This window comes from Dyadobacter sp. NIV53, assembly GCF_019711195.1.
Lineage (GTDB): Bacteria > Bacteroidota > Bacteroidia > Cytophagales > Spirosomataceae > Dyadobacter.
Genome location: NZ_CP081299.1, coordinates 5,832,996 through 5,948,338 on the forward strand (window position 1 = coordinate 5,832,996; position 115,343 = coordinate 5,948,338).

Below are 115,343 nucleotides of genomic sequence, written 5' to 3' on the forward strand. Positions count from 1 at the left end.
TATGCTGGCGTTGGTAACCAGGGTTTGGTATAAAGAATGGCAGCCATTGGTTGAAGAGGCCAATGGACGGAAGTTTTTGCATCAGGTGGACGACATCAAGGATCACCAACCCGTGCGCACGACCGACCTTAGTTATCTTATTTACAGGGAATTACATTATCCTTTGGAGCGGTGGTGGGATGATGTAAAGAAAATCAGAAACGATTATGCGCAAAAACACAATTTACCACTAACAAATAAGGAATTGGACTGGCAGCAATATAAGTAGACTGTCGTTTCGGGGTAACAATCAGTACATTATCTGACAGTAACACACAGAATGCTTCCGAACAAAGAGTTTGGAAGCATTTTTTATTACCGTTTTATCAGAAAAATTTTATAAAAACCTCCGTTATCTTTCTTTTTCTACTGAAATTATTATTTTTTCTTACGAAAAATATTTTTGTTTTGATAAATAAGTTATATTTGTTTCGATACCTTTCGATTCAATCATTTCTAGACACCTTATCTTCCATGACTTATGGGAAAACAAAATTTTACCGGGGATTACAATTGTTTCCGCAACGCTTGCGGAGTACCTCTGGGAATACTCTGCAAAGTGTTATTCCTGCTCTTCTTATGTACCAGCGGACAAGCCCAGACGTCTGGCCGGGCTAATCCGGTTACTGTTAGCGGCCAGGTCACCGAGAAAGCGACCGGTCAGCCCCTTGTTGGTGTATCCATTCGGGTGAAAAACGGCACTGATGGTGTCGTTTCAGATGCGAATGGTTCGTATAAAATACAAGTGCCAGCAAATAGTGTTCTTCTATTTACGTATATAGGATACAGTGACGTGGAGGAGCAGGTAGGAAACCGTTCGAATATTTCACCGCAACTCGAAACTGGTGACAAATCGCTGAATGAAGTTGTTGTAGTAGGTTACGGAAGCCAGTCAAAGAGAGAACTGACGGGTTCGGTAGCCTCGGTTAATTCCAAGCAATTGCAGGATCGGGCGGTGGTTTCATTTGGCGAAGCCCTCGCTGGCCAGATGGCAGGTGTACAGGTGCAGCAAACTTCGGCTGCGCCAGGCGGTGGAATTTCTCTGAAAATCAGAGGGACAGGTTCCATTACAGCGGGCAACCAGCCGTTGTATGTGGTTGATGGTGTGCCGCTTGATAACTCTGTCAGTAATGCATCAGCCCAGGGCGGGGACATTGGGGATCAGTCGCCGGTAAATCCGCTGGCGAGTATTAATCCAGGTGATATTCAGTCGATTGATGTACTTAAAGATGCATCCGCTACATCCATTTACGGATCGAGGGGTTCCAATGGAGTGGTTTTAATCACAACGAAGACGGGAGCAGCCGGTAAGTCGCAGATCAGCCTTAATGCCAGCTACGGTTTTCAGGAAATTGGCAAGAAGGTGGGCATCATGACCAACCAGCAATATACACAGCGGCTTACCGACCAGCGAAATACCGACTGGGTACGCGCAGGTGGCAAGGTTACGGACCCGAACTCGGCAAGAAGCGGCCCGCAATACAAGATAGCCGACGAATTCAAAAATGCAGCTTCCCTTCCATTCACCGACTGGCAGGACCTGCTTTATCGCCGCGCACCGATGCAAAACTATCAACTGGCGGCTTCGGGTGGAACGGAAAATGCCCGGTATTATCTGTCGGGCAACTACCAGAACCAGGAGGGTATTGTAATCAACTCCGGTTTCAAGAAATATGCATTTCGTTTAAATGTAGATGCGAAGGTTTCCGACAAAATAAAAGTCGGCTTCCGTATTGCGCCATCATATACAAATAACCGTATTGCAACTACCGGCGGGATCCAGGATTACGGCGCGGTAGCCACCACGGTCATGTCGGTTCCAGGATTATACCCCTCCCGGAATGCAGATGGCAGCTACGCAACATCCTACACGCTGCACTACGACGATGGCACCACCCAAACGATGAATTATAACAATGCGCTAGCTTTTGGTGAGGGTATTAAAAACACCATGAACCAGTTCAGTACGGTCGGCAGCTTGTTCACAACCGTTGATATTTTGAAAAATCTACAATTCAAAACGAGTATCAACGGGGATGTCAATACGTTTAATAATAATAAGTTCTCGCCTTCATTTATCAGTGTAAATCCATCGTTCGGCCGTTCTTACGCAGCCACCAATATTAGCTGGGTGAATGAGAACACACTTACCTACGACAATTCGTTTTCCGAAAAGCATCATGTGAATGTATTGGTGGGATTGACAGAACAGAAGTCGAGCTTTAACTCAACGGCTGTAAACGCCAATGCATTCCCGAACGATCTGGTGCCTACGCTTAATGCAGGTATCGTGACGGGTGGAAGCTCGATCCTTTCCCAGTGGACACTCCTTTCATTGTTAAGCAGGGCGACTTACAATTTTGACCAGAAGTATTTTTTTACCGCCACTTTCCGCCGGGATGGTTCGTCCCGTTTCGGCTCGGAAAACAAATGGGGAAACTTCCCTTCCGCTTCGGTTGGCTGGAGAATAGGCCAGGAAAAATTTATGGCTGACGTAACTGCGGTCAGTGAGTTGAAGGTACGAGGAAGTTATGGCCTGATCGGAAACAACCAGATTCCGGACTACGCTTCTGTCGGATTGATCTATGGCAGCAATTATATTTTAGGATCGGGTGACGGTTCGATCGCAAGCGGTTTGGCGCAGGGTTCATTTGGCAATGCAAATTTGGGATGGGAGAAAGCCAAAGAAATAGATCTGGGTTTTGATCTCGGGCTTTTTCAAAACCGGATTTTCCTGACTGCTGATTATTATAACAAGCTGACCTCTGACCTGCTTCTCAATGTCCCTGTGCCACTTTCAACAGGCTACGAAACGGCATTGCGCAATTTGGGAAGTCTCCGCAACAAAGGCGTCGAGCTTGCACTGGAGACCAGAAATTTCAAGAGGGCAAATTTTACCTGGACAACCAATGCCAACATTTCTTTTAACAGAAACAAAGTCGAATCACTTGGTGCGGGTGGCACCCCGATTATCGTTGCCAATCGTGCCCAGGAAAATTCTCTGACACATATTACCCAGATCGGAAGTCCGCTGGGAAGCTACTATGGCTATATCTTCGATGGTGTTTACAACACACAGGCACAAGTGGATGGTTCTGCGCATTTACCGAACACCTACGCTGGCGATGCAATATTCAGAGACCTGAATGGTGACGGGGTAATCAATGATTCCGACAAAACCATTATCGGGAATAACCTTCCGAAATTCACCTATGGCATGACGAACAGCTTTACTCTAGGAAACTTCGACTTCGGGATTTCGTTGCAGGGTGTTCAGGATGTGGAAGTGATGAACCTGACGAAACGCAGCGCTTATCGCAACAACGGAACGATTTCCGTCAATTACTGGCGGTCGCCTGAAGAACCGGGTGATGGAAGAACATTTGGCGCGGGCAGCTCGGCCAACAACCGTACGATTTCATCTTACCTGGTCGACGATGCCTCCTTCCTGCGCATCAGAAACGTGACGATCGGCTACCGGCTTGGCAAGGTGCTCAACGGGACGATCCTGAAAAATGCGAGGGTATACATGAACATCCAGAACCTGCACACCTTCACCAAATATTCGGGCTACAATCCGGAGGTTAATACAACCGAAGGTGATCCCTGGATCTCTTCCGCGCTCACACCGGGCATCGATTATGGTACTTACCCGATGGCAAGGACTATTGTATTTGGCCTCAATCTTGGTTTCTGATCCAGTTAAAATCCAGATCAACTCTTAAACTTGATTCACATGATCTCAAAAAATATTAAGACAGCTTTTGCGCTGGTTATCCTGGCATTATCAGGAACGTCCTGTGACGATTTCCTGGAATCAAAACCCATTTCTCAGATCGGCGAAACGGACTTTTTTAAAACCGAATCTGATTTTAACCAGGCGCTGGTAGGTGCCTACTCCGCTTTTGCACAGGTGTATCAGGGTAACGGGTATTATTCCCTGCTGGTCGACCTTCGGTCGGATAACACAACAGAGCTTACCGCTGGCGGGGATGGTAATGATGCGAAAAGGAATATCGACGAATTTCGGGAGACGACTGACAATGAACACCTCACTGCCTTCTGGCAGAGCAGTTACGTGCTGATTGCAAGAGCGAACAGCATTCTTGCTAAAATCGATGGCTCGGCCGTTTCCGATAATTTGAAAAAGCAATACACAGGCGAAGCACTGACATTGAGAGCGCTGGCCTATTTCAACCTCGTGCGGTTGTACGGCGGCATTCCGCTTGTGGCCGAGCCGGTAACAGATATCGATGCGAGTTACAGTGTTGGCCGCTCCACCCCTCAGGAAGTATACGCCCAGCTCGAAGCCGACCTTGTTAAGGCAGAGGAATTGGTACCGGTTTCATATGATGAATCCGCTGTGGGTAGGGCAACCAAGGGTGCTGCTCAAAGTCTGCTTGGACAGATTTATTTGACGCAAAAGAAATACACGGAAGCCGCTGCCGAATTCAAAAAAGTAGTTGCGTCAGGCACATATAGCCTGCTGCCTGTGTATGCCGACTTGTATAAAGCCGGACAGCAGGGAAATTCTGAGGCGATCTGGCAGGCACAATATAAAAGTGCGTCCAATTACCTTGGTTCCAACCTGCCCAATCACTTTGCACCAACCGGTTCGGAAGGGATCACCATAGCATCAGGTGGGGCTTTCGGGTTTAACCAGCCGACCGATGATATTGCTGCCGCATATTCTGTGGGCGATGCTCGCCGGAACAATATCGCTGATGGCTATCAGAATGGTAGCACTTTTGTTGCTGCCAAGTATATCCGCGGTTATGTGGAGCGCGAAACAGGAGGCGGTTATGCCGATTCGGGAGCCGACTGGTACGTAATCCGCTATGCCGATATTCTGCTGATGTATGCAGAAGCGCTAAATGAAGTAAATAAGGGCCCTGTTGCCGAGGCTTACACGGCGATCAACCTGGTCAGGAAACGTGCGAAACTCGCCGATCTGAGCGGTCTGACATACGAAACTTTCAAGACGGCAGTCTACAATGAGGAACGAATAGAGTCCCCATTTGAAGGGCACCGCTGGTTCGATCTCCTGCGCACGGATCGTGCACTCACGGTCATGAATTCGAAAGTATCCGGCGGGGGTAAAAGTACAGTAGGAATTTCGACGCCGATCAAGCCTTATCAGCTCTTGTACCCGATTCCGGCGCTGGCTGTAATTACCAGCACGCCTGCAATTGTCCAGAATGAAGGGTACTGACAGTAGTCCGATGGAGCCCGGAATTGATACCCTTTGCTTTTGTTGGATGATGAAAAATTTGGGATACAGAGCATAATCAGAAGAGTCCGTAAGTCATTGATTTACGGACTCTTCTGTGCTCTGTCACATACTTAATGGACGCAGACTTTTTTCGGTAACGTGCCGGATCACAATCTCGCCATTTCCTTAACCGGTGAATTTCCTTCTGTTCTGCCATTTACTATTTCAAAGCCTGGGGTGCAAACCGAAGGGGTTTTGGGAGATATGGTACCGGGCCGGATATATTCAAAACAGGATATGCTGCCCATACCGGATCGCACATGACACTTCATTTTTCATGGCAATGCAGTAAAAATCAGAGTGAAAACCCTTCCAGTGATCGCCATAAGTAAGATTGACCTCATCCAAACGGATCACGCTGAGGAGCGGATGCATGGGAGAGGGCAGGCCGATCAATCGATGGAATTCGGAAATGGATTTGATCTTCTTCATATTAATTTCCCAACTGTTCAATAGTCATTCATGGCCATACCAAAGTGGTTGTATGGGTTGCCGGTGTCCAGGCCCAGAGGGACGATGTTTTCCAGTTTATCCAGATCTGCGGCGTCAAGAATTACATTCGTTGCTGCGATATTTTCTTCCAGGTATTTTATACGTTTGGTGCCGGGAATGGCTATGATACCTTTCGCCAGTACCCAGGCAAGGGCAAGCTGTGAAGCTGTAATTTGCTTTTGTGCAGCCATCTCTTCAATGGCCTCTAGCAATTCAATATTTTTGTAAAATTGCTCACCCTGAAAACGCGGAACGGTCCTTCTGAAATCATTTTCGGGAAAATCATCTGGAGTACGAAACTGTCCTGTAATAAATCCTCTTCCCAAAGGCGAATATGCTACAAAGCCGATCCCAAGTTCCTGTAAAGTCTGCAACACGCCATATTCTTCTGCTTTGCGCTCAAACAACGAATATTCACTTTGTACCGCGCTGATGGGATGTATTTTGTGTGCTTTTTGTACCGTAGCAGAAGAAACCTCCGAGAGGCCAATATAGCGGACTTTACCTTCTTTAACCAGTTCACCCATTGCTTCGATGGTTTCTTCAACTGGTGTGTTTTTATCCAGGCGATGCAAATAATACAGGTCGATATAATCCGTACCCAGGTTTTTGAGTGACCGTTCCGCCGCTTTTTTTACATACGCCTTCGTGCCGTTAATCTGCCAGGTAGCGGTACTATCGTCTTCCAGTTCATTGCCAAATTTGGTTGCAATAATGTAATCGGAGCGGCTAGTTCCGACGGCTTTTCTGATCAGTTGTTCGTTCACAAAAGGGCCGTAAAGGTCGGCAGTATCCAGAAAATTTCCTCCTGATTCAAATGAACGGTGTATCGTCGCAATCGCTTCATTTTCATCGGCTTTACCATACATGTCGGCTCCGTGAAAGCCGGTCATTCCCATGCAGCCCAAGCCAAGTTCTGGTACTTCCAGCCCCTGGCTTCCCAATTTTACTTTTTTCATGTTTCTTGCTTTTAATAGTATTTAAGACAAGACAAAGGTAAAAGTGGCTTTCAGGTAAAATGTATCCATATTCCTGAACCTTGTGTTCAGATTATGGGTCTGAGATTATTTTTCTGCCAATCTTTTGCGGATCCGGCTCAGGGATTGATTTTTGACACCCAGGTAGGAAGCGATGTGATAAGCCTGCACCCGTTTGACAATATTGGGATGCTCTTCCAACAGATTTAGATAACGTTTTTCATGAGTTAAAAACAAAAGGTCTTCCGTCCGTCCCTGAGAATGGTTGAAGAAATGTTCGGCAAGCAAGCGCCCAAACCTTTCCCATGCCTTCGACGAAGTATACATTTGTTGCAGGTCATGGTAATTCATGTATAATATCTCCGAATCTTCAAGCGCTTCGATGTAGTAGCTGCAAGGATATTGAAATATAAAACTGCGGAATGAAACCAGGAACTGATTTTCCGAAAAAAAGTAAACATTCTTTTCTTCGTCAGCATTAGGATCGTAGAAGTAGATCCGGAACATTCCTTTAAGTACGATTCCAAGGTCTTTGCACACCACATTTTGCCGGTTGTAAAATTCGCCTTTCAAAATCCTGCGTGTACGCCACAAAGGCAGGCTGACGGAAAGTTCATCCTCCGTCAGACCTGCAAATGGGCCGATAACTTCTTTGAGTGTTGCTAATTTATCCACCATTTTAATTTTTGCCTGATAACCAATCCGCGCAAATTTAGCACAAAGGTTATCGCGGATGCGTCATTTTTGGTTGGCAATAGAAATTAACAGCGTGCTCAATTCCTGTGCTTTGGATAAATGCGGACAGTGGCTGCTCGCGATTTCACGCACGTCTGCGATTCCGTTTTCGGTGATCATTTTGTTTTGAAGCGTTTTTCCCAATGCTCTGTCCTGCAATGTTTTGATGTAGCTTTTGGAAACTGTACCAAATTTGGCGGACGTCAGCGTTACAGGGTTCGTTAATGGAATGGCCGGTTCCTGGCGAAATTTTTCCAGTAATACTTTCTTGTCTTCCGGTGAGGCATCTGCGCAGAAAACTTCCTGTAATTTATCAAAGTCACTAATGCCGATAGTCAGGTGGTCCCCGGAAGGAACAAATAGTGGACTAAGCTCACTTTCGCTATCCTCACTGGCAATAGAAAACAGGGATTCTCCGTCTTTGGGAACAAAAGCGCCTAAGTAAATCAGACGTTCAATCTTATCTGGCAGCACTTCCGCTGCTGCCGAAATGATGATTCCGCCCAGGCTGTGGCCCACTAAAATGACTTTACCCTGCAAAGGCTGAATTGACGCTACAACTTTATCACGGTAGCTGTCCATTGTGATACCGGAGGGAATTGTCTGATCCGTACCATGGCCGGGAAGTTCTACTACCACAACCTGGTTTCCTTTCGATTCCAGTGCAGCCTTCACTTTGTCCCAGCCATAAGCTGCCTGAAAAGCGCCATTTACCAGTACGTAAGTTTTGCGTTGTGCGGCTTCCGGGTTTTCGTGATCTTCTGTACAGGATGCCAATGCCAATGTGGAAAATGTGGCCAAAGCCAACGCTGCCAATAAACTGCGTATGCTCTTAGCTCTTTTTATTGAATAATTCATTGTATTGTTTTTTTTTGATTACACCACAAATCTCGGGGCATTCACCGGAACGGATTTTCACTTAAGTGCATATTGATAAAGTTTTTCTAAAAATTATTTTAAAACCTGACTTCGGTGGATATCGGAAACAGATAGCGGCCAGCTTGGGATATTTTTTAATCAGGGAGTTATTTGAATAATATTGTGTGTCAAGTATTCTGGTTTAAGTTATTGTTAAATAAGATCAGGTTTGTCAGGATACCTTAACATTGAGTACATATTGATTAAGAAATAATAGCCGAGTTTTGTACCGTTCCAGAAGGTATTGATTCATGGGCCCTGGGGTTTATTGATATGAGCTTAAAGTATACCAACTTTTCGGACGAAGAAATTCTTCAATTTATTAGCATGAATGGGGACAAACAGGCTTTTGAAGAGCTTTATCTACGTTATTCCGACATGCTGTTCAATTATGTCTATGCGAGGGTTGCTGACCGGTTTATTGCTCAGGAAATTGTACAGGAATTATTTCTGAACCTGTGGCAAAGGCGCAATGACCTGTCTGTAAGTATTTGCAAATCCTATTTATTTTCTGCGGCGAAGAACCTGATCATTTCAAATTACAGGAAAGAACTGGCCAGACAACGCCAGAATACCAGATGGGAATCAGAAAGAGAGCGCGAAAATAATTTCACCTATCAGCATGCGCTTGTTGTGGATCTGCAGGCACGTTACCAGGAAGGTTTAGAATCACTTCCACCCAAATGCCAGCAGGTATTCACACTAAGCCGCCAGGGATTTTCCAACCGGGAAGTGGCTGTACAGCTCGAAATTTCCGAAAAAACGGTTGAGCAGCATATTACCAAAGCCTTGCGCGTTTTGAAGGTCTATCTTAAAGAACATCTCGTTTATGGAATTCTGCTTTTAGGTTTTATCTAATATTTTTCTCCTGTTACTACGAGCCTGTTAAAATTCATTATGTAAAATTGTTTATGCTATTTTTTGAGTGCATCTGCGCCAAATTTTTTCGGAATAACCCGCTATTCCTTCAAAAATTTGTCTTGCTTCCTTCAAAAAATAAGCGATAAACAAATTTTATATTCTAAATTTAAAAAGGCTCTAAGGGTTAAGTTTCATTGGTTACGACTTCCGAATAGAAGGATCAAAAAGTAACCCATATTAAGATGTCCCCCGAATTACTTGAAAAATATCTTCAAGGGCTTTGCACGGAAAGTGAAATGGCACTCGTGGAAGAGTGGTATAAAACACTTGAAAACAAGGAGAAATATCCGCATGTTATACCAGCTGCACAAAGAAGCCAGTTGCTCGCTGATGCTTTAAAAAATATTACGGAGCAAATTGAACGGGAAGAGTATTCTCCGGAAGTTAAAAAATTCCCTTTATACTGGTTAACAGGAATTGCTGCCTCTATTTTGTTGGTTATTGGTTTCTATTATTTCAAGCCGCTTTCTTCGGATAAACACGCTATTCCTATAGCAGCTGTAACCGGACAATCACCTGCTTTACTACTTCATTTTGAAAATAAAGAGTCCCGGATCATACGTCACCAGCTTCCTGATGGCAGCACGGTCTGGATGAACAAAGGCGCGATGATATCCTATCCCGAAGTATTTGCAGCCAATAACAGGACCGTACAATTTAAAGGAGAAGCTTTTTTTAATATTAAAAAAAATAAGGCCAGCCCGTTTTTAATAAATAGTGAGGACATGACTGTCCGGGTGCTCGGGACAAGCTTTAATGTAAAAGCTGCCGCCAGAGGCAAACGTTTTGAAATATCTGTGGTAACAGGAAGTGTTCAGGTAAGCGCTCCGGATCATCAATCCAACCCACAGCAGGTAACACTAAAACCTAACCAGCAAGCCATTTTCGAAACGGGCCCTAAAAAATTAATGGCCCAAAATATTCCATTGCAGAAGAAAAGGGAAATATACCAGCCGGTTAGTATCACTTTCAACAATACACCTATAATCAGTGTGATAAACCTGCTTGAAAAAAAGTTTGACATCAGCATAAAACTTTCAGACCCAAAAATAGCCCAATGCCGCTTAAATGCTGATTTTGACCAGCAGCCACTTGCTGAAATCCTGGAAATGCTGTGCCGGTCCCTGGAAGCTACCTATACTATAGATGGAAATTTGATTGTCATCGAAGGAACACCCTGTGAATAAAAAATGCTATTTATTAACCCTTAACCCATTCTGCCGAATATGATGAAATAAACCGGAGTAAAACTCAAAAAAAGACCGGCAGTGTTCCACCACAACCGGTCAATTCTAACTGCTTGAATCGTTCCACCGAAACAAACAGATTAAATCCAACAGTGCTCTAAAAAACTATCAGAAAATCAAAATTATGCAAAAATCAGTATCAAACAAGCCTTCTGCCTGGCTACTTCTCATGCGAATAGGATTACTGCAATGGGTTATAACGGTTTTACTGGCATCGGCCAGTTATGGGAAAGAAATATCGGCCCAGTCAATTCTTGATAAAGACATTTCTATTAATCTGTTAAATGTACCGATCAGGACTGCTCTTGAAGAGATACAGAAAGAAACTAATATCAAGTTTGTTTACAGTAGCAAGGTATCAGTAACTGAACGCATTAGCCTGGTAGCAAGCAAAAGCAAGTTATTCAAGGTACTGGATCAGCTGCTGATACCACGAAGGATCCAGTATGCCGTGATCAATAACCAGATTATTCTTTCCAACAAAAGGGTTGAAAAAGAAGAAACCATGTTATTTGAAATTGAAAAAAAACTGCATAATTCAATTCTTCCTCAGGATATCAGGATTAAGGGAAAAGTAATAGCAAGCGATGGCCTGGGTGTTTTACCAGGTGTAAGCGTAGTGCTTAAAGGAAGCTCAACCGGAACAACAACAGACGGACAAGGTACTTATGAGCTGGTTGTACCTAATGTTGAGAGTGTCATCGTTTTCAGTTTTGTAGGTTATGTATCACAGGAAGTGTCCGTTGGAAACCGGTCACTCGTTGACATCACCCTGGCAGCAGACACAAAGGCACTCAATGAGCTGGTAGTAGTAGGTTACGGTACCCAAAGGAAAGTAAATCTAACAGGAGCTGTTACCCAGATCCAGTCGAAGGAACTTGAAAACAGGCCATTGAATAATATGTCCCAGATTCTACAGGGCATGGTTCCCAACCTGAACATTACATTTGATACCGGGCGTCCCGGTCAGGGTGGTAAATTAAATATCCGGGGAGAAACTTCTATCAATGGCGGAAGCCCGCTGGTGCTGATCGACGGTATTCCCGGTGATATAAACCGCATTAATCCAAGTGATGTAGAGTCGGTTTCGGTTTTAAAAGACGCAGCAGCTTCGGCTATTTATGGTGCCCGAGGTGCTTTTGGTGTCATACTGGTGACCACAAAAACGGCTAAGAGCGGCAAGACAACCGTATCTTACAGCAATAATTTTGCATGGTCGACGCCCACGGTTAGTACCAATTTTCTTACAACAGGATATGACCATGCACGGATTAACGACGAAGCTTTTAAACGCTCCACGGGTAATACTTACACGCGTTATACCGACGAAGACTATGCTGAACTCGAAGCCCGTCGTTATGATAAAACAGAAAATCCTGCCCGTCCGTGGACTGTGATCAAGAATGTAAACGGAAAAGATATTTACAATTACTACGGGAATTACAACTGGTGGGATGCCATGTTCAATACCAGCGAACCATCCAAACAGCATAATATCAATTTATCAGGTGGTACCGATAAAATCAATTATTACCTGTCAGGGTCGGTTTTTGAAAAAGATGGTCTGATGAAAGTCAATACGGACAAATTCACTTCCTATACTTTTCGCAGCAAGATCAATGCCCAGTTGACACCCTGGCTGAAAGTCAGCAATAATACGCAGTATTTTGACTCCAAATACAAATACCCGGGATTGGAATCAACAGGGAGTGCAAATCAAAATTTCGTTGCTGTAACGGTTCATGCATTGCCGGCTTATGCGCCCCGGAACCCTGATGGAACTGCCACTTACAATACGCTGAAAAACAATTATTCAATTGGTGACGGCATATTTGCAAATCTTATTAAAGGCGTAGCGGGCGGAGAAAAAAGGGAGCACGAACTGACTACGATCAACTCCGCGACGATCGACATTAACAAGCATTGGAACGTGGTGGCGAATCACTCTTTTTCTTTTTATATCGCCGATGACTGGTACCGCTCAGCAGTAGCCCAATATTCTATTCAGCCGGGCATACTCGTTAACGTACCCAATTTTAATACAGATCAGTTAAAGAAAACATTCTGGTTCGACCCGATAAGTGTTACTAATTTGTTTTCCACTTATGGACAGCAGTTTGGAAAACACAATATGGGTGCTACCGTAGGGATGAACTATGAAACAAAAAAACACCAGCGGTTATATGGTGCAAGAAAAAATTTACTTTCCGAAAGCCTCAATGACCTTAACCTTGGAACGGGAGAGCAGCTGACAGAAGGCGATTCTTATAAATATGCATTATTCGGTGCTTTCTTCCGTGCAAACTATGATTATGAAGGCAAATATCTGCTGGAAGTAAATGGCCGTTATGATGGAACTTCACGTTTCGGAAGTGGCAGCAGGTTTGGTTTTTTCCCATCGGTTTCCGGTGCATGGCGTATCAGCGAAGAATCGTTTTTCGAGCCTTTACGTGATGTGGTGAACAACTTCAAAATACGTGCATCATACGGTACACTGGGAAATCAGCTGCCGTCCAATTCCAGTTCTGCCAGCTTTTACCCCTATATTTCTACCATGCCGACCGCTTTGTCAACATGGATCAGCGGAGGGCAAAAATTACAGTATGTTAATAGCCCCAAACCCATTTCCACAGATTTGACCTGGGAAAAAGCGACTACATCCAATTTGGGTGTTGACATAGACCTTTTGAAAAACCGGCTGAATATTGCTTTCGATGCCTATGTCCGCAAAACAACCGATATGCTGGTTCCGGGCCAGGTGCTCCCGACTGTTTACGGGGCTACGGTTCCAACGAAAAATGCCGGTGATCTCCAAACCAAAGGATTTGAAATTTCGGCAGGATGGAGAGACCAGTTCAAGCTGGCCGGAAAACCTTTTAGCTATAACGTATCTTTTATGTTGTCTGACTTTGTATCCAAAATAACTAAGTACAACAATCCGAATAAAATCCTGTCGAGCTACTACGAAGGACAAACGATGGGTGAAATGTGGGGATACAGTCTGGATGGTTATTTTAAAACGAATGAAGAAGCACAGGCCTTTACAGTCGATCAGTCATTGGTGAATGGCCGTCGTCTTAGTTCTGCCGGAGAATGGGCCAAGTTGCAGGCCGGAGATATTAAATTCCATGACCTGAACGGGGACGGAAAAATTTCCAAGGGAGCAAATACCCTTGCCGATCATGGTGATCTGCGTATAATAGGAAATTCCAATCCAAGATTTAAGTATGGTATTAATCTGGGTGCTTCCTGGAATGGCTTGGATATGACCGGCCTGGTACAGGGAATTATCAGGAAAAACTGGTATCCCGGGTCAGATGCGGATAAATTCTGGGGAGCGTATTCCCGGCCATATTTTTCTTTCATTCCTGAACATTTTGAAGACGATATCTGGACGCCTGAAAATCCGGATGCATACTTTCCTTTGCTAAGAGGTTATACGGCTTTAAGCGCAGGAAATGATCTGGGTGAAAAGAATGATAAATACATGCAGAATGTGGGTTATATGAGATTGAAAAATGTAGTGATCGGCTACATGATTCCGGCAAACCTGACCAAAAAGATCCGTATTCCAAGAGCCCGTATTTATGTAAGCGGAGAAAACCTGCTCACCTTCACACCTCTGAGAAGCAAATCTATAGACCCTGAACAGATAGACGGCGATGCCACGAATGGCAGGACATACCCTTTGTCCAAAACATTCTCTGCCGGTCTTAATATCACTTTCTAAATCGTTTTAAATCAATACTTTGATGAAAAAAATATTTTATATCATTGCCTTATCAATCGGGCTGGTATCCTGTGATCTGAACCAGTTACCGCTGGATGCAATTTCTCCCGTTACATTTTTTAATACAGAAAATGACCTGCTGCTGTATACCAACTCATTTTATAATATGCTGCCCTCGGCAGAAGATGTATACAATGAAGACGTGGATAATGTAGTTAAAAACAGCTTGCGGGAAGAATTGCAGGGAACACGGATTGTGCCAACCAGCGGAGGCGGATGGACCTGGACAGATCTTCGCAATATAAATTATTTCCTTGCTAATTCAGCCAAATGCCCCGATCCGGCTGCTGTGGCCAGATATAACGGCCTTGCCCGGTTTTTTCGGGCTTATTTCTATTTTAATATGGTAAAGCGTTTTGGCGATGTCCCATGGTATTCCAATCCGATTGAAGTGGGGGATGAAGAAATGCTGACAAAAGCCCGCGACCCGAGAACACTCGTGATGGACTCAGTAATGGCAGATGTAAATTACGCTATTAGCACGCTTGGTACAACAAGGCAGGTGAATAGCATTACAAAATGGACAGCTCTTGCATTGAAATCCCGGATCACACTATTTGAAGGGACTTTCCGCAAATATCACCAGGAATTTAACCTGCCCGGTTCAGAACAGTTTTTAGATGAAAGTATTAGCGCATCCGAAGAAATAATTAAATCCAGCGGTTATTCTATTTACAATGCCACGCCTGCTACCGCCTATCTGAAACTATTTTCATCAGATAATGCCATTGAAAGTGAAGTGATCCTGGCCCGCGATTTCAGCGATGCGTTACAGGTCTATCACAATCTGAATTATTATACCATGACAGCTTCTTATGGCAAACCCGGATTGGAAAAACAGCTGGTTAACAGTTATCTGATGAAAGACGGAACACGCTTTACAAGCAAGCCGGGCTACCAGACCATGTCATTTTATGATGAGACACAAAACCGGGACCCACGTCTTTCCCAAACCATTAAAACGCCTGGTTATACGCGGATCGGAGAAACTACTCCGCTGGTTCCGGAGTTTGGCGGTACTGTAACGGGCTATCAGCTGATCAAGTTTGTTTCTGAACCCAAATGGGACACTTTCAATAAGGACATTACCGACATGCCAATCTTTCGTTATGCGGAAGTACTGCTAAATTTTGCCGAAGCAAAGGCAGAAAAAGCAACACTGACACAGCCGGACCTGGACCGTTCTGTTAAATTGCTTCGTGACCGTGTAGGCATGCCGGCTATTGACCTTGCTTTATCAAACGCCAATCCTGATCCATACCTTGCCGCGCAATACAACCAGGTTAAAGGTGAAAATGCTGGCATCATTTTAGAAATCAGACGGGAAAGAAGGGTAGAGCTTGTGATGGAAAATTTCTTCCGTTGGGATGATCTTCTGCGCTGGAAAGAAGGCCAGTTGCTGACCCGGCAATTTAAAGGCATGTATTTTCCGGGAACAGGCAATTTTGATCTGGATAAAGACGGAAAGATTGACCTGGTTATCTACGAAGGAACCAAGCCGGTAGTTGCCGGAGCACAAATACTGAAACTCGGCAGTGAAATAGTTTTGGAAAATGGCAACGCCGGTGGAAACATCGTTATCAATAACCATATTGTAAAAAAATTCAATGAGGCCAAAGACTATTTATATCCTATTCCAACACAGGAAATTTTGCTGAATTCCAGGCTGGTCCAAAATCCAAACTGGTAAGCCAAACCAGTTCAAAAAATGGTATTCCTAAACTCTTAACTTTTTAAAATAATGCTTTCAGACAGACGATCATTTCTTGAAAAGATGTCACAAGCAGGGGCGCTCAGTTTACTTGCGGGCACTTCGGCTTTTGCTTCAAATACAGAAGAAAAAAACCATTTCACGGCCGGTCCGTATCTTCAGAATATGGATACGGATCAGGTTACGATCATGTGGATCACCAGTAAAAACTGTTTCAGCTGGGTGGAATATGGGGAAGGTAACTATGCCATTCACAAAGCATTTGCTTATCACAACGGATTAATTGAGGCCAATAACCGTATCCACAAGATTACGCTTCCTAACCTGAAACCCGGATCAGCCCATAAGTACAAAATCGTTTCTACCGAAATAACAGGATTTAAGGGCTCCAAAGTGGAATTTGGAGAAACCATAGCCGGTGCTATGCTGGGCTTTAAAACGCCGGCAGCCAGTGAAGATGAAGTGAAGTTTGTGATTTTTAACGACATTCACGACCGTCCGCAAATTATTCCGCAGCTTTTGTATCGTTACGGCTACACCGGAAATGTACGTGATTACGATTTTGTGGTTTTTAACGGAGATTGTTTTGACTGGGTGACTGAGGAACAGCAACTGATTGACCATCTTATCAAGCCGACCACCGATATTTTCTCAAGCGAGTATCCGTTTATTCTTACACAGGGAAACCATGAATGCCGGGGTAGTTTCTCCCGCCATATTCCCGAGTACTTTGCTTATCCGGAAAATAAATTTTACTATGCCTTTACGCGTGGCCCGGTCAGGTTTGTGATTCTGGATTCAGGAGAAGACAAGGCAGATGATAATGTCGAATACGGAGGGCTTACCGCTTTTGACCGTTACCGGGAAAATCAGGCAAAATGGCTTGAAAAGGAAGTAGCCGGTGACGAGTTTAAAAAGGCGGATTTCAGGGTCGTACTGATTCATATTTCTCCTTATCATTCCGGGGACTGGCATGGTACGCTGCATGGCCAAAAAGTCTTTGGCCCGATACTTAACAAGGCAAAAGTTGATATCCAGATTTCCGGCCATACGCACCGGTATATGACACATGACGCGGATGACACCCACAATTATCCGATCGTTATTGGGGGAGGGCCAATTGAAGGAAATCGTACGCTGATAAAAGTGCATGCAACAAGAAAGGAACTTAACCTGAAAATGATCAGGGATGATGGAGAGGTAGTAGGGAAGTTTCAAATCCCAAGAAAAACAAAAATTTAATTGATTTCTTTTAACCGTTTAAGCTGCTAAAACCTGTCATGATGAAACTAGTGATTCCTATTCTGTTCGCTTTTATGTGTATTACTGCGTTTGGAAATAAAAGCATAAGCCGGAATGAATACGCAGAGCATAAAGCAAAAAACATTAAAGTGATGACCTATAATATTCATCATTGCAACCCGCCGTCGGCAGGGGAGAAAATAGATGTAGCTGCCATTGCAAAAGTTATCAACGACGAAAGCCCTGATTTTGTCGCTTTGCAGGAGGTGGATGTTTATACCCTGCGATCCGGCAAAGGGTTAAACCAGGCCAAAGAACTGGCCAGGTTAACGGGTATGAATTTCTTTTTTCAAAAGCGATAGATCACCAGGGCGGAGACTACGGAGTGGCTGTACTTTCGAAGTTTGCAATATTGGATTCAATTGGATTTATCCTGCCTATTGATTCTGCGATCAAAGGGGAAACCAGAACTATCGCAGCTATTACTGTTGAGATCACGAAAGGCCGGAAGGTTATTTTTGCCAGTACACATCTGGATCTGAAAGAACAAAACCGCCTTTCGCAGGCCGCACTTATCGTAAAACATTTTCAGGATTCGGACTTGCCTGTGATCATAGGTGGCGATTTCAATGCGCTACCGGACAGCGAGGTGATAAAATATCTTGATAAAAGTTTTACGAGAAGCTGCCTGAATTGCGCTTTTACCATTCCTGTTGAAGTTCCGGACCGTACGATTGATTTTGTGATGTACAAAACCGATGGAACCTTTGAAAGTGTATCGACCAGGGTGATTGATGAGAAATATGCATCCGATCATCTTCCGGTTGTGGCAGTACTGAGAGTCAAATAACTAATATTCCTGACTTTATTCTCGCGAACAGCAGGGTTTGAGGGTTACATATTCAGGAAATGGTGGTTTTGACAGTATCTGCAAATGCCTTTTGAAAAAGCAATGCAACCGGCACTCCGGTAAACGGTACGGTGAAGGGGAGCCCCACTTTTCTTTAAATTTAACCCTAAGTCTGGCAGAGATCGCGAAGTAATGAAAATGAAGCTGCGTATTTTCTCTTCATTAAACCACTGTGGTAATGATGATTTAGGGTTCACTATGATGTCTTCGGCAGTTTTTTACCCGCCGGATTTACTCTTTTTTAACAAAACTTTCACACTGTTTCTTTGTTACTTCTCTTTATTGTTCGCAATTTTAGCAACACCTCTGATTTTTTAGACGCCAAAAAGTTGGTAGTTCCCCATTGTTCACAGAATGCAATCAAGAAATAAAACAGTTTAAATCAACGAACTATTACTAAAACCAATCCCCGTTAATCACCCTTTTCAAAGAAGGGTAAAACGGGATGGAAAATTATGGAAACAAACAAAGACAATAAATCAATTGAGAATATTGAGTTGGTTTTTCTAAAACCGGAAGATTATCAGGAGATCAAAGAAATGATGATTGAGACCTATTCCAGTATGCCAAATGCCTTTTGGAAAGAACATCACATCAAAACACTGATCAATATTTTCCACGAGGGCCAGGTGGGTATCAAGGTAGATAATGAGCTGGCCGGATGCGCATTATCTATTATTGTTGACTACGACAAAGTTGACTCTAAACATACGTACAGAGAAATAACAGGAAATTATAGTTTTAAAACCCACACCAGTAAAGGAGATGTTTTATATGGAATAGATGTATTTATACGGCCTAAGTTTCGCGGCCTGCGGTTAGGAAGGCGTTTGTATGATTACAGGAAAGAGCTTTGTGAGAAATTAAATCTGAAAGGAATTGTTTTTGGTGGCCGAATCCCCAATTACCATCAATATTCCGATACCATCTCCCCCAAAGAGTACATTGATAAAGTACGAAACAAGGACATACATGACCCTGTTTTAAATTTCCAGTTGTCTAACGACTTTCACCCTGCCAGAATACTTCAGGGGTACCTTGAAGGTGATAAGGACTCCAATGAATATGCCGTGTTACTCGAGTGGGATAATGTCTACTATGAGAAAATTTCAGATCAGGCGGCCTTTAAAAAGTCAATCATCAGGTTGGGTTTAATACAATGGCAAATGAGGTTGTACAATGACTTTGATGAGCTGATGCAGCAGGTTGAATATTTTGTGGATGCGGTATCGGGCTACAGGTGCGATTTTGCCTTGTTTCCTGAGTTTTTCAATGCTCCCTTGATGTCGGATTATAACCATCTGGCAGAACCGGTTGCAATAAGAAAGCTGGCAGAATATACAGAGAGAATTGTCAGTCGCTTTTCTGAGCTTGCCATCTCCTATAATATAAATATTATTACCGGAAGTATGCCGGAGGTTGTTGATAACATTCTTTACAATGTTGGTTATTTATGCAAGAGGGACGGTGGGATTGAACGGTTCGAAAAGTTGCATGTAACGCCGGATGAAGCCAAAGTATGGGGCATGCAGGGTGGTGATACCATCAAGACGTTCAATACCGACTGCGGAAAAATAGGCATCCTTATTTGCTATGATGTTGAGTTTCCTGAATTAAGCCGCATTTTAGCCGATGAGGGAATGAATATTTTATTTGTACCTTTTCTGACCGACACCCAAAATGGCTATTCTAGGGTAAGGAACTGCGCTCAGGCAAGAGCTATCGAAAATGAATGTTATGTTGCCATCGCCGGCAGTGTTGGCAATTTACCAAAAGTCCATAATATGGATATTCAATATGCCCAGTCAATGGTTTTTACCCCCTGCGATTTTTCGTTTCCCACCAATGGGATAAAAGCCGAGGCAACCCCCAATACAGAAATGATTTTGATTGCCGACGTTGATATTGATATGTTAAGGGAATTAAATCAATTTGGAAGTGTCCGGAATTTAAAAGACCGAAGAACTGATATTTATTCAATCATACGTAATCATAAGAGCAAAGAAATATAGTTCCAGTGCCTGAGATGATGCCGCGCAAATCATGTTTCCCGGAATTATATTTTCATCCGGAATTGCCCAAAGGTCAATACGGTATTTTTTTTATTTGTATCTCCAAAATAGGTAAGACAACCATGCTGTTTTTATCACATTATGGTATAATGGATGCCCGGGGATTTACAGTAATTTAAATTATTGCCCGGGTATTAAAAAGGCAGGTGATGAACAGAGGAAAAGTTTAATTTCACCAATGATATAAACTTCTCCGGCGGTCTGATAAACCTATTTGTCATTTAATTATCATGTGTAAATTACACAGAAGAATAATCTGTTTAAATGCTGTATTGGTATAAGTATCAGTAACTTAGCAGAATATTCTACTGTGTTAGAGCCCTTAAATGATTTTATCAAGTTTCTTTCAGTTTTAATTTAATGTGAAGATTCCCCATCATTTGATAACTTTGTACAAATTCTGACGCTTATAAATTTGATTGCAGTCCCATTCTAAGGGTTCTTCCTTCGTTCCAAATTGATTCAAACATGGTATGGTAAACGTTTCCAATCCCGACTGCACAGGTACCTTTTACGAAAAAGCGGATAGTCCATCAGGGATTTATTATGTGGTATATGACATCTGTGTGATCAATGGCATTCCCAGCTGGGACCTGGCCTTTATTGAAGAGCGTAACGGCATATTACCTGAAAACGTCTTCAATGCAGAAAAACGGTTCTTCTCTCTGAAGGATGCAAAATCATACGCCAGAAGCAATTTTGAGTCAGGAGCAGAATATATTTCGCTGAACCAGTTAGCAGACCCGAATAATTTGCTCCACATCATCGCCGATAAAATCAGCTACCTGATTGCCTGAGAAGACATGCAATGCACTTTTATCCCCGAACCGAAATTTTATGTTTTTTGCCGGCTGATAATTTAATAAAAGCATCACATTATAAACGGCTGTTTCACAGCAATATCTGTTATCTTTCCTGCTTGACCTACTTAAGTACGAAATGCCTGCAACGAACTTTGCTGAATATACTGACACCACAGCGCGACTCGCCATTCTGAAGGCAAAAGCAGCCTATACTTGTAATCTGCATCCCGATGTACTTATTTTGGCAGGAGACCCCAATGCCGAAAGACGTGCTTTTGAAATTGCGGGTAATACTTTGACCTATAACGACCGGACATTTCTTGCGGAAAAGCTCATATTGGTTTTAAAGAGAGAATTGGAAACAGCTGGTACGGAATGCTGGTTATGCAAACAAAATTTATTGATCTGATTTGCCAATCGTTCGCATACGACCAGGGTTTTAAGATGCTAAGCTGTTACAGCAATACCGGATTTCAATTTTATCTTTTGATCATCATGCTACTACCCATGTTCATTGTACCATTCAACCTTGTGTACTATCAGACGCTTTTATAGCCCAACCTGCACAGAAAAAACAGTTAAAAGCTTCCTGCGGCCGGATATCATTTGCGGCTGCTGCATCTTTTGAGCGGGTATAATTGGGATCAGCCGGCAAATGCTTCTGCTGATCAGGGTGATTATTAAACCTGCAATGCATACTTAATAAAGTTGGCCAATTTAGGCCTGCCGAGCGCCATCCGGAAAAAAGTACGGTATTTTTGGAAAAAGCGGCTGTAAAAAATTTAAGTGCCAAAAGGGAGCACACACCAAAGGGCGTTTAGGGGAATGCTATAACTTTGAAAATGTCAAAAGCCTGCTTTGAAATATACAGTGGACAGCCGGCCTGACTGGAATGGTTTTTACAATTATAATCCTGAATAAAATATAAATTTGTAGAATAAGCCTATTAAAGAAACCAAACTAAACATTCGGGCTATGGACCAGAAAGACACATTGAAAGTTGAAATTATGGATGCGATTGTCTCCCGGCTGGAACAATCCTATGAACTCTCGGATAAAGCGAAACGCAGAATTACAAAATCGGCAGCTAAGCTGGCTGACCGGTTGTTTGAAATATTTCAAAAACAGGAGCGGAAAGCTGCCAGGAAAGCCGGTGAAATGAAAGATGATTTGCAAAGTACCGGCGAAATAAACCCGGCAGACGAGCAGGATGACCTTCATTGAACCGGGTTGTCGGCACTTTGTTTGCAGACAGGCTGGACAGGTATTACCCTGGATCTGGTCTTTTTCCGGTAACAGCACTATTTTTTTGATCTGATCTGGCGGAATAATACAGGTTTTAATAATTTACGTAGCGCTCTTCAAAACTGCCGTCCGCATGCAGATCGATGAGCCCGTATCCGGGTTTGGTTTCCCGCATGTTACCCTCCCACCACGCACCGCTGACCGCCCCGTTACATAAATAGGTCACGTTATTGTACACCACCTTGTCCCGCATGTGCAGATGGCCACTCAGGCACAGTTTCACATTGGTATGTTTATTAAACAGGCTGATAATCCTGGCTGTGTCCGTATGCATGTCACCACCCAGCATCTGCCAGCGGTTGACCACATCATCCTGTATCATCAAAAGTGCTGTCAGGATAGGTATGTGTGACATAATCAAAACGGGCATAGCAGGGTTGGTGCTGTTTAACTCTTCTTCCAGCCAGCTAAACTGTTTATCTCCTAATTTGCCGATATACCAGGTGTCGTCAATATCCAGGTGGGTACTGTCCAAAATAATTATTTTCCAGCCGCCCTGGATCAGGCTGTAATACGAATTATTTAGCTGGAGCTGGCTGAGTGCATATTGCTTCCCATAAAGAGGCAGCGCTTTGGAATCTTCGTACCACCAGACGTCGTGATTGCCCAGACAATAATGAATAGGCAGGCTGCATTCCTCCTTCATGGTATGGTGAACCAGCTTCCATTGGTTATTGATCGTACTGATGTTTTCCTTGTTCATATCAAAGACGATATCCCCACCATTCAATAATAGATCCACTTTGGGTGTCTGGTTTTGAATATGGTGCAGGCACCTGACAAATTTTTCCGGTGCACCAAGCTCATCTTTTAAATGGACGTCTGTAAGATGGACTACCCGAAGCACGGGCGTTTGGGTATTGGCCTGGAAAGGATGCCCCAATATGGGGGCAGAAATTATGCCGCCAAGGCTTTTTAATATAGATCGTCTTTGCACAATGTTTTCCGTCAGCAGGTTATACAACATAGAGCGCCAGGCAGGCAATCGATGATAGATGAATATAGTAAGGCAAAAGTAACAGTTCAGTCCTGCATCATTGTTAATGGATCATTAAATCCTTGCCGTGCCATCAAAAAGATGAGAACAGGCTATTACCCGATTGAGACTTCTAAAAAAATATTTTGGAGCGGTCCAAACTTTACATTTTAATTGTCGCTGTTATTTTGCAGGAAATCCTTGTTGAATTCTTTTAAGGCTTTACGGATTTCCTTATTGGATATTCCGCTGTATTGTATCTGCAGCATCCTTGATTTTTCGGCTGGAAGGCTTCTGAGTTTCCAGTACTTTGGATGGGAAATTTCAATGGGAGGATGAAAGTATAACTCCCTGGGATCTTTGATCAGCACACTCACTTGCATATCAAAAGTGTCCTGGCTTTGGATTGGCTGTGCCATGATCTTTACAGATCTGCCAGTTCGTAAAAGCATTGTTTTTTCCTGTGTCATTTCCTTCTTTTGTTTACTTTCAGCTGCAAAGTTATTCACCGGAAAAGTATTATGGAAGGCCTTCACAATATGTTAATATCAGGTTTTGATCCATACAAAAAACACTGGCAGGCCTGTGATATAGGTAATTTTTATTGGTCTCTGACAGCCTAAATTCACAGATACCGGCCCTCGTTTGTATAGATTCAGCCTGATTTCTTATTAAATCACCTGCCTGATTGGATGATTATGTTATTGTTAAGCGTTGATTTACCTGAATGATTGGTTGTAATTTTACCGGCAGCACAAAGAAAGCAGACCATGATTTTTGAAAAGATATTTATCACACAGCAGTCCAGGCAGGTAAAAGTAACCCTGAGAGGTTATTATTCCCAGCAGTATACGAAGATCGAACACTATGTTGATGTATTGGTAAAGGAAGGCAGGGAGACAAGTTTTCACAAACTGGCCGGGTTGAATTTGCCGGTATATGGCGGATTTGAAACAGGGGATGGAATGAAGCTCAGAGAGCAGATCCTTGCCCTGAGCGGTATTACCGACCAGCAGCTCAGCCAGGTGCTAAAAGAATTTACAGAAATTAGCCGGTCTTCTGTACTATGGTAGTAAACAGGGTGATAAAAGTAAATAAACAAAGGCTTTTCATGGCAATCGGCCGGGAAGTTGAACGGGAGATAGAAGTCTCGATTTTAAACTATAAAAAAATGGATGGTATTTTACGTATAGAAAATATTATTTGATAACTGCTATACGTAAACTGGTTACAAGCAGTAGCTTTGTAAGATATATCACGTTATAAGCTATAAAATTATATGAAAAGTAAAAAAAGGAACTGGCAGTCAATATTACTGAAACGATCCAGGACAAACTGAAAGATTCGACCGGCCAGCCCGAGAAGTTAAAAGACCTCATCAAAAAAATGGCAAAAAAGCTGGGAAAAAGTGGTCAGGTTTTCAGCAAAACAGGATCAAAAGCTCAAAAAGAACAAGGAAACACCCAAACCGGTTGTGAAAGCCGGGAAGGTAAAAAAACAAAAAATACAAGCCGGTTTAAAAGAAGTTGACAAGACTGAAAAAGAATCCCTTTTAACAGAAAAAGAAAGTCCGGTAATCAGGAAAAAAAATAATTTAATCCGGTTCAGTATCACGGGCTGGCTGTGTACATTTCCGGTGGATTCTTCCCCTGTATTTTCTGAATTTATTGTTTTGGAAAACAATCTTTTAAAGCAATTGAATGATAGCAGGTGGAATAATTTCACCAGCTTTTTTCCTTACTGCAAGAGGTTGTTACTGCCTTATGATTTTAAAGCTTTTTTTATAATTGCCGGAATCAATTTGTACAATAAAAATTCCTGACGGAAATGCGCTCAGATCGATTTTTTCCACTGATAACATCATTGATTTATTCAGCCATAATTTCCCGTCCATACTGTATATACTTACTTTTCGCGGGCCTGCTGCCGAAAATTTCAATGTTACAAAATCACTCGTAGGATTAGGCATCAAGGTAATCTGCATTTGATTTGCCGGATCTTCGATACCTGTAACCAATTCGACTCTGACCGTTGAGGGATTACCAATTGTGCCCAATCCACACGCATTTTGTACAGAAAAAGTTTGTAGTAAACAGAAGGGGATGCCTGGTATAATATTAATGTGTCTATGGAAAGCTGGGTATACCTGTTTTGTCGCAACAGGTCGGTTCCATACACATAATTGTATGGGCTGCCGCCTTCGAGTAAAACTGCTGCTTTCGGATTTGCATTTTCTTGATAATTGATTATTTCAGAAGCAAATCTGGCCGAAGCTTTCATTTTGAGATCAAGTGGGTTTTTGAATGTACCGCTAGCTGTTCCCGCATCTGAGGTGATAACTTTCAGGCGGTAACCGCTGCCTCCGGGAGTCGTAGCGGGAATGACTGCAATCAATGGAGAAACATTGCCGCTGGTCGGTATGTTTCGGAAATTCTGACCGGTGCTGTCAGATAACTGGACCGTAAACCTGTTCTCACCAGAAAATTTGCCGGTGGTGGTAAAATACACCTGCAGGGAATCCTGAGTACATAATGCCGCGAGGGAGCGGATTGATTTCCAGTTTGTTACAGTTACAGAATTTTCCATGAACGGGTTTACTTCTACAATTGCCGTTCCAGACACGGTTCCGGTTCCACATTGGTTGTTAACGCTGGTGATCGTGTATTCGGTAGTAACTGCGGGTGATACAGTTATAAATGCTCCTTCGGGATTTGCTTCTGAAAATTGTCCTGAATAGCCGTTGGAAAGCTTGTACGAAATTGGCTGGGCATTTATAAACCCATTATTCTTAACCAACAAGTTGGTCTGCTCACCCTGATTGATTACAGTAGTGCCCAGTAATGTCACGTTTGGCGTGGTCATCAACTGTATGAAATTATCTATTTTCAACCCGTATTTTTTGACAGAAGTTACCAAAGTGTAATTCCCTCCCGGCACAGTTACAGGTATTTCGAGGAGTTTTGCATTTCCGGAAATCCGGGTTGAGTCCAGGCTATATTTCTTCTGCGTCCTGAGGTCTATCAAATCAAAACGGATATAATCGTCGCCAAGATCAAAATCACCATTTAAACTATAATTCAAAAGTACCGTACTACCTGCACACTGAATATAATTGGGAATATCTGCAGTCAGGGTAGGCAGCACTTTTACTGCTGCTGAACCGGTAAAGGTGCCAAATCCACAAGCATTTCTGACTGACTTAATAGCATATTCACCTGATTTAACTGGCGAAACACTGTAATTAACCGGCGATGATTCCCGGTTATATTCATACAGCCCGTCGGCTACTACCCACTGGGGCAATGATCCTGTGAGGTTGATCTGAATATATACGCTTTGACCGGCATTTACGGTAACAGGGCCGGTTGCAGCATAGTCTTTTATCGAAATTGTGGCCGTAGGGGCAACACCGATTTGAGCAGACATTGAATTTGAAATAACGCCTTCATTAGATACAATACGTAAATTGTAATAATTTCCGGCAGGGAAATCAGCAGGAATTGTGCCGGAAATTTCCTTCATGCTTGTCCCTTTACCTATTTCAATATATTCACCACCATCTATTTTTTGAATTTGGAGTGAAAAACTTGCTGCCACAGGCTCGGCGTCCCAAATGCTGAAAGGTATATTAATGGTACTGCCTGCACATATAAACGGATAACCGTACATATATGAAACCCGGATGCGGTATGGCATGACTTCAACCGACATAGGTAAATTAAAATCCTGGATACCACAGACGGAGGTAATTGTTTTGAGCGTATACGTATTTTTGCCGGGAGCAGAATTGAGAGGGAAAGTGGCATAATAGCCATTACCTTGCAACGGTACTGTGTGATCGGTTTTTCCGTCAGAGTAAACCAGGGATGACGGCAGGCTTCCTAAATAATTAATCAGCGCCGTGTTTGGCATTTCCTGATCTTTATCAACCCTGTCTGAGTAGCCCAGGGAAACACTATAAAGTGGATAATTCAGGCTTACGCCAAAGGTTTCACTATAAATGATCGGATTGGTTGAAGCAATCCTGAGTCTGATTTCAGTAGTGCCAGTACTGATTTTGAATGTTCCTTCTTCTGGTATTTTGATCTTTATTTTACCGCTTCCGCTCACTTTCGCGAATGTATTAAATGTGTAGGAGGATAAGCCATCGGTCATTTGTATTTCAAAAACATTGCCTGCCTCAAACTTTCCGGAGACGTTGATATCTATTTCCAGACTATCCGTATGGCAGATCCTATATTTGATTGGGATTGCAGAAATTACCGGCATAGCGGATGCGGGATTTTCAATTTCCAGATTAAGCTCAGGCAGATCTTCATTTAGAAAGCAGGAATTACTGATAGACTTTATACCAAAAGAACCGCTGGCCGGTACGTAAAACTGGGCAATTGCCCAATCCTGATAGATGATATAACGGTCTTTCTGGCCATTTCTAAATGTTACTTCATAAGGTCCGCCTCCGAAGAACCAGAAGTTTGGTTCGGTGTGTACCGGCCCGGGAAAACTTGTTGTATTTTCTTTAAACCATTCTATTGTTGGTTTGGACTGAATAGTAATGCCATCAATCCGGAAAGACTGTAATTCAGGATTTACAGATGACAACATGAAGCTGAAAGTCTTATATCTCGTATTTTTCAGCACAGGATCATTTAGAAAAGCAGGTATCTTAAATTCTGCAAATTCACCATCTCTTTTGACAGGAACTGATACCGATTTCCCATTAAACCCAATTTCCATTGTATAAACAGCAGAAGCAGGAACTGTAACATTGGAAAGAAAATGAAGACGTACAGTTTCACCCTCGCAATAATTTTTATCCTTATCGACCTGATCAAGATAAAAACCGGGCTTTACCGTTACACGCATCACTTTTGCCGGAAGCTGGGCTTGCTGACAGCCTGATTCAATTGATTTTACCGCATAGTCGGTGGTTTTAGACGGTGTGCGATAAAGCTCATGATCGTGGTAAGTGGATTCTACGTCGATCCGGTTAATTTCCGTTCCGTCAGTCAGATTGATGTTATAAGGGCTTGGGCCACTGTAACGAACATTAATCCGAACATAATTACCCATTTCTACTTCCACACTTTCGGAAATAACTTCTGCTGAGGGTTTAGGAGAAATGAGCACATTCATATCGCCATAATTTCCAACGATTCCCGGGTTATTTACCAATACATTAACATAGAAGTTGGTTGATCGCGTGATATTCAGATTATCAGGTATAGTTACATACAAAGCTCCATTCCGTAACGTTGCAGCCATTTCATATTTTAGAGCTTTGGGCATCTCGTCGGGAATTAGTGCTTCCAGAAGACGAATCCTGTATTTTGCGGATTGAGGAATCGCGCCATCAGTTGAAAAGTTGACTTTGAGCTCTGAACCGGGGCATAGAACCAGTGGAGTTAATTGGGTAGTACGGACAGATACCTGATTAACAACCGCTTTGGCCTGGCCGCTGACAGTCATCGCACCGCAAACATTCTCTGCATGCGCAATGGAGTAGGTGCCGGAGCCTGCCGGATAAAACTGATACTGCAAATTAAAGGAAGGTGAATCCGCTCTTCCGAAAAAGTCAAAACGGGTGCTATCCCGAAGTGTGACAAAACCGCGAGAATCACTTTCACCTGAGAATAATATTTTCAGTGGCTCGTATTTGTTCAAAGTGTCAGAAAGGAAATTGGAAAGAGATATATTCCCTTTGGAATGAACGCTGAAAGAGTAGGTCGAATATTCAGATGCTGCTACCGGCGCGGTCGACAAAATTCGCAGCTGTAAATTAGAGAATGTCAAAAGCTTAGTATCAGTAAACATCACTTCTATATTGCCATTATTAAGTGTGGCAGGAAACTCTCCGATTTCGGGTTCATACTGATTTTCTCTTAACTGGACTTTGAAAAAATTACCCGCTTCAAATTTTCCTGTAATCGTTACAGGGATTTTATAAACAGTATTGAGGCAGGCAGGATTTAGTACGTCAATTGTAATAACTGGATTTTGGGCAAAAATGGAATCAGCACTGTATAGCAATACAAATAGCGAAAAATAGAATTTAAGCATAAAAAACAATGAGGGGAATAATTAATATGCAAGGTAACTTTAAATTTATTCACAGCCATGCAGTAGAATGTCTATAAATAATGATTATTCTCAACTGCTGTCTCTAAAATCAGGCAGCCCATCGAATCCTTTTTTAATTGGTTACAAGGAAAAACAAAAAGAAAAATTGCATCCAAAGTCAGATATAAAGCCGGTCTTATCTTTCATGTTTACGGCAGAATAGCGGCAGCACTTATTACCTGGATTATTTTTAACCCCATTATTCGCATAACAATACTTTGACCTATTAATTAAAAAAGTACGCAGACCCAATTTAGTAGATGTACTAACAAATCATTTTACACAGCACAACTATAAAATAAAAACGATGCGAATTTGAGACAGATTTTGAAGGTTATTTGGGAATGTCCGAATTTCCAGGTTTGTACGTTTCAAAATATATTGTTGGTGTAAACTTTGACTTAGTTGCTAAAAAAGGTTCTTCAGGAGTTTCTCTAACATAAATGTACCCTTCTTCCCGGGACAAGGAAATAGTCAGCAGGTAACTTTCGTTTCTTGATTCCTTTTTCACCCAGGAGTCAACCCATTCAACAGCGGCAACAATATTTTGATGGATTACAAGATTATAAGGCGTCAGATCTACACTGACCCACTTTTGATCCTTATAAGCATTGAAGAAAATATTTTCATCAATCAATTCTGCATTTAGATTGCCTGAATAATTGGTTTGCAATGGCAGAATATGCAATCTGAAACGCACACTGTCAAATTCACACGCATTAAGACGCATCTTAAATTTGGAAAGTTTTAAAGGAGTGTCGGTGGTCTGGATTGCAACACCCCGTAAGCGTCCTTTTGAGCTGATGTAGTCGCCCCAACCAGTATATTGAGCACTAGCTTTCTTGTTACCGATAATGATAGTCGCTCTTTTCCCTCGGGCTGCTACTTCACGAAGTTGAAGAGCACCAGGTACCAGCTCAATATGATACGCAGATTGTGAAATATCACGTTTCACAAATGTTTTAGATTCATATCCAAGATAACTTACTATAATCGTATCAGAAGGAGCTGCATTGGTGATGTTAACGAGGAAATGACCTTTTGAATCAGCTATTCCTCCAATACTTTTCCCCTTGACCCCGATACTGGCATACGGTAAAGGAGTATTGTTCTGACTATCAGTTATAGTGCCCGTAAAGGACTGCCCAAAAACGGTAACAGGCAGACCAATTAGAAGATATAGTAATTTCGTTTTGTATTTTGGCATACCTCCAAAGGTCTGAATGTATCTTTCAAAGGTAATACCAATGAAATTTTACCTGACAATATTCCAATGATCAACAGTCCGAAGATTTTTTAATTACAGCAAGTTCCTGAATTTCGCGCGCTATCCGAAATTTAATTCAGCATCCGGATTGATTACGTTTCGCCATCCGTTGATCGATAAATTCTGGTTGGTGTGCCATGTGGCTCTTCGAACTTTTGTATCTAACTGATTCATTTCTAGCTAGCCGACACGGCCGTGCTTCACGTCATCACATTCCCAGTATAATTTATTTTGAAAAGGATCACGTTGTTTGACTAACAGATTAGTAAAAAGTTTTTGATACACTTCCTTCGTGATGCTTTGCATTCGAATCAAGTTTATAGGCGCAAAAAGCCCTTTTTTTGTATTACCATTTATCGAATTTTCGTCACTCTTTATACAAAAACTTTTTAGCCGGGAACTAAATAGAATTGGTGCCTTTTAGGTAGATATTTTCATCACCTTATTCTAAAAACGATTGATAGAAATACGAATAAATGTTCAAATTGTGATTTGAAAATATTTCTTAACCAAATTAAAGAAGTTTTAATAAAATGGAATACGGATACGACAAGGAAGCCGACGGGCTTTATATTTGGTTTGTGAAAGATATTGAAGAGAGCAAAGTAGTCAATTTCCGCGAAATCTGGCCACTTGAATTTTAAAATGAAATTGGCTTAATATTTGCTAAGGAAGGAAAAATGATGGGATTGGAAATACAACCGGCCTACAAGTATTTTGATTCGAAAAAATTAAGTAGCTTGTGAAAAATGGGAGTTTAAACTGTACTGTGATAGAAAATGATTCCAGCAGAATTAATGTCACATTAAAGACTACCTCTCTCTTTTTGTCTCAAAAAACGATATTATCTAATAATTGAAAATAGTAACAGAGATTTGGATATTTCATGGCGAGGGAGGTCGCTTTTCTAGCGGGGCTTTCAGCTCCAAGCTTAAAGCGGAAGAATGGATTAAAATTAATAAACTTTCTGGGGTTCTTACTTCATACCCTATGGATACGAGCATATACGATTGGTCTATTAAAAATAAATACTTCCTACCAACAAAAGCTGAACATTACTCCTCTAATTTTATTCAGCGCTTTACGTCAGCAACACAGGAACATTATCATTATGCTTATGGCCAACTAGATTAAGTTTTTTCCGTTTTTAATTTCATTATTAGCCTCAAAAAACGATTATTTGAATATGGAAAGTAGTTTAGAAAATCTGGAAGTGCTGTTTAAAAAATGAATAATGATAATTTTGATACTGCATCGATCTTGAAATGGGGCTTTTATTTTTATAGTCAAAGTCAGGAATCCTTACAAAAAGTTTGGCATGGGCTTATGGATCACGATTACAACTTAGAAGAGCTAGTGGACTCAGAAGGTGAATGGAAGTTGATGGTTACTAAACTCGATACTCTAACGCCTCTCAAATTACATAAGCGGAATATTGCTTTTAACGAGTTGGCAGAATTCTGAGGAGCAGATCTGTATAATGGATGGGACGTAGAAAGGATATGATTTGGAAGCCAGTCTCAAAAAACGATAATCATTCATTTGCAATTAAGAAAAGAGATTGAAGAAAAAATAGGCATTCGCTTTCTTCAATGGCTAATTTAAATAAATGGTAAAATTTTTGATTGCCCACAATGCTTCATTACGTTTTCTACGGTTCATTTCTTGTACCTTGAAGTATATTTTCCGTATTATTTCATTGTTTAATAGTTACTTATAGAACAATAGGCTATTTGTTTAAGCATATAAATTTTCAAAAAAAGTGAGAAAAATATTAATTTGTATGCTTGTTGCTTTAAGTTCTGGATGTACCAAGAAAAATAATATTTGTTTTAATAAATCAGTTTCTACCGATTTGTTTCAATACCAATCCGTTTTTGACACCCGATTGGCTATAGCCTCCCTGTGGGAAAGAAAGGTACTTATCCAAAAGCATAGTGAAATATGTTCAGACACTATATTTTTAATTGAAAGGATTGATGAACCAAGCTTGCAGGCACAAAATACCATTTGGACATCTAAAAGAGATATGGTACTGGATTACAGTAGGGAAGGGGCATTAAAAAACACAATGTATAAATATTCAGACTGGAGTGATCCATTGAAAAATGTCACTGAAAGATTTGATACTTTATCTATTAGAAAAGTATTATTGCTTGGGGGATATCGTACATTTATAACGCAAATTATTCCAGATAAAGGAATAAATACATTCTGTTTTTCAGATGATGGGAGTGTACGATGAACTCGGTAAGAATTTGTTCCGCTGATTCAGTGCCAAGGTAGAACCTCACAATTCAACAGTCTCAAAAAAAAGGATAGTGCTTTTGCAGTAGTAATTTATTATGCAAAAGGATTCTTTGGTGTAAACAAATTGCCATATGTCTGCTAATTGAAACTAGAGGAAATTTGCGGAATGGTCAAGTATTGTAATGCTATCGTTTTGGGTATGTAACATAGCGAAGGAACGCATAGCAATAGGAATAACACAACTTCTTGAGACGAATAATACCAAATATCCAAAACGCTATACAATGTCAAATAACAAGCCGAAAATGGCTACATGGGAGAAGATAATTATGTGGCTTGTTATAATTGTGGTTTTCACGTTTATATTTTTCCTGCGCCGGTCTGAGGATTCTTCACTTGATGAATGTAGTAGAATTGCAGTTGCTGAACCCATTGAAATTAATGGCAGCTTCACAAGGGGGTTTACGTTGTCTTACCATTACCAGTTTCAGGGAGACCATTATACAAGCAGCAATAGTTTAGATATAATTGACTTCGTTCGATTTGGGAAGGAGCATTTTTTAACAAAACGCTATTATATTAAACTTCAGTGCCAAAATCCACGCCTGACAAGAGTCCTCTGGACTAGGCAGGTACCTGCCGGTGCAGCTGAGGATTAGAAACAAAATGTGAAAAGTGAATGAACTTTTACAAGACCGAGAACTTTAACAAAGTGCTTTTTGGGCCATGTTCTTGGTTTCGAATTAAAAACGGAATAAGATGTACATTAGCAATTATCATAAAAACGATGATATTAAAAACCAAATTACTACTGCCTGTTCTTATTACTATGAATTTATTCAGGTTAAGATATGGCGACTGTTTATAAAGCGTAAATACATTTAACCCACGGCCAATCTTGTCATTACCTTTTTTAAGGTTAATAGTAACATCTTCAGCATCTTGTTCTTTCCAGGAGGGTGCAAACGAAATTATAATCGAAATCATGTATGGTAAAATCAGGTCTGAATAGTTTTCAGTTTTTCTATTCGGCTGGAAATTTCCGGTAATATATGATATGTTTTTATGTAACCGTAAGTGTCATAATAGCCTACAAAGTGCCTAATTATGTCCAAATGACACTTTTGGAAAATTTCGATAAAAATTTGTATTAATATGTGGTTAAAATTCTAAAATTTATTATTAACTCTGCATTAAAATTAGCTGTAATCAGATACCGGTTCTAATTTATACCTAACTAGATGAAAAAAAATTGTACTCCTAATGATGTTATTCAACATCAGTTATTCCCCAGTCATCAACTTAACTTACCTTTTATTATCATGGAAACACTGCTTTAAAGCAGCGCACTTCTATGTATTTTAAAAATCATCGGAACTGCTGTATAGTATGTATTCCAATGTGTTGGTCTATTTCTGTATCATAAACCTTTGCCTATGACTAAATAAAAAACCTAACTACTCTAAAATAACTTATGAGGCAACGACCATTTTTGGTAGGGAAGATTTCTTGTGCCCAGCAATTAAAATGACGGTATTTTGAATCACTTATTAACTGAAATTTATGACCCAAATTATTTCCTTAAAAAGTCTGTGCCCGCCGGCAGGTGTGTGCCTGGCTATATTGACTATCGCTGTATGCCAATCTTTGCCGCTTCTGGCAACTGGTGTGCCCGGCGTTAAAACGACCCTTTTACAAGCTGATATCATTGTGAAGGGAAAAGTGTCCGAGGAAAACGGAACCCCGCTGCCCGGTGTGAGTATACTGGTAAAAGGGACAAACTCAGGAACTACAACGGATGCTGCCGGAGCGTATACCATCACAGTTCCAAATGCTGAAGCTATCCTCGTATATAGCTACGTTGGTTTTCTTAAGCAGGAAGTGACAGTCGGCGTGAGGAATTCAATTGATGTGACACTGATGGGGGATTCACAAGCCCTTAGTGAGGTGATTGTAGTAGGATATGGAGAACAGAAGAAAGAGACATTGACCGGAGCTGTAACAACGGTGAAAGGATCTGACATCGTAAAATCACCGGCAGTCAACGTAAGTAACAGTCTTGCAGGACGTTTGCCAGGGGTAACCCTGGTTGCACGAAGCGGTGAGCCAGGACAGGACGGATCTACCATCCGTATCCGTGGGATGAATACATTGGGTAACAACGACGCCCTTGTAGTAGTGGATGGTATTCCAGGTCGTTCACTTGATCGTATTGATCCTAACAGTATCGAAACAATTTCGGTTTTAAAAGATGCTTCTGCTGCGATTTATGGAGCTCAGGCAGCAAACGGCGTTATTCTTATTACCACCAAACGTGGTAAAACAGGAAAACCTACGATTACCTTTAATGCCAATCAGGGTTTCAGTCAGCCTACCATTCTGCCTAAAATGACGAACTCGTCAGAATATGCACAGGCGTTGAATGAGGTGGATCTGTATAGAAATCGTCCGCCTCGTTACACTGCTGACGACATCGCCAAGTTTGCAGACGGTTCGGATTTGTGGAAATACCCGAATACTGACTGGTTCGATGAAATCTACAAAAACTGGTCAGGCCAGCATTTTTACAATACTACTGTATCAGGTGGCGGTGAGGCTGTGCGCTATTTCGTTTCGCTGGGTACAAAAACCCAGGATGGATATTACAAGAATAGTGCGACCAAATACACCCAGCATGATTTCAGAACAAACCTCGATGCAACTATTACCAAGAATATAAGCCTGCGCTTTGATGTTTCTGGCCGTATGGAAGATAAAAACTATCCTACGCGTACAGCCGGAGACATATTATGGATGGTGATGAGAGGCAAGCCGAATATGCCTGCCTACTGGCCGAACGGTGCAACTGGCCCTGATATCGAGTATGGTAATAACCCTGTTGTAGTGAGTACCAACCAAACCGGATACGACCGCGACAAGTGGTATGTTTTGAATAGTACGCTGCAATTGAATGTTAAAATTCCCTGGGTACCAGGGCTTTCGTTCACCGGTAATGCCGGTATTGACAAAGGATTTAACTTCCGGAAGCGTTTCCAGACTCCGTGGTATCTTAATTCCTGGGATGGAACCAGCCGTGATGCCAATGGAGAGCCTATACTGGTGCGTGGAAAGAAAGGAGTGGGGGATCCCAACCTGACGCAATACACGGAAGACAAGCAGGATATTTTGCTGAACGGTTATCTTAATTACGACAGGACAATTGGAACTAACCATATCGTGAAGCTTTTGGTTGGTAGTGAAAGAAGAACCGGTAATGGTGACAGATTCAATGCGTTCCGCCGTTATTTTGTATCGACTTCCCTGGATCAGTTAAATGCAGGTGGGGATGCCGAAAAGGACAATGCAGGAACCGCATACCAAAGTGCAAGACTTAACTATTTCGGACGCGTTAACTATAGCTTCAAAGAAAAGTACCTGATGGAGTTTGTATGGCGGGTAGATGGGTCCTACATTTTCCCGGAAGCCAAACGTTTCGGATTTTTCCCGGGCGTGTCCGCAGGATGGCGCATTTCGGAAGAGAACTTCTGGAAAAACAATGTAAGTTTTGTTAATCAGTTCAAACTTCGCGCTTCGTGGGGGCAAACAGGTAATGACCGTATCGAAGAGTGGCAGTATCTTGGAACCTACGGCTTCCAGAACCAGAACATGGTGTTCGGAACCAATACGGAAAGTAAAACATTGGGAGAAACCCGTATTCCAAATCCTAACGTAACATGGGAAGTAGCCAGCCAGGGAGATATCGGTTTTGATGCAAGCTTACTGAATGATCGTATCAATGTTACTTTTGACGTATTTGATTATCGTCGCTCGGGATTACTCTGGAAAAGAAACGCATCGGTTCCTACTTCTACCGGTTTGACCCTTCCCAGCGAGAACATCGGTAAGACATCAAACAAAGGTTTTGACTTCAATGTTTCATACCGTGGCGATGTAAAGGATCTGAAATACACGTTCTTTGTCAACGGAGGTTACGCGATCAATAAGGTGAACTTTATTGATGAAACGCCAGGTCGCCCTGAATACCAACAAGTTACTGGCCATTCGCTGCCGACCAAGCCAAGTGATCCAAACGTACCTTTCGATCCGGACCGTGACCTGTACTATCAGGCAATCGGTATCTTCAAAGACCAGGCTGCTGTTGATGCATATCCGCATTGGGGAGGTGCCCGTCCGGGTGACGTCATTTTCGAAGATGTGAACAATGATCAAAAAATCGATGCAAATGACCGTGTCCGTAACTACAAAACAGATGTGCCCCGCTTCCAGGGTGGTGTTGGTGCTAACCTGAGCTACAAAGGTTTTGACCTTTCAATTCTGTTCCAGGCAGCTACTGGTGCGCTTCGTTATCTGTCACTGGAAAGTGGTGATTTCGGAAACTACTGGAAAGAAGATTTCGATGGCCGCTGGACTCCTGACAACATCAATGCTACTAAGCCGCGTGCAAGTAACAGAAGTGATGAATACTGGAGGTCACAAAGAAATACGCACCTGCTTTACAACACCAATTACGTAAGGCTGAAAAACCTCGAATTCGGTTACACCGTACCAACCGGACTTACCAGCCGTCTTGGTTTACAGAACGTCCGTTTCTATGTGAATGGAAATAACCTGGCTACCTACTGCCCTGGTCTGAAAGGATTCGACCCTGAGGATAACAACACAGGTGGTATTAATTACCCACTTTCCAGAGTTGTAAATGGCGGTTTATCACTGACTTTTTAATTGATTACATATGAAAAAGATTGTAGCTTTTTTAACAGTTGCGCTGAGCCTTGGCAATTTGACTTCCTGTAATCAGGATTTTCTTGACAAGCAGCCGCAGGACCAGTTTTCGGAAACTGCAGTATGGAACGATGCAGCGCTGATCCAGACTTTTATCAATAATACCTATCGTGGTCTTGGCCACGGTTTCAACAACGTGATGTTCTCTACTTACAGCGATGAATCCATGGCTGTATGGGGGCCTGTTGTAAACGTGACCAAGGGCCTGATCAATGCCAGTGATATCAACGACTGGGCTTATGACCGCGCTTCCTATTTTGTTTGGGATAATGTTTACAAAAATATACGGGCGACAAACCTGTTCTTCAGTAAGATTGAGGAAGCAACAACTCTGGACGCTGCTACAAAGGACATGTACAAGGGCGAGGAGCATTTTGTCCGGGCATATCTCTATCACAATCTGGTATCAGTTTATGGTGGTGTACCGCTGGTAACGGAGGCGTATGGCCTTGGGGAAGAGTACTCAATGGCGCGTAATTCCTATGAAGAGTGTATCAAGTTTATTGCTGATGAATGCGATAAAGCCGCTGCATTGCTTCCTGTAACACAGTCTGCTGCCAATACCGGACGCGCCACTAAGGGTGCTGCGATGGCACTTAAAGCACGTACGCTTTTGTATGCAGCCAGTGATTTGTATGCCAATCCAACCTGGTCAGCGGGATATGCCAATCCAGAGTTGATCGGTTATAAAGGTGGTGATCGTGCTGCAAGATGGAAAGCTGCCAAAGATGCTGCGAAGGCGGTTATTGATATGAACGTTTACAGCCTGAACGCACCTAATCCGGTTACACTGGCTGATGCCTCTAAAAGCAGAGCTGATATGTTTGTATCGAAACAATCACCGGAGGATATCCATGTACGCTTTTTCCTGGCAAAACTGGATAACGATGGAGCATGGCCGGGACGTTCCAATGGCCCTAATGGTTATCACAACTGGGGGGGAATACACCGCTTGGCCAGCTGGCGGATGATTATGAAATGAAGGACGGTACTAAATTTTCGTGGTCGAACCCGGCGCATGCCGCAGACCCGTACACTGGCCGCGATTCACGTTTCTATTCTGATATTTTATTTGAAGGAGCACCATGGAGACCACGTCCGGCTGATGTGATTGACAAAGATCCCAAAGGTATAATTCAAACAGGTTATTGGGAAAAATGGAACGCTGCTACATCAAAAGTAGAAGTTGTGGCGGGACTTGATACCAGAAAAGGACCCATTGAAGACTGGAACGGGACTTATTCAGGATATTATCTGAAAAAGTTTATGGATCCGGCAGTGGATGCTCAGTTTTTCAGATCTGAGGTGCCCTGGAGATTTATCAGATATACAGAGATTTTGCTCAACTATGCAGAAGCTTGTATCAATCTGGGTGAAGAAGCAGAGGCAAAGAAATATCTTAACATGATCCGTAAACGTGCAGCAATGCCTGATATTACTGAAACCGGCGCTGCACTGGTAAAACGTTATCAGAATGAGCGTCGCATTGAAATGGCTTATGAAGAGCAGCGCTTTTTCGACGTTCGCCGCTGGATGATTGCTCCACAGGTTTATTCTAACGCACGTGGTGTTGAGCCGACCTATAAGTTAAATCCGGACAAGACCACTGCGGCGAAACCTACTTATAAGATCATTGAAGTTCAGGAACGTAAATGGGTGGATAGAAATTACTTCCTGCCTGTTAAGCTGGATGAAATGAATAAGAACAACAAGCTTATTCAGAATCCGGGATATTAATTGAAGTGCATAAAAATGAATGCCGGTCTGAGTGACCGGCATTCATTTTTACAACAGATTATAGATCGTCCTATGTTACCAGCTAAATATTCCGCCCGCAAGAAATTTCATGTACTGCAATGTAAAATGCACACGCTGGATGCGGGTCAGGAAAATCTTGCACATTACCGGCTTATTTTCATCCTGTTTGGCGAAGGAAAATTTATCCTGAACAGCGAAATATACACCTATGCATGTGAGGGTGTGATTTTTCTGGACCCAGGCCAGCAGGTTAAATTTCAGGATGACAGGGGTACAGAAGTATTGATGATCGCCTTTGACACGCATCTGGCCGAAGATTTTCAACAAAAAAAGGCGTTCAGCCCCGATTTTGCGGACACCTATAAGTTGTTTGAAAATCTTTGCAAGGACATTAGGCTGGCACAAGGCAGGCCGCTGAATAATGTTCGTGATGCACAGACGATCAGTTATATGACCAAACAGATTTCATTTGAACTGGCTGAGCAGCCTTCCTCTTTTCCTAAATTCATTAAAAGTACCATCGACCTGATTGTGACGATTTTGGCGCGAAATAATTTTGAAGGGGCAAAGGCCAACGCACAATTTTTACAGCCAAATTTGACCGAATCAATGGTCAGATATCTAGAAACACAGCTGCAACAAAACAAAAATATCCGAATAAGCGAGCTGCTGATAAATTTCAATATTTCCGAAGAAGCTGCCAATCTGTGCATGCTTAATCACACCGGGCTGTCGCTCCGGAACTTTATTTTCAAATACAAAGCCGATCTGTTCAAAAGCAGAATGCTAAAAATAGACATTTCAGAGCTTTCGGATCGAAAGTGAACTATTACCACAACCTATTGGCATTGTTTGATTCACGGCATTTCTCAGCTGTATCGTAAAACATTGTGGTGATTCAGGTTTCGTACTTCCTCAACTTTTAGGCCTGTCTCAAAATATCCTTGATTCTCCGAAGGGTATCAAAATCTTTATTTATTGACCAACCAGCCGTGTGTGGTTTCCTGGTGATAACTAAAATGAAGTACTCCCCTAAACCGGACAGTGGAATTAATGAAAATCAAAAATTCCATCCATCGAAAATAATTGAAACCGCTCGTTGCGGGAATGAAGGCCGTATTGCTCCGGGAACCTACAAAAATTATCTTGAATCAGTCAAATACTTATCACCACCCCGGTAAATGAAATATTGTAAGGACATATAAAAGATAGCCACTTATACGAATAGATCCTGGAAAGCCATTACTGTACAGCTCTTTACGCTGTTGCCTGAATCTAGCTGGCTTTTCGTACTTACATCCTTAAAGGAATTTATATAACTGTTGTTAGGTAACCGCTATTGATCCATAAAATCCGGAGGTATTATGGTAAAGATTAATATAGAATATTTATTTTTATTATTTTGTTGATTCATAGCCAATTATATCATTTTAACGAGCGATATGGAGTGGTTTTAGTGTAATTTAGCAGATCTTAAGAAAGCACAGAGAAAGTCTTTGGAAAGGAAGTTCCTGCCAGGTATGCCAGGGGATTAAGTATATAATGGTAATGGAACTGAGCCAAATCTAAGATGCAGTACAATAAAATAAGGATCAATAGTTTACCTGCCATCATTATTATTTTGTTGGTTACTCCACTATTTTCTTTCTCTCAAAAGATGTGGGCCGATCAATCGGAATTATTATTACAACTTAGAAAGAGCAAAGCAGATACAAATCGCGTGCACATTTTACTAAAGCTGGGCCAATATTATATGCTCAGGGAGTATTACCTATATAAAACAGGTAACCCCAGGACACAGCTCGACAGCGCTTCCTTGTTCGCAGAGCAGGCCCTTCACTTTAGTCAGGCATTAAAATATGAAAATGGAAAAAATGAGGCAATTTTATTAAAAGGAGATGTCCTGATCAGGAAACATGAAATACGGTCTGCTCTTAATCTGTTAGGCACAATGCACGATTCGACGCGTTTTCGTTTACTGATCATATTGAGCAGGCATTATCTGTTTCATACCGACAGGTCCAAAACAGATTTGGACAGCTCTCTGTTTTTTCTAGAGCAGGCAAATAAAATACAGCCTGCTCAGTTATCAGCAAAATGGCAACCGGAACGTATACACGTTAAAGCAATGTATGGCTTCATAGCCGAAGGTTTGCAGCAAAGTAAAAAGCTATACCTGGAAATGATAGATGAAATAAGTGCTCCTGGTAATGAAGAAATGGAAGCACTTTTGTGGCACGAACTTTCAACACTAATCCCATTACGTGAGAAAACGGGAATAACCAGGTTGTATTGTTTAGAAAAAATGCATTCGCTATACAAAAAAAGCGGAAATCAGGAGAGAGAAGCATGGGCTTTAAAAACTATTGCAGACATACATTTGGTGCATGGTAAGCTGGATCTTGCTGAATCAGAATTATTGGATGCACTTGATCTTTATAAAGCGATCGGCTATCAGGATCTGCACTATATTTATGACCTGCTGGCAGTTACCTACCGCAACAAAGGTGATTTTAGTAAGTGTATTTTTTATGGGTTAAAGGCAATAGAAAGCACGGAAGCTACAAATGATTCTACTTCGGCTACTACTTTTTACCGCCGCCTTGCAATTATGTACCGGGAATTAGGGCAGCCGGACAAAAGTGTGGAGTGGTATTCGAAAATGCTCAACAACCGGATATTTCAGGATGGCGACAACGTTTATAAATTCAGGGATGCGGGTTTTTTTGCAAGGGAACTCATAAAAATAAAAAGAGAGAAGGAAGCACTGGCCTATATTCTTGATATTAATGCTAAAAATAAACCGATCGGCATATACGCAGAAGCATCTCTTGTTGGTTCTTTGGCTTACTGTTACCGGGCTATGAAGCAGGAGCGGCAGGCGGAAAAATATTACCTTGAATTGATAAAGCTGGCCGGACAGCTGCAAAAAGACAGTGAAATAACCACTGAAGTCTATTACGAGATCGGGCAGTATTTCATCGATAAGCTTCAATACGGGAAAGCGCTGGCCTATCTGCAAAAAGCACTGAACGCTTCTGAAAATACCAATTCAATTTCTTTAACCAAAGATATTCACCTGATGCTTTACAGGGCGGATTCTGGGTTGAAGAACTGGCCATCCGCTACAAAACATTTACTAATGCACAAACTGTTAAGCGATTCTATCTTCAATGAAACCAAAAACTGGCAGATACAAGAATTACAGGTTCAATTCGAAACTGCTAAAAAACAAAAGGATATTGAATTGCTTAACAGCCAGAACCAGTTGCAGCGCATCAGGGTTGAGGAAGTTAACAGAACAAAAAATATTACCCTGGCTGCTGTTGTTCTCTTACTAATTATTATCGGGCTATTGCTGAACCGTTACCTTATAAAACAAAGAAGTAACCGAAAACTAGAGGCTAACCAGAAGGAGCTTGACCAAAAAAATATCTTTTTAGAAACGCTGAATGCAGAGCAGGATATATTGCTCAAAGAAAAAGAATGGTTGATCAAAGAAGTGCATCATCGGGTCAAGAATAACCTTCAGATGGTAACCAGCCTGCTTTATTCCCAATCCCTCTATCTTCAGGACGATGCGGCGGTCCTGGCAATAAAGGATAGCCTGCGGAGAATGCAGACGATGTCGCTGATCCATCAGAAGCTTTACCAGGATGACAATATTTCAAAAATTTCCATGCCTGGATATATCAATGACCTGATGGGTTACCTGCATGAGAGCTTTGATACAGACAACCGTATCACTTTTGAACAAACTATTGAGGACCTGGATCTTGATGTATCGCAGGCAATTCCGCTGGGATTGATCATTACCGAAAGTATTGTCAATGCCATTAAGTATGCGTTTTTGAATGGGGAGAGAGGGGTTGTGGACATAAATTTGCAGCGTGACGGGCCTGATCATCTATTGCTCAAAATATCGGACAATGGTATCGGCTTGCCGGCAGAGCTCGACATCATGCAGCAAAACTCCATGGGGCTCGTTCTGATGCAGGGGCTTACCAGGCAATTAAAAGGGAGTTTTACTATTGAAAGTAATCAGGGCGTACATATAGTTGTCAGGTTTATCAGTTTAAATAAATGACTAATGTTAAGTTAAGGATAACTTTGCCGCTGGTATGGTATCCAATATTAGATTTGATCCTGAATTAAATCGTAAGACAGTTTTGCAGTCGGTTGGGCCGCAATCGTTCAAAATTTCATTCCTTAAAATCTCTATAAAATGCGTAACAAAATACTGATTGTAGAGGATGAATTTGTTGTAGCCAATGCGCTTCGTTTGGCAGTACAGCAGGCTGGTTATAGGGTGACTGATATTGTGGCTTCGGCGGGGGAAGCCGATGAGAGTCTGGAAAAACAAAAACCAGATATTGTACTGCTGGATATTCGTTTAAACGGAAAAAGATCGGGTATCGACTTTGCAAGGAAACTGAGGGCTGAAAATATTGCTTTTATTTATTTATCTGCGAACTCAAGCCAAAAAATTCTCGAAGAAGCCAAGACAACCGAACCGTATGGATTTCTTGTCAAACCATTCAGGGAAAAGGATTTGCTCGTTACGCTGGATATTGCCTGGTACCGTCACACACACAGCCTTGAGACAAAATTACGGCAGGAAGAACTTTTGCAAAAACAGTTAGAAGAAATAAACACAGAAACGTCTGATGCTGAACAAAAGTTACTGAGGATTGGCCGTTTGATCCAGCCTTACATACCATTTGATCTTATTATTTCAGGATCCCGGCCGCGTGATGCTGCTCAATTTAATGATATTGGTTATTTACGCATCGGGTTTGATGAATACCAGTTTATTGGTGGAAAGGAATTGACGACCATTGCAGGTTTAAAACAAAATGCGCTTTCCGAAGTAGTTGAAATAAATAGTGGAAATACTGATGCGGCCATTTATCATGATGAAATCCCAAAACAAAATCCGGGCGTCCTTTCACTTCAAAAAATATTGTTTGATTCTTTTCAATTACAGTCATACCTGGTATTTCCTGTTGTTCTAAGCAATGGCTTGTCGGTTCAATATTCTTTTTACAGCCGTCAGCGTGATATTTATTCCAAAAATCATATTGCGTTACTGAACCGTTTGAAAACGTATCTGGGCGACGTAGCAGAAACGAAGATTGGGTACAATGTGTCGCCGGCTTTATCAGAAGGCGAGCCGGATTTTGACAATAAAAACAAAAGTGGAAAGGTGAATTATCCGGGATTCCAAAGCATTATAGGAAACCATCCTCTTTTGCTGGCTGCCCTGGATCTTACGACGCAGGTAGCACCTTATAACACTTCGGTTTTAATACTCGGTGAAAGTGGCACCGGAAAAGAGAAAGTTGCTCAATCCATTCACTCGCTTTCACCCAGGAAAAACGGCCCGTTCATCAGGGTGAATTGTGCTGCAATTCCGGCCACATTAATAGAATCTGAGTTATTCGGTCACGAAAAGGGCGCATTTACGGGTGCCATTGAAAAAAGAAAGGGAAAATTTGAGCAGGCTGATAACGGGACCATTTTTTTGGATGAGATAGGAGAGTTGCCACTCGAATTGCAGGTCAAACTGTTACGTGTTTTGCAGGAAAAGGAAATTGAAATTGTTGGCAGCAGTTCTCACAGGAAAGTGAATGTACGCATTGTGGCCGCCACAAACCGAAACCTGGAACAGGAAGTAGCGAAGGGAACATTCAGGCTGGATCTCTATTATCGCCTCAACGTTTTTCCCATTACATTGCCGCCTTTGCGGGACAGAAAAAGTGATATTGAAGCTCTGACCTTGTTCTTTGCAAGTAAATATTGCAATGAGTTCAACAAAACGTTTATCGGTATTGCAACATCCATGATGGAAGAAATGCATGCTTATGACTGGCCGGGAAATATTCGTGAACTCGAGAATGTTCTGGAGCAGTCTGTTATTCTTAACGATGGGAAATCCAGATTGGAATTAAAGCGAAGCCTTATCCCGGCGGCAGAATTATCCGGTAAAGTAAATATTGAAACGCTCGAAGATGTGAAGCAGGTTCAGCGGGAAACGGAAAGAGAATATATCATTTCCATTCTTAAAAAAGTGAATGGCCGTATTCGTGGTGTAGATGGCGCTGCGGAACTACTGAATATCAAACCAACCACCCTGGAATCAAAAATGGCTAAGTTGGGAATCAAAAAAGAATATTTTATCAATTCGACGGGAAACTCTTAGACTTACATTCAGTTCGTTTTTAAATCAAATTAATATCCACAATATCGGGTTCGCTTGCCGCAGGACCGGTTGATTAGCCGTGCCAAGGATAGCTATTACCCGGCTCCGATATTTACGGAGTTCGTAGCAGCTAACTCCGATATTTTTGGAGTGATTCACTGGTTTTTCCTGTTGCTACTAATCCATAATTTTTATTAATTGATTGATATTCAGTATTTTAAAAAATTAATTTTTCCAAATTTTAATTTTGTAGCTGTATGGCATGTGTTTGGTTACAATATCTTTAAACAGGGATAGGATACATTAAACTATGAAAAATGTCTTTCATGGAGCCAAAGGAAAAATATACGACATCAATTTTCAGGAACAATAATGAGCAGAATGTTTTTTATAGGAAATGGATGACCAACAGCAAACCAAAAGGTATTGTGCTAATCGTTCACGGACTAAATTCCCATGGCGGATATTATCAAAACTTTGCCATACAACTCAACGAAAACGACTATGAAGTTTATGCATTTGACCTTCGTGGCCGCGGACAGTCGGATGGTGAACGGTACTACATTTCGGACTATAATGATATTATTTCAGACATAGATCTGTTAATGAATATTGCAAAATCCCCATATCCGACTGTGCCTGTGTTTTTATTTGGCCATAGTGCCGGTGGCGTATTTGCATCAGTTTACACAGTGAAGTATCAGTCTAAACTGAAAGGGCTGATTTCTGAAAGTTTTGCGTTTCAACTTCCTGCGCCTGATTTTGCCCTGGCCAGTATAAAGTTCCTTAGTTTTATCATTCCACATACGCGGCTGGTCAGGTTGAAGAATGAGGATTTTTCCAGAGACAAAACTATTGTGGAAAAGATAAACAATGACCCCTTGCTTGCAAAAGAAAAGCAGCCGGCCAAAACAATGCAGCAGCTATTACTTGCCGCTGAATATTTGAAAACGGAAATGCCTGAAATTAAACTTCCACTTCTTATACTTCATGGTACCGGAGATAGGGCTGCCAAACCCAGCGGAAGCGAATACTTTATGGAACATGCATCTTCGGAGGATAAGCAACTGAAATTATATGAAGGGCACTATCATGATCTGCTAAACGACAAATACAATGGGATCGTAATCAGGGACATTCTGCGCTGGCTAAACGAAAGGGTATGAAATGAGAGTAATTTTCGTCATCAGAATAAGAATTCGTGGGAATTAACACACGATCATCTTTATGAGGTAAGCATTTAAAATCAATCAGGAATTGGAGGAAGTTATTAATTCTTTGAAATAACGGGCTTAACCTTTATACTTCCAGAATAGCGCAGCCATGAAAGCAATGTTAAAAAATCAAATGTCGCCTGATACAAAATACGGTGTGAGATATGTAGAAAGTTTTTCAATTAGCCTTCCGGCTGAACAGATTGATCTGTACAAATGGATTGTGGAAATGACGGAGCCGGATTACAAATCATACTCGACTGCCCACGTTGCAATGAACAGTTATTTTGAAAACGGGGTGCTTTTCATGACTAATGTTGAGAACATTGGCACGGACATGGTTGTGCAGCATTATGAACTAAAAAATCATTCCGCGCAACATGTTCAGCTTTATTCGGCTAAGTCAGAAGCTTTTATCATGAGATGGTTTCGTGTTATTGTCGGAGTACCATGGGAAATGCAGATCATACCAAAATCCAGCGACACTTGCGAACTCATATGTCTTGTTGGTGCAGATTATCCAAATTTATTCATAAAGACAGCGGCCTGGCTTAATGGCTTGGGCGGCACTTTTCTCAGTAAGCATTTGTCGAAAGAAGGCAAAGCATTTGCAAATGATATTGAACGGAAATTCAGACGATGATGATTTTTAGCATTCGGCAATCCGGCCCGAATTGGTCAAAAAAGGTGGCTTGGCCCCGTCGACGGCCGATGTCAAACAAATTAGTGAAACCCACCAACAACATAATGCAATGAAAGCAATAATTGATCAGCAAAGGCAATACTTTAACAGTAACCAGACCAAGCCGGTAGAATTTAGAAAAGAGCAGCTGAGAAAATTAAGATCTGCTTTGAAAAGTTATGAACAGGAATTGACAGATGCTGTATACAAGGATTTCGGTAAAGGAAGCTTTAATACATTTCTTACAGAATTCACGGGCTTGTATTCCGAATTGGATAATGCCATCAGGAATGTAAAAAATTGGGCTAAGACTAAACGGCTGTCTACCAATATACTCAATTCGCCGGGTGGAAGCTATCAGATACCCGAACCACTTGGAGTATGCCTGGTAATTGGTGCATGGAATTATCCTATTAATCTTGCCTTGGCACCCGCCATAAGTGCAATAGCGGCAGGTAATACAGTTGTACTCAAACCCAGTGAGCTTACTGTACATACTAGTTCAGTAATGGCCAGGATGATCGGCGAAAATTTCGACCCGCAGTTTCTTACAGTTGTGCAGGGAGGCATCGCTGAGACTACCGAACTTCTCGAACAAAAATTTGATAAAATATTCTTCACCGGCAGTGTTCCCGTTGGAAGGATTGTGTATCAGGCGGCTGTAAAAAAATCTGACTCCGGTAACCCTGGAACTGGGTGGGAAAAGTCCATTAATAATAGCTGAGGACGCTAATCTGAAAATTGTGATAAAGAGGCTTGTCTGGGGGAAATTTGTTAATGCGGGACAAACCTGCGTTGTTCCGGATTATGTGTATGTGCACAGGAATATTGAAAAACTGTTTCTTGAAATGCTTAAAGAGGAAATTGAACAAGCTCAGTTTTCTATACAAAATGACAACTACGCCCGGATCATCAGCGACAAAAATCTGGACCGGATTGTAGCGTTGATTGATCCTGAAAAAGTAGTGATCGGCGGAAAATATAATCGTGCGGAACGGACTCTTGAACCCACCGTAATGAGCAACGTATCTGTTGAAGACCGGATCATGGAGGATGAAATATTTGGTCCTGTTTTACCCGTACTTTCTTACGAGGATATCAATGATGTGATATCGTACATCAAGTCCAGGCCAAAGCCACTTTCATTATACCTGTTCACTGAAAGCAGCCAACTTCGCAGGCAGGTGCTTGAAGAAGTATCGTTTGGAGGTGGTGGGATAAATGAGGTTCTGATGCATTTCTCAAACGATAATCTTCCATTTGGCGGGGTAGGGAACAGTGGAATGGGGAGTTATCATGGTGAAGCAGGCTTCCGAAGTTTTACTCATTATAAAAGCATATTGCAAAAGAACACTTTGTTTGAACTTCCCCTGAAATACTATCCATACAAACCATGGAAGCTCTCAATAATCAGAAAGCTGGTTGGCTGATAGAAGTTACAAAACAACATTATGCAAAACTACGATTATGAAACATCAAACTAACTGGGAAACACCCGCGCCCATCAACCCGAGAAAGGGTTTCAGAATTCACCTGCTTGTTTTTCTGCTCGTCACTCCGGCTATCTGGATCGTATGGTATCTGACTGACAGAACTTACCCATGGCCATTATGGTCGACGCTCGCCTGGGGAGTAGGTATACTGTTCCATTACCTGGGAGTATATGTTTTTAAGAAATAGGCTTTCGGCTTTCGGCTTTCGGCTGTCGGCTATCGGCTTTCAGCTGTCGGCTATCGGCTGTCAGCCGCCAGTTATGAACCATAAGCTATTTGCCTTCGAAAGCCGAACGCCGAAAGCCGATTGCCGAACGCCGACTGCCGAAAGCCGACTGCCAAACTAAATCGCTTAGATAAACTACCAAATATGAATAAGCAAAAAACATTCAGACGCATTGTGACAGGTCATGATGCGGATGGGAAAGCTATAATATTGTCTGACACTTCCCCGGAGCGAACCTATATGATCGGCGGGCCAGACGGTGCAAAGTTCCATGAAGTATGGAGCACCCTGCAGTCACCTGCACTGATCGATAGCAATTCTGGTCAGCCGGAGGAAGCCGGTTTGGTTTTAGCGCCACCCAAAGGAGGTACGCGTATAAGGGTCATCGATTTTCCACCAGAGGGCGAAAATATCCGGAATCTTACCAAAGAAGAAGCCGCCGGGCACTTCGAATCTATGGGAGGCGCGAACGCTTCAAACGCAAGCCAGCAGCATCCACTGATGCACCGGACACAAACAGTCGACTATGGAATTGTGCTCGAAGGGGCATTAACCTTAATCCTTGACCGGGTTGAAACAACAATTACCGCTGGTGATATTATCATTCAGCGCGGTACAAACCATGCCTGGGCAAACCGTTCGGGTGAGTACTGCCGCGTGGCTTTTATTCTGATTGACGGCCAGTTTACAAATGAATTGCTTTAAAATTTTAGACCTGAAATGATGCGTATAAAACCTTTACCTCCCGATACACTCAGTCCTGAACTTCGCCACGTCCACGATGAGATAGCAAATCTTGTCGGCAGAAGCCAGAGTCAGGTTGTGATGATGAATTCCGATGGAGCATTATTAGGTCCATTTGCGCCAATGTTACATTTTCCCCAGTTTGGTGTACCTGCTTTAAGTTTTCTCCGGACTCTGGACATGCATGCGACGCTGGACAAAAAAGTGCGTGAAGTTGCGATCCTGACTGTTGGTGGTGCTTTCGGCTCGCGTTTCGAGCTTTATGCACATGAGATCATGGCAGAAGCAGTTGGCCTTTCACCTAATATTATTGCTTCACTTGCAGCCGGTAGCCGGCCTTATGGTTTAAACGAACAGGAAGCCATTGCGCATGACATTGCTTATTCTTTGGTTACGGGCCATATCATTCCCACTTCCACTTATAACCAAGCGGTTGGGCTGCTTGGACAGGATGGGGTAGGAGAACTCATATTTCTTATCAGTGGCTACTGTCTGATCGCGATGGTTTTGAATGGGTTTGATATGCCGGCTCCGGAGAAAAACGGGTAATGTGAAAATCTTTTTGTCAACCGTGCTATACATTCTCATCTAACATCACATTTAAAAATTCAGTAAAATGAGAAAGCGATTATCATTCCAATTTGCCGGCGAAATACTGGTCACCTGTTTTCCGTTCGTTGCCTTTTTGGCGGCATGTTCCAGTCAGGAAAAACCCCAGGCAAATCAGCCTTTGGTCAGTGTGCCGGTAGTGAGGCTGACATCTGGCAAAGTCACCACCTATCACGATTATCCCGCAAGCATCGAAGCGGTGGCAAATGTTCAGATCAGGCCGCAGGTGAATGGTTATATTGACCGTGTTTTCGTAGATGAGGGCACTTTCGTGAAAAAAGGACAAACGCTTTTTAAAATCAACGAACTGCCTTACCGGGAGGAATTAAATGCTGCAATTGCAGGGATGCATGCCGCTGAAGCATCGCTGATTAACGCACAGATCGAAACCGATAAACTCAAACCTCTGGTCGAAAATAAAGTGGTTTCTGATTACCAGCTCAAAATTGCGGAAGCAACACTTCAAATGGCCAAAGCTAGAGTCGAACAGTCAGAAACGAACATTGCTTCTGCAAAAATCAATCTTGGATATACAACGCTTACTGCTCCTGTAAGCGGATATATTGGCCGTTTAGCCAAAAAGCAGGGAACACTGGTGGCTCCGTCAGATCCGTCGGCACTGGCCGAGATTTCAGATGTTTCTCAGCTGCGTGTCTACTTCTCCCTGAGCGAACAGGATTTTATCAACTTTAAGGCACAGTATCCCGGCAACTCGCTTGGTGAAAAAATCAAACAGGTACCAAAAGTTGATCTTGTTCTATCAGACCAGAGCATTTTTATCCAAAAAGGAAAAATAGACATGTTTGATGGCCAGTTTGATAAAAATACCGGTGCCATCACAGTCCGGGCAACTTTTTCAAATCAACAGGGGCTGCTAAGATCCGGCAACACGGGCAAGATCAGACTGGGTTTGACTCATACAGATGCAGTAATGGTTCCTGCGGCGGCTACGGTGGAAATACAGGACAAAGTATTTGTATTTGCGGTAGATGAAAAAAACAAAGTGAGCAGGCAAGCCATTGAGATTGTGGGCATAAGTGAAAGCAGTTACCTGATTAAAGAAGGGCTGAAAGCCGGAGATCGTATTGTCATGCGCGGAATGGACCATTTGCAGGAAGGACAGACTATTCAGCCACAAGCGCTTAAAACGAATAATGATCTGCGTACAGCTCTCAAATAAAATTTACCATGATCAGAAAATTTATAGGCCGGCCTGTACTCGCTACCGTTATCTCAGTGATCCTGGTCATTCTTGGACTACTCGGACTTAATAACCTGCCTCTTCAGCAATTTCCCGATATCGCACCACCTGCTGTTCGGGTTACAGCGATTTATCCCGGTGCCAATGCAGAGACAGTGTTGAGATCCGTTGCTCCGGCCATTGAGGAATCCATTAATGGCGTGGAAGGTATGACGTACATGAGCTCAACAGCCAGCAACGACGGCTCCCTTGCCATTACCGTGTATTTCAAACTGGGTACCGATCCTGATCAGGCGGCCGTAAATGTACAAAACCGGGTAGCGCAGGCGACCAGCAAATTACCGGCAGAGGTTATTCAGCAGGGTATAAATACGGCCAAGCAGCAAAACAGCCTGATCATGGTGCTAAATCTTTATTCCGAAAATGCGAAAACGTATGATCAGACTTTTCTGGCCAATTATGCTCAGATCAATCTGGTGCCGGAAATAAAACGTATACCCGGAGTCGGACAGGCCATCATACTGGGTTCCAGTCAGGATTATTCCATGCGCGTGTGGTTGAATCCGGCGCAAATGGCTACCTATAATCTGACCCCGGTTGATGTCAGTGCAGCTATTCAGGACAAAAACCTGGAATCGGCACCCGGCAGGTTTGGTGAAAACAGTGAGGAGTCTTTTGAGTATGTGATCAAATATAAAGGCAAGCTCAACAAACCGGAAGAATATGAAAATATTGCGATACGCGCCAACGCAAACGGCTCCGTTCTCAGACTGAAAGATGTCGCAAGAATTGAATTTGGCGCGTATTCTTACGGAAGCAGGGCAAGGGTAAAAGGCTTTCAGGCACTTCCAATCGGCATATTTCAACTGGCGGGTTCCAACTCCAATGAGATCCAGATCCAGATCAACGCGTTTATGGAAAAGTCCGCGAAGGATTTCCCTAAGGATGTCAGATACATGGTCATGTACAATACCAAGGACTCCCTGGACCAATCCATTTCACAGGTGCAGCATACATTGCTTGAAGCTTTCGTACTCGTTTTTATTGTTGTTTTTCTCTTTCTGCAAGATTTCCGTTCCACACTTATACCTGCCATCGCAGTGCCTGTTGCCATTTTGGGAACATTCTTTTTTATGTCCTTTTTTGGTTTTACCATTAACTTACTCACCCTTTTTGCGCTGATCCTGGCAATCGGAATCGTCGTCGATGATGCTATTGTAGTTGTAGAGGCTGTTCATGCCAAAATGCAGAATGAACAATTGCCGCCAAAAGATGCAACCGTTTCGGCCATGAGCGAGATTACCGGCGCGATCATTTCAATTACACTCGTTATGGCAGCCGTATTTTTGCCGGTCGGATTTCTGGAAGGTTCCACAGGAGTATTTTACAGGCAGTTTGCGTTTACGCTTGCCATCGCCATTATGATTTCCGCAGTTAATGCGCTTACACTCAGTCCCGCGCTGGCCGCCCTTTTTCTCAGGTCTCATCATGAGCAGGCAGGCAAAGCAGGCAGAGAACTGACATTGAAGGAAAAGTTTTTTGCAGGATTTAATTCAGGTTTTGATAAACTAACTTCCAGGTATACGGGTATTCTGAATCGCCTGATCCGATACAAATGGGCAAGTATGGCAGGGCTTTTGCTGGTTATTGCCTCGACGGTATGGATGGTTAACCGAACGCCCACAGGTTTTATTCCTCCAGAAGATCAGGGTTTTATCGCAATATCGCTGTCTATGCCCGCCGGTGCTTCATTGGACAGGACAGATAAAGTAATGGCAGAGGCTGAAAAATTATTAGCTTCTTTCGAAGCAACAAAGGAAGTGCTGGTCCTGGGAGGGTTTAATTTTCTTACCCTGTCGGCGAGCCCTTCAGCCGGTATATCATTTGTACTTTTAAAACCAACAGGTCAGCGTGGCGAAGTAAAAGACATTAATGCCATTGTAGACATTGTCAGGACAACATTATCTGCCATAAAAGGAGCTGATTTCTTCGTGTTCACCTTTCCGACCGTACCCGGTTTCAGTAATGTAGACGGTTTGGATCTTGTCCTGCAGGATAAAACGGGCGGTCAGCTTGACAAATTCAGCGGGATTAGCAGCAATTTTATCAGCGAGCTTATGAAGCAACCGGAAATAGCGGTGGCCTTTACCACTTTCCGTGCAGATTATCCTCAGCTTGAAATGGAAATTGACAATATGAAAGCGGAACAATTGAGTGTCGGTACAAGAGATATTCTGGCCACCATGCAGGGGTATTTTGGCAGCGCGCAGGCTTCTGATTTTAATCGTTTTGGCAAATATTATCGGGTGATGGTTCAGGCAGACAAAAAAGACAGGACAAATTTTTCTTCAATGGATGGCATACTTGTGAAAAACAAACTTGGAAATATGGTTCCGCTCAATACGCTGGTCAAATTCAAAAGGGTTTATGGCTCAGAAACTGCTTCACGATATAACCTCTTTAATTCCATCAGTATCACTGCAATACCAAAACCGGGACATAGTTCGGGAAAGGCCATTAAAGCCATTCAGGAAGTTGCTGCTAAACAGCTTCCGGCAGGCTATTCCTTTGAGTTTTCGGGACAAACACGCGAGGAAATTGCTTCGGGAGGCCAGTCAGTAATCATTTTCGGCCTAAGCCTCGTGTTCATATACTTTCTGCTTTCCGCCCAATACGAAAGTTACATTCTTCCATTGGCAGTTATTTTTTCTATTCCCAGTGGTATTCTGGGCGTGTTTTTAGCGATCGGTTTGACCGGTATCGAAAATAATATTTATGTACAGGTTGCACTGATCATGCTCGTGGGCCTTCTGGCCAAGAACGCCATTTTGATCGTAGAATTTGCCGTCCGGCGCCGCCATGCAGGTTTGTCTTTAACAGCCGCCGCGATTGAAGCGGCAAGGCTTCGGATCAGGCCTATTGTAATGACCTCCATTGCATTTGTGGCGGGGTTAATCCCGATGATGTCAGCCAGCGGTCCATCAGCTCAGGGCAACCATTCGATCAGTATCGGAGCAGCAGGAGGAATGATTTCCGGAGTAATCCTGGGGCTTTTGATCATACCCGTTCTGTTTGTTGTTTTCCAGGCTCTGCACGAAAAAATATCAGGAAAGACGGTTTTTGTAATTGACCCGCCAACAGATAATTATGAACTAAGCACTGTTTAATCAGGCTGGTTAGTTGTTTTTTTAAAAGCTGAGGACGAAAATTCGGTTAAAAGCACTAAAGGAATCAAAATGAAAAAATTTACCTCAATGCTGATATTTCTGCTGATGTTAGGTGCAGGCAGTTGTAAAATATCGAAGGATACGCCAAAAGTGACAGCAAACCTGCCCGATCATTTCAGGGATCAATCCGATGCCGATACGACCAGTATAGCAGACCTGCCATGGAATACGTTTTTTGCCGACACCATTTTGCAAAAACTGATCATGAGCGCGATCGAAAAGAACTATGATATGCAGATCGCATTAAAAAACATGGAAGCCGCGCAACTGATTCTAACCCAGGTCAGGTCCGGTTACTTTCCCCAGGCCAGCTTACAATTGAGCTCCACCAGCAGCCGACCCTCGGATAATAGTCTGAATGGTTTAAGCCTTAATGAGTTTCTGGGATCAAGCCACATTGAAGATTATACCGGCGTAGTAAATGTATCCTGGGAAGCCGATATCTGGGGTAAAATCAGGAACCAGCAGAAGTCCTCACTTGCGGCATATCTTGGAAGTATGGAAGCCGGAAAAGCGGTTCAGACTCAAATTATTTCTTTGATAACCAAGGGGTTTTATAATCTGATGATGCTCGATGCGCAACTGGCAATTGCCAGAAAAAATGTTGCGCTCAACGACAGTACACTGGAAATTATCAGGCTTCCAGTTCAATGCAGGTCAGGTGAGTTTTCTTGCTGTACAGCAGGCACAGGCTCAGCGGCAACTGGCTAACCAGCTAATCCCGCAGTTTGAGCAGGGAATTCACATTCAGGAAAATGCTTTAAAAATTCTGACGGGAGAACTACCTGGCAATATAACCCGCTATCCTGCATTTGATCAACTGGCAATACCTGAGAAATTATCGGCCGGAATACCTTCCGGTATTGTCAGCCGCAGGCCAGATGTTAAAAGCCGTGAACTCGCGCTGGTTACCGCCAATGCTAACATCGGTATAACGAAAGCGAATATGTATCCGGCCCTGAGAATCACGGCCAGTGCAGGTGTAAACTCAATCATGGCAAGTAACTGGTTTAATGTACCTGCGTCATTATTTGGTGTGGTTGGTGGCAGCATCATTCAGCCTGTTTTTCAACAGAAACGGCTCCGGACCCAGTACGAAGTGGCGCAAGTGGAGCAGCAACGGGCTGTGGCCGAATTCAGGAAATCAGTTTTAAATGCAGTTGGTGAAACCTCTGATGCGATGATCAGGATCGAAAAATTAAAGAAGCAGGAAAATATCACATTACTCAGGGCTGAAAACCTTCAGCAAGCTACTAAGAATGCCCGGATGCTTTTTCAAAATGGCATGGCCAGTTATCTGGAGGTAATTATTGCCCAGGGTAATGTCCTTCAGAGCGAGCTGACCTTAAACAGCATTAAAAGGGACCGGTTTCATGCCGTTATAGATTTATATGCTGCACTCGGTGGAGGCTGGAAATAGGAGCACATTGATAATTTAAAGATTCTCTATCTTATGAAAATAGCTCATAAAATTCCAAAAGCAGTACTACTGATTTTCGCTGGTATCCTGTTGAGCGCAGAAGCTTACGCACAGAAGTCAATGGACGAGACTGCCATTCCTGAATTTATTTCTTTGGCTGTACTGGCTATTGCCATCTGCGTATTGCTGGTGGCATTGATGACCAAAGAGATGATCATTCAAGTTAGAAAAGCGCAGAAACCTAAAACATCTTCCGACTTTGATAAGTATCTTAAAAATTTGAACAGTAGCCAGATAGCTATTTTTTTGAAAAGTAAGGAAAACGAAAAAACGCAGGCTTTCAAGGGGAAAATATTAATTCTTTTACTTTTTACGTTGTTTTTTCTCTCAAATACAGCTTGCGCACAGACAACATCCGGATCTGGTTCTTTACCCGGTCATACCGGGATCATCATCACTATCATCCTGTTAGGCATTCCGGTAACAGGCGGAATATTCCTGTTGTTTTTTAGGATTTTAAGTGTTTTAAAAAGATACAGTAATATCCAGGCTGCCGCCGAAGTACAACAGTTGAAAATTTATCTCAAAAGTATTCAGGATGAAGCTTTGGAAACCGGATTGCGTAAAAGAAAAGCACAGCTGGATTACAGATTGACGAACACTGAACTTGCAGGATCGCTATCAGCCGAGGATGAAAAAGGACTTTTAAACAACGTGGCCAACCATACAGCACTGCCTTTTGTCGCCCGTAAGAAAAGTGCACAAATTCGCCCGAAAGTGGATCCTGAATTATCCCGGCTCATACTTTGGTATTTCGGATGTGCCACTTTCTGGCTTGTTTTCGGAACGACGGTTGGCGAATATGTGGGAATAAAATTTGTTGCACCCGATGCGGACCACGTTAGCTGGCTGAGTTTTGGGAGGCTGCGTCCTGTCCATACTAACGCGGTTTTCTGGGGCTGGGCATCGCTGGCCATGTTAGGTCTGGGGTTTTATGTCGTGCCGCGAGTGAGTAACGCCAGACTTTTCAGTACGGATCTTGGCTGGTATGCGCTGGTACTTATCAATTTTTCGGTGCTTGCCGGTACGCTGTGCCTGATGGCAGGTATTAATAACGGAGGCGGGGAATATCGCGAATACATCTGGCCGGTAATGCTGCTGTTTGCGGTTGGTCTTGTGTTTACCTTGTACAATTTTCTCAAAACCATTGCAGGCCGCACAACCAAAGAAATCTATATTTCCAACTGGTATATTGTTGCTTCTATCATTTTTGCCATTACGATTACGGTTGTCGCTTACTTACCATTCTGGCAGAATGGATTGGGCGAAACTATCATTCAGGGTTATTATATGCACCAGGGAGTTGGCATGTGGTTTATGCTTTTCACGCTGGGCATAGTTTATTATTTTCTGCCGCAACAGCTCAACAAACCCATTTATTCATACAGTTTAGGCATACTGGCTTTCTGGGCACAGATTTTATTTTACACCACCATCGGTACGCACCATTTCGTTTTCAGCTCTATTGCGTGGTGGCTGCAAACGGTTGCCATTGTGGGCAGTGTCGGAATGATTGTTCCGGTTGTGGCGGGCACGACCAATTTTCTGATGACCTTCAAAGGTGTTTGGTTCAAAGTACCGGACAGTTACACGCTGCCCTTTTTCCTGACGGGAATCGTTTTTTATTTTACTGGTTCATTACAGGGAACAGCCGAGGCATTCCGGTCCACCAATTTGATGTGGCATTTTACTGATTTTACTGTGGCACATTCCCACCTTACGATGTACGGGATCATTTGCTTTTTCCTCTGGGCCGGTATTTACGCCCTGGTACCGCGGCTGACCGGGTTTGAAGCCCCCCAAATAACGGTTGGGGCACATTTCTGGCTGGCATTGATCGGACTGATGTTTTACACAATACCATTGATGTACGGAAGTACGCTTCGGGGGCTGATGTGGATGGAAGGAAAGCCGTTTATCGACAGCGTTATTTTCATGGCTCCGTTCTGGCTTTGGCGCGCGATAGGTGGCAGTCTGATGTGGCTTTCTCATTTATTTTTTGCTTACAATATGTACCGGATGATCGTCTTCAATGGCAGCATCGACATTAGGGAAACAGCATTTGAAGCGCTTGCCAGGGAAAATAATGCTTAACCAACACAGATATTTTTTTACGCTACGCATGATGGATTTTTTTGATAATCACAATAAATTATTTGGCGCAGCCTTTTTGTTATTTTTAGTTTTGACGGTTTTCGTTGCACTGGTGCCGGCCGTCAGTAATGAGAAAAATAATGCACCGCTTCCAGGCTTTGAGCCATTGAACGATGATGCGGCAAAAGGAAAGGCATTGTATGTAGCCAATGGCTGCGTGGCCTGCCATACCCAGCAGGTAAGAAATGTGGATATGGATAAAATGTGGGGAAAACGCCCGGGGATCGCTGCGGATTATGCGTCGAATGAAAGGACTGACCTATGGCGCAACACGGCTACACTCATGGGGACGGAACGTACGGGGCCGGATCTTACGTCTATCGGCACGCGTCTGCCAGGCAAGGAATGGAATCTTATACATTTATTTAACCCGCGTATTGTTGTAAAGGAATCCATTATGCCCGCTTACCCATGGCTTTTTGAATTGAAAAAAGAACCATCCGAAAATGATGTAGTTGTGATAGTCCCGGGAAAATACACCAGTCAGGAAGGTACTTGGGTAGCAAAAAAGGAAGCATTACAACTCGTTGCCTACCTCCAATCGCTGAAACAAACCGAATTGCCAGGTGGAGCTATGCAAGATTTTTTATACAAAAAAGAAATAAAAAAGGAATTAAATACAGATACTGAAACAAAGAATGTAAATGCCGGCCCTGACGGTTCTGCCTTGTATGCAACTCATTGTCAGGCATGCCATCAGGCTCACGGGGAAGGACTTAAAGGTGCTTTTCCAGCCTTGAAAGGAAGTGAAATTGTGCTGAACGAGAATCCTGAACTAATGCTGAATATCATCATCAATGGCTATGATGCCCGGCAGGAATTTGGTATTATGCCGGCGGTGGGGAAAAATGCAGGTTTAAAGCCGGATGAGATTGCAGCCATTATGAACCATGAGCGAACTTCGTGGGAAAACAATGCAAAAAAAGTAACCGGAGAACAGGTAAAAAAGCTGATGGACGTCATCAATCAATTGCCGAATTAATAGATAATCAATCGAAAAATATTACCATGAAAAGTCTCGTCTTTATATTCTTGTTGATTTTAATGCGGCTGGCCTCATTTGCCTGTCCGGTTTGCGAGCAGCGACAGCCGAAGGTTTTAAGTGGAATTACCCACGGCGCGGGCCCGGAAAGCAACTGGGATTATGTCATCATTATAACAGCCTCTGCCATAGTTGTTATTACCCTATTCTTTTCTGTAAAATGGCTGATCAGGCCGGGCGAATCTGCCGACGACCACATCAAAAGATTTATTTTAACCAACCCCTGAAATGGAAGACAGAAGCACCGTTTTTATTTTCATGGACGATGATAAAAAGCCGATTGGGGAGTTCGCTTCTCCTGTGAATTTTGAACTGGATACAAGGAAAATCGTTGATGGAAAGCATGTTCTGAAAATCGTCAGCAAAGATCCGACGGGCAAGGAAGGGGTCAGGCTGATTCCTTTTGAGGTTAAAAACGGCCCTTCCATAGCCATAGAAGGAATCAGGGAGAATGCAGTTGTAGATGGTATTGTTCCTTTGATGATCAATGCATACGGAAAAGGAGACCAAAAGAAATTTCTGATCTCCGGAAGCGAAACGCCTCAAAGTATTCCTGCCTTTTTCTGGGTTCTGCTAATCGGTTTTGCGGGTTGGGCGTTGTATTATCTGATCACGTACTTATCGTTGAGGGAATGAAATGGTTTATAGCTTTCGGCTTTCGGCAATCGGCTTGGCGTTCCCATTTTTTGGGGCCGGTTTGATTAAACATTACTTGAAATTTGCCGTTTCGGTATTGTTAAAATTATAGGAGGAGGCACTGTTTACTTAATTTTTGAAGAAAATAAAAATATGAAAGCATTGATAATTGGAGCAACGGGAGCAACCGGAAAGGACCTCGTAAATGTATTGTTGCAGGATCCGGACTACAAAAAAGTGGCCGTATTTGTGCGACGTTCCATTGGAATAATTCATCCTAAATTATCTGAACATATTGTTGATTTTGACAATCTTGAAGAAGTATCGGAGTCAATCAAGGGAGATGTTTGGTTCTCATGCCTGGGTACGACCCTGAAAGCCGCCGGCTCCAAAGAAAAACATTGGCATATTGATTATGAGATTCCGGTCAGGTTCGCACAAATCGCTAAAAGAAACGGGATCCGCAATGTAGTGCTGTTATCTTCCTACGGCGCTTTGCCAGAGAGTACTGTGTTTTATTTAAAAGTCAAAGGCCGGTTGGAAGAACAAATCGCCAGTCTCTCATTTGATAAGTATATCATTTTCAGGCCCGGGATTTTGCTGCGAAAAGATACCGATCGATTCGGAGAACGGTTCGCTGCCGGGTTGTTGAATTTTACAAATCGACTGGGATTGTTCAAGAAATTCCGGCCAATGCCGACTTCAACACTGGCCGGTAAAATGGCAAAAGCACCCAAAGTTCTCAACGCCGGAAAGCAAATTATCGAACGGGATGAAATTTTCGGATTTTAACTTACCTATAGATTCTATTTCTTCAGATCTGTTAAACCATTACAGTCTCTTTATAAGTTTCCCAATCCGTATAACCATGCGAACCCAAACCGTAATGCAGCTCACGCTTTGGCGGAGTTAGTTTCCAGTTGTTTTGTAAACGTTCTACTAAATCCGGATTGGATATAAACGGTTCTCCGAACCCCGCAATATCAATAGTTCCAGCATTAATCAGCTTTTCTGACTTTTCCCTGTCCATACTTCCAGCCAGAATGATCACGCCATCATACCAGGAGCGAAAACGCTCTATGAATCCGTCAGGTAAAGCATGACTTCCTTTCGATTGCTGATCCATAATATGGATATAAGCAATATTTCTTTTTGCTAATTCTTTGGCGAGATATTGGTAAGTTGGTTCTATCTCTTCGTAATGCGGCAAATCCCCCAAACCGCCATAAGGTGTAAGCCTGATTCCAACTTTATCTTTGCCTATCGCTTCGATACAGGCATCAACTGTTTCCAGTAAAAACCTTGCCCGGTTTTCTACATTTCCACCATATTCGTCGGTTCGGTTGTTGACAAAAGGATTCAGGAACTGCTCGATCAGATAACCGTTGGCAGCATGCAGTTCTACTCCGTCAAAACCTGCTTCGATGGCATTTTTGGCCGCATTGGCAAAATTATCTGCAACCTGCTTTACTTCATTGGTTGATAGTGCCCTGGGTTTTGATGAAATTACAAAACCTTCGTTTCCGTTTTGATCAAATCCCCAGGCGAAAGAGGTAGCTGCCTGAATATCCGACGGGCCAACAGGCGCTATTCCACCGGGTTGATTGGATGTATGCGAGACCCTGCCTACATGCCAAAGTTGTGAGAATATTGTACTGCCATTTTCGTGCACAGCCCGTGTAACTTTTTTCCAGCCTTTTACTTGTTCAGGCTTATATAATCCCGGAATGTACAGCACACCTTTTGCGGTGTCTGAAATCGCCGTTCCCTCCGTTATAATCAATCCTGCACCGGAGCGTTGAGCGTAATACAATGCGTTGGCATCATTAGGAATACCGTCTGCATTTCTTGCCCTTGTCATCGGTGCCATAGCAATGCGGTTTTTTAGTTTCAAAGAACCGATCGTCGCCGGTTCGAAAATATTGGTTGTCATCTTTTTATATTGTAAGTGTTCAATTGGTTATTTTTTTGATCATTATGCGGTTGCATGTATTTTGCTGCCGATCCACAATTTTATCTTTTGAAAGGTTTCTGATTTGGATACAATTGCCCGCAGGAAATGCACCTGAAGGCCTTTTGTCCATGCTGCTACTACCCAGTAATGCCATTGGAAAGTGCTGCCGGTGAGATGCCAGACGAGCCAGATGGCCGGAGTCACGAGAAGGAAAACAAGTAAGTGGGTCCTGAAACTTTTTTTCGAGTTGAGGTATCCCAGTATGAGTAATATGTACTTTTCCATTGCAGTATCGTTTTGTTTTGATACTACAAAGGTGGGCTGTAAAGTGAAGGCGAACCTGACACAAATGTGTCAAAAACTATTTGTGCGTAATTTTCTGACGAATGCGTGTAAGTGATTGGCGTTCAATACCAAGATAGCTGCAAAGGTGGGAAAGCGAAATCCTGTTGAAAAGGGTAGGGTGCTGCTGGATAAAATCAAGGTAGCGCTCTTCTGCTGTTTGAAATACAAAACTCTCAATTCGGGCTTGCTGCTGCTTCAGAACTTCTTCGGCAATTAACCGCCCGTATTTTTCAAAGTTTTGCGACTGCCGATATAACCATTGAAGGTCGTCAAACGACAAACAAGCGAACGTCGTTGGTTCCAGGCATTGAATCGTGTATTTACTTGGTTTCTGAGTAACAAATGCAGGATAATGAGTGGCGTAGCTGCCCTCGGGATAAAAACCAACGGTTCTTTCATTTCCATCCTTATCCACATAGAAAGACCTGATCAACCCTTTTGTTACAAAACCTAGCAGCTTCTGGGTTTCACCGGATTCCAGAAAAAAGTCTTTCTTTTTTAATTCTGCAAGTTTGAGTTTGGATGCAAATTGAGAAAGCTCATTTCCGGTAAAAGAAGGACAAACTTCCTTTACCGAATTCAGGAAAAAATCGGTTTCTAAATCTGTTATATGTTTATCATTTGACCACACCATATTTGAAAAGGCAGGAAAAACCTGAATGAGTTATACCTGATATCTATGTTTAGATTGTTCCAGCAGACGATGGATTGCTAATTAATAACAAGATACAAAATATATTGAGGTCGCCCGATACAGGTAACGGCAGGGTAGAGAAACTGCCGGCTTATTTATTCCTTTATCATTTTAATGGTATATAACTTTTCATTTATTGAAGTTTTTAATAAATATACCCCCGATCCAAGCTGTGGCAGATCGTTTAATAATACCGTTGATTTATTGATATTTCTTAATTTTTTGGTATACATTTTTTTACCATCTTTTGCATAAAGCGTCACATTATCGCTCTCTTTAGTATCAGTTACATTTAGAATTTCCAGGGTAATGTTTTGAACAAACGGATTCGGGTATGCACTTACCACCGGATCTGTTTCTTTCAGTTTCATATGAATAACAATAATGACGGAATACATTTGTTTGCCATCAATATCTACCTGGCGCAACCTGTAATAAACTGTTTTGGCATGAAGTGATAATGCGTCACTGTCTGTAAAATGATAATTGTTGGTTTCAGAGCTGTTGCCAGAAGCTGGAACAGAACCTATATCGGTAAAAACCTTTCCATTTAAAGAGCGTTGAATAAAATAATTTTCAGCACTTTCTTCCATAGCTGTTGCCCAGTTCAGCAATACTCCTTCGGCAACCTGCCGGCCTTTAAAATAAATCCATTTTACCGGGAACGGATCTCCCGGCCCGACTGTGGTTTTTGCTTCACAGGAAGTTTTCATTGCTTCAATATTCCCAACATTGTCAGTAGCAATGATGTAAAAACAATAATTGGTACTCCATTTGCCGTAAAAAGTTGTTGTTTTGGTGGTTAACCCCTGCAAATGCAATTGATAGGGCCCATCATTTTCCGAGACATATAAGCTGTAATCATGGACTCCCGATCCATTTTTTTCATCTTCTCCTTTCCAGGACAATACAATTGCGGTGGAATCCGATATTTCGGGTAACGGCGTAAGTGTGCTGACAGGCGGTTCGGCATCTATTACATTGGTAATTTCAGGCGTTTCAATGGAACTGTTGGCGTCAAATACAATACTGGCTTTTGCATGAATCACATCGCCGGTAACTGTTGGGCTCGCAGCCTTGATCAGGTAGGTAACATAACCTTCACCAACTGCGGTGCTGTCATTTACAGGTAAAAAGCCCAGCGAAGCATCTGCGGGAGGTAATCCGGTATTGGCGTCTTTTGATTCAAATATCCAGAAAGCCTCTTTTTTTACAGCGTCAATCCCTGCGGTAACATCTACTACAACTCCCAATGAATCAGTTACATCCAGGCGTGTTGAGTAAAACGTTTTGTCAAGTGGTACGGTAAAAGTCAGGCCGGCAAATCCAAAATCCCCCAAACGCAGCGAGTAAGGATTTACGTTAGCATCCAGCGGATGATTAATTTTTACAACCTGTGCCGGAGCTGTTGCGAAATCAGGATCATTTTCAAACCGGATCATGTACGATTGCTGTTTGGATTTTGCAATCATTTTTTTCGGTCCAAAACCAACCGGGCCAACAATGTCATTAGGGTCACGGGAGCAAACGATTGGGACGAATATTACATCTCCACCAATGCTCGCCGTACAGCCGGTTACCGTATCCGTAGCAATTACAGATTGTTTTCCGGATGAACTTACACTGATTGTTCCATCTGGCCATGAATATTTATATCCACCCGATCCACCCGACGCTGATGCTGTTAAAGTAATAGTAGGCGGTTTGGCATTGTTGCAGAATTCTGTGGTACCAAGTCCTGAAAGGCTAACTTTTAAGTTATTGGAAGGGTTGTTTATTACAAAGCTTTTTGAAAAAGAACATTGCGTGTCTTTATCCCTGATAGTCGCTGTGTATGCTCCCTCAGATAAATTATCAAATGTTCCTGAAGATTGGAATGCATTTCCGTTAATTGAATATTCCAGAGCCAGGCCCGTTGCAGTTGTATTGACGTTTATTACAGCTTTTCCATCCGGCTTTTTGCAGCTGGTAACGTCGGTTGTGGTTACGGTAATTTGAGCGTAAGTTGAATACGAAAAATTAATACTAAATAGCAAGATCCAGAAGCCTTTTAAATATGCTCTATTCATATTCTTACAATTAAAAGGGAACCACGTATTAAACATTACTGTTAATTCTAATTTTTGATAAAGTCTTGAATTTGCTGTTTTAGCTTAGGGTCCTTTGTATTAAATCCTAACTGTTTAATGCTATTTTTAGCAATTGATTCTATTCTAATATTGCTTGTACTAAGTTTTGATTGTAAATATTGGAAAGTTTTTATTCCACCTATATTACTTAAAAGTGATAGCATACTTAAATATATATCGGGAACTTCTAGATAATTATCGACTCGGGTTAATATTTCTTGTTCAGTTACAATTGGATTAACTGAATTCTTTAAAACTGACAAAGAAATTTTCTTTAAAATATGATTTTCGTTCTTGTCAATTATTTCAAATAGATATTTGTTTTGAGTTTTAGAATCATCATTTAATAGAATTATTTCTGCATTAACAACTTCACCCTTATTTAATTTATGTTCAATTATTTGAAATAATCTATTTGTTTTATTACTAGAATCAAGATCTTTTAAATTCAGAGATATAATTGTAGCTTCTATTTCAAAAAAATTGTTAAATAAGGATCTGTTTTTTTTTCATATATTTTAGAGATTTTACTTTTAATCTGGTTATTAATTTCTTTTAATTGTTGAACTAAACTGTCATTATTCTTAATTCTTATTTCTTTTATAAGACTCAATGCATTATCGAAGTTGGGATGTTCTGAAAACAATTCCTTTCTTAAAGAGTCTATCACTCCTATCTGAAATCTATTATCTTGAATGACAGATTTAAAAAAAATATCATTATTTTCGTTACCATATGATAAATGTGAATTTGCATAAAAAAACACAAACAAAAGTTTGACAAATTGTCTATAACGACCCATATTGATATTTAGTTTTACCATTGTTTTCCTTGGTTTATGCCAGTTGGATCATATGACCAATCAAGTAAATCAAATGTAGTTTCAATAACTGCATGTTCAATAGCTCTGCATTTAGCTTCTTCATATCGATATCCTGCACTGTTACTAATAGAATAATCATCATTTACTCCAACGATAAATCCAAATGAAATTGCATCAGCATTTGAACTTTCCCAATTGTCCGGGTAAGTATCATTATCAGTGTCATTGGCAGCAATAGGACTTCCTCCAATGCCCCACCATCCTTCCCACAATACAATATGGTGACTTTCATGCGCCACTGTCTCATAAAAAGTATGCAAACCTCTATGTCCGGTCTCATCATTATGACCAGATGACAATGAAGAAATTTTTGTTACTCTAGTAATCGGATTTGTTACAGCGTACCCGCCCAAACCGCTATCATATATTAAAGTTGCAATTCTTTCATGCGGAATAAATTGATTCCAGTAATAAAACCAATTAGGTTCGATTCCTAATGTATTATTCGTTGCATCTTTGGTGAAAAAAACTTTATTTTTATTTGTAATGTCCATTGAATTACAATCCTGAATTACCATTTTTAATGTCTTTTCTCCAAAATCAGAATTGTTGTTAGGAAGCCCGGTATATGTAGCTTTAGCTTTGAACGATGTACCAGAATAAACAGCTATACCGCCAGGTTGATCCCAAGTTAATGCAGAAGTTCCAATAGCACCTATTTCAAATTTTATTTTGCCTGCAAAATGGTTTCTGACAACATCAATATTAGGGCTGACAGTAGCCTGGAATTCAATATCTAATTTTCCTGGAGACACTGTATTAAATCTTACCTTAACGTTACTTAACGGACTAATTAATTTCACTTCGGCTACATATACAGTTACCTCATCAATTCTTTTAAAACTAAAATCCTGCCCAATTACAGTCACTTTATACTTTGTGGTTGTCGTAGGATTTACGGTTGGATCTGACTTGTTTCTATCCGTTAGTCCTGGTGCTGCATCCCATAAGTAACAATGTCCGTTATCGGTTCCTCCGATTTGAACAGATCCTCCTTTACAAATGACCTTATCCAGCCCAGCTTCGTTTTGAGCATAAGTTACGTAAGTCAGTGCCAAAAAAAACAATATTAAATAAAGTCGTTTCATATTAACATGTATGATTCTTTCCATTTAACAAATCCTATTCATTTGATTCAACCAGCATAAACCCCAGCGCTGTCAAAGCCTTCGAATATACGATCACCGTTCCGCTTGCGCCGGGCCTTAATATCTTATCCGGGCCGTTTAGTTCGTACAGATTGAGGGTCAGTTCCTTTACATTTCCCGCCAGATCGGACACATTAAATCCAATGGGAGCACCGCCAAGGCTGCTTAATCGGATGACCGGATTGATAATATCTGTATTACCCGAATTGGTATATTGAACACTCAGACTGATAATATTGGACGGGCGCGTGCTGGGAGGTGTTACTACGTTTGTAACCAGGTTGGCTGCTGTACCTGAAATTACTTCAAATCCGTTGCGTAAAACCGTGGAATCTCCTTTGCTGTTTTTAGCAATTACATCATACTTGCCCAGGCTGGCCCCATCCAGGTTGAAAGTCGCATAGATTTTTGTCGGATCGGCAATTTTCATCCAGGTGGATTGCGTAGACTGGTTGCTTTTTCGCAGGCTGATACCGGTAACATCGCCCAGTTTTGAACCGCTGACCAGTATCGTAACCGGGCCGTTGTTGCCGCCTTGATGTGAATTAACCGACCTGATCTCAAAATTCAGCCGTTCTGCCAGTAAAGTAATTTCCTGGGTGTTGACTGCTCCCCGGATCGTGGTACCGGTTACCAGCAGATAATAGGTTCCTGCTTTAAGCTCCGGTATCAATACTTCCTGGTTTCCTTCATATGGGCTGGCAAAAGAATAGTCGTACACTGCCCGGCTTGGGACCTGGTTATGGCGCAGATACATTTCATTGGCACCATTTAAAGAATCGCCTTTCAGGGAAACAAGAAGCGTTTCGCCTGTCAGAGATCCGTTTACTTCAATTCTGTAATAGATCTCCTGGCCGTTGTTCATTGTCTTTGTGGTCGCTACCTGAATCGGCAGTTCGTTAACAGTAACTTTCACCTTTTTTGAGGAAGCCAGATTGTTATTGTTATCATTTTCTTCGTACATATTGTTGAGTACGTCGGTATATACCAGCACATAATAATCTTTCAGCGAGGCACCTTTGAGTTCACCGGTAAAATTGTGCACAACTTCTCCGTCAGGATCAATGAAAACGCCTGCGGTCTGTGACACCAGCAATATGTCGTTTACATCCCTTGTTTTATCCTCGGAAAGATAAACTGCGTCCTTCAGATAACCATTTGCAGGAAACGCCCCGATATTTTTCAGCTTCCACTGTATCGTAATACTTTCACCAACAATAGCTGTTTCGGGTACCTGTATTTCAGAAACGATCAGATCTGAAATAGGAGCCTTTGCTACCGACATGACCGAACTGGCCGTATTATTCTGCTCCGCCAGATATTCCGCTAAATTGTCATTCGCATCTGTTTTAAACAAAATGTAATAATTCCCCAGCGCATTTACCGGCAGAAATACCTGGATAGTATCGCTGTATTGTTGTCCGGGTTGCAATGAATCCTGCCTTGCATAAGTGGCCAGTACAGCATCCGAATAATCTATGATGGCATCGGTAGAGAAATATATTTTATCAGTCCATGACCTGGCAGCAGTAACCCCGGCACCTATATTTTTTACCGTCCATCTGGCTGTAACGGGTTGTCCGGCCTGGCCGCTGGACGGAATAGTAAAAGCGGTAACTTTCAGGTCGGAAGGCAGTACCAGTTCAATTTCAATTTTTAAAGGATCTCCGCCATCGCCCTGTGTTACCAGTTTTGCATTGTTGCTCCGGTCGACATCATTATTAAAATCCGAATCGTCCGTTACCAGCAATAAATAGAAGACTCCTGATAAACCGTTGGGTAAGATGGCAGTCTGCTGATTGGAGTAGGACTGGTTTATGCCCAAAGCACCCACATGGACATATTCTTTCATTAAAACATCATCATCCTTATTCCAGGTCATATCCCTCGACAGATACAGCGCATCGTTCCAGCGGGTTTGAATGGTGGTGGCTTCGCCCTGGTTTTTTACCGACCACTGAACGGTAACTTCTGTGCCTGCACTGGAAACTTCCGGAGCTGTAACGGCTGTAACGGCAATATCAACAGGCGGATATTGTTTTACATGAATTACTTTACTCCGTTTTGCATTATTGCCTTCATCGCTGAATTCGGGAACCTGATTGCCCGAGTCAGTCACAACATAAATATAATAACTGCCCAGGCCAAACCGCGAAGGAATGATAATACTGGTGTTTACCGTATAGGATTCATCCGTCGAAAGCGTTCTCGACTGCAAAAACTCTCTCAGAAAAGTAGCCTTGGTAGAGTCCCATTCGGTTTCAGCAGATATATACACTTTATCAATCCAGGAAATATTGTTTATCTGCCTGGCTCCTTTATTAATTGCCGTGTAGGAAAGAGGTACCGGTGCGCTGGCAAAAACAGAATCAGCCGTGATGGTAACTTTGGAAACCTGCAGATCGGCCCATGTGTTCAGGTTGATTTTAAGCGGGGCTTCACTTCGTGTTATATTATTTGAATCTTTCCCTGCTTCATAAACTGAGTTGGTATAGTCCGTTTCAACATAAACATAATAATTACCCGAAATACCAATGGGAAGAGTGACCATGGCCGACTTACTTACCGTTTTTCCAGACGCAATATTTCCGGTATTGTATGGAAGACTTAACAGCTGCTCACTTTTGTTTTTATCATAAACCGAATCCAAAGAAATAGAGATCCTGTCGGTGATACCCGTCGTAATTAAATTTGCCTCTGAGTTGTTTTTTATTTTCCATTTTACTTCAACCTGCTGTCCGGAGGTTTCTTCCGCAGGGACTACCAGATCGGTAACGATCAGGTCAGGAGTCAAAATATTTAATGATTTGGGTGTTCTTTTGTTGTTGTTGCTTTCCAGGTCATATTCGTAAACCTGTTCGCCTGCATCGGTAACCACATATAAAAAATACGCCCCGGTCAGATCATTAGGAGTAGGCACTGTCAGTTCTCTGTCGTAACCATCTCCTGCTGCCAGTGCAACCGGCCTGCCAATTCCTGAAAGATAAATAGCCGAGTTTTTTACAAATGTTGAATCCTTCGACAAATAGATATTGTCAACCCAGTTACGGTCCTCGGTGGAAGAGCCGCCTGCGTTTTCTACCCGCCACTGCACTTTTATGCTTTCCCTGTTACTAACGTTTAATGGCGTCACAGTCAAACTTGTAACAGCCAGATCAATGGGTGGCGTAAGTATAATATTGATGCTGTCACTTCTTGTCGAATTATTGTTTTCAAAAGCATGCTCATAAACGTTGTTGTTCACATCTGTTCTGACAAACAGATAATGTTTTCCGAATTCTGCTTCCGGAAGTTTAACGGTTTTAGCAGACGTGTAGTTTTTACCCGGATCCAAAGCGCCGCTATGAGAAAAAGTGCCCAGATAACTCGCGGTGGCAAGATTCAGGACCGAATCTTTTGAAAGATAAATGTCATCATTCCAGTTTTCTGCTTTTGTCGATCCCGGGCCGGCATTACTTACTTTCCAGGTCACACTCATTTCCTGGCCCGAAAACACAAAGTTGGGAGGAACGATGGAAGTCACCCGTAAGTCCGGCGGCGGTGTCAGCTGAATCGAAGCGGTAGTTTTGCTTACCGTAGTATTATTGGTCTGGTCCGTTTCGGGCAGGCCGCCATAAGCGTTAGCGATTACAAATACATAATAGTTGTTGCTGATACCTTGCGGCAGCACAAAGGTGCCGGTTTGAGCATAACTCTCATTCGATTTAAGTTCGCTTGCATTGGCTATCGCGCCTAAATGAATATCCGTTCCCTGATCAAAAACTTCGTCGGTGGACAGGTACACATCATCGTACCATTGACCTTGCAGCGTACCACCAATACCGATGTTTTTTACCTGCCAGTTAATACTGAACGATTGTCCCGAAAACCCGGACGCAGCAGGTGTAATTTCTGAAACAACAACATCAGGAAGGTGACGGGGTTTAAAGGTCTGTACAGGGCTTTCAATTTTGTAACAGGCTCTCTTTGCGACTATTTGCCATTTGTATGTTTTGTCATACTGGATCAGGCTGGTGTTGTAAACAATGTAATTGATTGCAGTTAAATCGGTTACGGTTGGCGTTGCCGGTTTTTCAGCGGTGTCCTGCCAGATATAAAGATCGTACGTAACGGCATTGGGAACCGGAAGCCAGGAAAATGTGATGGGCAATTCGAGATCGCTGTTACCGTCTTCAGGAAGCATTCCGTCAAAAGTTCCTGTAAGCGGCTGATCGATTACTGTCACGTCCAGCACTTTTACGGAATCGGCACCGGCACAAACTCCGGTATATTTCACCTTAATCCTGTAAGAACCAGTGTTTGTCCAGTCTATTGATGCATTAAATCCATCCACATCCAGATCTCCGCCACCGGAAAGGCTCCACACGTATTTTGATGAATTCTGCTCATAGTTATTGAGTTTGTATGTCTTTTTTTCTAAGCAGGTTACAGTATCTCCGGCAATGGAAAAAACCGGTGGGACAGCATTGATGCTTAATGCAGAATTATTGGATAGACTGTTGCTTTGCGGAGCACTTGCCACTACCCTGACCCGGTAAGCCGTTCCAGCCGAAACGTATGGAACGACCGCCTTTATTGTGCCTGAACCAGTGGAAGCCAGTGTACCGATATTACGTGGCGAGCTAAAACCTCCATCTATGTCGGAAAGCTGTGCAGTAAAAATATTTCCTTCTGAAAAAGCGCCGTTTACGGTAAATGGTACTGAAAGATTACTTCCGACGCATATATTTTTATCAATTTGCCCAACTGTAATAAAAAGGCCGGAAGGCGGTTCCATCCTGAATGCATTGCGGTTCAGGATACTCCAGATGCCGTTTTCGTCCCGGGCTCTGATGAAAATAGAATGGTCGCCGAGGGAAAGTGTGTCACCTTCAATCTCAAAAGCAATGTTTTTTAAATCAGTTGCCGGTGTTACAGCAATTGATTTACCTTTTCCAAAACCCGGATCTCCGTCTATAAAATATTCAACCCTTTGAATTTTGGATAAATTCGTTGGGACGGACAGGCTTTCTATATAAAATGACCTTTTGTTTGTAAGACTCCAGCGACCTTTGGCATCCTTGAACCGCGTAAAAAGCTGGTGAAAACCCTTGGTTAATGTGGATATATTAACAACAAAGCTGACGTTTTTCAGATCGGTGCCGGCTGTAACGGAAATGGAGGTTCCTTTATCAAAACCGGGGTCCAGGTCAATAAAATATTCACTTTTGACAATTTTTGCCGGTGTAGTATTATTTAAACTAAGGTCTTCCTTATAGAACGTACGGACAGGAGATAAGCTCCAGATGCCTTTTTCATTCCTGAACCGGGTATATATACGGTGAAAACCAGTGGCAAGTGCAGTGAGATCAATAGTAAAGGAAACCTTGTCAAGCTCAGACGATGGCGAAACGGTAATATTGGTTCCTTTTCCAAAACCGGGATCAGTATCAACGAAATATTCCCCCTTGTTAATCCTGGCTGGTGAGGAAGAGTTGGTTGTCAGGTTTTCCTTATAAAATGTGCGGGCAGGGGACAGGCTCCATTTTCCATTTTTATCCTTAAAGCGGACAAATAATGCATGAAAACCATTTCCCAGTGAAGTAATATCAAAAGCAAATGAAATTTTGTTCAGGTCCGTTCCGGGTGTTAACGGTATATTTATTCCCTGTCCCATGCCAGGATCAGAATCTACAAAATACTCACCTTTGACAATATTTGGCAGTGCCGGCAGATCGGACCCGAAATTTTCCTTGTAGAAAGTCCGCTTATTGGTAACAGACCAGCCTCCTCTTTTAACTTTGGTAGAATCATTGATTTCAACTTCGTAAGGTTTCACGAAAGACCTGACGAACAGATTATGGAAACCTAAAGCCATATCCTTGATGTCAACCGGAAAGGAGGCACTGACATCATTTCCAGAAACAAATGATACACTTTTACCCTTGCCAAAGCCAGGATCTTCATCAATATAATATTCAATCCGTACAACCTTCTGAGCCTGACTGGCAAAAGGAAGCAGGCAAAAACATAATGACGCCACAATGACCTTAAAGAGGACGGGCAAAAGTCTGGTCATAACAAATCAGTTCAACAATTATCTGTCAAATTAAAATACCGGGAAAAGATATGCAATCAGTTATTTGACCTTACTTTAACTGTAACGTCAATGGGGTCGGTGGTGCTTCCTATGGGTTGGTTTTCAAAAGAATAAATAGCAGGAACAGGGGGAATTCCTGAAAGTTTATATGCCGAATAACCACCAAACATTCCGCAGTCGATAGGGTTGTCGGAAGTGCTGCCATAGCCTCCGCCAATAGCGGGTGAGCCTGCTTTTAGCGTCCAGAACGCATCGGATGAGCCCGTTTGCTCAAAAACTTTGGTCATGTCAACATTGGATTTATTTCCATTGCCTGTTCCAAACTGTTCTTTAGATCCAATGTTGTTGGAAATTAAATTTCCGGTACCTTCGAAAAATCCTGCGTACATGATGTTGTTGCTAACGCTACTGTTATACGAAGTTACTTTTCCCCGTCTGAAAATGTTGTTTTGGATCAGTACAACAGCGCTGGTATGAATACTTATTACTGTGCTTTCAGTGTCGTCCCCAAGGTATGCCTGAACCCCCAGATAATTATTTGTAATTAAAACTCCAGCCGAAGCATACTGGACATTTACGATTACACCAAAGTTTTGGGAGATTATTATGTTATTTACCGGCAGGGAACTGTTTCTGTTGTCGTAATATAGATTTATAGTGCCAACGCTCCAATCCGGATTTTCCCCGTTTGGTGTGCAGAACTTATTCCTTTTTATTACTATATCATTGCAGAATACATTGATACCATTGGCTGCAAAATCAATACCCAGTACTTCGGAGCCTTCCGAACCGGCATTGTAAGAAATTCCGTTTACAATGGCCGTTATCGCAAACGCCTGTAATCCTGAATTCTGATCCAGAAAAAATCCCGGGCCAATGATGACCAGTTTCTTCGTGGAGTTCAGTCCGCCATAATTATTCGGGGAACCTTCCAGATGTAAAGTGTCGCCGGATTTAGCACCGTCATGTGCTGCTTGTAATGTAGTGAAATCAGCTGTTATTCCATTGTTGTTGTTCACTCTCCAGATTTTGGCATTTGAACATAAAGAAACCAGCAGACACAATCCGAATAAAGGGAGAAATTTTTTCATGTAAGTTGAGTATCAGTCATTAATAATTAAAAGTATACAGACTTTTTTATTAACAAAAATAATTTTATTGACTTTCTATTTCCTGGTACGAATACTTATTGAACGGTAAGAAATATACTTTTTTATGACCAGATGAGAAGCTTTTGGCCGGAATGACGGGAATAAAAACCGTCCCTCAATCCTTAATTCCATATCGCTCCCTGGTTTCCTCCGAAAGCGGTTCCAGAAACTGATCCCCAAAAAGCCTGATCCATTCTTTTATTTCCTTGTAGGTGTAGTGCATTTTTTCGCCGTCGCCGAAGGAAAAGAACCTGCCCTTTTTGTAAGCATCAATTTTAATAATGGCTTTGCCGGCAGTGATGTATAAAGTTCTGTTGTCAATGATATTTACGCTTGTAGGTGTTGTATTTAGTTGTAATTCGAGAAGTTGTTCACCGGTAGATATGTCAAAACTTTTAACTGAATATTTTGATTTGGTTACCAAAATTTTTTTCGTCCTGTGAAAAATAGACGTCATACATATTTATTTTGTCTTTGATAAAATTGAGCATTCTTCCAGATGCAGTTTCCCATATTTTTCCTTTCCGATCCGTAGTGATAGTAATGATCCATTTACTGTCCGGAGAAAAAGTCGCATCATAAATATTTATTTCGTCTTTTAAAAAATCGTGTATTTTTCCGGATTTGATTTCGTAAACGCTTGTTTTTCCATCAGCATTTCTAAGAATGATCCATTTACTGTCTGGAGAAAAAGTAGCATAACGTACATTTATTTTGTCTTTGAGGGAATCAGGTATTTTTCCGGACGCAACCTCCCAGACTTTCACTTTGCCATCTGCATTTGTTGTAATGATCCATTTACTGTCGGGAGAGAAAACAGTATAATTATATTCAATGTTTAGTTCGTTTTTGAGAAAATCGTGTGTTTCCCCGGATGCAGCCTCCCAGACTTTTGCTTTTCCATCCGTATTTCTGGTAAGGATCCATTTACTGTCCGGGGAAAAAGAAGCACTGTAAATATTTATTTCATCTTTAAGGAAATCTGGTATTTTTCCAGATATTGTCTCCCGGACTTTTGCCTTTCCATCCGTATTTCTGGTAATAATCCATTTACTGTCCGGAGAAAAAGAGGCAACATTAACATTAACTTCATCTTTAAGAAAATCAGGTATTTTTCCAGATACTGTGTCCCAGACTTTCACTTTGCCATCTGGATGTGTAGTAATGATCCATTTACTGTCCTGGGAAAATGAGGCAAAAACAATGTTTGTTTCGTCTTTCAGATAATCAGGCATTTTTCCAGATGTGGCCTTCCGGACTTTTGCTTTCCTGTCCATATTTGTCGTAATAATCCATTTATTGTCCGGGGAAAAAGAGGCAGCATTAATATTTGTTTCGTTTTTAAGAAAATCGTACATTTTCCCGGATGCTGCTCCACGGATTTTTGCTATTCCACCCATATTACTTGTAATGATCCATGTACTGTCCGGGGAAAATGAGGCATTATGGATTCTTGATTCGTCTTTGAGGAAATCGGGTATATCCCCTGTAGCAACCTTCCAGACTTTTGCTGTCAGATCAGTATATGTTGTAATAATCCATTTGCCGTCCGGGGAAAAAGAGGCATTAAAAATGCTTATTTCACCTTTTAGGAAATCGGGTATTTCTCCGGATTCTACCTCCCATATTTTTGTATTCCCATCTGTATTTATGGTGATAATCCATTTGCTGTCCGGAGAAAATGTAGCATAACGTATGTTTATTTCGTCTTTGAGAAAATCGTATAATTTTCCAGATGCGGATTCCCAGACTTTTGTTTTTCCACCTGCATGTTTAGTAATAACCCATTTACTATTCTTGGAGAAAGATGCGTCATACATGTTTATTTCGTCTTTAAGGAAGTCAAGTATTTCTCCGGATGCAACCTCCCAGACTTTTGGCTTCAGATCCTTATTGATGATTATTATCCATTTACTGTCCGGGGAAAAAGTAGCAGAACGTATGTTTATTTCGTCATTAAGAAAAATGTGAAGTTTACCGGAAGCGACCTCCCATATTTTTGCAGCTTCACCTTTATGTTTAGTAATAAGCCATTTACTGTCTGGCGAAAAAGTGATTTCTTCAAATTCAGTTTTTTTTTCATTTTTGAGAAAATCGTGTATTTTCCCGGAAGCTACCTCCCAGACTTTTATACTTTTATCTTTATTTGTGGTAATGACCCATTTACTGTCCGGGGAAAAATAAGCATTGTAAATGTTTATTTCATCTTTAAGAAAATCAGGTATTTGCCCAGATGAAATCTCCCATACTTTTGCTTTCCGATCCGTATAGGTAGTTATAATCCATTTACTGTCTGGGGAAAAATAGGCAGTATTAATTTTTTTTCGTCTTTGAGAAAATTATGTATTATCCCGGATGCGACCTCCCAAACTTTTGTTTGCCGGTCCAGATGTGTAGTAATTATCCATTTACTGTCCGGAGAAAAAGTAGCATAAAGTATGTTTATTTCATCTTTCAAAAAATCGTGTATTTCTTCGGATGCGACCTCCCAGACTTTTACTTTTCCGCCTGTATTACCAGTGATAATCCATTTGATGTTTGGTGAGAAAGTGGTATATTTATATTTATTGTTTACTTCTTTTTTGAGGAAATTATATACTTTTTCAGTTTCTAACTCCAAAACTTTTTCTGTTTGATCCAAATTTTTTGCGACGATCCATTTACTGTCCAAAGAAAAGGCCGGACTAGTTATGTTTGAAAACCTGGCTTTTTCATGAAATTGGTGTGAACTACTCTCGTTAAAAATTTTTTCCGTTTGTTGTTTAACAAAATTGATTGCCTTTAAATCAGTTGTTTGTTTCTCTGCTTTTTCTAATAAACGTAACCCCTGAATCGGATTTAGTTTATCAGCTTCGGAACCCCAGAAAAGAGCTGTTGCTTCGCTGGTTTTTAACTCTGCTTTTTTTGTTGCAGTTTCAGCCAGTTTTTTTTGCTTTATGGCATTTTCCTTTTCATTCTCAATAGCTGCAAATAAATTATTAACAAGCCTATCTACTTTAGAAGCCTGATCAGGAGCGCACAGTTTTGCTGCATTATACTTATTTAGTGCACTGCGGTATTGTTTTTTTAAGCTGAGAGAATCGCCTTGCTTGATTAAAGTTTGGTACTGCGGGCAGTTTTGTCCGTTTACTGTCTGGCAAAAAAGAAGTGCTATTATAATGTTAGTCACGATTTTCATTTGAACTTTTTTTATGAATTGCTTACACAATAAAATCTTAGCTTCTATTTCCTGAATGTTCAGCATTGAACTTTGGCCTGTTGACGATTTAAATTCAGCCTTTTTCTGATAAGAGTCGAAATCCACTTTCAACGCACTTTTTGCTTTTAACAAATTATCCAAAGCAAGCTGATACTCGTCGTATTCCATATAGCTGTTTGCAATGCCGATTAATCGTTGTGCTTCTTTCTGGTTGGTTTGTTCGTAGAAGATTTTGGCAGTTTTGAGGTTTTCATTGGCTTTTTCGGTTTCGTTATTTGCTTTATTATAGGAGTAGGCAGCAAAGACTAATACGATTAACGCAATGGCAAACAATGTCCAGGCGTAATTGCTCCTTCGCTGCACCTGCTGATTAAGGTTTTCCAGCTCCTTCACCCGGGCTTCTGCTTCTTTTTGCTTTCGCCTGGTTTCTGTTTCAGCAAGAGCTAGTTTCTCCGCTTTTTCCCGGTCTAACCGGACTTTGGCAACTTTCCGGATCGGAGCCAACAGAGTGTCATGACTTAGTTCATACAAGAAGCGTCCCTGTGCATCGCGTTCTTTTCGCAAAAGAGACGTTTTTTCAAGAAAGTCAAGTAATGTTGCCGTAACATGAAACTCATGCATGATGTAAGCTCCTGGAAGTGAGTTGCGAAGATCTTCTGAAATGAGTTTTTCTTCAATCAGTTCCTGTGCCATTTCCCGCTCCTTGTCATTTAATTTTCCCAGCGTTTCTTCATAATATTTTTGAAAGATGTCGGTGATGTTGCCTAAATCCTCACCCTCTATAAGAATTTTTTTTGTCCCAGCACTAAAATATCTTCAACATATATGCAAAGAATCTGCAACATCGCTGTTTCTATGGTTCCATCACTTTTACTCGCAATACCATTTATTACCTTCAGTATTGCTTCGCGGGTATACTGAAATGATGGAGTATCGTAGTCACCGGTTAATTGGGATGGTTTGTCTATGGCTTCTTCTGCCTGCTTTTTGGTTAAAGGCGCAAGCTCATAGCAATTTTGGAAAATAGAAGAATGCTGCTCCGTGAGGTTATTAAGCAATGACAGGCGATCGGACCTTATTGAGAGAACAATCTTAATATTTGGAATATCGTAAAGAAAATCGTGAAAATCATCTTCCAATTCTCCCTTTTCATCCAGTATTGCCAGTTCGTTACGGTATTTTACGGGAATCGGAATATAAAGCACTTCTGCCAGATTTTTCGAAAAGGCTTCTATTTCAGCTGGCGGGTAGGTAAAGAGTTCTTCAAACTGATCAAAAAAGAGGATAAAAGGCTGGCTTCTATTATTCCATTGTAATGTTTTAATCCAATACCAGAACGTATTTTCTCCATGGGTCAATATCGTTAAAGGTGATTTGAAATTGATAGGAGAGGAACTTTTGATCCAATCAATTACGGTCTCAACAGGCATTTTGTTATTGATGTCGTTTGTATGAAAATTATTAAAGCGCACGGAAAAACATTGATATTTATTCTCAGTAATAAGCTTAGGAACAATTCCTGCATTGATCAGCGAACTTTTACCAAAACCGCTTTTCCCATATAATACAACCAGTTGTTTGACAAGAACCATGCTGTGAAGGTTTCTAATGTCATTGTCACGTCCAAAAAACAGATCCTTTTGGGCAGTAGTAAACGGCTTAGAGCCCGGATACCGGCTACGGCTGGTTATTTCTGGTTGGTCAGCTGACATATTTTACCCTTGAAAAAACAGTATCGGTCAATAATGTGATTACATGGTCAAATTCAATTGGATTTTCTTCCATAGAAGTAATGGTAATACTTTTACTTCCTTTCAAATGAGCTATATTTTCTGATGCTTTCAGACCCAACTCACGCCATAAATTTTCTTCGTCGTCCTTCAATTCATCTGTAATCTGCAGCGGGGAATCATCAATCAGATTGAAATTTAAACGGTTAAATTTTCTGATTTTATTTTTTGCCAATTCGATGATTTCATGAACGATCAAATCATCACTAAAAAAATCATACAGATGACAAGGAATAATCCGTATACCTCTGCTACGTGCAATCGAAATCTCATGAGAAACCCAGGGAGACTGCAGGCTGTTTTTGGAAACGATAACGATAAAAATATCCATGTCCCGCACAATTTCCATGAAGTGCCTGATTTTATCCCCTGGCAACATGGAGGACTCGTCTATAAACACATCAATATCGTTAAGTTTCAACTGTTGTGCTATGGCAGTTGCAATGATTTTATCAGAATGGGAATAGGAAATAAAAACTTTTTTCTTCTGTGGTTTGCTCAAAATATTGCCGAGCTGTCCTCTGGTAAATATTTCGTCAAGGAATTCCGAAGGTGAGGTTTCCAGAAAATCCAGCTTCAAACGTCTGGCTATAAATGTACATGCTTCCGGATTTTGTTTGTTTTGTAACAGGGAATATTTGAGAAGTTTTTGTTTATTATCTGCCAGTATAATTCTTAATAACATTTGCATATACCATTTTTCGAAACGCACGCCCAGAAACAAAAAACTTGTGGCATTTTGAAACGTAGTAAGGATAGGAGTAGGCAGCGGGCGCGGTCCCATAATTCCTTTGAGATAAGTAAAGAGATGATCAAATGTGAATACCATATCTTTTTCTTGTATATCTCCCATGATATTGTAAATCAATGGCTTGTCAGTACTCGGTTTTTCTATAACAGTCGTCTCATTAATAGCGATACTATAATATCCAAAGTGTTTCGGAAGATTTAACTGATCAAAAGTTTCAGGTAAGCGTCTGTCAGGTAGTAAAGAAATGATTAATGAAAACGGCAATTGAGCTATTTTCTTAAATGGTTCATCAAACTCAAGACGTTGGGCGTAAAAGTTTTTGTAAAATTCATATAAAGAAGTATCTCTTCCTCTTTCGGAAAGCTGAAGAAGTTCTTCATTTTCAAAGAAGAACTGTGGTGTTGGTAAATCTAGTTGTCTTTTGGTTCTTTCATTATTGCTCAATTGCTGACAAAGCCTTTGAAAAAGAGTCTGTTGATTTTCAAACTCAACAAGCTCCGGTCCAACTACGAGGACACATTGACCCGACCGAATTTCATTTAAGAGATCGTCCCATTCAATATTTTCTTTCCAGTCGTCTTCCATTCTTACAATTTCACAACGGTTTAAATACCTGAATTTAATATTTTTCAAAATATCAATCAGAAACTACCACAAACTATTTATTCAATGGTTTTCTCTAAAGTATACAGGTGAATATATGTCCAGCTGCCTGCAGGAAATCACTCCTCAACCGCCCGTTTTTCATGATATTGGTCATTTATAAATCAGTTTTGTGCACGTAGGTTTATTTATGCACGAGGTTTATTTATATTTACGATTATGAGAAAAAACCTACTTTTCCTTTGTCTGTTTGCGATTCCCGGCATTGTCCGGGCACAGCAGTTAAACCTGTTTTCGGGAGTTGTCCGTGATAAGAATGCCGCTGGTATTCCGGACGCAACGATCTATTTATTAAATACCAATTTCGGTATTGCCGCCGATGCTCAGGGCCGGTTTACTATTCAGAATATACCTTCCGGCCAGTACCAGGCGCAGTTTAGTGCTATTGGTTATGCTGCCATTACCAAAAACATTACACTCCCGGGCAACAACAGCGAACAGGTTATTGATCTTCGGGAGGCCAATACAACGCTTGAAGAAGTAATTGTTACGGCTCAAAAAAGAGAAGAAAACCAGCAAAGATTACCTTTCAGTATTACTTCGGTTTCGAGCCGGCAGGTGCAGGAATACCGGTTATGGAACAGCAGGGATATGACCGCCATTGTGCCCAATTTATATTCTGCTGATCCGGGTGATAACCGTAATCTGGTTTCTATCAGGGGTATTACCACTACTTCCTACGATCCGGCTGTTGCTACTTATATCGATGGTGTCAATCAGTTTGGGTTGGATACTTACATGGCTGAATTGCTTGATATAGAACGTATTGAAGTATTGCGCGGGCCTCAGGGAACTCTGTATGGCCGAAATGCCATGGGCGGTGTTATCAATATTATCACAAAAAAACCTTCCAATGAAACCAGTGGTTTTGCCGAACTGAGTTATGGCAATTACGGACAACAGCGTTACAGTGCCGGAATCAGGACGCCAATTATTAAAAATAAATTATTTTTGGGTGTTTCCGGCATGTTCAGAAAACAGGACGGATTTTACAAAAACGTGTTTAATAATACCGATTTTGACCGGCAGCAGGTTACAATGGGCAATTATTATCTTAGGTATCTGGCCAATGACCGGCTGAATATTACGCTGAACGTAAAACATGTTGCAAACCGTAACAACGGAACTTTCCCGATTGTATCCAGTATTGATGAGGCTTTTGCGAATCCGTTTAAATTAAACCAGAACTCGCTGGGGAAAATGATTGATAATACAGTCAACAGTTCCTTATCCATAAATTACACAGGAAGGGCTTTCAACTTTTCTTCCCAGACCGCCTACCAATCCAATTACCGGTATTATAACAATCCTGTTGATGGTGATTTCTCCCCGATCGATGGCGTTTCCATTGTCAATAATTATGGCCCGGATTGGAACAAAGTTAAGGTAGGAACGCAGGAATTCCGATTTTCTTCACCGGCTGGCAACGAGTCGGCATTTAGCTGGATTGCGGGTGCTTATGGCTTTTACAACCATAACCCTGTAAAACAAGGCACACATTTCGGAGAAGATGGCGAGTTGGTTGGAGCACCATTTCCAAATTTCACGAGTATCAATATCAATACAGGCAAGAGCTATGGACTGGCATTTTTTGGCCAGGGCACTTATCGTGTAACACCAAAATTTGAAATTACCGCCGGCCTTCGCTACGATTATGAGCACCGGAAACAGGATATCCGCGGTGAGTTTCAGGAGGATGGGGGAGAAGCAATGGTTACTTTACCCGACACCTCTTCGAAGGCAAGTTTTAAGGCATTTTCACCAAAAATGAGTTTGTCGTATCACATCGCAGAAAGTCATACTGCCTATGCTACTTACAGTCGTGGTTTTCGTACGGGCGGCATTACACAGTTATCATCTGATCCTTCGCAGCCACCTTTATATCCGTACAAACCAGAGTACAGCAATAATTTTGAGATTGGTATTAAAAATACTTTTTTCAATAATCGCCTGCGTTTGAACGTAGCCGGTTTTTATACCAACGTGACGGATGCACAGGTACCAACGCTGATTTTACCAGAGGCCATCATTATTACCCGTAATGCCGGTAAGCTCGTAAGCAAAGGAGCTGAACTTGAACTGACTGCGACGCCGGTAAGAGGCCTGGAAATAACTTATAATTTTGGTTATACCTCTGCAAAATATACGGAATTGTCACTGGCAATGAACGGCGAACAGGTTACGCTGAAAAATAACCGTCAGGTATTTACCCCGGATGTAACATCCATGCTGGCCCTGCAGTATGGTTATGATCTGGGTGGTTCCCAAAAATGGAGGCTGATTGCACGTGGTGAGTGGCGTTACCTGGGAAAACAGTATTTCGACCTGGCAAACCAGCTGGAGCAAAGTGCTTACAGCCTGTTCAATGTACGTGCAGGAATTTCTTCCCGTCATTGGGAGCTTTTCTTTTGGGGACGTAATCTGGGTGATAAAAAGTATGTGGATTATGCGTATAATTTTGGAGCAGCGCGTCTGGGAAATCCCAAAACATTTGGGGCGTCTCTCCGGGTCAATTTCTAAATAATTTTTTTACATTAAACCAAACAGCCGGGAGAAGGCATTAAACATCTCCCGGCTGTTTGATTTAACAGGAATTATTTTCCCTGTAAGCCATCAAAAGTTTTTATAACCTGCTGATATACTTTTTTTGGTTTGAGATTCTGGTCAAATAATAAGGGATAATCTTTTCTGCCTTTGACCGGGAAATTATCCAGCCAGCTATCTTTATCCGAAATATTCCAGAAAGTGATGCCTGTTATGTCCTGGCGGTATTTGTAAAAAACTTCAAAACAGTTTTTGTATACTTCTGCCTGTTTGCTTTCTTTTTCAGGTGTAAATGACGTATCCGTATCTTCAGGTTTCTTCGCTCTGGCGTTGTGTTCTTTGGGATAAACTGAAATATCCAGTTCAGTGATCTGTATTTTAAGTCCAAGACCTGCAAACTTCCGAAGTGTGCTGTCCAGCTGCTCTTTAGTAGGTTCGTTCACTGCCCAATGACCTTGCAGCCCTACTCCATGCACAGGAACTCCGGCATCCTTTAAACCTTTTAACAGCTTGTACATTTTCTCCCGTTTCACCGGACTGATCTCATTATAATCATTATAATACAAAATAGCTTCCGGATCGGCTTCATGCGCATACTGAAATGCTTTTGCAATAAAATCCTCTCCGCATATTTTATACCATTCAGAGTTTCGTAAATACTCATCCTGATTGTCCGATATTGCTTCATTTACCACGTCCCAGGCATATATTTTCCCTTTATACCTTTTCACAACCGTGTAAATATGATCCTTCAATCGCTGAAGTAAAATCTCTTTACTTACCGTTTTGCCATTATTATCTACGAATAACCAGGAAGGTGCCTGAGAATGCCAGCATAAATTATGGCCTCTCACCAGCAACTTATTTTTTACAGCAAAGGCAACAATTGAATCCGCATCACGCCAGTTATACCGATCTTCCTTGGGATGGATCGGCCCCATTTTCATCGCATTTTCTGCTGTAATACTATTAAACTCGTGACGAATCAATTCAGCTTCTGCACCTTTCAGGTTTTTCGGTGCTACTGCTACACCTATCGGGAAATAATTCCTGAAATAATCTTTTAGCCCTTTAACGGTATCAGCAGAAACCGGCAATAAACTGGGTTTGGTTATGGAATAAGAAAAACCAGTAGTAATCAAACCGGCCAATAAAATTAACGTTACGGCAATTCTATTCATTTGTTGAGTTTGTTAGTTGAGTATTTTGCACCCGATTGCAACAGGAAACATTGAATAGCAGAAGGTAATTATACATTTAAATTACTTATTCAAAAATCCGGGTTTCTTTGGATGGTAACATTTGGAAACACAATGAAGGCGATACATAAGAACAGAGATCATGCTTTTAACGATTATTTTGTAAAAACAGCATTTAACAAAACTGCCGGTTAAGTAAGGATTTTAAATTCTGTTTGGTTACGATAAAACGTATAATCTGGTTTGGAAAAGTACTTATGCAATAGCCTGTTAACTTAATAAAATAGTATATGAAAAAGGTGCATTTTATAAGAATTATCTTACCGGGTTCAGTAATGTGAAATTCACTATTGTAGATGTGTTCGGCCAGGGTGATAAAATAGTCAAACACTGGAATTTTAAAGGCAAACATATCGGCGATTTTTTTGGTATTCCTGCTATACGGGCAAAGATGTAAATATAGACGGCGTTACGCTGGTTAAAATGAAGGATGGAAAAATACAAATTTGTAAATCAGGCCTTGGCAGAACTAACTATATGAGAAAAAAACTATTTACTTATCTGGTTTCGTTGGTGCTAATGCAATGCGCATTTGGGCAGTCGGTATTACCAGTTTCTACTTCGGGCAATAAGTTGTATGGCAACAATGCCAAAGCCGGGAATTATGCAGATTTCCGCGGTTTTAAAATGTACTATGAAATCTACGGAACAGGTAAACCACTTCTTTTTATTCACGGGAACGGCGGATCGATCAGCGATTTCAAAAACCAGATCCCATATTTTGCCAAAAATTACAAAGTGATCCTGGCCGATAGCCGTGCACAGGGAAAGTCTGTTGACACCAGCGATTCACTTTCCTATGAAATGATGGCCGATGATTTTAATGCTTTGCTGGATAAAATTGGCGTGGATTCCTGCTATGTAATAGGGTGGAGCGACGGTGGAATCAACGGATTATTGTTAGCAACCCGTCATCCTGAAAAAGTGAAAAAACTAGCCATTACAGGAGCAAATTTGTGGCCGGATACAACTGCATTGGAGCCTGAGCTTTTTCAATGGATGGTAGCAGCTAACGACAGTCTGGGAAAAGTGCCGCAAATTCCAGCTGTTAAAGCACAAAAGAAACTCCTTAATCTGATGGTGTACAATCCTCAGATTACGCCGGCCGATTTGAAAATGGTAAAATGCCCGGCATTGGTTATCGGAGGTGATCATGATGTAATTCTTCGGAAACACACGATGATTATCGCAGATGCCGTCCCGCAGTCTTACCTCTGGATCCTGCCAGATTCGGGGCACTCTACACTTGTGGTTTATAAGGAAATGTTCAATCAGGTAGTCGGTGATTTTTTCAAAAAACCTTACCGCAAACTGAAAGGTATGGCGCAGCTGGATTAAGCGCTATAATGGTTGACAAGCCATGGTTAAGCAATACGATATTACCACTTATAAACCGGATCAAGTGTGATGAGATTATTTGGAATCATTTCCACCGCTGTTAATCACTCTTTCCTGGGGTTGATAATTGCTGTTTTTACATTTACAATTTCGTGTAAACCTAAACCGGCTTCCACCGCAGAAACCATTGCCGGGTATTTCGATTATGGTGATTCTATTGAATCAGGTGGTGTGAAAATGATTCCGATTAAAACACCTGTTGGTGATTTTAAAGTGTGGACAAAACGATTTGGTACCAACCCTAAAATAAAAATAATACTTCTCCACGGCGGTCCTGCCATGACACACGAGTACATGGAATGTTTTGAGACTTTTTTCCAAAAGGAAGGTTTCGAATTTTACGAATACGATCAGCTGGGGTCTTATTACAGTGACCAGCCAACAGACAGCAGTCTCTGGACAACAGACCGGTTTGTTGAAGAAGTGGAGCAAGTCAGACAAGCCATTCATGCGGATAGTACTAATTTTTATGTGCTTGGAAATTCCTGGGGTGGTATTCTTGGAATGGAATATGCGTTGAAATACCAGAAAAACCTGAAAGGGTTATTGGTTGCCAACATGGTAGCCAGTGCGCCTGAGTACGGAAAGTATGCAGAGGAAGTTTTGTCCAAACAAATGAAGCCGGAAGTTCTGGCAGAAATAAGAGCCATTGAAGCTAAAAAAGATTTTGCTAATCCGCGTTTTATGGAACTGCTCATTCCTAATTTTTACAAAGAGCATTTGTGCAGATTAGAAGAATGGCCGGACGGTATCAACAGGTCCGTGAAACATGGAAACGGTATTATTTATACGTTGATGCAAGGGCCAAGCGAATTTGGAATCAGCGGCAGGCTTGCCAAATGGGATATCAAAAATCGGTTGAAAGAAATTGTAATACCAACACTCATGATTGGTGCCAAACATGATACAATGGATCCCAAAGCCATGGAAGAACAAAGCAAAATAGTGCAAAAAGGCCGGTATTTGTATTGCCCGAACGGAAGCCATCTGGCGATGTGGGACGATCAGAAAGTCTTTATGACAGGGGTTGTCAGGTTTATCAGGGATGTGGATTCGGGTGAATTTTTAAGATGATTGGTACAGAATGTGCCATAGGCATTACCTGTTTGTAGAAAATAACGTGATTATCCAAGTTGGTTTTGCCTCGTAGAGGTTACCCGTTACACGTTGCGTACCTACGGCATGCTGTTATTCAAATTCTTGCATTTTTCTACAAACATGTAGCCTCTACGAGGCAGACAGAATCGAAAACTTCGCGACTGAATTGTTTATGAAAACGAATATCTCAATGTACGAGACCGGACTGTTCTCAAAAAAGGATTAAGTCGTCAACGCTTAAGCATTGTTATGAATATACCTGAGGACAACCTTTTTCTGTCAGATAAACCTTCATTGAAATGTTGCTTCATGAATTAAATTGGTCTTTTCAGTGAATAACTTAATGTTTACCCAACTCCTTAGCCTTAAACTCCGAAAAATTAATACCCACATTCATCTTGAAAAACCTGCTAAAATGAGCCGTACTCGTAAATCCGAGTTCACAAGCCGTCTCCTTGGCCGATTTATCCGTATAATACAGATAACGTTTGGCCTCAGCGATGATCCTTCGCTGGATCAACTTGGATGGAGCCGGATAATTGCACAAGCCAAAGATATTGGTCAGGGTCTTCGGAGATTTGTTCATCGCCTGTGCATAAAACTGCACTTCATGCTGCGTTCTGAAATAGCCTTCCAGGAGCAGATTAAACTTACGGATAACATCCATTCGCTCGTCTGTAAAAATTTCATAATTCTCCGTTTGCTTTTTTGCGCAACGGGTAACCTTGATAATCAGCCTTTTGAGAAGTGTACGCAGCATTTCACCCTGCATTTTGTCCTTCACCGACATATCTTCGACGCAAAGTTTCTGAATAATAGAAATACTCTCAATTTCCTCTTCACACATTGAAATAAACAATGGATTTTGAATACCGTAAAACAAAAATCCAACACAGCCAACTTCGGCATCATGATCAGCAATGCAGTAAAAATTCCGGTTAAACTGCCAGGCAACGATATCTTCAGGTTTTTCAAAGACGAAACATTGATTCGCAACCAGAGGAAGTACCGAGTTGGATTGGAAGGAATATGAAATGTTATCCAACATCACTTTCTGGTCCGGCCCTGCGTTGAATGCAATGGTGTTGACCATCTCCTTTTTGCCATTTAATAAACCCTCGCCTCTTATGGTAGATTCACCGATATTTACAACAAACTGACCGTGAGTAGCCCTATCCTCGAAATACCATTTCATAATGTAATTTACGATTAAGTACTTTTTCAAATTGTATTACAATAGAACCAGTTACCATCATTTTACAGATAAGTAACTGATTCAAAAGCACATTTTAATTAAGCGTTACCTTAATAAAATGATTTATTTCGGGTAAGGTAGTGAAAGGATTCGGATTAGGAACCGGCATAATCGCCTTGCTCTCCGTAAGTGGCGTGCCGGCAAGATTAAACTGCGTGATGCCCGCTCCCGGAAACTGGTCGACCGCAGTTCCGTTGTCATAAAGTTTTATACCCGTCGAAATATCACCTTTTTGAGTGGCATCCGTGCCGTTACCCATCGAAGTAAAAAACCAGTCATTTGAAAAACCATACATGGTTGCAATCGCAATACGGTCGCCGGCTACAACGTCAAGTTCCTGAGAAACACTGCTTCCGGGCTGTCCGTTTATTATCGGAAGCAAAACTTTCGTAGTTGGCGCCGGCAATACATACACTTTTTTGACACCAGGTTTACCCATCAGAAAAGCTGCCAGCGGATCTGCATTTCCTTTTTGTGCCAATTCTTTCAAACCTTCGCCTCTGTCATTTTCACCGTTCTTAAAAATTGGATTATCAATTCCATTGTAAACGACCACCAATATTGGAGATAACGGGGTGAAAATTCCCGTTGCACCAGTCAGGTAATTACTCAATGGAGCGTTATCTCCCGCTTCTGCAATGGATGTCATGCCATTGGCAGTCGGTTGATCCATCGTGTACAATGGTGCAGGATTTAACAAATTTCCACCAACAATATAAGAAACCGCCCATACGCCCGGACTGAAAGGTGTTTCATTGGCGGTTCCGCCAGTCATGTTTTTCAAAGTGAGTGTAAAGTAAGAACTGCCATCGTACTTTAATGTAGCCTGCATCATCGAAGACGCTGGCAAATACGTATTTCCTTGTGCATCCACGCCTTTAACTTCTTTAATATTCTGAGAATCAGTTACCCCGGGATGCATAACCGTTTTACCGGGTGCCTTGTTTATTCTGGTGCCGTTATCCCAGAGTTTGATCTGTGAAGAAACATCACCTTCAATGGGTGTTCCGTCTGCCTGGTAAACCTGAATTCCAGGATTAACCGGTGCGAAAAAGAGATCATTGGCCCAGCCATACATGGTCGCATAAGTGAGTGCTTCGCCTTTGGCAGCAGAAAACTTGATAGTTACCGATTCGCCTGGCAAAATAACCGGCGGCGTTCCCACACCCTTAAATGTGCCTGATTCAACGAGCGGTCTTGAGTCCAGAACATTTTCAACGGTAATCATCATTTTCTGACTAGTTGGATCGTCCATATGATCCGTACAAGCAATGAAAGCAAGCGGCAAGAGCGTTGCGGCTGTCCAGTTTAAAGTTTTTCTGATATAGTTCATTATGTGTTTAGTTTGCAGGAAACGATGTCGTTACCTTGGTTACATTTGATTGATACAAAAGTATGGCATCAGGAAATATGGATAAATGACAGAACTTCCCGAATAGTTGTCTATTCTTCCCATCATGAAAGATAAATGGTTGGCAATAAGCGATTTTACAACTTTTGGGAATATTTTAGCAGGGTTTCAGATATCGCCTTAAATTGTGCCTTCGGGAAAAAACATCAAATTGTGCCCGGCCGGTACAGTCAGCACATTTTCAAGCGGAGTAGTAAATTTGAATGGATTGCTGTTTTACTCTAAAAAGGTTTAATACAAAAAACGCTGTATTTAAAACTTAACTCTAATCGAAACTATAACAAAACCGGATCATGAAAAAATTAATACCTTTTATACTTTGCCATATCATTTTTGCGGGCGCATTTGCCCAGGAAAAAGCACCGAGATTAATTGTCCGTGGTGATGACATGGGTTACTCGCACGCTGGCAATGAGGCCTTAATTAAATCGTATAAAGACGGATTCGAAAGTTCGATCGAAGTAATTGTGCCTTCCCCGTGGTTTCCGGAAGCCGTAAAAATGCTGGCTGAAAATCCTGGTATTGATGTAGGTATTCACCTGGCGCTTACCAGCGAATGGGACAACGTAAAATGGCGGCCCTTGTCGGATTGTCCAAGTTTGAAAGACGCGGATGGCTATTTTTATCCTATGATCAATAGCAACAAAAATTATCCAAAACGCGCTATCCTGGAAAATGACTGGAAAATTGCAGACGTTGAAAAGGAATTTCGCGCGCAAATTGAAATGGCGATAAAGAAAATTCCACGGATCAGCCATTTTTCCTCGCACATGGGCTGTGCAAGTATGACGCCGGAAGTAAAAGCACTTACTATAAAATTGGCCACTGAATATAAAATTCCAATAATTGTAACGGACGACCAGCTAAAATATGCTCCTTACGACGGTGATCATAAAACCCCTCAGGAAAAAGTTGAAAGTTTTATCAGGATGTTGGGAAAACTGGAAGCGGGACAAACGTATCTTTTTGTAGACCATCCCGGTCTCGACAGCCCCGAACTCCGTGCTATTCATCACATTGGTTACGAAGACGTTGCCATGGACAGGCAAGGTGTAACGGATTTGTTTACCAGTGAAAAGGTGAAGGCGGTTATTAAGGAAAAGGGGATTAAAGTGATTGGGTACAGGGATTTGGGGAAGTGATTTTTTTAATGGTTAAAGGAGGGGGATTTTGGTTAAAGGAGGAGGATTTTGGTAAAAGGTTAACGGTTAAACGGTTAACGAGGGCAACTGGTGCTGGTAAAAGGTAAAAGGTTAACGGTTAAACGGTTAATGACGGGCAACTGGTGCTGGTAAAAGGTAAAAGGTTAACGGTTAAACGGTTAACGAGGGGCGGCTGGTGCTAGTAAAAGGTTAACGGTTAAACGGTTAATGACGGGCGACTGGGGCAATTAAAGGACGATATAAATACTTGGTTTCCGGCTTAATAATTATGGCTGCTTTCTTCGCTGGTAGCGTTCAGGAATACTTTGCTGCCTGTTTATGTTTTGACTTGCTGAGCGTTGTTACTTTCTCAGTTTCGCTTTCAGCATTCCTGCCGCTTTGGTATAACCTCCCTCTGAGCCATCCACAAAATGTATATGTCCGTCTTCCAGATCGCGTACGTAACACGACATAACGGATTCCTTGCTTACATACAATCCGTAAACGATTTCGCCGGATTCCTCCAATTTATCAAGCTGTGTTACCAGTAAAAGCCGCTGAATTTCATTGCCGGAGATAACCGTATTGATCCGCCCGTCAATCACCAGTGTATCCGACATGCTTACAAGCCTGTTCAAATAGGACCTTCCCTTTTCTGTTTGAAAATAAAGATAGGCGACGAATAGGCTAAACCATTTTTGGATCAGACCTAATGCCCAATAATTGTTGAGCCTGGCGCGTAGCTCCAATTCCATTCTGCGGAAACTGGTTTTTTGTTTGAGCTTAGGAACTGATATAGGCTGCCTTTTTGCTGCCGGGCCGTATATTTCATCAATAAGGCTGATCACCTTTCTAAAAGAGCCGGCTTGTTGTATCTCATCTTTGGCGATTGCGAGGAGAGTAACTACTTCATTGCCATTATCCGGTGGCGCAATTTTATCCCACCGGCATTGCATGCCTGTAAGATCCAACTCAGGCTCACGGGCCGATTTGGATGAAAACATATAGTCTTCTCCCTTTATCCTTTTCTCCGCATACGCCAGGCCGTCACCAAGCAAGACAGGAATGAACAGAATTTCAGAATTTTTGTATTTGCTTATTCTAAGAATATGCCCGTTTTCGTAAATAAACCGGACCGGAACTGTTCCTACACGCAGATCCAGGTTCAAATTGGTTTTCGTGTTTTCTTTGTAGAGCAATAGCGTGTACATGGCCAGCTCCACGATGGAATCGGGAACAATGAATGTTGCTCCGTCTCCGCCGAAGAAAAACGGGATCGTAATTTTCTCTTTATAAGCAATATTTAACACCGAAACGATACTGCCGGTAGCAATCAGATTTACCGTTTCATGAAGTCCGTTAGCAACAGCCAGAGTAGAATTTTTTATGTCGGTCACGATCACATGCCAGTTTGCCGGAACGGGATAGAACAAATGTTCTTCCACCAGCAGCTCGCTCAGGGGAATGTGATTTGCCGGTAGTCTGGAGTAAAATTGATCGTTATTAGCTGACATAGTTTTTCAATTCAGAGACTTAACGTATCAATGTATATTATTTAGTCAAAATTAGCGAAAAGAAGCATTAGAGATGTATTTAAAACCTCTACTTCGTAAATTTCCGGAACTCTCCCAAATGCAACGCGGTCTTAACCGGTGTCCACAGGTTAAGGCCAGCACAAAATTTCTTTAAACATTTTGAAATCCAAGATAAGTGATTTTACTTTGTATTTCAAAGTACTTTTTTTTAATACTGAAACACACAATTACATGAAAGTTTCAAGAGCAAAATTTGTTGCTATTTTCCTGGTTTCGGCGTTTGTCTTTCAATTTATTTCCAATTCGGTTTTAGGAACCAAAGTTGGGCTCTTTCCTGTAAACGGCGATTTTTTTCCTGGCACTGCATCAGCGATAGGCTGGAAAAGCACCTTAGCCACCATTTTATATCCTGTTAAAATTATTTTGGTAGGGCCACTGGCGTCGTCCTTATTTAAAAATCCGGATCCGGACCCGGCACCCCCGATTTTCGTTCTGGCCTTTGCTTTCTACTGGACGGCAGTTGCATTAATTCTTCATTATTTACTCAATAAAATATTCATCCGTAAAAAAATATGATTTTGAGTAATACCGGAAGATACCTTATTAATTGTTTCGGGAATTTGAAGGTTATGCACTCAAAAGTTCAGTAACATACAGTTATGAATAAAATTGAAGAAATATATTACGAAGCAAAATCTGATAAATGGTTTAGGGGATTTGCGATGTTTTGCCGCATCGCACTTGCTGCGAGTTTTATTCCGGCAGGTTACGTTAAAATTATGGGTGAAAGGTTCGCCAGTGGTTTGCCGTCCAATAACCCTTTGGGACATTACTTCGATGCTTTACATCTGACGGGATATTATTATACTTTTATAGGGATTGGTCAGATCATCATAGCGATACTTTTATTGATTCCGAGAACATCGCTTCTTGGTGCGATGATGTATTTTCCCGTCATCCTCAATATTTGTGTGCTAACTTATGCTACCCGTTTTAACGGTACCCGGATTGTAACGATGATGGTATTGGCTGACTTATTTTTATTGATCTGGGACTACGACCGTTTGAAACACATTTTGCCATTTAAGCAAATTCAGACAAATACTCCTGTGTTAGAAAAGCCGAATAAACGCCTTCGGATCCTCTTTTTTGGAGGTTCCATTGCAGTTCTAGCCTTTATTATTTTTGGTACTTTTTATTTATACGAGATTGTGCCGGGCAACTCAGAAGCTGAATGCAGAAATCAATGTGCTTCAGGTAAAAAACCGGCGGCTTGCCAGGTTTTTTGTGACTGCATTTATAATCAGGGCCAACCGCTGGACAGTTGTCTGGCAAATTTTGACAAGTCAAAAGATATTCGTAAATCCGATATGCAGTAGTAAGGTGCCTTGGAAATGCCCCATCCGGGCTTCTGCTTGTGTAGATTTGGGATAGGAGGGATTTTCCTGATCACAGCTTATTGCAAATCGTCTGAGATATAAATTTTGATTAAAACGCGTTGCAAACGCTAAGCCATGAAAACACCGATTGCAAATCGGTGTTAGCGGGTTATCGAAAATTAACCGATTGTTATCTTAATTTACAGTTTGAAATTTTTTACTTTTCATAAAACTCAGGTGCGTACATTAAATACAAGGTTATGTGGACAACAGAATCCCTTTGGTTTGAGGTAGCAATTGTCAGCATCATTTATGCTGTTGGAAATATCTTTTTCGGACACTTTGAAGAAAGGACGCCAAAAATTCGAAGGCTGGGAAAATACCTGCTGACCATCCTGATTGTTTGTGTAATCTCCCTGTATCTTGGCCGTAGTGCAGCAATATGGTTGTTAACGGTCATGCTTATTCCAATTTTATATATCCATCTCTACTTCCTTCCAAAGAAAAAAGGCATCAATGGTTTGACCGGCGAACCAAAAAGCAGGTATTACGAATTTCGTGGATGGAGTAAGGAGATTTTCTAATAAACCAGCTCGCCCCGATTTTAAAATCGGGGCGAGCTGGTTCAGCGTTTGTAACGCGATTCAAATTACTGCTTCCCAAGAAAAGAGTCCATCAACAAATACCTTCCCCGGTTTTTCTCCGTTTCCAGGCTTGTTTTTACAGCAATATGCATGTATTGGGCATTTTGGTCTTTACTTATTGGTTTCCATTCAGGCAGGCCGGTACCATTGGGATTATGGGTTTTAACAAAATTGGCAAAGTAATTTTGCATGATTTCTGATACTTTATGATCTTCCGGTGTCCATGCATATACTTTATTAAGCGAAAGATTTCCCATCGCATATTCAATTTCAGCCGAATGAACAGCTCCCTGTGGAAGCGGCGCCTTTACCGGCGCTGCATCCTTGGATTTGGTAATTCCTCCGGCCAGTCCAGGTGCTGCATTGCCCATTTCGGGTGTCATGGCCGGGCGAGGATGTGCATAGAAATAACGGTATACCGGCTTTCCGCCCCCGGTTTTGCTTTGGATATCGGCCCATTTCCAGGTTCCAAATCCGATAAAACGATCACCGGCAAGATCTGTCGCGACTTTTTCAACATCAGCGTCGGATGAAACAGCATATTGTTTTAAAATCTTGCCGGCATTTTCGCCATACAGCTTTTGTACTGTTTTGGTATAGTTTTCAACTGTCGGTGATTCTTTTCCTAAAATAGCCCTGTAATTCATTTCTTCCGAATTCCAGCCTGCCAGTAAGGGTACCTGTGATTGTTCGCCATTCAGATACGTTTCCATAGGTGGTTTTGCAAAGAAATATCCGTCCACGCTGGACATAAATCTGGGAACTCCCGGCTTATCCGTGAATCCAAGCAATTTTTCAGCTGGCATGGCTCTTAATTCTGAAAGTGATTTAGCACCCACATGTTCCGCAAATTTCAGCCCGCTTTGTTCTGCTTCCAGCAAGCGGAACTGGTGGTAATGTTCCCAGCACCGAGCCACTTTCACCAATTGCAGCTGCGAACAGATCTTTCGACAGGGGAGAAGCCATCAGTGCACTCACAGAAAGTGAACCTGCTGATTCTCCGGCAATAGTTACGCGGTTTGGATCTCCTCCAAAAGCGGCAATATTCTGTTTTACCCACTGAAGTGCAGCGGCCTGGTCCAGATATCCGTAATTACCGGATGCATGATGGGACGATTCCTTTGTTAATTCGGAAGAAGCCATGAAGCCAAATACGCCTAAACGGTAATTAACTGTCAGACTTACCATTCCTTTTTTTGCCATACTTTCACCGTCATAACGTCCTTCCGAACCATCACCCGCAATGAAACCACCACCGTAAAAGTAAACGAGTACCGGAAGTTTCTCAGTAGCCGATTTGGCAGGCGACCATACATTCAGGTACAAACAATCCTCGCTCATTCCATCCGAACGAAAGCCCATGTCACCAAAAACGGCATTCTGCATGGCGCGAGGGCCGAATTTTTCAGCTTTACGTACGCCCTCCCAGTTTTTCACAGGCATTGGCTCTTTCCACCGCAACGCTCCAACAGGTGGCTGTGCGAACGGGATTCCTTTAAAAGCATGGATTCCGGATGCCTCTGTAACTCCTTCAACTATACCGTTCACCGTTTTGGCTTGCGGAGCATTTGTCTTTTTGGACTGAGCCGTAGCCAGTTGTAACATTTGCATAGTCACCAGGACTGTTATAAATAATATTTTCATCAGTTAGGTTTTTTAAAATAAAAGAAAAGAATATACGCGATCTCCTTACAGAATGAAAGGTTTAATCCTATATTATTTTTGAATTATCTTATTTGTGAAATTTTCTTGAAACGGTAAATGCCCATCCTTTATCAGTTTTTCTAATTCAAAGCGGTGATCTTCTCCCCATCGTGCTATAAAAGCAATTGCGGGAATAAGGGTTTCTCCCAAAGGCGTAAGTTCATATTCCACTTTTAAAGGAAGTTCATTAAAAGTAATTTTTGTCAGGATGCCATGTTCTGTCAGCTGTTTTAGCTGTGTATCCAGAACCCTTCTTGAAGCATTGGGCAATTTTCGCTGTAATTCACCGGGACGTTTAATGCCTGAGTAAATGTTCCAGATCAGGTTCGCCTTCCATTTTCCATTCACCACTTCCATAAACAAATGCAAGCCACAATCTATTGAAACCGGTATCTTTTTTTGGTACATTTTAAATTGATTTGATCGGCAAATATAAGTCATACGAAACCAAAATCGGGTATAGATAAATTCAGCCGTACTTGTATGTAAATGTCTGTTTACCCAGTTTTGCATAAAAAAAAGACTATCATGAAGTATAAGTTATTTGGGGCAAAAACAGGTTTTTATGCCAGTGAAGTCATATTAGGTGCAGCCAGTTTTGGAATGAGAAAGGGTTACGGATCAACACCTGAAGATGCCGGCCAGATATTAGCTGTTTATGCAGATGCCGGTGGAAATTTTATAGATATAGCTGATACATATCAACTGGGTGAAGCTGAGGATCTGGTTGGAAAATTCATTGAACATCAGCGGAATAACTTTATCATTTGTACCAAATATACTCGAAGCAGTGAAGCTGATCCCTGGATCAGCAATTTTGGTAATCATCGTAAAGCAATGAGACAGGCAGTAGAATCCAGTTTGAAACGCCTGAAAACCGATTATATTGACATCTACATGCCACATTATGATGACGGCGTAACACCTCTTGAAGAAATAGCAAGAGGTTTGGAGGATCTGGTTCGTTCAGGGAAAGTGCTGTATACAGGTTTGACAAACTTTCCCGCCTGGAAAGCTGCCGCAATTGCCAGTTCAACACAATTGAATGCCATCCAGATTGAATACAACTTATTACAGCGCACAGCAGACCGGGAACTCATTCCTATGGCAGCACAATTTGGTTTGGGCACGATGATGTATTCGCCATTGGCAGGTGGCTTGCTTACAGGAAAATACCGTAAAGGGGAAACCGGCCGTATTTCCCTGGGTTCGGATTTAGAATATCAGGAAAATGAGATCACAAAAACAGTGATCGATCAGTTGTTTATAATTGCGGCCGAACTTGATGTGACACCCGGCCAGGTAGCTTTTGCCTGGGTTTTATCAAAAGGCGCTTTTCCGATCGTTGGCGCACGTACGATCGGGCATATCCATGATGGTTTGAAAGCAACAAATATTCAACTGAGTCCCGAACACATCAATCAGTTGAATCAGCTGAGTGCTGTTTCTTTGGGTTATCCTCATGATTTACTCGCAACGGTTCAGAAAAACAGCTAAACATTTTTATAATACCAAAAAAGGTATGACATAAGGCTGTCAGAAGCGGTAACGAATTTTGTAAGATCAAGTGAAAAAATCCTTGTTTAAACAAAATTAAAAAATGGAAAAGCGAACAATTGATCCCTGGAAATGGGGCGAGTATACCAATTCGGTGCAGGCGGTTGAAATCAAACAGGCCGAAGGAACATTGTATTGCTCCGGACAGGTAGCAATAGATGCAGACGGGCAGCCAAGTACGGCTGATATGAGAGCTCAGCTGATCCATACCATGCAGAACCTTGAACACCTTATCAGCGAGTCCGGGTATGAATGCCAGGGAATTGTACGGTTAAATGTATTTACCACTTCGACGCAGGAGTTTTTTACAACCTGTACGGATGTATATCAAAATTGGGTAGTTAAGCATGGTATTAAGCAAGCAACAACGTTGGTTGAAGTAAAAGGGCTTTTTGCAGGGTTAGCCATTGAACTGGAAGCGACGGTGGTAAAGTAGTCAGACAAATAAATCAAAATGGCAGGGGGCTGTACTCTTTTAAAAAGGGTGCAGTCTCTTTTTTTAGATATTGAATTTTCTCATTTTGACTACAAATGCCCTCAATCAGGATACAAACCGGGAATGGCTTTTGCTGACATTTGTAGAATCATAAATAATAAAGAAAACCATGGTACAACAAAATGAAACTCCGGATACTGGTTCTATAATCACAAAGGACAAATCAGTTGCATTGGTTACAGGTGCCAACCAGGGAATTGGCTTTCAGGTGGCGAAGGAGCTCGCGGAACATGGCTACATTGTCCTTGTCGGCTCGCGTAACTTCGAAAATGGAGAAAAGGCTGCAAAAAGTATAGGGCAGGATGCCTACGCAATTCAGATCGACGTTACAGATCAGGCATCTATCAATGCTGCAGCAGAACGGATTCAAAATGAATTTGGCCGTCTCGACCTGCTGGTTAATAATGCGGCCATATCCAACACCGGAACGCCGGGAAGATCTCTTGAAGAAATGGTTAATTCTGGCCGTGCAAGTGTGGCGTCACTGGATGAAGTTCGCGCAATTTACGAAACAAATGTGTTTGGTGTCATCGCCGTTACGCAGGCTCTGCTTCCAATACTGCGTAAAGCGCCGGCTGCGAAAATTGTAAACGTATCGAGTGGGGTAGGCTCACTGACGTTGAACGCAGACCCTTCATTTCCGTACCGTGCAGGATTTGGGGTAGGTTATGCAGCATCCAAAACAGCCCTCAATGCGGTCACCCTTTCCTTTGCAATCGAACTCGAATCTACAAACATCAAGGTTTACGCGGCCAGCCCAGGCTTTACTGCAACGGCCCTCAATAACTTCGCCGGTACTGAAACGGTCGAAGAAGGTTCCCGTAACATAGTCCGTGTAGCTTTGGAAGAAAATGGCCCGACAGGCACATTTTCTGGTCCTGATGGTCCGTTTCCCTGGTAATTTTGCATTTTGTCAGATAATTATAACGCAGGAAATTCCTTTGTAAAATCATGATAACCGGTAATATTTAATTATCGGTTATCATTGCACTAAACTATTCAAAATGGAAGATAATAAAGCTGATAAATTTGATTCTATATCCGACGTGCACCGCTTGTTTGGTTTGCCCAAGCCATTGCATCCACTGATCAGTTTAATAGATAATGCAGATAACCAGATCGATGTCAGTAAATTACCTCATACGGGCGTTCTGAATTTTTACAAAATATCGTACAGGCCAAAATTCAGCGGCAAAATGAGATACGGCCAGGGTTATTACGATTTTGATGAAGGAGGTTTGTTGTTCGCTTCTCCTAACCAGGTAATTGGCAGCTATGAGCAAGGCGGAGAACATTCCGGATATACCTTGCTGGTCCATCCCGATTTCCTATGGAATTATCCATTGGCAAAGAAGATCAAACAATATGGTTTCTTTTCTTATTCTGCCAACGAAGCATTGCATTTGTCAGACAAAGAAAAAGCTACTATTCATTCTATTTTCAACCTCATTGAAGAGGAATTCAACAGTCGGATTGACGATTTTAGCCAGGATGTGATAATCTCCCAGATTGAGTTATTGCTAAATTGCTGTAACCGTTTTTATAAGCGACAATTTATTACCCGAAAAGCTGTAAGCAACGATTTATTGGTAAAACTGGAAGAAATTTTAGACGAATTTTTCAATAATGAAAAGGCTTAAATACGGGAATCCCAACTGTTCAATACCTTGCGGAACATCTAAATATTACGCCCAGTTATCTGAGTGACATGCTGCGTTCACTTAAAGGACAAAATGCACATCATTATATTCACAACAAACTAATAGAAAAAGCAAAAGAGAAATTATCTGCTACGCGCTTATCGGTGAGTGAGGTAGCCTACGGATTAGGCTTTGAGCATCCGCAGTCGTTCAGTAAATTATTTAAAACAAAAACGAAACTTTCACCTTTGGAATTTCGACAATCATTTAACTGAGGCTTAACAAAAGCGATTGGTAATGTCGCTTTTGTTATTGCCCCTTGCGGTAGATTGCCCATATTTTGTTAGCTGCTTTTAGAAAATTCAAAGGTAAAGAATGACTTTCCGTTAGGTAAAAAATTTTCTTCCGAACCGATATTCAAATCCGGACATCATTGCTCTTTCCCGCAAATCTTCCTTATTAACAGTTTGAAATTTAGCCTGTCCGACATCCTCATGCTGCATATGCAACTCATAATCAGCTAACGGGATATCGTTCCAGGGATTTATTCTGTCCTTAATGGATTATCAATTTATTGTTTTCCAATGGTACATGGATGGTTGCTTCAATATAGTGCTGGTATGGATGATTCTGCTAATTGGGTAATTGATTAAACATTTCTAACAATTTTTCAAGCCCGTCAGGAGCGTGCATAAACGCTGTATTGTCCATTGTATCCTTACCTGTTTCCGCAAATCTTGCAAACATCTGTTTTTCATAATGTGCTATTGCGGATTGCACATCAATGAACGCTTCGCTGGTCAAACTTTCGCTTAGTTGCAAAGCGTCGAGCATGGCCATATTGACACCTTCACCCGCATATGGAGGCATGACATGCGCGGCGTCGCCGATAATTGTGATGTTTATATTGGCTTCCCATTTTTGGTCTAATGGCATACAATATTGAGGCCATGGAGTGAATGTCGTGCCTTCAGCCTCAAATAATTCGAGCCAGATACTATCCCAATTGGCGTACTCCGTTTTAAACCATTCCAGAACCTGTTTGCCATTTTTAAAATCAATTCCACTTTCTGCAACCCAGTCGGAATTTGCATTCCAGCCAGTATAAAAATCCAGACTTCCATCACCTTTGGCACTTACTGATATTGTTTTTGAGTCGCCCAATCCCATTATTTTTCCACCTTTTAATAACTCGTGAATTTTTGGAGCGTTCTTTTCAGAATTAGAAATATTGCCTTCCAATACCGTAACGCCTGAATAAAAAGGCTTGATTGGCGTAACGAAAGGGCGAATTTTGGATTTAGCCCCATCTGCTCCGATCACAATATCAGCAATAACAGTTTTGCCGTTTTGAAAAATGATTTTCCAGGTGTTATCAATGCTCTTTAATGAAACGATATGACTGTTCCAAACAACGGTATCGGGCTTTAAAGAATCCAGTAAAATATTTCTTAACGGGCCACGGTCAATTTCGGGCCTGAACCATTCATCTCCAAAATCGCTGGCCGATTCTTCCAGATGTTCATCAAAGAAAATTTTTGCGTTTTCATCCACAACACGCAGCCGGTCGGCATCAGGCCTGTAATTCGCTTTGAATGCATCCATCAAGCCGGCTTCTTCAAGCGCTTTTAATCCCGATTCCAAATGTAAGTCAAGCGTCGCACCCTGCACTCTTACATTTCTGTTTTCGTCTCTTTCATACACTTTTACATCAACACCTTTGGTTTGCAAAAGCCTGGCAAGTGTAAGTCCACCCGGACCCCCACCTATAATTGCTATCTTTTTATTTTGAAGTAACATATTTTCTGTTTTTTATACTTACAAAAGTATATCTACATTTATGGTTAAAATAACCCATATTGATATAAAAACAGTCGTAAATGAAAATATCGGTTACTGATAAACAAGGTTCGGGTATTATGTCGCAGTTTGCCCAAGCCATTGGTTCTACCTTCAACGGGCGTTTTTTATATATTCCGGAAAGTAAGGGTGAGGGATATATCACTGGTTTTACCTGGCTGGACAACAACCTGCGGTTGCTGGTGCGCAACTATTATCTGCACGAGGAAATTTTGATAGAACGGACTAATGAGCTCGCAGAAGGACAGGATGATATTATTTTTATGCTAAGCGGTGTTTTCTCCAATTCTGCACAAAAGGAAAAACAGGTATTGCCAGAACAGGCCAGCGTATTTATTTGCGCACATGCTGTTTCTTCGGTGCTGACGATGCCGTCAAATACTTTTTTTAACAGTATTACGATTGCGGTTTCACGACAATACCTGCGCCAGGCATTTGGCAGCATTTTTCACCCGGTAGTAGTCAGTATTATGGAAGCCAGAGAACACTTTGCTTATGAGACCGGCATTTCACCTGAAATAATCAAAACCGCAAGTGAAATCCTGTATGTACCTGTCCCGGAAAGTATGGAAAGTCATTATTGCAAGCTGAAATGTGAAGAATTGCTTTGCAACATTTTTTCCCTGTTAATGCAACGGGAAGCTGTGCCAACGAGCGGTATACATATCAATGATATTAAAGCTATTTATGCCATCAAGCTGCATTTGCAGTCGCATCTGGATGAACCGCCCAATATTGCAACACAGGCAAAGACAGCTGGAATGAGTGAACCTAAACTGCGGAAACTGTTTAAACAAACGTTCGGGAAAGGTGTTTTTGAATACTACCAGTCGGCAAGGATGCAGGAGGCTGCAAGATTACTGAAGGAAAAGAGATTGGCAGTTTCGGAGGTTGGCTACCAATTAGGGTTTACCAATCTCAGCCATTTTTCAAGAGTTTTTGAGCAATATATGGGTACCAAACCGAAGAAATATTCAACACTATAATGTTATTGTACGGGTCTAACTGATATTTACGAAATTATAATAATCGTGTTTAAATTATAATCCGGTTCGAAAGTATATGATCATTTACGTTTCTCTTTTAAAGATTTAACTTTTTAACCTGGGAACGATTTTAAAAGAAATGTGGCCATTTGTTTGTCTGGACCGCCACCTGAACGATTCAAACTTACAAATGACCACATGGCAGGTTTATAGATTCTTCCTTATTTTTTATAAACCCTGTATAATCTGCCCTGATCGGTAACTGCATAAAGTGCACCGTCTTTACCCTCAGTAACGTCGCGGAAACGTTGGCCTTCGCTTGCAAGAAGTCTTTCTTCGCCTACCACTTTATTGTTTTCAATGATGAGCCTGGCAATGTGCATACTGCTCAATCCGCCAATGAAAAGGTTATTTTTCCATTCAGGAATGCTGTCGCTGCTGTAAAATGTGATCCCGCTCGGAGAAACAACCGGATCCCAGTAATAAACAGGCTGCTCCATTCCATCTTTTACCTGAATAGAATCACCGACTTTCTTGCCGCTGTATTCGATACCATAAGTGATGGTTGGCCAGCCGTAATTTTTTCCAGGTTCGATGCGGTTAAGCTCGTCACCACCTCTCGGGCCAAACTCAACTTCCCATAAATCACCTGTAACCGGATGAAATGCTAGTCCCTGTACATTCCGGTGCCCATAAGAATACAGTTCTGGTTTCGCACCAGCTTTTCCTTCAAACGGATTTCCGGCAACCGGTTTGCCATCTTTCGTTATACGGATCACTTTTCCCAGACTGGAATTCAATTGCTGAGCCTGTGGCCTGGTAACGGTGTCAGAGCGTTCACCTGTACTGATGATGAGGTCGTTATTTTTGTCAAAAAGAATGCGGCCACCGTAATGCAGATTGCTGGCATAAGCGGGTGTAGCCTGGTAAATGACGGTTGCACCTTCGATTTTCTTTTCATCTGCTGATAGTTTTCCCTTGGCTACGGCAGTGAGGTTACCACCGGAAAGCGCCTGGGAAAATACCCAGTATACCATTCTGTTTTTCTCAAAATCCGGATCAACGCGGATACCCAGTAAACCTCCCTGGCCATCAGAATTGACGGTAGGAATTCCGGTAATAGGAGCACTTAATTTTCCGTCGGTAGTTGCAATGCGCATGGTACCTGCTTTTTCAGTAATGATCAGGCGTCCGTCAGGCAGACTGGTAATACCCCATGGATTTTTAAGATCGCTGGTTAAAACTTTGCCTTCGTAAGCAGTAGCAGATTTTACAGCACCGATTCTTGTCTGGCCGGCAAATGCAGGTTTGTAATCTGAGTTTGCTTTTTGTGTTTCAACAGGTGCCGCAGTGCTGTCATTTTGGGAAGCACTCGACGTTTCCGATGGCTTGTCCTGGCAGGATGCAAAAGCAAACGCAGCCCCGGTCAGGATGAGCAAAATACTTTTAGTCATTGTAGTTAAAAGTTAACAGGTTTAAAAAATATCCCAATACACGTAATTTCGACACGTATACTTACTTATATAACTGTAAAGATGGATTTTACGATCAAAAGAATTGAATATAATTCAACAGAATTTATAAACAGGTGGATTTTGCTGCTGATGTTCAGGCATTAATGGACTCTGAATAACGATCAGGTTTTCCTTTTATGAATCTTTGTCATGCTATTTAAGTGAAGATAATTTCAGATACCCCAGGTGGATTTCATCCTGCTTTTCTGTTTCCAGAGGTGTAAGGACAATCCTGTATTTATCTCGTTGGTCAGCCGACAATATATCTTCAATCAGATAAAGATCATCGACATCGATTCCGTATTTGTCGTCGATATGGGATGTTGCGCCGCCAAAATGGTTGTTTTTGAAAAACAAAGTTTGTTTTGCTTCTTTCATTGCATCAGCTCTGTTTGCTTTGACAGTCAGCAAAATATAGTGCTGTTCTTCAAATTTGAATGGCTGGTATCCTCCCAGATTAACGAAAAATAGTTTGTTGTCCTGTATTTCCGCTTGATCTTCTGCTGCCGGTTTTTGCTGTACATTAATATAGTAACCTTCAACCACATTTACTTCACGCCAGGCATCGATGTGTAATTGTCCGGAATCAGGCCAGAAGTCTTTCATTTCCGGGACAAGTTCTGTAAGCGAATTGGCGATCCCAAAGAAAACGTCATGCTGTTCCACATGTCTTCCCTGCGGTTTGCAGCCTAATAAAACCATATAAAGTTTGAGTGATGGCATAAAGTTGTCAGTATATTTTTTTCTGTTTTTAGCCATATTATTAATTATGACTGGAAAAGGCAGTGCTACAATATTAAATTATTTTTCATTCTTTAAATAAGAACTATAATTTAAAGCAGTGGAAAACGGATTTTACAGTCCTTCAAATAAAAACGTTTCCTTCACCAATGGTTTTCTTGGCAATAAATCCGGGTGCATGGCAGCCTGATAAACGAACGAAGCGACAATAATTGCGGCTTGTTTCAGATCTTCAATTTGTAAGTGATTTAAGGCCAACTATATTCTTCTATGTAATTGCAATTAGCAAATGGTATGGATAAGATACATTTTAGTTCGTCAGAAGAGCCAAGTTTCGTATATGCTGATCTTTGTTAAAGGTTTTTTAGCTGCGTGCTAATCCTGCTAACTTGTTTTTATCAACTTCATTGGAAAATTGCTGTGAAAGTAACCGCAGTTTGTGGCTGACGATATTTTCGCAAAATGGCTTGTCCGGATTGCTATAGTAGTAGTTGAGATATGTTTCCTGATTAAGTTTAAAATCTTTGAAAGGGATGATTTGGGTAATGATGGTACTATCGAAATCATTTTGTAAAAGCGTAAGGGCTACTTTGGATAATTCAGTTTGGTGATCATCAAACGTGTAAATAGCAGAGCGGTATTTGGAACGCATGCTGTGTTTTGATGTACTGCTATGTGTATGAAGATGTACGGCGATCAGGGTATTCAGGGTAATCACTTTGGCGTCAAAATGCACAATCACACCTTCAGAAAAGGAATACGCAGCACCGTCGGAAGCAATCCAGCCCTGTTCAACCTGAACCACACCCTTTAACGACTGAAATATAGCTTCTGTACACCAGTGGCAGCTTCCACCAAATCCAACTTTACTGATCATATTTTCCCGGATTCATTCATTGCCTTTGTAAAACGTACAGCCTTTACAAAACGTTGCCTGGCAGAATTCATAAGTTCAAATGCCAAGCTTTTACCACCCTGCGTGCGCCGAGCGCATTATTCTTTAAACATCAAAATTTCGGAATTAGGATTTATCCTCCCCGAATAGGGGAGGACGTGGAGTTTAATTATCTATTCTGAGGAAGGTTCCACTCAGGTTAAAGATTAGTTCCAGGCCATTGGACAACTGTATTTCCTGATCTGTTTTGTCTTTATCCCATTCAACTATAAAATGATCAGCATAATTGTTTTGCACATATCCAAGAACATTTGCCGGAATCATAGAATCGGGCAGCTTTTCTGTTCTGGTTCCTTCTACACTTTTGACATCACCGGATTTATCAAATTCAAGCTTAACCTGATTGTCAAGAATCACGTCATAGGAAGTAGTCAGATCGTCCCGGTCGCGAACCACCTGTGAGATGGAAACGGATGGAAAATGGGCCTCTATAAATTCTCTTGCAGGAGATGGCAGGCTGGTTTCATCAACGACTTTTTCCTTATCGCAGCTGCTAAATACGATCATTGAGAAAATCAGGCAGGTTATTAAAGTTTTCATATTAAAATTAATTAGATGAGTTTTTAAATTGACAACTCAGCCATTAATACCCCCTATTCAGCCATTTTTTTTTAGTATTACTACTTGTTATTGAAAAGCCTGGTATCTGTTTTCTATATAGCCGTTACGTTCGCGGCAAATTAAATGCCCTGCTATATGGTTACAACCATGTAGTCATAAGATAATTATCAAATTGTATATGAAGATACCTGTGTGCCAGTTTAACATTCCCTTCGACGCGGCTTGGTATCGGTGAATTAGGTGAGAAAACGTATCAGCCGAACAAGACAATTTACAATTTGGATTTACCTGAAAAAGTCCATCTCCCGTTTATCACTACTTTTCTATATTTATCAATTTCCATTTTCCATCGGGTTCTTTTTCCAGATAAACACTGATATTCAGATCCTTCTCGATTCCTAAAACTTTTATTTCCAGTTGAGCTTTTCCCTGCCCATTTGAAATATTTATGTTTCCGGTTGGCATCATTCCAAATCCTTTTATTCCACCTGTTTCAGCCTGGATTTCTTTATTACTCTTTATTTCATCAACCGCTACCTTATAAGCGTCTGAGCTTTTCATTGTAAAACCTGCAAATAGAATAGTAAAAGCGAAAAAGGAAATTCCGATTCCGGCCAGTACCAGAATACGTCGAAGCCTGGCTGGTTTGTTTGGGTTTTGAAGAACAATTGTTTTTGCAACCTGGTCACCTAGTCTTTTCTTTTTCTGATTTATTGCCAAAATCAGAAGTTCAACCGGCCAGATTATGGTAAAAAGATTTCTTAATAAAAGTCTGCCAAACGATGGTATTTGGTCCGGCGCCCCTTCTTCGCGAACCATTATTCCCATAATCCATTTTCCGGGGCTGATACCATGAATGCTATCCTTACAAAAATATAGCAGAAAACCAGGCAGCATTACTATAAGCATCGTTAAATTTAGGTTCGACACGCTTTTTTCATCTCCCAGGTCAGGTCCGAGTGTCAAAAAAACTACGGAAACCATTAACATGGAAATAATGAAATGGTCAATAAGAAATGCGGCACCTCTTCTTTTTCTGCTGGACAGGATTGATTTCAATTTAATAAGGAGGATTTTGTTTTCTAAAAGAATGTATATAGTTTTTAAACAATAAAATGTAATCAGCTAAGGCTATAATCATTACAACTCAAACTCCCTTGATCTCATTACGCCCTGCCCAGTCCGCAATATTCTGTTTGCTTAATGCGGCCGCCATCAGATCAGGAAATTTGTCCGGCGTGCAGGCAAATACAGGGATACCGATTTCAGCCAAAAAATCCGCATTGTCGTGGTCGTAAGAAGGCGCACCATCGTCATTAAGCGCAAGTAAGGTAATGACCTGCACGCCGCTGCTGACCAGTTGAAAAGCCTTTTTTCTCATTTCTTCCTGGTTGCCGCCTTCATACAAATCGGTGATGAGAACGAGCACTGTATCCAGTGGTCGGCTGATGATCTGCTGGCAATAACTTAATGCTTTGTGTATGTCTGTGCCGCCGCCGAGCTGTACGCCAAATAATAAATCAACCGGATCGTCCAGGTCTTCCGTAAGGTCAGCGACGGCGGTATCGAAGACAATCATTCTTGTATTAATAGCTGGAATAGAGGCCATTACGGCTCCGAAGATACCTGAATAAATAACCGACGTACCCATAGAACCGCTTTGATCAATGCATAAAACGACGTCTTTCATAGCTTTGCGTTTTCTTCCAAAGCCTATTTTTATTTCAGGGACAATTGTTTTGTATTCAGGCTGATAATGTTTGAGGTTTCTACGGATCGTTTCGTTCCAGTTGATCTCATTGTGCCTCGGCCTGCTGTTTCTGGAAGCCCTGTTCAGCATGCCGGTAATGGCCTGTTGCGTAGGTGCTGCCAATTTTTGCATTAATTGATCTACCACTTTCCTGACGACCTGCCGAGCCGTTGCTTTGGTTTTTTCAGGAATTAGCTTTCCGAGTGTCATCAGATTAGCTATCAGATGAACGTCAGGAACCACCGTTGCCAGCATTTCAGGTTCTGTGAGCATGGCAGTCAGGTTTAGCCTTTTAAGCGCATCCTGCTGTATTACCTTCACGACCGAAGCCGGAAAATATTCCCTTACATCACCCAGCCAGCGCGAAACATTGGGAGAAGAAGGGCCAAGGCCACCTTTCTTGCTGGAGTTGTATAGAGCATCCAGTGTTTTGTCAATCCCGGTTTCCTGTACATTGAAAGAAGAAGTAAGTTCGTCCTGAGTTTCTTTTCCAAGAATCAGCCGCCAGCGTTTTATAGGATCATTTTCCATTATTTCTTTCTTTTTAAAATCCCATTATTTTTTCCAAAACAGGCAACACTGTCCTGGCCCGTTCTTCATCAATTCCACTTAGCACAATCGTATTGACAAACTGGTGTTTGCCCTGTTTTACTCTTTCCGCAATCTTTCGCTTTTCTACATTGTTATATATCGCAAAAGTCCTTCTAAGCAATGGTATCACTTGTAAAAATATTTCTTTATCAAGAGAAGTAACCCATTCATTGACAACATCCCATATATTGTCGTCCAGGATTAGAACTGTGGCAGCATCTTTCAGAAAGCCTTCAAGCCAGTTTGCTGAAAAAGCGGATTCGTTATTGACCGATAATGCTTTTGCAAATTCAACGGCCGTTTCTTCATTGGTCAGGTAATGGGCGTCGTATAATATTTTGCAGCAATTGCCCTGTATTAATGGTGCTGTTTGCGGTGAACCCACAATTTTCCGGATCGTTTCAATCCATGCGTCGCGGAGAATTTGCTCATCAAGTAAAAAAACAGAATGATTTACTTCCTTTATTTTATTCCCAATGATAACGGCCTGTTCTTCATCAATTCCGGTACAGCTGAAAGCAACCCCGGCAACAATTCTGTAAAATATAGAAGTAAGGATTAAATTGACCGTATCCAGATCAGTTTGCCTCACGTTTCCGTACCGGCTCACTTGCACGAGCGGAACAAAAGCATTCATTAACACCGTGGTATCGGAAGTTCCTGCTGCAAGTTCATCCATGCGTTTCATCGCAAGACGAATACCGTTGTGTAATTCGGCAGGTAATGCTTTACTGACAAGGGTCGTTATTTCATCCAGATGTGAACAGTTTTTTGCAGTATTTTCCAGGTATTTATTAGCAGCTATTTCTACGGTATTTCCCCAAGGCGCCTTTTCGAGCAGTTTAATTGTGAGTTCGGGATACCAGCATACTATCCATTCTTCTTTAAAAGTGCCTTTGCTGCTGCTGAATTGAATAACACCCCAATTCACATCCAGCAATAACAACTGATGAAGCAGTATACTTTTTTGCAGATCGTTCTGATCACGCAGATCGAGCTTGATATTTTTGTCCTCATTGCTGATCTTCATGCGGAATTTCTTAATCAGTTGTTCCAGATTTCGCTGGATCGGAACCTGTGGCGTACCTTCGGGAATTTGCCCCAATTGTCTGCCTACAATCAGATCTTTCCTGATCAGTTTCATCAAAATGTCATCGCCCATGCACATGACTGCCTGGGTCGCATCATTCAATTCTTTAAGTCCGGGACGGCTCAATCCACGCAATCCGGATAAAGCATTAGCCAGTTTGACCGATTCTATAATATGTGCAGAGGAAATATCAATCTGGTTTTTTCGAAAAACTCTTGCCGTCCGGGTTAGCCAGAGCGGGCCGTTGTCATCCGGATATTGCCAGTGATGTTGATACCATCCCGGTGATTCCAGTCCGGCTCCATATCCACTTTCAAATGATAAACGGTCGTTTGTCCAGGGAATCCAGCTGGTTTCCACCTTTGTTTTCGGCAGGTTTTTTAACAAAGCTTCATCGTCTTTCTGCTTGGGCATCTGGCTCAAAGCGGGTACGTGCCAAGCTCCGCAAATGACGACAATTTTAGCATACATTTCTTTTTGGGCAGTCCTGATCGCCTTACGCATGAATGCTTCCCTGATGCTCTCCGTATTATCTGTTTTTTTTGGTAAATGATTTCTAAGTGCCGTCATGGACTCGGCGATGGCTTCAAATACTTCTGCCGGATGATGGGTTATTTCAAACTGATGTTCCCACCATTCTTCAGCATCTTCAAAACCAGCAATTTCTGCAAGCCAGGAAATAGGATTTTTACGGATATAACGCTCGTCTTTTTCTGTAATAAAGGTATTTCTGTCTTCCTCATTCTGAAGTGAAGAAGGCCCGGCTATTTCCGGGCTTTCCTGATTTTCTGCCAGTTTGTGAATTAATGGCATATCAATAAATCGGATTGGTATATTCGTTTCAAGGCCATAACGGATAGCATTCCATTCCGGAGAAAAAGAAGTAAAGGGATAAAAAACAGCCTGTTGTGGATTGTCGGGTACATAAGCCAGTAGTGCAACCGGAGGTTTCATGTCCTGATGTGCGATCCATTGCAGCATATTTTCTCCTTCCGGCGGGCCTTCAATAAGTATGATATCCGGCCTGATAGCCGCGAGCGCATCCAGTACATGCCTGGACGAACCGGGACCATGATGCCTGATACCTAATAGATGAAGTGACATTTTCTGGTTTGGGTTTAAAGTTGTAAGCCGTATGTATATGAATAAAAACGGACATTAAACAATTTCTCTGCAAGCCCTGTAAATATCTTTCCAGCCATCTCTTTGTTTCAATACCGTTTCCATGTATTCCTGAAAAACGATCTTATCCTGAACCGGATCTTTAATTACCGCACCAATGAGCCCGCTTGCAATATCGTCTGCTTTCAGGCCTGCATCTCCAAAGTGATATGCAAGTGACAAACCGCTGTTCATCACTGAAATAGCTTCGGCTGTGCTTAGCGTACCGGAAGGGGATTTCAACCTGGTTTTTCCGTCGGTTGACACGCCATTTCTCAATTCCCTGAAAATGGTGACAATCCTTTTTATCTCTTCCAGGATCGGCTTTTCTATTGGCAGTTCAATGCTTTTGCTGAAACTTGTCACACGCTGCCTTACAATTTCCACTTCTTCATCCATGCTTTCAGGCACTGGAAGAATGACAGTATTAAATCTTCTTTTCAAAGCACTCGACAAATCATTTACGCCTTTGTCCCTGTTGTTAGCCGTGGCAATAATATTGAATCCGCGAACCGCCTGAACCTGGTTATTCAGTTCCGGAATAGAAAGCATTTTTTCTGAAAGTATGGAGATTAAAGTATCCTGCACATCCGAACCAATCCGGGTAAGTTCTTCAATGCGCACAATTTTGCCTTCCTTCATTCCCCGCATGACAGGCGTTTCTACAATGGCAGCCGGTACGGGACCTTCGGAAAGTAATTTGGCATAATTCCAGCCGTAACGTACAGATTCTTCGCTAGTGCCTGCCGTTCCCTGTACAACCAGATTAGAATCGCCGGAAATTGCTGCTGTAATATGCTCGGACACCCACGACTTGGCCGTTCCGGGAAGTCCGTATAACAACAAAGCGCGATCCGTAGTTAAAGTGGCAACGGCAATTTCCATGAGCCTTCGGTTGCCGATATATTTGGGTGTTATTTCAAAACCATTATTCAACTTGCCACCCATGAGATAAGTGACCACGGAATGCGGAGACAACAGCCAGTTTTCGGGCCGGGTATTTTTATCCAGTTTTTTAAGTTCTTCTAATTCCTCTGCAAACTGCTGTTCAGCTGAAAGCCGTAAGATGGGTTGTGACATTTGGCTGGTTTTTAGGTATGAATAAGTGTTTTTGTTTCGATGATACTGATCATTTCTGAAACCTGGGATCTGAAATACCGCGACTGGTAATCCTGTTCTGTTCCTTTTAAAAGTGCCTGCAATTTGTTCAGAAATCCTTGTGGAAGATGTAATGCAAGTAATTGGTAAACAGGTTGTGTAATATTGTATGGATTTCGCGAAAGATGTGTCAGCAACTTTTCTGCAATTGCTGGCATAATGGGCGTGTCCATGTTATTCAGCATAACATTTAATACCGGTTGTATGTCATGATCAAGAAATTGTTCGTAAAAACCCTGTCTTTCGTCTTCACTAAGTACATTTAGTAAACCAATATCCCGTATACTTTTTGTTTGCAGTAATGCAATTGCCCAATTTTTGTTTTTAAATGAAACTGCTGCTTTTCCAATAAATGGTATCAGTGTTTTAACCTCTTTATGTGCCAGAAGCGCGCTAAGCAAATCTTGCTCTGATATTTGAAATTTCTCTTCCAGTATTATTGGATCCATATTGGCCAAAAGCTGCCCAATGACATAAACCTGGTCATTTACACCTTTTTCCGAACTCAACCGGGAAATACCGGTTTTGAAAATTTCTCCGTCCGCAATGATGGTTTCATCAATATAAAGTACCTTCTTTTTATAAATCAGTAAATGCCTTTCTTCTTTGAAATGGATCGCCTTTGACAGAAAATCCAGATACATTTTATTGATCGCCGAACCCGGAATCATGCGCAGGAAACCCATGGCAGCATCTTTCACTTTCTGACTTTTATCCCTGGCCAATCCCTGCAAAAACGGTTCATCCTGAATGGACAAGCTGATGGTTAGAACTTCAAGAAAAGACAGCCTGTTCACTGCATTTTCTTCACTAATTGTTTCCTGTAAAAGCAGGAGCGCTTCAGCCGGATTGTTCTCACGAAGTATGGTCAAAAAAGATTTCCTGCTTTCATGATTTCCGGTATTCCAGATGTCCCCCTCCACACTTTCATCCAAAAGAATAGCCCATTCGGGGTTCAGCTGGCACAGCCATTTTCCAAGTTTACCGCAGCTGTCCACCAAAGGCCGTGCTGTTTTCTTGTGTTCCAAAGCTTTATTCAACACAATTGGAACCAGTTCCGGCGACAGTACTTGCTTTTTGCAATTACAGATAAAAATCAAATATTGAAATAAAACTTCCTGTTTGTTTATCAACACCGATTCCATAATTGATGCGACGGAATTGCTGATAAGGACGGCAGTTTCTTCAGGACAAACAGGCAGATTTAGATCAGCTTTTTCAGGTAATCTGCCACATTCTTCATACAATAAAGCTATTGCCGCCAGTTTCAGAAAGCGGTCTTCTTTTCCTGAATTATGACTTTCCAGCTTTTCCTGAACCTCTTTTAAAGGTGCAATTGATCCCGGCATGTATTTGTCGGTGCCCAGCAAACCAGCTTTTAATATTTCATTGGCTATCATTTGACAAAGCAGGTTTTATCTTTTGACCAGATCGTGAACAACTCAAATTTTTCATTTTCATAAATACCAAAAACCGAACAAACTTTTCCCTTCGAAAAGGCCAGCATCTTCCAGCAAGCGTCTGTGTAATTGGATAAGCTGACCGCATCATTATTCTTGTCTTTTATCCACCAATTTTGCCGGTCATAAACAAGCGAGACATTGTTTATTATAAAAGGAATTTGTTCTGTAAATGGATTGGCCGACAATGTATTAGTTACTATTTCAAAAACCGAAAGTATCTGATCTGTGGTTTCTATTTGAAATGCAGTTTCAAGAACCGGTTCGCGATTTTTTATCAGCGCGCGCATAGGATTTAACCCGGGGAAATACGCAAGATCAGCATTTAACTGAGTTCCTTTCATAAGCAAATGTTCCGGCATTTGGCTCCCTGCGTAGAAATTAAGAATTAAAGCATACCGTTTCTTTTCATTGCCGTACAGCCATATCCTTTCAACCCGGAGGTTGTCTTCTTCATTAATGGTAATAGAAAGTATAGTCCATTTATCACGAATCGACTCGCTTTGCAGTACATCCTCTTTACTTGTTGTCCAGCCAATCAAAGTTTGCAGTTCTTGTACCAAAGCCGGTGGTAAATTTTCCTTACGCTGAAATGCCTCAGTTATCAGGTAGATTTTAGATAATCTTTTGATCAGTGCTTTTTGCCATCCGTCTTTATAGAAATCAATCTTATTGATCTGTCTCAATTGATTTGCCAGACCGCCAGCCTGGGCATCAATCATCCGGGCTGTAATATTCTGGTTAAACTGATAAATGTTTTGGGGAACAGTCATAATACCGCTTCTTACTACATCGCTGATCCAGGATCTTAATTCTTGAATCCCTGCATCTACCTTCTTATATCGTGCCTCTTCTCTTTTCTTTTTGGCCGGTTCATCTACCGATTTTGGCTCTTTCTGTTCTTTTACAATTTCCTTAACTTCCCGTTTATCGAGCCATAAGGACACTTCTGCTGGTAAATTTTCTTCATAAGAAAAGACATCCGGTTGTTGGGTATATAGGAGCAAAAGCCCTAATCCATGCTTGCAGGGGAGTTTTCGGCTTGGGCAGGAACATTTAAAAGCGATGTTACTCAGGTCGACGATTGTTTTATATGGCGTTTTGCCGCTGCCCTGGCAATCTCCCCAGAGAGCTTTCGTATTAACACTTTTTACCACCCATTTGGCATTAC

The 115,343-nt window shown here is 41.7% G+C and carries 99 protein-coding genes and 1 pseudogene (2 of these 100 cut by a window edge); 56 read left to right on the forward strand and 44 right to left on the reverse strand.

Going from position 1 to position 115,343, the window contains the following annotated elements:
* The 3 genes from KZC02_RS24110 to KZC02_RS24120 all read left to right on the forward strand — a co-directional run.
* On the forward strand, nt 1–268 hold the end of the coding sequence (locus tag KZC02_RS24110; RefSeq protein ID WP_229253768.1) for a glycoside hydrolase family 20 zincin-like fold domain-containing protein. It extends 2,108 nt beyond the left edge of the window; 268 of the gene's 2,376 nt are visible here — the last part of the coding sequence; the start codon falls outside the window, past its left edge; its stop codon occupies nt 266–268.
* A 252-nt stretch (nt 269–520) separates the two neighbouring features.
* A complete protein-coding gene (locus KZC02_RS24115) occupies nt 521–3,736 on the forward strand; it encodes a TonB-dependent receptor (RefSeq protein ID WP_221391008.1) in 3,216 nt (1,071 codons plus the stop codon).
* A 39-nt stretch (nt 3,737–3,775) separates the two neighbouring features.
* The gene (locus tag KZC02_RS24120; protein WP_221391009.1) at nt 3,776–5,251 is read left to right on the forward strand and encodes a RagB/SusD family nutrient uptake outer membrane protein; all 1,476 of its coding nucleotides are present in this window, start codon (nt 3,776–3,778) and stop codon (nt 5,249–5,251) included.
* 285 nt (nt 5,252–5,536) lie between these two features.
* On the opposite strand, the gene KZC02_RS24125 is transcribed toward KZC02_RS24120, so the two are convergent.
* From KZC02_RS24125 to KZC02_RS24140, 4 genes are all read right to left on the reverse strand, one after another.
* Nucleotides 5,537–5,686, reverse strand: coding sequence for a hypothetical protein (locus tag KZC02_RS24125; protein ID WP_221391010.1), 150 nt, complete (start codon nt 5,684–5,686; stop codon nt 5,537–5,539).
* Between the two features lie 74 nt (nt 5,687–5,760).
* Nucleotides 5,761–6,762, reverse strand: a complete 1,002-nt coding sequence (locus KZC02_RS24130) for an aldo/keto reductase (protein ID WP_221391011.1) — start codon at nt 6,760–6,762, stop codon at nt 5,761–5,763.
* Between the two features lie 105 nt (nt 6,763–6,867).
* Nucleotides 6,868–7,458: a Crp/Fnr family transcriptional regulator gene (locus KZC02_RS24135; RefSeq protein ID WP_221391012.1), complete on the reverse strand. Its 591-nt coding sequence runs from the start codon at nt 7,456–7,458 to the stop codon at nt 6,868–6,870.
* Nucleotides 7,459–7,518: 60 nt separating this feature from the next.
* Entirely contained in the window at nt 7,519–8,373 is an 855-nt protein-coding gene (locus KZC02_RS24140) for an alpha/beta fold hydrolase (protein WP_221391013.1), read from the reverse strand.
* 333 nt (nt 8,374–8,706) lie between these two features.
* Between KZC02_RS24140 and KZC02_RS24145 the strand changes: the two genes are divergently transcribed.
* The 10 genes from KZC02_RS24145 (at nt 8,707) to KZC02_RS24185 (ending at nt 21,538) form a co-directional block, all read left to right on the forward strand.
* On the forward strand, nt 8,707–9,291 hold the full coding sequence (locus KZC02_RS24145; RefSeq protein ID WP_221391014.1) for an RNA polymerase sigma factor: 585 nt from the start codon (nt 8,707–8,709) through the stop codon (nt 9,289–9,291).
* 245 nt (nt 9,292–9,536) lie between these two features.
* Nucleotides 9,537–10,541, forward strand: coding sequence for a FecR family protein (locus KZC02_RS24150; RefSeq protein ID WP_221391015.1), 1,005 nt, complete (start codon nt 9,537–9,539; stop codon nt 10,539–10,541).
* Nucleotides 10,542–10,725: 184 nt separating this feature from the next.
* The gene (locus KZC02_RS24155; RefSeq protein WP_221391016.1) at nt 10,726–14,331 is read left to right on the forward strand and encodes a TonB-dependent receptor; all 3,606 of its coding nucleotides are present in this window, start codon (nt 10,726–10,728) and stop codon (nt 14,329–14,331) included.
* Nucleotides 14,332–14,353: 22 nt separating this feature from the next.
* A complete protein-coding gene (locus tag KZC02_RS24160) occupies nt 14,354–16,081 on the forward strand; it encodes a RagB/SusD family nutrient uptake outer membrane protein (protein WP_221391017.1) in 1,728 nt (575 codons plus the stop codon).
* A gap of 51 nt (nt 16,082–16,132) precedes the next feature.
* Nucleotides 16,133–17,344 (forward strand): metallophosphoesterase, encoded by a 1,212-nt coding sequence (locus KZC02_RS24165; RefSeq protein WP_221391018.1) that lies wholly within the window; start codon nt 16,133–16,135, stop codon nt 17,342–17,344.
* Between the two features lie 38 nt (nt 17,345–17,382).
* Complete coding sequence (locus tag KZC02_RS32605) at nt 17,383–17,706, forward strand: endonuclease/exonuclease/phosphatase family protein (protein ID WP_255636988.1); 324 nt, start codon at nt 17,383–17,385, stop codon at nt 17,704–17,706.
* Nucleotides 17,707–17,756: 50 nt separating this feature from the next.
* Complete coding sequence (locus tag KZC02_RS32610; protein WP_255636989.1) at nt 17,757–18,194, forward strand: endonuclease/exonuclease/phosphatase family protein; 438 nt, start codon at nt 17,757–17,759, stop codon at nt 18,192–18,194.
* A gap of 515 nt (nt 18,195–18,709) precedes the next feature.
* Nucleotides 18,710–20,266: a carbon-nitrogen hydrolase family protein gene (locus tag KZC02_RS24175; RefSeq protein WP_221391019.1), complete on the forward strand. Its 1,557-nt coding sequence runs from the start codon at nt 18,710–18,712 to the stop codon at nt 20,264–20,266.
* A gap of 533 nt (nt 20,267–20,799) precedes the next feature.
* Nucleotides 20,800–21,123, forward strand: coding sequence for a hypothetical protein (locus KZC02_RS24180; protein ID WP_221391020.1), 324 nt, complete (start codon nt 20,800–20,802; stop codon nt 21,121–21,123).
* Nucleotides 21,124–21,265: 142 nt separating this feature from the next.
* A complete protein-coding gene (locus KZC02_RS24185; protein ID WP_221391021.1) occupies nt 21,266–21,538 on the forward strand; it encodes a hypothetical protein in 273 nt (90 codons plus the stop codon).
* 114 nt (nt 21,539–21,652) lie between these two features.
* On the opposite strand, the gene KZC02_RS24190 is transcribed toward KZC02_RS24185, so the two are convergent.
* The gene (locus tag KZC02_RS24190) at nt 21,653–21,826 is read right to left on the reverse strand and encodes a hypothetical protein (RefSeq protein ID WP_221391022.1); all 174 of its coding nucleotides are present in this window, start codon (nt 21,824–21,826) and stop codon (nt 21,653–21,655) included.
* A 278-nt stretch (nt 21,827–22,104) separates the two neighbouring features.
* Here KZC02_RS24190 and KZC02_RS24195 point away from each other — a divergent pair, with 278 nt between their 5' ends.
* Nucleotides 22,105–22,353 (forward strand): hypothetical protein, encoded by a 249-nt coding sequence (locus tag KZC02_RS24195; RefSeq protein WP_221391023.1) that lies wholly within the window; start codon nt 22,105–22,107, stop codon nt 22,351–22,353.
* Nucleotides 22,354–22,468: 115 nt separating this feature from the next.
* Here the strand turns inward: KZC02_RS24195 and KZC02_RS24200 are convergent, their stop codons facing one another.
* Together KZC02_RS24200 and KZC02_RS24205 are read right to left on the reverse strand one after the other, a co-directional pair.
* Entirely contained in the window at nt 22,469–23,371 is a 903-nt protein-coding gene (locus KZC02_RS24200; RefSeq protein WP_221391024.1) for a metallophosphoesterase, read from the reverse strand.
* 209 nt (nt 23,372–23,580) lie between these two features.
* Nucleotides 23,581–23,880, reverse strand: coding sequence for a hypothetical protein (locus tag KZC02_RS24205; protein ID WP_221391025.1), 300 nt, complete (start codon nt 23,878–23,880; stop codon nt 23,581–23,583).
* A gap of 300 nt (nt 23,881–24,180) precedes the next feature.
* On the opposite strand from KZC02_RS24205, the gene KZC02_RS24210 reads away from it, so the two are divergent.
* Together KZC02_RS24210 and KZC02_RS24215 are read left to right on the forward strand one after the other, a co-directional pair.
* Complete coding sequence (locus KZC02_RS24210) at nt 24,181–24,483, forward strand: hypothetical protein (RefSeq protein WP_221391026.1); 303 nt, start codon at nt 24,181–24,183, stop codon at nt 24,481–24,483.
* Between the two features lie 313 nt (nt 24,484–24,796).
* Nucleotides 24,797–24,940: a hypothetical protein gene (locus KZC02_RS24215; RefSeq protein WP_221391027.1), complete on the forward strand. Its 144-nt coding sequence runs from the start codon at nt 24,797–24,799 to the stop codon at nt 24,938–24,940.
* A gap of 223 nt (nt 24,941–25,163) precedes the next feature.
* Here KZC02_RS24215 and KZC02_RS24220 read toward each other — a convergent pair whose 3' ends face one another.
* The 3 genes from KZC02_RS24220 to KZC02_RS24230 form a co-directional block, all read right to left on the reverse strand.
* Nucleotides 25,164–25,394, reverse strand: coding sequence for a T9SS type A sorting domain-containing protein (locus KZC02_RS24220; RefSeq protein WP_221391028.1), 231 nt, complete (start codon nt 25,392–25,394; stop codon nt 25,164–25,166).
* Nucleotides 25,379–29,470 carry a hypothetical protein gene (locus KZC02_RS24225; RefSeq protein ID WP_221391029.1) on the reverse strand — a complete coding sequence of 1,364 codons (4,092 nt, stop codon included), beginning with the start codon at nt 29,468–29,470 and terminating at the stop codon, nt 25,379–25,381. Before KZC02_RS24225 ends, KZC02_RS24220 begins: the two co-directional genes overlap by 16 nt.
* A 394-nt stretch (nt 29,471–29,864) precedes the next feature.
* Nucleotides 29,865–30,737: a carboxypeptidase-like regulatory domain-containing protein gene (locus KZC02_RS24230; RefSeq protein ID WP_221391030.1), complete on the reverse strand. Its 873-nt coding sequence runs from the start codon at nt 30,735–30,737 to the stop codon at nt 29,865–29,867.
* A 915-nt stretch (nt 30,738–31,652) separates the two neighbouring features.
* Here KZC02_RS24230 and KZC02_RS24235 point away from each other — a divergent pair.
* The 26 genes from KZC02_RS24235 (at nt 31,653) to KZC02_RS24350 (ending at nt 61,289) form a co-directional block, all read left to right on the forward strand.
* Entirely contained in the window at nt 31,653–31,931 is a 279-nt protein-coding gene (locus tag KZC02_RS24235) for a hypothetical protein (protein WP_221391031.1), read from the forward strand.
* A gap of 93 nt (nt 31,932–32,024) precedes the next feature.
* On the forward strand, nt 32,025–32,261 hold the full coding sequence (locus tag KZC02_RS24240; protein ID WP_221391032.1) for a ribonuclease E inhibitor RraB: 237 nt from the start codon (nt 32,025–32,027) through the stop codon (nt 32,259–32,261).
* A gap of 298 nt (nt 32,262–32,559) precedes the next feature.
* The gene (locus KZC02_RS24245) at nt 32,560–33,042 is read left to right on the forward strand and encodes a hypothetical protein (protein WP_221391033.1); all 483 of its coding nucleotides are present in this window, start codon (nt 32,560–32,562) and stop codon (nt 33,040–33,042) included.
* A gap of 289 nt (nt 33,043–33,331) precedes the next feature.
* Complete coding sequence (locus tag KZC02_RS24250) at nt 33,332–33,706, forward strand: hypothetical protein (RefSeq protein ID WP_221391034.1); 375 nt, start codon at nt 33,332–33,334, stop codon at nt 33,704–33,706.
* A 904-nt stretch (nt 33,707–34,610) separates the two neighbouring features.
* Nucleotides 34,611–37,769 (forward strand): TonB-dependent receptor, encoded by a 3,159-nt coding sequence (locus tag KZC02_RS24255; RefSeq protein ID WP_221391035.1) that lies wholly within the window; start codon nt 34,611–34,613, stop codon nt 37,767–37,769.
* Nucleotides 37,770–37,779: 10 nt separating this feature from the next.
* A complete protein-coding gene (locus tag KZC02_RS32105; RefSeq protein ID WP_229253769.1) occupies nt 37,780–38,811 on the forward strand; it encodes a RagB/SusD family nutrient uptake outer membrane protein in 1,032 nt (343 codons plus the stop codon).
* Complete coding sequence (locus tag KZC02_RS32110; RefSeq protein ID WP_229253770.1) at nt 38,808–39,566, forward strand: RagB/SusD family nutrient uptake outer membrane protein; 759 nt, start codon at nt 38,808–38,810, stop codon at nt 39,564–39,566. Before KZC02_RS32105 ends, KZC02_RS32110 begins: the two co-directional genes overlap by 4 nt.
* Before the next feature lie 15 nt (nt 39,567–39,581).
* A complete protein-coding gene (locus KZC02_RS24265) occupies nt 39,582–40,412 on the forward strand; it encodes a hypothetical protein (protein ID WP_229253771.1) in 831 nt (276 codons plus the stop codon).
* A 745-nt stretch (nt 40,413–41,157) separates the two neighbouring features.
* Nucleotides 41,158–43,674, forward strand: coding sequence for a histidine kinase dimerization/phosphoacceptor domain -containing protein (locus KZC02_RS24270; protein ID WP_221391036.1), 2,517 nt, complete (start codon nt 41,158–41,160; stop codon nt 43,672–43,674).
* A gap of 138 nt (nt 43,675–43,812) precedes the next feature.
* Complete coding sequence (locus tag KZC02_RS24275) at nt 43,813–45,789, forward strand: sigma 54-interacting response regulator (RefSeq protein ID WP_221391037.1); 1,977 nt, start codon at nt 43,813–43,815, stop codon at nt 45,787–45,789.
* A gap of 326 nt (nt 45,790–46,115) precedes the next feature.
* Nucleotides 46,116–46,955, forward strand: coding sequence for an alpha/beta hydrolase (locus KZC02_RS24280; RefSeq protein WP_221391038.1), 840 nt, complete (start codon nt 46,116–46,118; stop codon nt 46,953–46,955).
* Between the two features lie 157 nt (nt 46,956–47,112).
* Complete coding sequence (locus tag KZC02_RS24285) at nt 47,113–47,646, forward strand: hypothetical protein (protein ID WP_221391039.1); 534 nt, start codon at nt 47,113–47,115, stop codon at nt 47,644–47,646.
* Between the two features lie 109 nt (nt 47,647–47,755).
* Nucleotides 47,756–48,409 (forward strand): aldehyde dehydrogenase family protein, encoded by a 654-nt coding sequence (locus KZC02_RS32615; protein WP_255637000.1) that lies wholly within the window; start codon nt 47,756–47,758, stop codon nt 48,407–48,409.
* Entirely contained in the window at nt 48,402–49,115 is a 714-nt protein-coding gene (locus KZC02_RS32620) for an aldehyde dehydrogenase family protein (protein ID WP_255637505.1), read from the forward strand. The genes KZC02_RS32615 and KZC02_RS32620 overlap by 8 nt, the downstream gene beginning before the upstream one ends.
* A gap of 37 nt (nt 49,116–49,152) precedes the next feature.
* Nucleotides 49,153–49,365: a 2TM domain-containing protein gene (locus tag KZC02_RS24295; protein WP_221391040.1), complete on the forward strand. Its 213-nt coding sequence runs from the start codon at nt 49,153–49,155 to the stop codon at nt 49,363–49,365.
* Nucleotides 49,366–49,548: 183 nt separating this feature from the next.
* A complete protein-coding gene (locus KZC02_RS24300; RefSeq protein ID WP_221391041.1) occupies nt 49,549–50,109 on the forward strand; it encodes a cupin domain-containing protein in 561 nt (186 codons plus the stop codon).
* 15 nt (nt 50,110–50,124) lie between these two features.
* A complete protein-coding gene (locus KZC02_RS24305) occupies nt 50,125–50,697 on the forward strand; it encodes a carboxymuconolactone decarboxylase family protein (protein WP_221391042.1) in 573 nt (190 codons plus the stop codon).
* 67 nt (nt 50,698–50,764) lie between these two features.
* Nucleotides 50,765–51,937, forward strand: a complete 1,173-nt coding sequence (locus tag KZC02_RS24310; RefSeq protein WP_221391043.1) for an efflux RND transporter periplasmic adaptor subunit — start codon at nt 50,765–50,767, stop codon at nt 51,935–51,937.
* Nucleotides 51,938–51,945: 8 nt separating this feature from the next.
* Nucleotides 51,946–55,125: an efflux RND transporter permease subunit gene (locus KZC02_RS24315; RefSeq protein ID WP_221391044.1), complete on the forward strand. Its 3,180-nt coding sequence runs from the start codon at nt 51,946–51,948 to the stop codon at nt 55,123–55,125.
* Nucleotides 55,126–55,194: 69 nt separating this feature from the next.
* Nucleotides 55,195–55,896, forward strand: coding sequence for a TolC family protein (locus KZC02_RS24320; protein WP_221391045.1), 702 nt, complete (start codon nt 55,195–55,197; stop codon nt 55,894–55,896).
* On the forward strand, nt 55,787–56,605 hold the full coding sequence (locus KZC02_RS24325; RefSeq protein WP_221391046.1) for a TolC family protein: 819 nt from the start codon (nt 55,787–55,789) through the stop codon (nt 56,603–56,605). Before KZC02_RS24320 ends, KZC02_RS24325 begins: the two co-directional genes overlap by 110 nt.
* A 33-nt stretch (nt 56,606–56,638) precedes the next feature.
* Complete coding sequence (locus KZC02_RS24330) at nt 56,639–58,759, forward strand: cbb3-type cytochrome c oxidase subunit I (RefSeq protein WP_229253772.1); 2,121 nt, start codon at nt 56,639–56,641, stop codon at nt 58,757–58,759.
* 28 nt (nt 58,760–58,787) lie between these two features.
* Complete coding sequence (locus tag KZC02_RS24335) at nt 58,788–59,801, forward strand: cbb3-type cytochrome c oxidase subunit II (RefSeq protein ID WP_310590371.1); 1,014 nt, start codon at nt 58,788–58,790, stop codon at nt 59,799–59,801.
* A gap of 26 nt (nt 59,802–59,827) precedes the next feature.
* The gene (locus KZC02_RS24340) at nt 59,828–60,088 is read left to right on the forward strand and encodes a hypothetical protein (RefSeq protein ID WP_221391047.1); all 261 of its coding nucleotides are present in this window, start codon (nt 59,828–59,830) and stop codon (nt 60,086–60,088) included.
* A gap of 1 nt (nt 60,089) precedes the next feature.
* Nucleotides 60,090–60,497 carry a cytochrome C gene (locus KZC02_RS24345; protein WP_221391048.1) on the forward strand — a complete coding sequence of 136 codons (408 nt, stop codon included), beginning with the start codon at nt 60,090–60,092 and terminating at the stop codon, nt 60,495–60,497.
* A 153-nt stretch (nt 60,498–60,650) separates the two neighbouring features.
* The gene (locus KZC02_RS24350; protein ID WP_221391049.1) at nt 60,651–61,289 is read left to right on the forward strand and encodes an NAD(P)H-binding protein; all 639 of its coding nucleotides are present in this window, start codon (nt 60,651–60,653) and stop codon (nt 61,287–61,289) included.
* Nucleotides 61,290–61,320: 31 nt separating this feature from the next.
* Here the strand turns inward: KZC02_RS24350 and KZC02_RS24355 are convergent, their stop codons facing one another.
* The 15 genes and pseudogenes from KZC02_RS24355 to KZC02_RS24425 form a co-directional block, all read right to left on the reverse strand.
* Entirely contained in the window at nt 61,321–62,430 is a 1,110-nt protein-coding gene (locus KZC02_RS24355; RefSeq protein ID WP_221391050.1) for an alkene reductase, read from the reverse strand.
* Nucleotides 62,431–62,472: 42 nt separating this feature from the next.
* Entirely contained in the window at nt 62,473–62,736 is a 264-nt protein-coding gene (locus tag KZC02_RS24360) for a 2TM domain-containing protein (protein ID WP_221391051.1), read from the reverse strand.
* A gap of 76 nt (nt 62,737–62,812) precedes the next feature.
* Nucleotides 62,813–63,430: a Crp/Fnr family transcriptional regulator gene (locus KZC02_RS24365; protein WP_221391052.1), complete on the reverse strand. Its 618-nt coding sequence runs from the start codon at nt 63,428–63,430 to the stop codon at nt 62,813–62,815.
* Between the two features lie 155 nt (nt 63,431–63,585).
* On the reverse strand, nt 63,586–65,559 hold the full coding sequence (locus KZC02_RS24370; RefSeq protein WP_221391053.1) for a T9SS type A sorting domain-containing protein: 1,974 nt from the start codon (nt 65,557–65,559) through the stop codon (nt 63,586–63,588).
* Nucleotides 65,560–65,606: 47 nt separating this feature from the next.
* Entirely contained in the window at nt 65,607–65,882 is a 276-nt protein-coding gene (locus KZC02_RS24375) for a hypothetical protein (protein ID WP_221391054.1), read from the reverse strand.
* A 206-nt stretch (nt 65,883–66,088) separates the two neighbouring features.
* Nucleotides 66,089–66,442, reverse strand: a complete 354-nt coding sequence (locus tag KZC02_RS24380) for a hypothetical protein (protein WP_221391055.1) — start codon at nt 66,440–66,442, stop codon at nt 66,089–66,091.
* Nucleotides 66,436–67,590: a hypothetical protein gene (locus KZC02_RS24385; protein WP_221391056.1), complete on the reverse strand. Its 1,155-nt coding sequence runs from the start codon at nt 67,588–67,590 to the stop codon at nt 66,436–66,438. Before KZC02_RS24385 ends, KZC02_RS24380 begins: the two co-directional genes overlap by 7 nt.
* A gap of 34 nt (nt 67,591–67,624) precedes the next feature.
* A complete protein-coding gene (locus tag KZC02_RS24390) occupies nt 67,625–73,708 on the reverse strand; it encodes a CARDB domain-containing protein (protein ID WP_221391057.1) in 6,084 nt (2,027 codons plus the stop codon).
* Between the two features lie 56 nt (nt 73,709–73,764).
* Nucleotides 73,765–74,820, reverse strand: coding sequence for a hypothetical protein (locus KZC02_RS24395; protein WP_221391058.1), 1,056 nt, complete (start codon nt 74,818–74,820; stop codon nt 73,765–73,767).
* A 175-nt stretch (nt 74,821–74,995) separates the two neighbouring features.
* Complete coding sequence (locus KZC02_RS24400) at nt 74,996–75,304, reverse strand: hypothetical protein (RefSeq protein WP_221391059.1); 309 nt, start codon at nt 75,302–75,304, stop codon at nt 74,996–74,998.
* Nucleotides 75,276–76,700 (reverse strand): hypothetical protein, encoded by a 1,425-nt coding sequence (locus KZC02_RS24405; protein WP_221391060.1) that lies wholly within the window; start codon nt 76,698–76,700, stop codon nt 75,276–75,278. The genes KZC02_RS24400 and KZC02_RS24405 overlap by 29 nt, the downstream gene beginning before the upstream one ends.
* Nucleotides 76,701–77,009: 309 nt before the next feature.
* Nucleotides 77,010–77,198 (reverse strand): annotated as a pseudogene (locus KZC02_RS33410) (WD40 repeat domain-containing protein); the annotation flags it as partial.
* Nucleotides 77,156–78,772: a WD40 repeat domain-containing protein gene (locus tag KZC02_RS24415; protein WP_221391061.1), complete on the reverse strand. Its 1,617-nt coding sequence runs from the start codon at nt 78,770–78,772 to the stop codon at nt 77,156–77,158. The pseudogene KZC02_RS33410 and the gene KZC02_RS24415, both read right to left, overlap by 43 nt.
* Before the next feature lie 86 nt (nt 78,773–78,858).
* A complete protein-coding gene (locus KZC02_RS24420; protein ID WP_221391062.1) occupies nt 78,859–79,791 on the reverse strand; it encodes an ATP-binding protein in 933 nt (310 codons plus the stop codon).
* The gene (locus KZC02_RS24425; RefSeq protein WP_221391063.1) at nt 79,781–81,253 is read right to left on the reverse strand and encodes a toll/interleukin-1 receptor domain-containing protein; all 1,473 of its coding nucleotides are present in this window, start codon (nt 81,251–81,253) and stop codon (nt 79,781–79,783) included. Before KZC02_RS24425 ends, KZC02_RS24420 begins: the two co-directional genes overlap by 11 nt.
* A 189-nt stretch (nt 81,254–81,442) precedes the next feature.
* Here KZC02_RS24425 and KZC02_RS24430 point away from each other — a divergent pair, with 189 nt between their 5' ends.
* Nucleotides 81,443–83,803 (forward strand): TonB-dependent receptor, encoded by a 2,361-nt coding sequence (locus KZC02_RS24430; RefSeq protein ID WP_221391064.1) that lies wholly within the window; start codon nt 81,443–81,445, stop codon nt 83,801–83,803.
* A gap of 74 nt (nt 83,804–83,877) precedes the next feature.
* Here the strand turns inward: KZC02_RS24430 and KZC02_RS24435 are convergent, their stop codons facing one another.
* On the reverse strand, nt 83,878–85,008 hold the full coding sequence (locus tag KZC02_RS24435; protein ID WP_221391065.1) for an endo-1,4-beta-xylanase: 1,131 nt from the start codon (nt 85,006–85,008) through the stop codon (nt 83,878–83,880).
* Nucleotides 85,009–85,309: 301 nt separating this feature from the next.
* Here KZC02_RS24435 and KZC02_RS33415 point away from each other — a divergent pair, with 301 nt between their 5' ends.
* From KZC02_RS33415 to KZC02_RS24450, 3 genes are all read left to right on the forward strand, one after another.
* Nucleotides 85,310–85,483 carry an ester cyclase gene (locus tag KZC02_RS33415; protein WP_409014271.1) on the forward strand — a complete coding sequence of 58 codons (174 nt, stop codon included), beginning with the start codon at nt 85,310–85,312 and terminating at the stop codon, nt 85,481–85,483.
* A gap of 80 nt (nt 85,484–85,563) precedes the next feature.
* Nucleotides 85,564–86,424, forward strand: a complete 861-nt coding sequence (locus KZC02_RS24445; protein ID WP_229253773.1) for an alpha/beta fold hydrolase — start codon at nt 85,564–85,566, stop codon at nt 86,422–86,424.
* A 69-nt stretch (nt 86,425–86,493) separates the two neighbouring features.
* Complete coding sequence (locus KZC02_RS24450) at nt 86,494–87,558, forward strand: proline-specific peptidase family protein (protein ID WP_221395180.1); 1,065 nt, start codon at nt 86,494–86,496, stop codon at nt 87,556–87,558.
* 364 nt (nt 87,559–87,922) lie between these two features.
* Here KZC02_RS24450 and KZC02_RS24455 read toward each other — a convergent pair whose 3' ends face one another.
* Both KZC02_RS24455 and KZC02_RS24460 read right to left on the reverse strand, forming a co-directional pair.
* On the reverse strand, nt 87,923–88,777 hold the full coding sequence (locus tag KZC02_RS24455; RefSeq protein WP_221391067.1) for a helix-turn-helix domain-containing protein: 855 nt from the start codon (nt 88,775–88,777) through the stop codon (nt 87,923–87,925).
* Between the two features lie 94 nt (nt 88,778–88,871).
* On the reverse strand, nt 88,872–90,170 hold the full coding sequence (locus tag KZC02_RS24460) for a spondin domain-containing protein (RefSeq protein ID WP_221391068.1): 1,299 nt from the start codon (nt 90,168–90,170) through the stop codon (nt 88,872–88,874).
* Between the two features lie 371 nt (nt 90,171–90,541).
* On the opposite strand from KZC02_RS24460, the gene KZC02_RS24465 reads away from it, so the two are divergent.
* Nucleotides 90,542–91,390, forward strand: a complete 849-nt coding sequence (locus KZC02_RS24465; RefSeq protein ID WP_221391069.1) for a polysaccharide deacetylase family protein — start codon at nt 90,542–90,544, stop codon at nt 91,388–91,390.
* A gap of 362 nt (nt 91,391–91,752) precedes the next feature.
* On the opposite strand, the gene KZC02_RS24470 is transcribed toward KZC02_RS24465, so the two are convergent.
* A complete protein-coding gene (locus KZC02_RS24470) occupies nt 91,753–92,904 on the reverse strand; it encodes a DUF3095 family protein (protein ID WP_221391070.1) in 1,152 nt (383 codons plus the stop codon).
* A 252-nt stretch (nt 92,905–93,156) separates the two neighbouring features.
* Here KZC02_RS24470 and KZC02_RS24475 point away from each other — a divergent pair, with 252 nt between their 5' ends.
* From KZC02_RS24475 to KZC02_RS24485, 3 genes are all read left to right on the forward strand, one after another.
* A complete protein-coding gene (locus KZC02_RS24475; protein ID WP_221391071.1) occupies nt 93,157–93,501 on the forward strand; it encodes a hypothetical protein in 345 nt (114 codons plus the stop codon).
* 83 nt (nt 93,502–93,584) lie between these two features.
* Complete coding sequence (locus KZC02_RS24480) at nt 93,585–94,304, forward strand: DoxX family protein (RefSeq protein WP_221391072.1); 720 nt, start codon at nt 93,585–93,587, stop codon at nt 94,302–94,304.
* 260 nt (nt 94,305–94,564) lie between these two features.
* Nucleotides 94,565–94,888, forward strand: a complete 324-nt coding sequence (locus KZC02_RS24485) for a hypothetical protein (protein WP_221391073.1) — start codon at nt 94,565–94,567, stop codon at nt 94,886–94,888.
* Between the two features lie 65 nt (nt 94,889–94,953).
* Here KZC02_RS24485 and KZC02_RS32625 read toward each other — a convergent pair whose 3' ends face one another.
* The 3 genes from KZC02_RS32625 to KZC02_RS24495 form a co-directional block, all read right to left on the reverse strand.
* Nucleotides 94,954–95,829, reverse strand: coding sequence for a carboxylesterase family protein (locus tag KZC02_RS32625; protein WP_255637015.1), 876 nt, complete (start codon nt 95,827–95,829; stop codon nt 94,954–94,956).
* Nucleotides 95,777–96,592 (reverse strand): carboxylesterase/lipase family protein, encoded by an 816-nt coding sequence (locus KZC02_RS32630; protein ID WP_255637017.1) that lies wholly within the window; start codon nt 96,590–96,592, stop codon nt 95,777–95,779. The genes KZC02_RS32625 and KZC02_RS32630 overlap by 53 nt, the downstream gene beginning before the upstream one ends.
* A gap of 72 nt (nt 96,593–96,664) precedes the next feature.
* A complete protein-coding gene (locus tag KZC02_RS24495) occupies nt 96,665–97,060 on the reverse strand; it encodes a helix-turn-helix domain-containing protein (protein ID WP_221391074.1) in 396 nt (131 codons plus the stop codon).
* A gap of 120 nt (nt 97,061–97,180) precedes the next feature.
* Here KZC02_RS24495 and KZC02_RS24500 point away from each other — a divergent pair, with 120 nt between their 5' ends.
* From KZC02_RS24500 to KZC02_RS33150, 5 genes are all read left to right on the forward strand, one after another.
* Nucleotides 97,181–98,149: an aldo/keto reductase gene (locus tag KZC02_RS24500; RefSeq protein ID WP_221391075.1), complete on the forward strand. Its 969-nt coding sequence runs from the start codon at nt 97,181–97,183 to the stop codon at nt 98,147–98,149.
* Nucleotides 98,150–98,252: 103 nt separating this feature from the next.
* Entirely contained in the window at nt 98,253–98,645 is a 393-nt protein-coding gene (locus KZC02_RS24505; protein WP_221391076.1) for a RidA family protein, read from the forward strand.
* Between the two features lie 169 nt (nt 98,646–98,814).
* Complete coding sequence (locus KZC02_RS24510; protein ID WP_229253774.1) at nt 98,815–99,606, forward strand: SDR family NAD(P)-dependent oxidoreductase; 792 nt, start codon at nt 98,815–98,817, stop codon at nt 99,604–99,606.
* Between the two features lie 103 nt (nt 99,607–99,709).
* Nucleotides 99,710–100,345, forward strand: a complete 636-nt coding sequence (locus KZC02_RS24515; RefSeq protein ID WP_310590372.1) for a hypothetical protein — start codon at nt 99,710–99,712, stop codon at nt 100,343–100,345.
* A gap of 68 nt (nt 100,346–100,413) precedes the next feature.
* A complete protein-coding gene (locus KZC02_RS33150; protein ID WP_310590373.1) occupies nt 100,414–100,620 on the forward strand; it encodes a helix-turn-helix domain-containing protein in 207 nt (68 codons plus the stop codon).
* 358 nt (nt 100,621–100,978) lie between these two features.
* Here the strand turns inward: KZC02_RS33150 and KZC02_RS24520 are convergent, their stop codons facing one another.
* Complete coding sequence (locus KZC02_RS24520) at nt 100,979–102,145, reverse strand: NAD(P)/FAD-dependent oxidoreductase (protein ID WP_221391077.1); 1,167 nt, start codon at nt 102,143–102,145, stop codon at nt 100,979–100,981.
* Between the two features lie 80 nt (nt 102,146–102,225).
* Here KZC02_RS24520 and KZC02_RS24525 point away from each other — a divergent pair, with 80 nt between their 5' ends.
* Nucleotides 102,226–103,191 carry a helix-turn-helix transcriptional regulator gene (locus KZC02_RS24525; protein ID WP_221391078.1) on the forward strand — a complete coding sequence of 322 codons (966 nt, stop codon included), beginning with the start codon at nt 102,226–102,228 and terminating at the stop codon, nt 103,189–103,191.
* Between the two features lie 221 nt (nt 103,192–103,412).
* Here KZC02_RS24525 and KZC02_RS24530 read toward each other — a convergent pair whose 3' ends face one another.
* The 11 genes from KZC02_RS24530 to KZC02_RS24580 form a co-directional block, all read right to left on the reverse strand.
* Nucleotides 103,413–104,645, reverse strand: a complete 1,233-nt coding sequence (locus KZC02_RS24530; RefSeq protein WP_221391079.1) for a PQQ-dependent sugar dehydrogenase — start codon at nt 104,643–104,645, stop codon at nt 103,413–103,415.
* 213 nt (nt 104,646–104,858) lie between these two features.
* Complete coding sequence (locus KZC02_RS24535) at nt 104,859–105,428, reverse strand: DUF1543 domain-containing protein (protein WP_221391080.1); 570 nt, start codon at nt 105,426–105,428, stop codon at nt 104,859–104,861.
* A gap of 132 nt (nt 105,429–105,560) precedes the next feature.
* Nucleotides 105,561–105,704: a hypothetical protein gene (locus KZC02_RS24540; protein WP_221391081.1), complete on the reverse strand. Its 144-nt coding sequence runs from the start codon at nt 105,702–105,704 to the stop codon at nt 105,561–105,563.
* A 106-nt stretch (nt 105,705–105,810) separates the two neighbouring features.
* Entirely contained in the window at nt 105,811–106,323 is a 513-nt protein-coding gene (locus KZC02_RS24545; RefSeq protein ID WP_221391082.1) for a peptide-methionine (S)-S-oxide reductase, read from the reverse strand.
* A 183-nt stretch (nt 106,324–106,506) separates the two neighbouring features.
* Nucleotides 106,507–106,941 (reverse strand): PepSY-like domain-containing protein, encoded by a 435-nt coding sequence (locus KZC02_RS24550; RefSeq protein WP_221391083.1) that lies wholly within the window; start codon nt 106,939–106,941, stop codon nt 106,507–106,509.
* A 336-nt stretch (nt 106,942–107,277) separates the two neighbouring features.
* Nucleotides 107,278–108,021 carry an RDD family protein gene (locus tag KZC02_RS24555; protein WP_221391084.1) on the reverse strand — a complete coding sequence of 248 codons (744 nt, stop codon included), beginning with the start codon at nt 108,019–108,021 and terminating at the stop codon, nt 107,278–107,280.
* 88 nt (nt 108,022–108,109) lie between these two features.
* Nucleotides 108,110–109,243: a VWA domain-containing protein gene (locus KZC02_RS24560; protein ID WP_221391085.1), complete on the reverse strand. Its 1,134-nt coding sequence runs from the start codon at nt 109,241–109,243 to the stop codon at nt 108,110–108,112.
* A gap of 13 nt (nt 109,244–109,256) precedes the next feature.
* Entirely contained in the window at nt 109,257–111,497 is a 2,241-nt protein-coding gene (locus KZC02_RS24565; protein WP_221391086.1) for a DUF5682 family protein, read from the reverse strand.
* Nucleotides 111,498–111,551: 54 nt separating this feature from the next.
* Complete coding sequence (locus KZC02_RS24570) at nt 111,552–112,634, reverse strand: AAA family ATPase (protein ID WP_221391087.1); 1,083 nt, start codon at nt 112,632–112,634, stop codon at nt 111,552–111,554.
* Between the two features lie 11 nt (nt 112,635–112,645).
* On the reverse strand, nt 112,646–114,112 hold the full coding sequence (locus KZC02_RS24575) for a DUF5691 domain-containing protein (protein ID WP_221391088.1): 1,467 nt from the start codon (nt 114,110–114,112) through the stop codon (nt 112,646–112,648).
* On the reverse strand, nt 114,109–115,343 hold the 3' portion of the coding sequence (locus KZC02_RS24580; RefSeq protein ID WP_221391089.1) for an SWIM zinc finger domain-containing protein. It continues 76 nt past the right edge of the window; the window shows 1,235 of its 1,311 coding nt (coding positions 77–1,311); its start codon lies beyond the right edge, outside the window; its stop codon occupies nt 114,109–114,111. The genes KZC02_RS24575 and KZC02_RS24580 overlap by 4 nt, the downstream gene beginning before the upstream one ends.

What these genes read in the sequence shown, in the direction of transcription:
- KZC02_RS24140 (WP_221391013.1), bottom strand. Translation starts at nt 8,373, where the DNA reads ATGAATTATTCAATAAAAAGAGCTAAGAGCATACGCAGTTTATTGGCA.
- KZC02_RS24130 (WP_221391011.1), bottom strand. Translation starts at nt 6,762, where the DNA reads ATGAAAAAAGTAAAATTGGGAAGCCAGGGGCTGGAAGTACCAGAACTT.
- KZC02_RS24310 (WP_221391043.1), top strand. Translation starts at nt 50,765, where the DNA reads ATGAGAAAGCGATTATCATTCCAATTTGCCGGCGAAATACTGGTCACC.
- KZC02_RS24515 (WP_310590372.1), top strand. Translation starts at nt 99,710, where the DNA reads ATGGAAGATAATAAAGCTGATAAATTTGATTCTATATCCGACGTGCAC.
- KZC02_RS24535 (WP_221391080.1), bottom strand. Translation starts at nt 105,428, where the DNA reads ATGCCATCACTCAAACTTTATATGGTTTTATTAGGCTGCAAACCGCAG.
- KZC02_RS24325 (WP_221391046.1), top strand. Translation starts at nt 55,787, where the DNA reads ATGTTGCGCTCAACGACAGTACACTGGAAATTATCAGGCTTCCAGTTC.
- KZC02_RS24570 (WP_221391087.1), bottom strand. Translation starts at nt 112,634, where the DNA reads ATGTCACAACCCATCTTACGGCTTTCAGCTGAACAGCAGTTTGCAGAG.
- KZC02_RS24255 (WP_221391035.1), top strand. Translation starts at nt 34,611, where the DNA reads ATGACCCAAATTATTTCCTTAAAAAGTCTGTGCCCGCCGGCAGGTGTG.
- KZC02_RS24285 (WP_221391039.1), top strand. Translation starts at nt 47,113, where the DNA reads ATGAAAGCAATGTTAAAAAATCAAATGTCGCCTGATACAAAATACGGT.
- KZC02_RS24455 (WP_221391067.1), bottom strand. Translation starts at nt 88,777, where the DNA reads ATGAAATGGTATTTCGAGGATAGGGCTACTCACGGTCAGTTTGTTGTA.
- KZC02_RS24350 (WP_221391049.1), top strand. Translation starts at nt 60,651, where the DNA reads ATGAAAGCATTGATAATTGGAGCAACGGGAGCAACCGGAAAGGACCTC.
- KZC02_RS24395 (WP_221391058.1), bottom strand. Translation starts at nt 74,820, where the DNA reads ATGAAAAAATTTCTCCCTTTATTCGGATTGTGTCTGCTGGTTTCTTTA.
- KZC02_RS24150 (WP_221391015.1), top strand. Translation starts at nt 9,537, where the DNA reads ATGTCCCCCGAATTACTTGAAAAATATCTTCAAGGGCTTTGCACGGAA.
- KZC02_RS24435 (WP_221391065.1), bottom strand. Translation starts at nt 85,008, where the DNA reads ATGAATAGAATTGCCGTAACGTTAATTTTATTGGCCGGTTTGATTACT.
- KZC02_RS24270 (WP_221391036.1), top strand. Translation starts at nt 41,158, where the DNA reads ATGCAGTACAATAAAATAAGGATCAATAGTTTACCTGCCATCATTATT.
- KZC02_RS24495 (WP_221391074.1), bottom strand. Translation starts at nt 97,060, where the DNA reads ATGTACCAAAAAAAGATACCGGTTTCAATAGATTGTGGCTTGCATTTG.
- KZC02_RS24190 (WP_221391022.1), bottom strand. Translation starts at nt 21,826, where the DNA reads ATGCATTGCAGGTTTAATAATCACCCTGATCAGCAGAAGCATTTGCCG.
- KZC02_RS24240 (WP_221391032.1), top strand. Translation starts at nt 32,025, where the DNA reads ATGAATAATGATAATTTTGATACTGCATCGATCTTGAAATGGGGCTTT.
- KZC02_RS24275 (WP_221391037.1), top strand. Translation starts at nt 43,813, where the DNA reads ATGCGTAACAAAATACTGATTGTAGAGGATGAATTTGTTGTAGCCAAT.
- KZC02_RS24280 (WP_221391038.1), top strand. Translation starts at nt 46,116, where the DNA reads ATGGAGCCAAAGGAAAAATATACGACATCAATTTTCAGGAACAATAAT.
- KZC02_RS24560 (WP_221391085.1), bottom strand. Translation starts at nt 109,243, where the DNA reads ATGGAAAATGATCCTATAAAACGCTGGCGGCTGATTCTTGGAAAAGAA.
- KZC02_RS24295 (WP_221391040.1), top strand. Translation starts at nt 49,153, where the DNA reads ATGAAACATCAAACTAACTGGGAAACACCCGCGCCCATCAACCCGAGA.
- KZC02_RS24215 (WP_221391027.1), top strand. Translation starts at nt 24,797, where the DNA reads ATGGCAAAAAAGCTGGGAAAAAGTGGTCAGGTTTTCAGCAAAACAGGA.
- KZC02_RS24450 (WP_221395180.1), top strand. Translation starts at nt 86,494, where the DNA reads ATGAGATTATTTGGAATCATTTCCACCGCTGTTAATCACTCTTTCCTG.
- KZC02_RS24365 (WP_221391052.1), bottom strand. Translation starts at nt 63,430, where the DNA reads ATGGTGTGGTCAAATGATAAACATATAACAGATTTAGAAACCGATTTT.
- KZC02_RS24145 (WP_221391014.1), top strand. Translation starts at nt 8,707, where the DNA reads ATGAGCTTAAAGTATACCAACTTTTCGGACGAAGAAATTCTTCAATTT.
- KZC02_RS24470 (WP_221391070.1), bottom strand. Translation starts at nt 92,904, where the DNA reads ATGTCAGCTAATAACGATCAATTTTACTCCAGACTACCGGCAAATCAC.
- KZC02_RS24355 (WP_221391050.1), bottom strand. Translation starts at nt 62,430, where the DNA reads ATGACAACCAATATTTTCGAACCGGCGACGATCGGTTCTTTGAAACTA.
- KZC02_RS24380 (WP_221391055.1), bottom strand. Translation starts at nt 66,442, where the DNA reads ATGGTAAAACTAAATATCAATATGGGTCGTTATAGACAATTTGTCAAA.
- KZC02_RS32630 (WP_255637017.1), bottom strand. Translation starts at nt 96,592, where the DNA reads ATGAAAATATTATTTATAACAGTCCTGGTGACTATGCAAATGTTACAA.
- KZC02_RS24505 (WP_221391076.1), top strand. Translation starts at nt 98,253, where the DNA reads ATGGAAAAGCGAACAATTGATCCCTGGAAATGGGGCGAGTATACCAAT.
- KZC02_RS24250 (WP_221391034.1), top strand. Translation starts at nt 33,332, where the DNA reads ATGTCAAATAACAAGCCGAAAATGGCTACATGGGAGAAGATAATTATG.
- KZC02_RS24185 (WP_221391021.1), top strand. Translation starts at nt 21,266, where the DNA reads ATGCCTGCAACGAACTTTGCTGAATATACTGACACCACAGCGCGACTC.
- KZC02_RS24135 (WP_221391012.1), bottom strand. Translation starts at nt 7,458, where the DNA reads ATGGTGGATAAATTAGCAACACTCAAAGAAGTTATCGGCCCATTTGCA.
- KZC02_RS24480 (WP_221391072.1), top strand. Translation starts at nt 93,585, where the DNA reads ATGAATAAAATTGAAGAAATATATTACGAAGCAAAATCTGATAAATGG.
- KZC02_RS24120 (WP_221391009.1), top strand. Translation starts at nt 3,776, where the DNA reads ATGATCTCAAAAAATATTAAGACAGCTTTTGCGCTGGTTATCCTGGCA.
- KZC02_RS24485 (WP_221391073.1), top strand. Translation starts at nt 94,565, where the DNA reads ATGTGGACAACAGAATCCCTTTGGTTTGAGGTAGCAATTGTCAGCATC.
- KZC02_RS24340 (WP_221391047.1), top strand. Translation starts at nt 59,828, where the DNA reads ATGAAAAGTCTCGTCTTTATATTCTTGTTGATTTTAATGCGGCTGGCC.
- KZC02_RS24220 (WP_221391028.1), bottom strand. Translation starts at nt 25,394, where the DNA reads ATGCAGATTACCTTGATGCCTAATCCTACGAGTGATTTTGTAACATTG.
- KZC02_RS24175 (WP_221391019.1), top strand. Translation starts at nt 18,710, where the DNA reads ATGGAAACAAACAAAGACAATAAATCAATTGAGAATATTGAGTTGGTT.
- KZC02_RS24330 (WP_229253772.1), top strand. Translation starts at nt 56,639, where the DNA reads ATGAAAATAGCTCATAAAATTCCAAAAGCAGTACTACTGATTTTCGCT.
- KZC02_RS24125 (WP_221391010.1), bottom strand. Translation starts at nt 5,686, where the DNA reads ATGCATCCGCTCCTCAGCGTGATCCGTTTGGATGAGGTCAATCTTACT.
- KZC02_RS24510 (WP_229253774.1), top strand. Translation starts at nt 98,815, where the DNA reads ATGGTACAACAAAATGAAACTCCGGATACTGGTTCTATAATCACAAAG.
- KZC02_RS24225 (WP_221391029.1), bottom strand. Translation starts at nt 29,470, where the DNA reads ATGCTTAAATTCTATTTTTCGCTATTTGTATTGCTATACAGTGCTGAT.
- KZC02_RS24265 (WP_229253771.1), top strand. Translation starts at nt 39,582, where the DNA reads ATGAATGCCGGTCTGAGTGACCGGCATTCATTTTTACAACAGATTATA.
- KZC02_RS24445 (WP_229253773.1), top strand. Translation starts at nt 85,564, where the DNA reads ATGAGAAAAAAACTATTTACTTATCTGGTTTCGTTGGTGCTAATGCAA.
- KZC02_RS24530 (WP_221391079.1), bottom strand. Translation starts at nt 104,645, where the DNA reads ATGACTAAAAGTATTTTGCTCATCCTGACCGGGGCTGCGTTTGCTTTT.
- KZC02_RS24315 (WP_221391044.1), top strand. Translation starts at nt 51,946, where the DNA reads ATGATCAGAAAATTTATAGGCCGGCCTGTACTCGCTACCGTTATCTCA.
- KZC02_RS24545 (WP_221391082.1), bottom strand. Translation starts at nt 106,323, where the DNA reads ATGATCAGTAAAGTTGGATTTGGTGGAAGCTGCCACTGGTGTACAGAA.
- KZC02_RS32605 (WP_255636988.1), top strand. Translation starts at nt 17,383, where the DNA reads ATGATGAAACTAGTGATTCCTATTCTGTTCGCTTTTATGTGTATTACT.
- KZC02_RS32110 (WP_229253770.1), top strand. Translation starts at nt 38,808, where the DNA reads ATGAAGGACGGTACTAAATTTTCGTGGTCGAACCCGGCGCATGCCGCA.
- KZC02_RS24405 (WP_221391060.1), bottom strand. Translation starts at nt 76,700, where the DNA reads ATGTATGACGCATCTTTCTCCAAGAATAGTAAATGGGTTATTACTAAA.
- KZC02_RS24520 (WP_221391077.1), bottom strand. Translation starts at nt 102,145, where the DNA reads ATGTTACTTCAAAATAAAAAGATAGCAATTATAGGTGGGGGTCCGGGT.
- KZC02_RS24415 (WP_221391061.1), bottom strand. Translation starts at nt 78,772, where the DNA reads ATGGCACAGGAACTGATTGAAGAAAAACTCATTTCAGAAGATCTTCGC.
- KZC02_RS24320 (WP_221391045.1), top strand. Translation starts at nt 55,195, where the DNA reads ATGAAAAAATTTACCTCAATGCTGATATTTCTGCTGATGTTAGGTGCA.
- KZC02_RS32105 (WP_229253769.1), top strand. Translation starts at nt 37,780, where the DNA reads ATGAAAAAGATTGTAGCTTTTTTAACAGTTGCGCTGAGCCTTGGCAAT.
- KZC02_RS24420 (WP_221391062.1), bottom strand. Translation starts at nt 79,791, where the DNA reads ATGTCAGCTGACCAACCAGAAATAACCAGCCGTAGCCGGTATCCGGGC.
- KZC02_RS33150 (WP_310590373.1), top strand. Translation starts at nt 100,414, where the DNA reads ATGCTGCGTTCACTTAAAGGACAAAATGCACATCATTATATTCACAAC.
- KZC02_RS32615 (WP_255637000.1), top strand. Translation starts at nt 47,756, where the DNA reads ATGAAAGCAATAATTGATCAGCAAAGGCAATACTTTAACAGTAACCAG.
- KZC02_RS24210 (WP_221391026.1), top strand. Translation starts at nt 24,181, where the DNA reads ATGATTTTTGAAAAGATATTTATCACACAGCAGTCCAGGCAGGTAAAA.
- KZC02_RS24305 (WP_221391042.1), top strand. Translation starts at nt 50,125, where the DNA reads ATGATGCGTATAAAACCTTTACCTCCCGATACACTCAGTCCTGAACTT.
- KZC02_RS24335 (WP_310590371.1), top strand. Translation starts at nt 58,788, where the DNA reads ATGATGGATTTTTTTGATAATCACAATAAATTATTTGGCGCAGCCTTT.
- KZC02_RS24385 (WP_221391056.1), bottom strand. Translation starts at nt 67,590, where the DNA reads ATGAAACGACTTTATTTAATATTGTTTTTTTTGGCACTGACTTACGTA.
- KZC02_RS24230 (WP_221391030.1), bottom strand. Translation starts at nt 30,737, where the DNA reads ATGCCAAAATACAAAACGAAATTACTATATCTTCTAATTGGTCTGCCT.
- KZC02_RS24500 (WP_221391075.1), top strand. Translation starts at nt 97,181, where the DNA reads ATGAAGTATAAGTTATTTGGGGCAAAAACAGGTTTTTATGCCAGTGAA.
- KZC02_RS24460 (WP_221391068.1), bottom strand. Translation starts at nt 90,170, where the DNA reads ATGAACTATATCAGAAAAACTTTAAACTGGACAGCCGCAACGCTCTTG.
- KZC02_RS24160 (WP_221391017.1), top strand. Translation starts at nt 14,354, where the DNA reads ATGAAAAAAATATTTTATATCATTGCCTTATCAATCGGGCTGGTATCC.
- KZC02_RS24575 (WP_221391088.1), bottom strand. Translation starts at nt 114,112, where the DNA reads ATGATAGCCAATGAAATATTAAAAGCTGGTTTGCTGGGCACCGACAAA.
- KZC02_RS24525 (WP_221391078.1), top strand. Translation starts at nt 102,226, where the DNA reads ATGAAAATATCGGTTACTGATAAACAAGGTTCGGGTATTATGTCGCAG.
- KZC02_RS24390 (WP_221391057.1), bottom strand. Translation starts at nt 73,708, where the DNA reads ATGACCAGACTTTTGCCCGTCCTCTTTAAGGTCATTGTGGCGTCATTA.
- KZC02_RS24195 (WP_221391023.1), top strand. Translation starts at nt 22,105, where the DNA reads ATGGACCAGAAAGACACATTGAAAGTTGAAATTATGGATGCGATTGTC.
- KZC02_RS24300 (WP_221391041.1), top strand. Translation starts at nt 49,549, where the DNA reads ATGAATAAGCAAAAAACATTCAGACGCATTGTGACAGGTCATGATGCG.
- KZC02_RS24430 (WP_221391064.1), top strand. Translation starts at nt 81,443, where the DNA reads ATGAGAAAAAACCTACTTTTCCTTTGTCTGTTTGCGATTCCCGGCATT.
- KZC02_RS24465 (WP_221391069.1), top strand. Translation starts at nt 90,542, where the DNA reads ATGAAAAAATTAATACCTTTTATACTTTGCCATATCATTTTTGCGGGC.
- KZC02_RS24180 (WP_221391020.1), top strand. Translation starts at nt 20,800, where the DNA reads ATGGTAAACGTTTCCAATCCCGACTGCACAGGTACCTTTTACGAAAAA.
- KZC02_RS24370 (WP_221391053.1), bottom strand. Translation starts at nt 65,559, where the DNA reads ATGAATAGAGCATATTTAAAAGGCTTCTGGATCTTGCTATTTAGTATT.
- KZC02_RS24155 (WP_221391016.1), top strand. Translation starts at nt 10,726, where the DNA reads ATGCAAAAATCAGTATCAAACAAGCCTTCTGCCTGGCTACTTCTCATG.
- KZC02_RS24345 (WP_221391048.1), top strand. Translation starts at nt 60,090, where the DNA reads ATGGAAGACAGAAGCACCGTTTTTATTTTCATGGACGATGATAAAAAG.
- KZC02_RS24550 (WP_221391083.1), bottom strand. Translation starts at nt 106,941, where the DNA reads ATGAAAACTTTAATAACCTGCCTGATTTTCTCAATGATCGTATTTAGC.
- KZC02_RS24360 (WP_221391051.1), bottom strand. Translation starts at nt 62,736, where the DNA reads ATGGAAAAGTACATATTACTCATACTGGGATACCTCAACTCGAAAAAA.
- KZC02_RS24475 (WP_221391071.1), top strand. Translation starts at nt 93,157, where the DNA reads ATGAAAGTTTCAAGAGCAAAATTTGTTGCTATTTTCCTGGTTTCGGCG.
- KZC02_RS24205 (WP_221391025.1), bottom strand. Translation starts at nt 23,880, where the DNA reads ATGACACAGGAAAAAACAATGCTTTTACGAACTGGCAGATCTGTAAAG.
- KZC02_RS24565 (WP_221391086.1), bottom strand. Translation starts at nt 111,497, where the DNA reads ATGTCACTTCATCTATTAGGTATCAGGCATCATGGTCCCGGTTCGTCC.
- KZC02_RS24165 (WP_221391018.1), top strand. Translation starts at nt 16,133, where the DNA reads ATGCTTTCAGACAGACGATCATTTCTTGAAAAGATGTCACAAGCAGGG.
- KZC02_RS24115 (WP_221391008.1), top strand. Translation starts at nt 521, where the DNA reads ATGGGAAAACAAAATTTTACCGGGGATTACAATTGTTTCCGCAACGCT.